General features: G+C 67.1%; 68 protein-coding genes. 37 read left to right on the top strand and 31 right to left on the bottom strand.

From position 1 onward, the window contains the following. Nucleotides 1-155, top strand: a 155-nt coding sequence (locus tag H0X91_RS22485) for an aldehyde dehydrogenase family protein (RefSeq protein ID WP_134319733.1), incomplete at its 5' end; no start/stop codon positions are given. A 45-nt stretch (nucleotides 156-200) separates the two neighbouring features. On the opposite strand, the gene H0X91_RS22480 is transcribed toward H0X91_RS22485, so the two are convergent. Continuing rightward, entirely contained in the window at nucleotides 201-2,420 is a 2,220-nt protein-coding gene (locus H0X91_RS22480) for a TonB-dependent receptor (protein ID WP_062910523.1), read from the bottom strand. A 325-nt stretch (nucleotides 2,421-2,745) separates the two neighbouring features. Here H0X91_RS22480 and H0X91_RS22475 point away from each other — a divergent pair, with 325 nt between their 5' ends. After that, nucleotides 2,746-3,807, top strand: a complete 1,062-nt coding sequence (locus H0X91_RS22475; protein ID WP_006495109.1) for an asparaginase — start codon at nucleotides 2,746-2,748, stop codon at nucleotides 3,805-3,807. Between the two features lie 57 nt (nucleotides 3,808-3,864). Here the strand turns inward: H0X91_RS22475 and H0X91_RS22470 are convergent, their stop codons facing one another. Beyond that, on the bottom strand, nucleotides 3,865-4,839 hold the full coding sequence (locus H0X91_RS22470; protein ID WP_034202506.1) for a LysR family transcriptional regulator: 975 nt from the start codon (nucleotides 4,837-4,839) through the stop codon (nucleotides 3,865-3,867). A 141-nt stretch (nucleotides 4,840-4,980) separates the two neighbouring features. On the opposite strand from H0X91_RS22470, the gene aspA reads away from it, so the two are divergent. Further along, nucleotides 4,981-6,387 (top strand): aspartate ammonia-lyase, encoded by a 1,407-nt coding sequence (gene aspA, locus H0X91_RS22465; protein ID WP_006491136.1) that lies wholly within the window; start codon nucleotides 4,981-4,983, stop codon nucleotides 6,385-6,387. A 78-nt stretch (nucleotides 6,388-6,465) separates the two neighbouring features. Further along, nucleotides 6,466-7,971, top strand: coding sequence for an amino acid permease (locus H0X91_RS22460; RefSeq protein ID WP_006491141.1), 1,506 nt, complete (start codon nucleotides 6,466-6,468; stop codon nucleotides 7,969-7,971). A gap of 71 nt (nucleotides 7,972-8,042) precedes the next feature. Here H0X91_RS22460 and H0X91_RS22455 read toward each other — a convergent pair whose 3' ends face one another. Next, nucleotides 8,043-8,726 (bottom strand): alpha/beta hydrolase, encoded by a 684-nt coding sequence (locus H0X91_RS22455; RefSeq protein ID WP_196433355.1) that lies wholly within the window; start codon nucleotides 8,724-8,726, stop codon nucleotides 8,043-8,045. A gap of 258 nt (nucleotides 8,727-8,984) precedes the next feature. On the opposite strand from H0X91_RS22455, the gene H0X91_RS22450 reads away from it, so the two are divergent. Beyond that, a complete protein-coding gene (locus tag H0X91_RS22450) occupies nucleotides 8,985-9,227 on the top strand; it encodes an antitoxin (protein WP_006491146.1) in 243 nt (80 codons plus the stop codon). After that, a complete protein-coding gene (locus tag H0X91_RS22445; RefSeq protein WP_058902965.1) occupies nucleotides 9,224-9,631 on the top strand; it encodes a type II toxin-antitoxin system VapC family toxin in 408 nt (135 codons plus the stop codon). The genes H0X91_RS22450 and H0X91_RS22445 overlap by 4 nt, the downstream gene beginning before the upstream one ends. Nucleotides 9,632-9,746: 115 nt before the next feature. Here the strand turns inward: H0X91_RS22445 and H0X91_RS22440 are convergent, their stop codons facing one another. Continuing rightward, nucleotides 9,747-9,974 carry a hypothetical protein gene (locus H0X91_RS22440; protein ID WP_077021721.1) on the bottom strand — a complete coding sequence of 76 codons (228 nt, stop codon included), beginning with the start codon at nucleotides 9,972-9,974 and terminating at the stop codon, nucleotides 9,747-9,749. Between the two features lie 57 nt (nucleotides 9,975-10,031). Here H0X91_RS22440 and H0X91_RS22435 point away from each other — a divergent pair, with 57 nt between their 5' ends. The 6 genes from H0X91_RS22435 (at nucleotide 10,032) to H0X91_RS22410 (ending at nucleotide 15,717) form a co-directional block, all read left to right on the top strand. Beyond that, on the top strand, nucleotides 10,032-12,407 hold the full coding sequence (locus H0X91_RS22435; protein WP_062910522.1) for an MCP four helix bundle domain-containing protein: 2,376 nt from the start codon (nucleotides 10,032-10,034) through the stop codon (nucleotides 12,405-12,407). A gap of 22 nt (nucleotides 12,408-12,429) precedes the next feature. Next, nucleotides 12,430-13,158 (top strand): methyl-accepting chemotaxis protein, encoded by a 729-nt coding sequence (locus tag H0X91_RS35260; protein WP_058903588.1) that lies wholly within the window; start codon nucleotides 12,430-12,432, stop codon nucleotides 13,156-13,158. Continuing rightward, a complete protein-coding gene (locus tag H0X91_RS22425; RefSeq protein ID WP_058902967.1) occupies nucleotides 13,155-13,736 on the top strand; it encodes a hypothetical protein in 582 nt (193 codons plus the stop codon). The genes H0X91_RS35260 and H0X91_RS22425 overlap by 4 nt, the downstream gene beginning before the upstream one ends. Nucleotides 13,737-13,758: 22 nt before the next feature. Beyond that, nucleotides 13,759-14,718: a chemotaxis protein CheX gene (locus H0X91_RS22420; protein ID WP_048989105.1), complete on the top strand. Its 960-nt coding sequence runs from the start codon at nucleotides 13,759-13,761 to the stop codon at nucleotides 14,716-14,718. 29 nt (nucleotides 14,719-14,747) lie between these two features. After that, on the top strand, nucleotides 14,748-15,113 hold the full coding sequence (locus H0X91_RS22415; protein WP_006486240.1) for a response regulator: 366 nt from the start codon (nucleotides 14,748-14,750) through the stop codon (nucleotides 15,111-15,113). Nucleotides 15,114-15,258: 145 nt separating this feature from the next. Beyond that, nucleotides 15,259-15,717, top strand: a complete 459-nt coding sequence (locus tag H0X91_RS22410) for a DUF3592 domain-containing protein (protein ID WP_034202500.1) — start codon at nucleotides 15,259-15,261, stop codon at nucleotides 15,715-15,717. Nucleotides 15,718-15,747: 30 nt separating this feature from the next. Here the strand turns inward: H0X91_RS22410 and H0X91_RS22405 are convergent, their stop codons facing one another. Continuing rightward, a complete protein-coding gene (locus H0X91_RS22405) occupies nucleotides 15,748-16,638 on the bottom strand; it encodes a LysR family transcriptional regulator (protein ID WP_006491368.1) in 891 nt (296 codons plus the stop codon). Between the two features lie 137 nt (nucleotides 16,639-16,775). On the opposite strand from H0X91_RS22405, the gene H0X91_RS22400 reads away from it, so the two are divergent. Together H0X91_RS22400 and H0X91_RS22395 are read left to right on the top strand one after the other, a co-directional pair. Beyond that, nucleotides 16,776-18,209, top strand: a complete 1,434-nt coding sequence (locus H0X91_RS22400) for an MFS transporter (protein WP_196433354.1) — start codon at nucleotides 16,776-16,778, stop codon at nucleotides 18,207-18,209. Between the two features lie 184 nt (nucleotides 18,210-18,393). After that, on the top strand, nucleotides 18,394-19,188 hold the full coding sequence (locus H0X91_RS22395; protein ID WP_006495098.1) for an enoyl-CoA hydratase: 795 nt from the start codon (nucleotides 18,394-18,396) through the stop codon (nucleotides 19,186-19,188). A 260-nt stretch (nucleotides 19,189-19,448) separates the two neighbouring features. Here the strand turns inward: H0X91_RS22395 and alr are convergent, their stop codons facing one another. Further along, nucleotides 19,449-20,570 (bottom strand): alanine racemase, encoded by a 1,122-nt coding sequence (gene alr / locus H0X91_RS22390; RefSeq protein WP_058902969.1) that lies wholly within the window; start codon nucleotides 20,568-20,570, stop codon nucleotides 19,449-19,451. 301 nt (nucleotides 20,571-20,871) lie between these two features. On the opposite strand from alr, the gene H0X91_RS22385 reads away from it, so the two are divergent. After that, complete coding sequence (locus H0X91_RS22385; RefSeq protein WP_006495095.1) at nucleotides 20,872-21,243, top strand: MAPEG family protein; 372 nt, start codon at nucleotides 20,872-20,874, stop codon at nucleotides 21,241-21,243. 42 nt (nucleotides 21,244-21,285) lie between these two features. On the opposite strand, the gene H0X91_RS22380 is transcribed toward H0X91_RS22385, so the two are convergent. Beyond that, nucleotides 21,286-22,233 carry a LysR family transcriptional regulator gene (locus tag H0X91_RS22380; RefSeq protein WP_006486231.1) on the bottom strand — a complete coding sequence of 316 codons (948 nt, stop codon included), beginning with the start codon at nucleotides 22,231-22,233 and terminating at the stop codon, nucleotides 21,286-21,288. Nucleotides 22,234-22,352: 119 nt separating this feature from the next. Between H0X91_RS22380 and H0X91_RS22375 the strand changes: the two genes are divergently transcribed. The 9 genes from H0X91_RS22375 to H0X91_RS22335 all read left to right on the top strand — a co-directional run bounded on the left by H0X91_RS22375 (nucleotide 22,353) and on the right by H0X91_RS22335 (nucleotide 33,563). After that, nucleotides 22,353-25,892 (top strand): ABC transporter ATP-binding protein, encoded by a 3,540-nt coding sequence (locus tag H0X91_RS22375; protein WP_058902970.1) that lies wholly within the window; start codon nucleotides 22,353-22,355, stop codon nucleotides 25,890-25,892. 397 nt (nucleotides 25,893-26,289) lie between these two features. Then, nucleotides 26,290-27,042 (top strand): glutamine ABC transporter substrate-binding protein GlnH, encoded by a 753-nt coding sequence (glnH, locus tag H0X91_RS22370; RefSeq protein WP_058902971.1) that lies wholly within the window; start codon nucleotides 26,290-26,292, stop codon nucleotides 27,040-27,042. A 15-nt stretch (nucleotides 27,043-27,057) separates the two neighbouring features. Further along, entirely contained in the window at nucleotides 27,058-27,765 is a 708-nt protein-coding gene (gene glnP / locus H0X91_RS22365) for a glutamine ABC transporter permease GlnP (protein WP_020979474.1), read from the top strand. Further along, on the top strand, nucleotides 27,762-28,490 hold the full coding sequence (gene glnQ / locus H0X91_RS22360; RefSeq protein ID WP_006486238.1) for a glutamine ABC transporter ATP-binding protein GlnQ: 729 nt from the start codon (nucleotides 27,762-27,764) through the stop codon (nucleotides 28,488-28,490). Before glnP ends, glnQ begins: the two co-directional genes overlap by 4 nt. A gap of 20 nt (nucleotides 28,491-28,510) precedes the next feature. Then, a complete protein-coding gene (locus H0X91_RS22355; RefSeq protein WP_048989110.1) occupies nucleotides 28,511-29,560 on the top strand; it encodes a C45 family autoproteolytic acyltransferase/hydolase in 1,050 nt (349 codons plus the stop codon). Nucleotides 29,561-29,575: 15 nt separating this feature from the next. Further along, nucleotides 29,576-30,910, top strand: a complete 1,335-nt coding sequence (locus H0X91_RS22350; RefSeq protein WP_058902972.1) for an aspartate aminotransferase family protein — start codon at nucleotides 29,576-29,578, stop codon at nucleotides 30,908-30,910. 25 nt (nucleotides 30,911-30,935) lie between these two features. Next, nucleotides 30,936-31,490 (top strand): carboxymuconolactone decarboxylase family protein, encoded by a 555-nt coding sequence (locus tag H0X91_RS22345; protein ID WP_058902973.1) that lies wholly within the window; start codon nucleotides 30,936-30,938, stop codon nucleotides 31,488-31,490. A gap of 207 nt (nucleotides 31,491-31,697) precedes the next feature. Next, the gene (gene lpxO / locus H0X91_RS22340; RefSeq protein WP_006486222.1) at nucleotides 31,698-32,597 is read left to right on the top strand and encodes a lipid A hydroxylase LpxO; all 900 of its coding nucleotides are present in this window, start codon (nucleotides 31,698-31,700) and stop codon (nucleotides 32,595-32,597) included. A 168-nt stretch (nucleotides 32,598-32,765) separates the two neighbouring features. Next, complete coding sequence (locus H0X91_RS22335) at nucleotides 32,766-33,563, top strand: extensin (protein ID WP_077021722.1); 798 nt, start codon at nucleotides 32,766-32,768, stop codon at nucleotides 33,561-33,563. Nucleotides 33,564-33,657: 94 nt separating this feature from the next. Here H0X91_RS22335 and ahpF read toward each other — a convergent pair whose 3' ends face one another. The 4 genes from ahpF to H0X91_RS22315 all read right to left on the bottom strand — a co-directional run bounded on the left by ahpF (nucleotide 33,658) and on the right by H0X91_RS22315 (nucleotide 37,337). Next, on the bottom strand, nucleotides 33,658-35,259 hold the full coding sequence (gene ahpF / locus H0X91_RS22330) for an alkyl hydroperoxide reductase subunit F (RefSeq protein ID WP_058902975.1): 1,602 nt from the start codon (nucleotides 35,257-35,259) through the stop codon (nucleotides 33,658-33,660). 118 nt (nucleotides 35,260-35,377) lie between these two features. Next, nucleotides 35,378-35,941 carry an alkyl hydroperoxide reductase subunit C gene (gene ahpC, locus H0X91_RS22325; RefSeq protein WP_006488685.1) on the bottom strand — a complete coding sequence of 188 codons (564 nt, stop codon included), beginning with the start codon at nucleotides 35,939-35,941 and terminating at the stop codon, nucleotides 35,378-35,380. 177 nt (nucleotides 35,942-36,118) lie between these two features. Beyond that, nucleotides 36,119-36,325 carry a hypothetical protein gene (locus H0X91_RS22320; RefSeq protein WP_058902976.1) on the bottom strand — a complete coding sequence of 69 codons (207 nt, stop codon included), beginning with the start codon at nucleotides 36,323-36,325 and terminating at the stop codon, nucleotides 36,119-36,121. Between the two features lie 115 nt (nucleotides 36,326-36,440). After that, nucleotides 36,441-37,337 carry a LysR substrate-binding domain-containing protein gene (locus H0X91_RS22315; RefSeq protein ID WP_006488686.1) on the bottom strand — a complete coding sequence of 299 codons (897 nt, stop codon included), beginning with the start codon at nucleotides 37,335-37,337 and terminating at the stop codon, nucleotides 36,441-36,443. Nucleotides 37,338-37,515: 178 nt separating this feature from the next. Here H0X91_RS22315 and H0X91_RS22310 point away from each other — a divergent pair, with 178 nt between their 5' ends. From H0X91_RS22310 to H0X91_RS22300, 3 genes are read left to right on the top strand one after another with little or no spacing between them, the layout of a single operon-like run. Further along, nucleotides 37,516-38,682, top strand: a complete 1,167-nt coding sequence (locus H0X91_RS22310) for a branched-chain amino acid ABC transporter substrate-binding protein (RefSeq protein WP_058902977.1) — start codon at nucleotides 37,516-37,518, stop codon at nucleotides 38,680-38,682. Nucleotides 38,683-38,707: 25 nt separating this feature from the next. Beyond that, the gene (locus H0X91_RS22305) at nucleotides 38,708-39,232 is read left to right on the top strand and encodes an L-2-amino-thiazoline-4-carboxylic acid hydrolase (protein ID WP_006488690.1); all 525 of its coding nucleotides are present in this window, start codon (nucleotides 38,708-38,710) and stop codon (nucleotides 39,230-39,232) included. Further along, a complete protein-coding gene (locus tag H0X91_RS22300) occupies nucleotides 39,225-40,475 on the top strand; it encodes a Zn-dependent hydrolase (RefSeq protein WP_006493440.1) in 1,251 nt (416 codons plus the stop codon). The genes H0X91_RS22305 and H0X91_RS22300 overlap by 8 nt, the downstream gene beginning before the upstream one ends. Before the next feature lie 30 nt (nucleotides 40,476-40,505). On the opposite strand, the gene H0X91_RS22295 is transcribed toward H0X91_RS22300, so the two are convergent. The 10 genes from H0X91_RS22295 to H0X91_RS22250 all read right to left on the bottom strand — a co-directional run bounded on the left by H0X91_RS22295 (nucleotide 40,506) and on the right by H0X91_RS22250 (nucleotide 54,287). Next, nucleotides 40,506-41,342, bottom strand: coding sequence for a c-type cytochrome (locus H0X91_RS22295; protein WP_006488689.1), 837 nt, complete (start codon nucleotides 41,340-41,342; stop codon nucleotides 40,506-40,508). A gap of 279 nt (nucleotides 41,343-41,621) precedes the next feature. Then, on the bottom strand, nucleotides 41,622-42,878 hold the full coding sequence (locus H0X91_RS22290; protein ID WP_080465563.1) for a hypothetical protein: 1,257 nt from the start codon (nucleotides 42,876-42,878) through the stop codon (nucleotides 41,622-41,624). A gap of 8 nt (nucleotides 42,879-42,886) precedes the next feature. Then, entirely contained in the window at nucleotides 42,887-44,710 is a 1,824-nt protein-coding gene (gene glmS / locus H0X91_RS22285; RefSeq protein ID WP_196433353.1) for a glutamine--fructose-6-phosphate transaminase (isomerizing), read from the bottom strand. Between the two features lie 118 nt (nucleotides 44,711-44,828). Then, on the bottom strand, nucleotides 44,829-45,317 hold the full coding sequence (locus tag H0X91_RS22280) for a hypothetical protein (protein ID WP_006488692.1): 489 nt from the start codon (nucleotides 45,315-45,317) through the stop codon (nucleotides 44,829-44,831). Next, a complete protein-coding gene (gene pgaC, locus H0X91_RS22275) occupies nucleotides 45,295-46,566 on the bottom strand; it encodes a poly-beta-1,6-N-acetyl-D-glucosamine synthase (protein WP_006488682.1) in 1,272 nt (423 codons plus the stop codon). The genes H0X91_RS22280 and pgaC overlap by 23 nt, the downstream gene beginning before the upstream one ends. Further along, nucleotides 46,563-48,656: a poly-beta-1,6-N-acetyl-D-glucosamine N-deacetylase PgaB gene (pgaB, locus tag H0X91_RS22270; protein WP_196433357.1), complete on the bottom strand. Its 2,094-nt coding sequence runs from the start codon at nucleotides 48,654-48,656 to the stop codon at nucleotides 46,563-46,565. The genes pgaC and pgaB overlap by 4 nt, the downstream gene beginning before the upstream one ends. Before the next feature lie 17 nt (nucleotides 48,657-48,673). After that, nucleotides 48,674-51,307, bottom strand: coding sequence for a poly-beta-1,6 N-acetyl-D-glucosamine export porin PgaA (gene pgaA / locus H0X91_RS22265; protein WP_196433352.1), 2,634 nt, complete (start codon nucleotides 51,305-51,307; stop codon nucleotides 48,674-48,676). 104 nt (nucleotides 51,308-51,411) lie between these two features. After that, nucleotides 51,412-52,170: a hypothetical protein gene (locus tag H0X91_RS22260; RefSeq protein ID WP_062885472.1), complete on the bottom strand. Its 759-nt coding sequence runs from the start codon at nucleotides 52,168-52,170 to the stop codon at nucleotides 51,412-51,414. A gap of 62 nt (nucleotides 52,171-52,232) precedes the next feature. Beyond that, on the bottom strand, nucleotides 52,233-52,658 hold the full coding sequence (locus H0X91_RS22255; RefSeq protein WP_196433351.1) for a hypothetical protein: 426 nt from the start codon (nucleotides 52,656-52,658) through the stop codon (nucleotides 52,233-52,235). Nucleotides 52,659-53,291: 633 nt separating this feature from the next. Next, nucleotides 53,292-54,287, bottom strand: coding sequence for a LysR substrate-binding domain-containing protein (locus H0X91_RS22250; RefSeq protein WP_112750653.1), 996 nt, complete (start codon nucleotides 54,285-54,287; stop codon nucleotides 53,292-53,294). Between the two features lie 588 nt (nucleotides 54,288-54,875). Here H0X91_RS22250 and H0X91_RS22245 point away from each other — a divergent pair. The 7 genes from H0X91_RS22245 (at nucleotide 54,876) to H0X91_RS22215 (ending at nucleotide 66,103) form a co-directional block, all read left to right on the top strand. Then, the gene (locus H0X91_RS22245) at nucleotides 54,876-56,291 is read left to right on the top strand and encodes a circularly permuted type 2 ATP-grasp protein (RefSeq protein WP_006481635.1); all 1,416 of its coding nucleotides are present in this window, start codon (nucleotides 54,876-54,878) and stop codon (nucleotides 56,289-56,291) included. 64 nt (nucleotides 56,292-56,355) lie between these two features. Further along, on the top strand, nucleotides 56,356-57,297 hold the full coding sequence (locus H0X91_RS22240) for an alpha-E domain-containing protein (RefSeq protein ID WP_006481638.1): 942 nt from the start codon (nucleotides 56,356-56,358) through the stop codon (nucleotides 57,295-57,297). Between the two features lie 8 nt (nucleotides 57,298-57,305). After that, nucleotides 57,306-58,289, top strand: a complete 984-nt coding sequence (locus H0X91_RS22235) for a transglutaminase family protein (protein ID WP_069353535.1) — start codon at nucleotides 57,306-57,308, stop codon at nucleotides 58,287-58,289. A gap of 93 nt (nucleotides 58,290-58,382) precedes the next feature. Continuing rightward, on the top strand, nucleotides 58,383-61,796 hold the full coding sequence (locus H0X91_RS22230) for a transglutaminase family protein (RefSeq protein WP_196433350.1): 3,414 nt from the start codon (nucleotides 58,383-58,385) through the stop codon (nucleotides 61,794-61,796). Nucleotides 61,797-61,998: 202 nt separating this feature from the next. Beyond that, entirely contained in the window at nucleotides 61,999-64,605 is a 2,607-nt protein-coding gene (locus H0X91_RS22225) for a circularly permuted type 2 ATP-grasp protein (RefSeq protein WP_041494541.1), read from the top strand. Further along, a complete protein-coding gene (locus H0X91_RS22220) occupies nucleotides 64,599-65,654 on the top strand; it encodes a transglutaminase family protein (protein ID WP_196433349.1) in 1,056 nt (351 codons plus the stop codon). Before H0X91_RS22225 ends, H0X91_RS22220 begins: the two co-directional genes overlap by 7 nt. 176 nt (nucleotides 65,655-65,830) lie before the next feature. Then, on the top strand, nucleotides 65,831-66,103 hold the full coding sequence (locus tag H0X91_RS22215; RefSeq protein ID WP_027807048.1) for a hypothetical protein: 273 nt from the start codon (nucleotides 65,831-65,833) through the stop codon (nucleotides 66,101-66,103). A 68-nt stretch (nucleotides 66,104-66,171) separates the two neighbouring features. Here the strand turns inward: H0X91_RS22215 and pip are convergent, their stop codons facing one another. Further along, nucleotides 66,172-67,104: a prolyl aminopeptidase gene (gene pip / locus H0X91_RS22210; protein ID WP_196433348.1), complete on the bottom strand. Its 933-nt coding sequence runs from the start codon at nucleotides 67,102-67,104 to the stop codon at nucleotides 66,172-66,174. 325 nt (nucleotides 67,105-67,429) lie between these two features. On the opposite strand from pip, the gene H0X91_RS22205 reads away from it, so the two are divergent. Further along, on the top strand, nucleotides 67,430-68,581 hold the full coding sequence (locus H0X91_RS22205) for an acyltransferase family protein (RefSeq protein WP_196433347.1): 1,152 nt from the start codon (nucleotides 67,430-67,432) through the stop codon (nucleotides 68,579-68,581). Between the two features lie 27 nt (nucleotides 68,582-68,608). Here H0X91_RS22205 and H0X91_RS22200 read toward each other — a convergent pair whose 3' ends face one another. Further along, nucleotides 68,609-69,427, bottom strand: coding sequence for a multidrug ABC transporter ATPase (locus H0X91_RS22200; protein ID WP_196433346.1), 819 nt, complete (start codon nucleotides 69,425-69,427; stop codon nucleotides 68,609-68,611). A 979-nt stretch (nucleotides 69,428-70,406) separates the two neighbouring features. On the opposite strand from H0X91_RS22200, the gene H0X91_RS22195 reads away from it, so the two are divergent. Next, the gene (locus H0X91_RS22195; protein WP_179146786.1) at nucleotides 70,407-71,966 is read left to right on the top strand and encodes a TIGR04141 family sporadically distributed protein; all 1,560 of its coding nucleotides are present in this window, start codon (nucleotides 70,407-70,409) and stop codon (nucleotides 71,964-71,966) included. Between the two features lie 402 nt (nucleotides 71,967-72,368). Here the strand turns inward: H0X91_RS22195 and H0X91_RS22190 are convergent, their stop codons facing one another. Genes H0X91_RS22190 through H0X91_RS22160 form a run of 7 tightly spaced genes read right to left on the bottom strand, consistent with a single transcriptional unit; the run spans nucleotide 72,369 to nucleotide 79,586 of the window. Continuing rightward, a complete protein-coding gene (locus tag H0X91_RS22190) occupies nucleotides 72,369-73,433 on the bottom strand; it encodes a 2-aminoethylphosphonate aminotransferase (protein WP_048985784.1) in 1,065 nt (354 codons plus the stop codon). After that, on the bottom strand, nucleotides 73,433-74,614 hold the full coding sequence (gene aepY, locus H0X91_RS22185; RefSeq protein WP_062885475.1) for a phosphonopyruvate decarboxylase: 1,182 nt from the start codon (nucleotides 74,612-74,614) through the stop codon (nucleotides 73,433-73,435). The genes H0X91_RS22190 and aepY overlap by 1 nt, the downstream gene beginning before the upstream one ends. Continuing rightward, nucleotides 74,611-76,299 carry a phosphoenolpyruvate mutase gene (gene aepX, locus H0X91_RS22180; protein ID WP_006484687.1) on the bottom strand — a complete coding sequence of 563 codons (1,689 nt, stop codon included), beginning with the start codon at nucleotides 76,297-76,299 and terminating at the stop codon, nucleotides 74,611-74,613. The genes aepY and aepX overlap by 4 nt, the downstream gene beginning before the upstream one ends. Beyond that, nucleotides 76,296-77,063: a phosphocholine cytidylyltransferase family protein gene (locus tag H0X91_RS22175; RefSeq protein ID WP_006492690.1), complete on the bottom strand. Its 768-nt coding sequence runs from the start codon at nucleotides 77,061-77,063 to the stop codon at nucleotides 76,296-76,298. Before H0X91_RS22175 ends, aepX begins: the two co-directional genes overlap by 4 nt. Nucleotides 77,064-77,098: 35 nt before the next feature. After that, nucleotides 77,099-78,100, bottom strand: a complete 1,002-nt coding sequence (locus H0X91_RS22170; RefSeq protein WP_006484682.1) for an HpnL family protein — start codon at nucleotides 78,098-78,100, stop codon at nucleotides 77,099-77,101. Continuing rightward, nucleotides 78,097-78,906 carry a HalD/BesD family halogenase gene (locus tag H0X91_RS22165; protein WP_034202480.1) on the bottom strand — a complete coding sequence of 270 codons (810 nt, stop codon included), beginning with the start codon at nucleotides 78,904-78,906 and terminating at the stop codon, nucleotides 78,097-78,099. Before H0X91_RS22165 ends, H0X91_RS22170 begins: the two co-directional genes overlap by 4 nt. Beyond that, nucleotides 78,903-79,586, bottom strand: coding sequence for a CDP-alcohol phosphatidyltransferase family protein (locus tag H0X91_RS22160; RefSeq protein WP_006484692.1), 684 nt, complete (start codon nucleotides 79,584-79,586; stop codon nucleotides 78,903-78,905). The genes H0X91_RS22165 and H0X91_RS22160 overlap by 4 nt, the downstream gene beginning before the upstream one ends. A 650-nt stretch (nucleotides 79,587-80,236) precedes the next feature. On the opposite strand from H0X91_RS22160, the gene H0X91_RS22155 reads away from it, so the two are divergent. Further along, the gene (locus H0X91_RS22155; protein WP_006495070.1) at nucleotides 80,237-81,751 is read left to right on the top strand and encodes an acetyl-CoA hydrolase/transferase family protein; all 1,515 of its coding nucleotides are present in this window, start codon (nucleotides 80,237-80,239) and stop codon (nucleotides 81,749-81,751) included. Between the two features lie 30 nt (nucleotides 81,752-81,781). Here H0X91_RS22155 and H0X91_RS22150 read toward each other — a convergent pair whose 3' ends face one another. After that, nucleotides 81,782-83,242 carry a DHA2 family efflux MFS transporter permease subunit gene (locus H0X91_RS22150; protein WP_196433356.1) on the bottom strand — a complete coding sequence of 487 codons (1,461 nt, stop codon included), beginning with the start codon at nucleotides 83,240-83,242 and terminating at the stop codon, nucleotides 81,782-81,784. Nucleotides 83,243-83,268 lie beyond the last annotated feature (26 nt).

The raw sequence follows: 83,268 nt of genomic DNA, 5'->3' as shown, positions 1-83,268 counted from the left end.
AAGTCGGCAGCGTGAACGTGCGCGAAGTGCCCGGCTATCGGCTCGAACTGACGCCGTTCGGCGGCGTGAAGGATTCGGGGCTCGGCTACAAGGAGGGCGTGCAGGAAGCGATGAAGAGCTTCACGAACGTGAAGACGTATTCGCTGCCGTGGTGAACGCGGCGGGGAAGGGCGCGGCGCGCCCTCCCGTCGCCGGCGGCGTTACTGATAGAAGTTGAGCGTGACCATCGCCGAACGGCCCGGCGCCCACGTCGCGTAGATCGGATACGCGCTCGCGTAATACTTCTTGTCGAACAGGTTCTGCACGTTCAGTTGAACGTCCATCGTCTTGTTCACGCGCCACGTCGCGGCCGCGTCGAAGCGTGCATAGCCGGGCGTCCACTTCTTCACGGTCGGCGATACCGATGCATAGGTCTTGCTCATCACCGTCGCACCCGCGCCGAGCGTGAGCTTCGGCATCACGTCGTAGCTGGTCCACAGCGTGAAGTTGTGCTTTGGCACCATCACCATCGGCAGGCCCGATGCGCCCGGGCTGCCGGGGCCCGCGTCGGTCGTGATCGCGTTCAGGTACGAATAGCCGCCGAACACGTGCCACTTCTGCGTCAGGTTGCCCGCGAAGCCGAATTCGAAACCGCGCACGCGCTGCTTGCCCGCGTTGACCGTGTGACCGAGGCCGTCGCTGACGCGCGCGTTGGTCTTTTCGGTCTGGAACAGCGCGGACGTCAGCGACAGCTGATCCTGCAGCACGTCCCACTTCGCACCGATCTCGATGTTGCGCGCGCGTTCGGGCGCGAGATCCTGGTTGGTCGCGGTGATCTGGTCGGTGCCGCCGCCGAGGCCGCCGTTCGAGCCCGGCGGGTTCGACGACGTGCCGTACGACGCGTACAGGCTCACGTTGGTCATCGGCTTGAACACGAGGCCGAACTGGTAGCTGAACAGGTTCGACGTGTTCGACAGGTCGGCGACGCCGGCCTGCTTGCCGGTCGTGTCGTAGCGGTCGAAGCGCAGCCCCGTGTTGAACTGCCAGCGCTCGGACAGCTTCACCGTGTCGAAGATGTACGCGGAGACCGTATCGGTGCGCGTGTTCGTCGTCGCGCCGGGGAAGCCCTTGTCGCCGTTCAGTACGATGCTGCCGGTCCACGGCATGTTCGGGTTCCAGCCGCCGGCGAGCGGCGTGCAGTTGCCGACCACCGCGCACGGGCTGTTCGAGCGGATGTTGTTGCCGGCCGAATCCGACACGAGATAGCCCTCGTAACGTGCCTGCTCGTGGCTGAACTCGACGCCGGCCGTCATCGTATGCTTCATCCCGAACAGGCTCGCGCTGCCCGTCACTTCGGTCTGGTTCGAGAAACCGTTCAGCGCGTACTTGCCGCTCTTCGCCTGCAGCCCGAGCATGTTCGGGTTCGACGCGAGGATCTGCGGATTCGTCGCCACGTAATCGAGCGTCGAGCGGCCGAACATCGTCGTGTTCTTCAGCTTCCACGTGTCATTGAGCTTGTGCTCGACGCGAATTTCGCCGGTATCGGTCTGCCCGTAACGGTAGTCGCGCGTGTTGAGCCCGAAGAACTGCCCGCGATCGGTCGGCACCGGCGTGCCGCCCGATGCGCGGAACGGCACGCTGAAGTCCGGCATGTCGTAGGAGTTCATGTGGTAGTAGCTGACCGTGACCGTGGTCGGCGTGTTCAGCCCGAACACGATCGACGGCGCGACGCCCCAGCGCTTGTTGTACACGTCGTTGCGGCCGGCCTGGTTCGCGTCGTGGCCCATCACGTTCAGGCGCACGGCCGTCGTGTCGTTGATCTTGCGGTTCGCGTCGACCGTCGCGCGCTTGTAGCCGTCGGTGCCGAAGCCGATGCTGCTGTTGATGAAGTTGTCGTTCTGCGGCGTCTTCGTGACGATGTCGATGCTGCCGCCCACCGAGCCGCGGCCCGCGTAGACCGAATCGGGGCCCTTGATCACGCTGATCTGCTCGACCGCGAACGTCTCGCGGTTCTGCAGGCCGGAGTCGCGCATGCCGTCGACGAAGATCGAGTTGCGCGATTCGAAGCCGCGGATCACCGGACGGTCGGCCGACGGGTTCGCCGCCGCATCGCCGCCGAGGAACGTGATGCCCGGCACCGAGCGCAGCGCGTCCGCGAAGGACGTGACGTTCTTCTCCTTGATCAACTGCTCGGGGATCACCGTGACCGAGCGCGGCGTATCGAGCAGCGGCGCGGTGAACTTGTACGACGGCGAGCGTTTCACCTGCATGTCCGACAGCGCGGACGACTGCACGGCAATCGTCGGCAGCGTCGCCGGGACGTCGGCGGCAGGAGCGGAAGCGGGAGCGGTTTCGGCGGAGGCGAGCAGCGGCGTCAGGAACACGGAGCAGGTCAGTGCCGATACGAGGGTGCGAGGCCTCGTCTTGAACTGGGCGGGCATATCGGGAAGCAGCGGAAGGTTCGGTGATCGGACGCGTTTTTCTCGATGCCAGCGGGGCGTGCCCGAAACATCGGAAAACGTCAATGTAAATGCGTATGATTCGCGTTTTCGGTCGCAATTCTACGGATTAGTGTCAAATCTGTAAACGATTGAATGGTTTTTGTACTCATTCAGTCGGGCGTTCGTGGGGGCGCGATCGCCTTTGCGTCGCGTGCAACACCGCTTTCCATGACAGGGCCGCCGCGCGGCGGCGGCGACTCGCTACACTGCCGTACCGGTTGAGGGGCCCCGGCAGTCAGGCCCCCAGGCAAGGAGACAGGACACGATGGACACCCCACGCGCAGCAGTCGTCACATACCGCGGCAATGCGATCGAGAACACGTACGTCGCCCATGTGGCGGTCGTCGATGCACGCGGCAGGCTGCTGTCCCGGTTCGGCGATCCGTTCCGGATCACGCTCGCGCGGTCGGCGGCCAAGCCGGCCCAGGCGCTGTCGGTGATCGAGACGGGCGCGCCGGAACGCTTCGGCTTCGACGACGCGGACATCGCGCTCATGTGCGCGTCGCACAGCAGCGAGGACCGTCACATCGCGCGCACGCGCGCGATGCTCGAGAAGGTCGCCGCGCACGAAGCGGATTTGCGCTGCGGCGGCCATCCGCCGCTGTCCGACGCGGTGTACCGGTCGTGGATCAAGCGCGACTACACGCCGACCGGCGTGTGCAGCAACTGTTCCGGCAAGCATGTCGGGATGCTGGCCGGCGCGCAGGCGATCGGCGCGGCGATCGCCGATTACCATCTGCCCGACCATCCGATGCAGGTGCGCGTGAAGCACGTGGTGGCCGATGCGTGCGGCTTGCGCGACGACGAGGTCGACTGGGCGATCGATGGCTGCAACCTGCCGACGCCGGCGTTCTCGCTGGATCGCCTCGCGCGCCTTTATGCGTCGCTGGCCGACGGTGCGGACGCGGTGGAAGCCGGCGGCGCGGTTACCGATCGCGTTCGCGCGCTGGCGCGCATTCATCGTTCGATGACCGCGTATCCGGAACTGGTGGCGGGCGAAGGGCGCTATTGCACGGTGCTGATGAACGCATTCGGCGGGCAGGTGGTCGGCAAGCTCGGCGCGGATGCATGCTACGGGATCGGCGTGCGTGCGTCGGAACGCACGCGGGAACTCGGTGCGGACGGCGCGCTCGGCATTTCGGTGAAGATCGAGGACGGCAATCTCGACGTGCTGTATATGGTCGTCAGCGAAATCCTCGAGCGGCTGCGGATCGGCACCGCCGAGCAGCGCGCGCAACTGGCCGGCTTCCACCGGCCGCGGATGCTCAACACGCAGGGCGTCGAGTTCGGGCACGCGACGTTCCCGTTCGAATTGCAGGCGGCCTGAACGCCGTTACCGAGCCGATGCCGCCGGCCTGTGATCCGGGCCGCGCGTCGGCGCGCACTATGCGCGTAGGTCGCGAATCTTCGCCAGCTCCCGCTCCGACAGCTCGCCGATCTGCGCGAGATGTTCCGCGAGAAAATCCTTCAGCACGCGCAGCTTCGCCGAGCTGCGCCGGTTCGCCAGATACGCGATGTAGATGAATTCGCCGGTCAGCCTGTTCTGCAGCCGGTAGCGCGGCAGCACGGCTTCGAGCTGGCCGCTCGCGAGCAGGTCGCGCACCAGCCAGATCTCGAATTCCGCGATGCCGAGCCCCGCGCAGGTCGCATCCAGCAGCAATTCCGAATGGTCGGTGACGAGATTGCCGGCCGGCAGCACGCTGTGGTGCGCGTCGCCGCTCACGAGATCCCAGCGCGGATCGCCTTCCGGGTGCACGTAGCGCAGGCAGTTGTGATGCTTGAGGTCGTCCGGCGTCGCCGGCCGCCCGCAGCGGTCGAGGTAGCCGGGCGTCGCGCACAGGATGCTGTCGTTGCGCGACAACCGGTGGACGACGAGGTTATCCAGGTAGTTCTCGCCTTCGTGGATGTCGAGGTCGAAGCCGCCGGCCACGAGGTCGTTGTGGTTGTCGGTGAGCCGCACGTCGAGCTGGATGGTCGGATAGCGCGCCAGGAACGGCGCGATCAGCGGCGCCAGATGACGCCGCCCGAACGCGACCGGCGCGGTGAGCTTCAGCGGGCCGCTCGGCCGCGCATTCAGCTCGGCGACGACGCGCAGCGTGTCGTCGAGATCGGCGATCAGCGTGACCGCGCGCTCCAGGTAGATGTGGCCGGCCTCGGTGAGCGTCACGCTGTGCGTCGAGCGGTGCAGCAGCGCGACGCCGAGCGCTTCCTCGATCGCCGTCACCTTGCGCGCGACGGTCGACGTCGACACGTGCATCTCCTTCGCGACCGCCGAAAAACTCCCCGTTTCGACCACGCGCACGAACGCGCGCATCGCGCCCAGGTGATCGATGCCGGTTTCCCTCGCGCCTGTTTTCATTCGATTCTCGCTGTTGCGTCCCACGCAAAACCGCTTTCGATAATACAGAAGCGAGGTTGTTTTTGCAAAGGCATAGAATGCGAACCCGTCGCGTCGGGAAGCGGCGCACGACGAGCGGCACGAGACATTCAGGAGGGCACGATGGCAGAAAACGGCTTCCGCGTCGAAGCGGATCTTTTAGGGAAACGAAGTATTCCGGATGCCGCCTACTACGGCGTCCACACGCTGCGCGCGAAAGAGAATTTCGACATTTCGGGCCGCACCATTGCGTCGCTGCCGTACCTCGTGATGGCGCTCGCGGCCGTGAAGGAAGCGGCGGCCGATGCCAACTGCGAACTCGGGCTGCTGCCGCGGCCGTACCGCGATGCGATCGCCGCCGCGTGCGTCGAGATCCGCGAAGGGCGGCTGCACGACCAGTTCGTCGTCGACGTGATCCAGGGCGGCGCCGGCACGTCGACCAACATGAACGCGAACGAGGTGATCTGCAACCGCGCGCTCGAAATCATGGGGCACGCGCGCGGGCAGTACGAATACCTGCATCCGAACGAACACGTCAATCTCGCGCAGAGCACCAACGACGTCTATCCGACCGCGATCCGGATCGCGACGTGCTTCGCGGTCGAGCATCTGCTCGAAGCGATGGCGCGGCTGCGCGATGCGTTCGCGGAGCGCGCCGACGCGTTCGCCGGCTTGCTGAAGCTCGGCCGCACGCAGTTGCAGGACGCGGTGCCGATGACGCTCGGCCAGGAGTTCTCGACCTACGCGGTGATGCTGACGGAGGACATCGCGCGGCTGCAGGAGGCCGGCTGGCTGATTCGCGAGATCAACCTCGGCGCGACCGCGATCGGCACGGGCATCACCGCGCATCCGGAGTACGCGGAGAAGGCGCTGGCCGCGCTGCGGCGCATCACCGGGCTCGACCTGAGCACCGCGCCGAACCTGATCGAGGCGACGCAGGATTGCGGCGCGTTCGTCCAGGTGTCGGGCGTGCTCAAGCGGATCGCCGTCAAGCTGTCGAAGATCTGCAACGACCTGCGGCTGCTGTCGAGCGGCCCGCGCGCGGGCTTCGGCGAGATCAACCTGCCGCCGGTGCAGGCCGGTTCGTCGATCATGCCCGGCAAGGTGAATCCGGTGATCCCGGAAGTCGTCAACCAGGTCGCGTTCGAGGTGTTCGGCAACGACCTGACCATCACCTTCGCGGCCGAGGCCGGCCAGCTTCAGCTCAACGCGTTCGAACCGGTGATCGCGAGCGCGCTGTTCCGCAGCTTCAGCCACCTGACGGCCGCCTGCACGACGCTCGCGCAGCGCTGCGTGAGCGGCATCACCGCGAACCCCGAGCGGCTGCGCGAAACGATGGAGCGCTCGGTCGCGCTCGCGACCGCGCTGAATCCGTACATCGGCTACAAGCGCGCGACCGCCGTGGCCGCCGAAGCGCATGCGACCGGCAAATCGATCCGCGAGGTCGTGCTGGCCCGCGAGCTGATGACCGCTGCGCAACTCGACGAAGCGCTGCAACCGGAAGCGCTGATCCGGCCGCGGGCGCGCTGACGCCGGCCGGTTCGCGACCGTACCGAAAGCGCCCCCCGAAGCGGGGCGCGACACATCAACAAACGACGGAGACTCACGATGAAACACACCAGCGAACGCCCGGCCGGCCCGGCCGGCGGCGCGGATGCCGCTCATGCCGATCCCGATGCGATGTTCGCGTCGCACGAAGCCGGCTATGCGAAGCAGTTGAAGCCGCGGCACGTGCAGATGATCGCGATGGGCGGTGCGATCGGCACCGGCCTCTTTCTCGGCGCGGGCGGGCGCCTGCAAAGCGCGGGGCCCGCGCTCGCGCTCGTCTATCTCGTGTGCGGCGTGTTCGCGTTCCTGATCATGCGTGCGCTCGGCGAGCTGGTGATGCACCGGCCGACCAGCGGCAGCTTCGTGTCGTACGCACGGGAGTTCATGGGCGAGCGGGCGTCGTTCGTCGCGGGCTGGATGTACTACCTGAACTGGGCGACGACCGGCATCGTCGACATCACCGCGGTCGCGATCTACATGAAGTACTGGGCCGTCTTCACCGACGTGCCGCAATGGGTGTTCGCGCTCGGCGCGCTCGGCATCGTGTCGGTGATGAACATGATCGGCGTGAAGGTGTTCGGCGAGATGGAGTTCTGGTTCTCGCTCGTCAAGGTCGGCACGCTCGCGGTGTTTCTCGCGGTCGGCGCGGTGTTTCTCGCGAGCGGCCATCCGGTGGCGGGGCAGATGCCGGGGCTGCATGTCATCGCGGATCACGGCGGGATCTTCCCGCACGGGATCCTGCCGGCCGTGCTGATCGTGCAGGGTGTCGTGTTCGCATACGCGAGCATCGAGCTCGTCGGCGTCGCCGCGGGCGAGACGGCCGATGCGCGCAAGGTGCTGCCGAAGGCGATCAACAGCGTGATGTGGCGCATCGCGCTGTTCTATGTCGGCTCGGTCGTGCTGCTGACGATGCTGCTGCCGTGGACCGCGTACAGCGCGCACGAAAGCCCGTTCGTCACGTTCTTCAGCAAGCTCGGCGTGCCGTACGTCGGCACGGTGATGAACGTCGTGGTGCTGACGGCCGCGCTGTCGAGCCTGAATTCCGGCCTCTATTCGACGGGCCGCGTGCTGCGCTCGCTCGCGATGGGCGGCTCGGCGCCGCGTTTCGTGTCGCGGATGAACGCGCGCGGCGTGCCGTACGGCGGGATCCTGATCACGGTGGCGATCAACGCGATCGGCGTGCCGCTGAACTACATCGTGCCGGCCCAGGCGTTCGAGATCGTGCTGAACATGGCGTCGCTCGGGATCATCACGACGTGGGGCTTCATCGTGATGTGCCAGATCCTGTTCCGCCGCGCGGTCGATCGCGGCGAGATGAAGGCCGTGTCGTTCCGGATGCCGGGCGCGCCGTTCACGTCGTGGCTCACGCTCGCTTTCCTCGTCGGCGTGCTGGTGCTGATGGCGTTCGACTATCCGGGCGGCACGTGGACCATCGCGACGATTCCCGTCGTCGTGCTCGCGCTGGTGATCGGCTGGAAGCTGGCGAAACGTGGCGCCGAGCGCGAGCGGGCGGCGGCGATGCCGGCATCCGTGCGTGCCGTTGCGGATCCTGCGCGGAACGCGTGACGCGCGCGTGACGTCATGCACCGGGGCGCCGGTCCGTTCGCGGGCGGGCGCCCCGGTGCGTCGGGTTCGAGTCAGTTCAACCCGGTGCGCGCGCCGACCCATCGGCCGAAATCGCCGGCCATCTCCGCGGTCAGCTCGTGCCCGGCCGCATACAGCCCCGTGTCGTGCGCGACGCCGAGCGCCGCGAGTGTCGCGTCGGCCTTGTCCGCCCACGAGACGGGCAGCTTGTCGTCGAAGCGGCCATGCATGATCAGCGCGTGAAGCGGGCGCAGCGCGTCGCGCGGCCCGATCAGCGGATCGATTTCCGGCAGGATGCGCCCGCACAGCACGGCGAACGCACTCACATCGCCCGGCGACGTGAGGCCGACGCTCGCGCTCATGATGCCGCCCTGGCTGAAGCCGGCGATCACGGTCGGCAAAGCCGGTGCCGCGCCATCCTGCTTGCGCAATGCATGCAGCAGCGTGATCAGTTGCACGCGGCTCTCGTCCGCGCGCGCCGCATCGATTTCAGGGCCGTTCGGGCCGAAACGCACCGGAAACCACGCATGCTGACTGGGCCCGAACGTGAGCGGGCCGCGCAGGAACGCGATTTCGATGCGCGGATCGATCACGTCGGCCACGTTCAGCAGGTTGGTTTCGTTGCCGCCGACGCCGTGCAGCAGCAACAGGCGCGCGGCGGGGCGGCCAGCGGCCGGGCGCAGCCGGTACTGCAGGCCGGAATCGGGATCGGCGGTCAGCGGCAGGGCGTCGGTCATCGCGTGGGTCCGGAAAGAGGTCGATGCGACAGTCTAGAGCGGGCGGATCGGCAGGGGAATCGCCGGGGCGGGATTGATTGTTTCCTGAGCGGAATGAATCGGGGCACCGTTCGTTGCGGGAACGGATCGCGATGTCACGCGGCCAGGCATGGCCGGACGGCCCGGATATACGCCGACGACAGGCCAAGTGGACGACTCGTCATTCTCACGTACAGTTGATAAAATAGATACATTCTGTAGATACGTGAGGATGGAGCGATGGATACTGCAAAGCTCTTCAAGCATGGCGGCTCGCAGGCTGTCCGGCTACCGAAGGATTTCCGCTTCGATACGGCCGAGGTTCGCATCCGCCGCCACGGGGCGGCCGTCATTCTCGAGCCGATGCCGCAAGACTGGGCTTGGCTGGCACCGCTGATCGGTCCGGTGGACGCCGATTTCGAGGCTGCAGCGACCACACAGCCGTCCGCTCAGGAGCGCTCGGGCCTGGACGTGTTCGAATGAAATTCCTGCTGGATACCAACGCGGTGATCGCCATTCTCAAAGGCGAGCCGGCGATACTGGCCCGTTTGCATGCCTGGCACCCGGCCGATTTCGGGATTCCCGCGATCGTCGCGCACGAGCTTTACTACGGCGCGTACAAGAGCCAGCGAGCGGCTGCGAACGTCGCGCGTGTCGACGCGTTGCAGTTCGAGGTCGTATCGTTCGACACCGAGGATGCACAGCATGCGGGTGAAATTCGCGCGCACCTGATCGCGGCCGGCACGCCGATTGGTCCATACGACGCGTTGATCGCAGGGCAGGCGCGCGCACGACAACTGGTGCTGGTCACGCACAACGTCCGCGAATTCGAGCGCGTTCCGCGGCTGCAATTCGAAGACTGGCTCGCCGAACCGAACGCAGACTGAACGGCAGGTCATGCAAGATCGACATTAACGAACCTGCCCGACAAACCCCGCGTCGAGCATAAAAAGATGCCAGGAAAAACGATTCGCCGATAATACGCAAACGTTTTGCCGGCATTCAATAGAACGGATTTTGCGGAGCATGAATAAAACAATGAATATCCGCTATTCGTGCGATTCGTCGAACGCCGCATCCATACGGGGCATGGCGGCGGAAAGTTAACGGCAAGCCGACCAAAAACTTTAGGCTTTTCACCGCGCAATTATTCATTTCATTTTTCTCAATGACCGATTGATTTTCGGTCATCGGACAGTCATACACCATCCCCGATAATTCGGCGCTCATATTCTTTCAATAGACCAGAGGGCGATCGAACCCGGATCGCTGCGGGGAGCTGTACTCATGACCATCCGTCATCGCATTACGCTGCTAGTCGTCCTGACGTTCTTCGCGCTGTCCGCGATCGGCGCTTATGCCGTGTACCAGACGCGCAAGAGCGCATCCGAGGTGCGTCAGGTCACCCAGGGAATCGTGCCGAGCGCGCTCGCGTCGGCGGATCTCGTCGCCGATGTGAAGAACATCCAGATCGCGACGATGACGCTCGTCTACGCGCCCGACGCGAACACCGCCGCCCAGGCGCGCGACGAGCTGAAGGCGAAGCAGGCCGCGCTGCGCGCCGCACTCGACGCGCAGGCGAAATCGGCGGTCGGGCAGGCGCAGCAAGGCCTCGTCACGCAGGCGAAGGACAGCGCGGTGAACTACTTCGCGGCGATCGACGACACCGTGAAGATGAAGACGGACGGCAAGGCCGAGATGGCGCAGGCCTACCTGTTCGCGAACGTCGCGCAGTATCGCGATGAGCTCGAAAGCATCGTCGACACGCTGCGCGTCGAGAAGAACCGCCAGAAGGACGACGCGATCGGCGCGCTGAACGGGATGCTCGCGACCACGGCGACCGCGATCGCGGGCGTCGCCGGCACGGTGATCGTGCTGCTGACCGCGCTCGGCTTCGTGCTGTATCGCCAGATCACGCGCCCGTTGATCGGGATGCAGACGGCGATGAGCGAGATCGCGACGAGCCAGGATTTCACGCGCCGCGTGCCGGTGGGCCGGATGGACGAAATCGGCCACTCGATCGTCGCGTTCAACGGGATGATCGAGAAGATCCAGGAGAACGCCGCGCAACTGAAGCAGAAGACGGCCGACATCCAGGCGATGCTGCAGAACATGCAGCAGGGCATCCTGACCGTCGTCGAAGGCGGCGTCGTGCATGCGGAGTATTCGGCGTACCTCGAAACCATCTTCGAGACGAACGACATCGCCGGCCGCGACCTGATGGCGCTCGTGTTCGACGATTCGGCGATCGGCGCCGACGCGCGCTCGCAGGTCGACGCGGCCGTGCACGCATGCCTTGGCGAAGACAGCATGAACTTCGCGTTCAACGAGCACCTGCTCGTCAACGAGGTCGCGAAGCGGATGCCGGACGGCCGCGAGAAGTGGCTCGACCTGAGCTGGTCGGCGATCACCGACGAGACCGACACGGTCGTGCGCCTGATGCTGTGCGTGCGCGACGTGACCGAGATCCGCGAGCTGACCGCGCAGGCCGGCGAGCAGCAGCGCCGCCTGGAGATGATCGGCGAGATCCTGTCGATCAGCCAGGACAAGTTCCACGACTTCGTGCACAGCGCGAAGGGCTTCCTCAGCGAGAACGAGCGGATGATCCGCCAGCACGAGCGCGCCGATCACTCGATCGTCGCCGCGCTGTTCCGCAACATGCACACGATCAAGGGCAATGCGCGCACGTACAGCCTGCAGCATCTGACGAACATCGTCCACGAAGCGGAGCAGGCGTACGAATCGCTGCGCCGCGCGGACAGCGGCCCCGAGTGGAACCGCGACGCGCTGATGGAGGATCTGGCGCGCGTACGTGAAGCCGTCGACCACTACGCGACGATCAACGCGGTCACGCTCGGCCGCAGCGGCGAGCCGGCGCAGCATGGCGCGGACTACCTGATGGTCGAGCGCGCGCACATCAGCGAGAGCCTGCGCGTGCTCGACGGCGCCGATCCGGCGAACGCGTCCGACTGGCACGCGGCGCGCGATGCGGTGCGGCGCATGCTGAGCCAGCTCGGCACGCAAGGGATCGGCGACGCGCTCGGCGGCGTGATCGAGTCGCTGCCGTCGCTTGCGGCCGAGCTCGGCAAGCCGGCGCCCGTCGTACATATCGACAGTCACGGCCAGCGCGTGCGCAGCGAGATCGTCGCGACGCTGAAGAACGTGTTCATGCACCTGCTGCGCAATGCGATCGACCACGGGATCGAATCGTCCGACGAGCGGCGCGCGGCCGGCAAGGCGGCGTCCGGCACGATCGACATCGCGGTCGGCGTGGGCGGCGGCGAGCTGTGGTTCGTGCTCGGCGACGACGGCCGCGGCCTCGCGCTCGACCGGATTCGCGGCATCGCGCGCGAGCGCGGCTGGATCGATGCCGACAGCGAAGTGGCGCTGTCCGACGAGGAGGTCGCCGAGCTGATCTTCCGGCCGGGCTTCTCGACCGCGCAGACGGTGACCGAAGTATCGGGGCGCGGCGTCGGCATGGACGCGGTGCGCAATTTCCTGAAGCGCGACGGCGGCGATATCGCGCTGCGCTTCACCGACGATCGCGTCGGCGCGCCGTATCGCGCGTTCGAGACGATCGTGTCGCTGCCGGCGCGCTTCGCGGCGGACGGTGCCGCGCACGCGCAGCGGGCGCGCATCGCGGATATCGGCGCAGCGGAGTGACGGCGTGATCGAGCAGGCGTGGATGATTCAGGTGGCCGCCGCGCTGGCGGGCGGCGTGGTCGTCGCGGTGGCGGCGGCGGTCGTGTTGCGCGTGACGCGCAGGCGGCTCGTCGCGGCGCTCACGCGCGAGGCCGATGCGTTGCGCGACGCGCTCGATGCAGCCGGCGCACGCGCCGATGAAGCGGCGTCGGCGCATGCGGACGCCGCCGACGCATGGGCGCAACGCGAGGCGCAACTGGCGGAGGCGCTGATGCGCGAGACCGCCGCGAACGGCGCGCAGCGCGACGCGTTGCAGGCGCTGTCGGCCGACCGCGCGGCGCTCGCGCAGCACGCGCTGAAGATCGCCGACGAAGCCGCGCGCCTGCGCGGGCTCGCCGGCACGTTCGAGCGCTGGCACGAGCAGATGATCTCGCTGACCACGCAGAACCAGGACATGCGCACGAAGAACCAGGAACTGTCCGCGATCGTCGCGCACGTATCGATCGTGTCGCTGAACGCGTCGATCGAGGCCGCGCGCGCGGGCACGGCCGGGCGCGGCTTCTCGATCGTCGCGAGCGAGGTGCGCGGGCTGGCCGCGCGCTCGCAGCAACTGTCGAACAGCTATCGCGACAGCCTGAACCGCAACGATCTCGTGACGGCCGCGACGTTCCAGGACATCCAGGCCGGCGGCAAGATGATCACGGCCGCGCTCGCGACCGTCGAGACGCTGGCCGGGCAACTGCACGCGCGAATCGAAGGGGAAGCCGCGTGATCAGTGCGCAGGCGAGGGCCGGTTTCGAACGGATCTTTTTCGATGCCGCGCGCACGCGGCTCGCGGCCGGCGGCGCGTGCGAGATCCGGCCGGCCGCCGGTCACGACCCCGACGCGCCCGATCGCGTGCTCGCGAAATCGCGATCGAAGCCGAAGGTGCCCGAACACGTGGCCGTGCTGACGATCTCGGCGCTGCATTTCCGCCTGCTGCTCGCGCTGCGCTTCAGCGACGACGACGCGACGCGCCGCCATTTCGCCGGCACGGCTGCGGGCACGAGCAGCCAGCGGCCGTTGACCGAAGCGTTCATGGAGGTCGCGAACCTGTGTTGCGGCGCGATCAACCAGGCGCTGACCGCGCCGTTTCCCGATCTCGGGATGTCGACGCCTTACCTGCTGAGCGGCGCGAGCATCGACTACATGCGTGCGCTCGCGCCCGATTACGTGGCTGCGTACGACCTGACGCTCGACGGCGACGTGCGGGTCGGCGCGACGCTGTGCGTGTGCGCGAACGCGCCGGTCGATTTCCATGTGCCGGAAACGGCCACGGTGGAAACCGGCGGCGAGCTCGAACTGTTCTGACCGACCATCAGGAACCCGTGAGATGACCGAAGACCAACCCGTCAGCAAGGTGCTCGTGCTCGACGACAGCCGCGTGCACGCCGACGCGATCAAGCGTTTCTGCGACGAGCACAACCTGGTCGGCCTGACCGTGCGGCGCAGCCGGCTGCTGAAGGTGCTGCGCTCGAACATCGATCTCGGCGCGATCCTGCTGGCCGAGGATTACGGCGGCTCGCCTGCCGAGAGCGCGATCATCGCGACGCAGATCGACGCGCTGCGGCCCGAGCTGCCGATCATCCTGCGCCGCGAATCGCTCGCGTCGCGCGACGGGCTGCCGGACGCGCTGGCGCGCGTCGCATGCGCGGCCTACGTCGCCGACGACATGACGCCGCTCGAGCGCGCGATCGACGAATACCTGTTCGGCCGCGACTACCCGAACGCGCTGGTGCGCGGCATCTCGGAGATCACCGAGGCGCGCCTCGACAGCCTGTTCCCGGGCATGACGATCGAGCACGACACGCCGTGCATCGTGCGCGACCAGATCATCTTCGGCGAGGTGTTCAGCCTGATCGCGCTCGAAAGCGCGTGGTGCCGCGGCTACATGCTGCTGCAGACGAGCGAGCAGCCGCTGCTCGACATGCTCGGCGGCACGCGCGACGGCGGCCGCGCGCCGGATTTCCGCGACGTGAACAGCGTGCTCGGCGAGCTGACCAACCTCGTGTGGGGCGCGTTCAAGAACCGCTATCTCGGCGACGCCGAGGCGCTGGCGCGCCATCCGGTGCAGGTGCCGCTCGTCGTCAATCACAAGCAGAAGTTCATCTCGTTCGGCGGCGACTGCCCGCAGCTCTGTTTCAAGTACCGGATGACCGATCCGGCATCGGGGCGTTCGGTCCGTCTCGACCAGCGTTTCGTGTTCAGCCTCAGCTGGTCGCCGGAAGATTTCCGCGAATCGGTGCAGGACGTCGGGCCGATGGTCGAATCGGGCGAACTCGAACTGTTTTGAAGTCAGCAACAACGAAAGGGGAATACGACATGGCAAAGATTCTGGTGGTCGACGATTCGGGCACGGTGCGCGACGAAGTGGCCGGCTTCCTGCGCAATCACGGGCTCGACGTCGCGACGGCCGTCGACGGCAAGGACGGGCTCGCGAAGCTCAAGGCGACGCCCGGCGTGCGCCTCGTGATCAGCGACGTGAACATGCCGAACATGGACGGCCTGACGATGGTCGAGAAGATTCGCGGCGAACTGGCGAACACGGCGGTCAACGTCGTGATGCTGACGACCGAAAGCAGCCCGGCGATGAAGGAGCGCGGCAAGGCCGCCGGCGTGAAGGGCTGGATCGTGAAGCCGTTCAAGGGCGATGCGGTGCTCGACGCGCTGAAGAAGCTCGCGGGCTGACGCGCGAGCGGCCCGGCGCGGGCTTGCGTACGCAATTTACAGCGTGCCGGGATGTCCGTATCCTGCCGGATGCCGAGGGCGGCGTGGCGGCGCATCATGCGCCGCATGCCCGGCATTGACGAACATCAGGAGCGGAACGAAGCAGATGGCAACTGAAATCGGGCGACCCGCTGCGCAGCACATCGAGTGGCGGATCGCGAAGGGCATCGTTTTTACCATCGTGGGCACGTGCATGCTGATCGGCACTGCGTTGTACGCGCAGTCGACACGCGAATTCCTGCGAACGTCGGTCGTCGTGCCAGGGCGCGTGGTCAAGCTGAACGCAGGTCCGCATCATCCGGAGATCACGTTCACGACGCTCGCGGGTGAGCAGGTCGACTATGCGCAAGGCGGCGAAGTCAGCGTCGAGGACGGCGCGACGGTCGAAGTGCGCTATGCGCCGGACGCGCCGAGGACGACCGCGCGGATGAACACGTTCGGCGCGATCTGGGGCACCGTGCTGACCATCGGCGCGATGGGTATGGTTTTTTTCGCCGTCGGCGTCGGTCAGGTGTGGTCGGGCGTGCGTGCCTCGCGTAGCCGGAGACACCCCCCGGTGCGCTGACGCGAAAGCCTGAAAAGCCTGAAACCCGCGTTATCGGGCAGCGGTCGTCGCGCTCGCCGCCGTCGCGAATTCGTCGACGACCGCTTCGATCACCGCCTGCACGCGCGCGGTCTTGTAGAGATCGGTGTGGGCGACGAGCCACACGTCGAAATGATTGCATCGCTGCGGCATGAGGCGCACCAGTTCCGGCTCGGTGTCGGCGCGGAAGCACGGCAGCTCCGCGATGCCGAGCCCCGCGAGCGTGGCCTCCACCAGCATCATCGTCGACGACGTCTGGAACATCACGCGGCCGCGCGAAGTCGGTTCGCCGCACAGCGCGTCCCACATCGTCGGCACCACCGGTTGCTGGTACATCACCAGATCATGCCCGTCGAACGCGCTGCCGGCGACCGGCTCGCCGCGTTCGGCCAGGTAGCGGCGCGATGCGTAGATGCCCGTTTCGAGATGACCGAGCCGCCTGACGATCAGGTCCGGCGATTCCGGCCGCAACGTGCGAATCGCGAGATCCGCCTCGCGGCGCGTGAGGTTGGTGATTTGCGCCGACGTCACGCATACCACGTCGATGCCGGCATGCTTGCGCCGCACGCGGGCGATCGCCGGAACGACGAAGCGCTTGCCGAGCGTGTCGGTCGTGGCGATGCGCACCGACCCGGCCAGTTGCTCGTCGAGCCCCATTACCCGGCGCTCGATCGTCAGCGATGCGCGTTCCATCGTTTCGGCCGGTTCGAGCAGCGCTTCGCCCGCGGTCGTCAGCACATAGAGGGTCGGTGTGCGGAGAAACAGCCGGGCCGACAGTTCGTCCTCGAGCGCGGCGATCCGGCGCCCGACCGTCGCCTGGTCGACGTTCAGCTGTGCCGCGGCGCCGCGCAGCGTGCCGGTGCGCGCCAGCGCGAGGAAGAAGCGGGCGTTGTCCCAGTTCATGCGGATCGATTGTGTCATCGGGCTGGTGGCGACGGGCGGGAATCGGTGATGCAGATCTGCATCAGGCAAATGCGAAATTATCACTTTTCCGCATCGCGCGGCCGGTCCTAGACTCCCGGCATCTGCCTGGAGGTGTCATGTCCGACTGCCATTCCGTTTCCGTCCCCGCACTCGTCTCGGTGGCGACACCGAACCACCCGACGGCGCGCGAGCAGCGCCTGACGCTGGCGCTCGTCGCGGTCGGCATGTTCATGGCGGTGCTCGATTCGACGATCGTCAACGTGGCGCTGCCGGCGATGCGCACGAGCCTCGGCGCGACGGTCGCGGAACTCGCGTGGATCGTCGACGCGTACACGCTCAGCTTCGCCGCGCTGATCCTCGCGGGCGGCGCGCTGTCCGACCGGTTCGGCGCGAAGCACGTGTATCTGGCCGGGCTGGCGCTGTTCGTCGCCGCGTCGGCGGCGTGCGGGGGCGCGTCGTCGGTGGCGATCCTCGTGGTCGCCCGTTTCGGGCAGGGCATGGGCGCCGCGCTCTTCCTGCCCGCGTCGCTCGCGATCGTGCGCAGCACCTTCGACGTGCCGGCCGAGCGCGCGCGGGCGATCGCGGTGTGGGCCGGCATCGCGTCGGTCGCGGTCGCCGTGGGGCCGGTACTCGGCGGAATCCTGGTCGACGATTTCGGTTGGCGCAGCGCGTTCCTGATCAACGTGCCCACCGGCGCGGTCGCCTTTGCCGGCGCGGCGGCGCTCGTTCGGGCGTCGGCCGCGCGGGACGTGCGCCCGTTCGACTGGGCGGGCCAGTGCGTCGGCGCGACGGCGCTCGGTGCGCTGTGTTTCGCGGTGATCGAACTGCCGACGCGCGGCGTCGGCGCCACGGAGGTCCGGTGCGCGCTGCTGGTCGCCGCGCTCGCCGCCGCGGTGCTGGTCGTCATCGAGCGGCGTACCCGCCATCCGATGGTGCCGCTCGCGTGGTTTCGCAATCGCGTCTTCGTCGCGATGAACCTGATGGGCAGCCTCGTCTATGTCGGCTACTTCGGGCTGCTGTTCGTGCTGAGCCTGTACCTGCACGGGCGCTTCGGCATGAGTGCGCGGCAGACGGGGCTGACGCTGTTGCCGTTCGCGCTGAGCCTGTCGCTCGGCAATCTGCTGTCGGGAAAACTGCACGGCCGGGTGCGTCCGGTCAGGCTGATGGCAAACGGCCTCGCGATGGCGGCGCTGGCCGTTCCGGCGATCGCGCTTGCGCTCGCGCTGCGTGCGCCGTGGCCGGTGGTCTGGACGGCCATGGTCGCATTCGGCACCGGAACCGCGCTGTCGGTGGCGCCGATGATCGCGACGGTGCTCGAACAGGTGCCTGCCGACGCGGCGGGCGTGGCATCCGGGTTCCTCAACGCGGCGCGGCAGGCCGGCAGCCTGCTCGGCGTGGCCGTCGCAGGCGCCGCGACGATCCTGTTGCCGGATCCGGCCGATGCGCTGTGGGCGGTCGCGGCGCTCGGATGCGTCGCCTATGCGATGGCCGCGCTGGCGGCGAGGACGGCAGGCCGCGTGGAAGCCGCGCAGCCGCAGCCGCGCCGTTGACGCACGAGCGGCAAAGGTGTGGCGTAGTGGCCGGCAGGCCGCCGCGCACGCGCATGCGGCGACGCGGCTGGACGCGGTGCGCAATGTGGAGGACCATTTCCGGGATATGCCGCGAGCGAGCGGGCGCGATGACCACTCGCCCGCCTCGCCGCGCAACCTGTCGACCCCCGTCCAGCGGAGCCCCATGGAACCCGATCAACAGACCGCCGAGCCGATCCTGCTGCGCGACGCGCACGACGGCGTCGTCACGCTGCGGCTGAATCGCCCGCAGCAGTTCAACGCGTTGTCCGAAGCGATGCTGTCGGCCCTGCACGATGCGTTCGATACGCTGGCGGCCGATCCGCACGTGCGCTGCGTCGTGCTGGCCGCCGAAGGCAAGGCGTTCTGCGCCGGCCACGACTTGCGGCAGATGCGCGGCAAGCCCGAACTCGACTACTACCGCACGCTGTTCGCGCAGTGCAGCCGCGTGATGCTCGCGATGCGCGCGTTGCCGGTGCCGGTGATCGCACGCGTGCACGGCATCGCGACGGCGGCCGGCTGCCAGCTCGTCGCCGCGTGCGACCTCGCGATCGCGGCCGATACCGCGCGCTTCGCGGTGTCGGGCATCAACGTCGGGCTGTTCTGCTCGACGCCGGCCGTCGCGCTGAGCCGCAACGTCACGGCCAAGCGCGCGTTCGACATGCTGATGACCGGGCGCTTCGTCGATGCGGCGACGGCCGCCGCGTGGGGGCTCGTCAACGAAGCCGTGCCCGAGGATGCCCTCGATGCAGCCGTCGCGCGCAAGGTCGCGGAGATCGTCGCGAAGAGCCCGGCCGCGGTGCGTTATGGCAAGCAAATGTTCTATCGTCAGCGCGAGTTGCCGCTCGACGAAGCGTATGCGTATGCGGGCGACGTGATGGCGCGCAACATGATGGAAGAGGATGCGGGCGAGGGGATCGACGCGTTCCTCGAGAAGCGGAAGCCGACGTGGCGTTCGTGATGCGTTGACGGAGGCGAATAAGAGAACGCGTCGGCGTCCGTCGTTGTGCAACGCGCAACGGCGGACCGTGTCGTCGTCGGTCTGCGTAAGCGGTTCGCCGCAGAGCTGACGGCCTGCCCGAGGCGGCCCGCCAGCAAGAAGCACGGCATGCGCGGCGACGTGGTCACGTACCGCAGCACCGCAGCACCGCAGCACCGCAGCACCGCAGCACCGCAGCACCGCAGCACCGCAGCACCGCAGCACTGTAGTACCGGCGCCGGTCAGCGTCCGTAACTCCCCGTCCGCAGCGGCGCTTGCACGGTCGATGCGCCGGGCGGCACGATCACGACCGGCACGCGGCGCGCGAGCGCGCACATCAGCTCGTAGCCGATCGTGCCGCTGGCTTCCGCGACGTCGTCCACCTTCACCTGGTCGCCCCACAGCTCGACGCTCGAGCCGATGCCCGCGTTCGGGCAAGGCGTCAGGTCGACGGTCAGCATGTCCATCGACACGCGGCCGACGACGCGCGTCATCACGCCGTCCACCGCGATCGGCGTGCCGGTCGGCGCGTGGCGCGGATAGCCGTCCGCGTAGCCGCACGCGACGACGCCGATCCGCATCGGCCGGTCGGCCGTGAAGCGGCGGCCGTAGCCGACGGTCTCTTCCGGCGCGAGCGTCTGCACGCCGATGATCTTGCTGGTCAGCGTCATCGCGGCCACCAGCGGCGTGTCGGCGATATGCCGCGCAGCACCCGTCGGCGACGCGCCGTACAGGATCGTGCCGGGCCGCACCCAGTCGCGATGCGCGCGCGGATGCCACAGCACGGCCGCCGAATTCGACACCGAGCGCTCGCCCGGAATCCCGGCCGTGGTCGCGTCGAACTGCTCCAACTGCCAGTCGACTTCGCCTTCGTCGGCGTTCGCGAAATGCATCATCAACGTGATCTTGCCGATCGACGGCGCACTCGCCGCGCGTTCCCACGCGGCGCGGAACGCGGCCGGCCGATAGCCGAGCCGGTTCATGCCGGAATTCATCTTGAGCTGGATGTCGATCGGCTGCTTCGGCTTCGCGGCGATCAGCAGGTCGAGCTGCTCGTCGCAGTGCACGGCGACCGTCAGCCGGTAGCGATCGGCGAGTTCGACGTCGGCCGGTTCGAAGACGCCTTCGAGCAGCAGCACGAGCTTGTCCCAGCCGAGCTCGCGTACGCGCACGGCTTCGTCGAGATCGAGCAGCGCGATGCCGTCGGCGGCCGCGAGGCCCGGATAGATCCGTTCGATGCCGTGGCCGTACGCATTGGCCTTGATCACGGCCCACACGCGCGATGGCGCGACGGTGCGGCGGATGAAGTCGAGGTTGTGGCGGACGGCGCCGGGGCGGATATGGGCGACGATGGGACGGGGCATGGCAAGGGCTCGGGTCGGATGTCGTTCGGTGCGCGGTTGGCGCGGCGTGAAACGGTGGGCTGGCGCGATCGCGCCAAGCCAGTGTTGAACGCTATCTTATTGGTGTTCGACCAGTTTTAATTAACGTATTTGTCGACGATTTGGTGGAAATTTTGGCGCCGCAGCGGGCCGCACGCCGTCTCCCGCGGCTTGCCCGGCCGAGTCTCCCGTCTAGAAAACCGGTGCGCGAACGGCATGCCGCAATGCTAAGCTCTCGGCGATCTTGTCATTGATCAATGTAATCATAACGGAGGAGACTTTGATGACGACGTCCCAGCTGTGCCTGTTCATCGTGGCGCTGTTGCCGTTCCCGATGACGTTTCTCGCCAAGGCCCGCAAGGGTTACGACAACCGCGCGCCGCGCGAGTACCTGGCGAAGCTCGAAGGCTGGCGTGCCCGCGCCCAGGCCACGCATCAGAATTCGTGGGAAGCGCTCGCGCTGTTCACGGCCGCGCTGGTGGTGGCGTGGCACAACGGCGCGAACGTGCATCGCGTCGACCAGCTCGCGATGGCGTTCGTCGCGATCCGCGTCGTCTATGCGCTGATGTACCTGCTGAACTGGGCGTCGCTGCGCTCGCTCGTGTGGTTCGGCGGGATGGCGTGCGTCGTCGCGCTGTTCTTCGCGACGCCGTAAGCGGTTCGCCGGCAACGCGGGCCGGCTTCGCGAGCCGGCGCGTCAGGCGCCGCCCGCGCCCCGTGCGTGACTGTCGTTGGATGCGGGGGCAACCTTCTTCGAGACGAACGGCGGCGCGTCCGCTTCGTTGCGCAGGAACGCGATCAACGGATCGAGCAGCCGGTGTCGCGTCGACGGATGGCGGCGCAGCACGAAGCGCCACGACGCATCGCGCGAGAGGCCCGGCACCAGCGGCACCAGGCGCCCGCTGCGCAGTTCGGGCTCGATCAGCGGTACGCGCCCGAGCGCGATGCCCGCGCCGCCCACGGCCGCGCCGATCACCTGGCTGAAACTGCTGTAACGGACGATCTTCGTCTCGAAGTCGTCTGGCAAGCCGAAGTGCACCGCCCAGTTGCGCCAGTCGATTTCGGGGCTGTCCTCGTGCATTTCCTGCAGCAGCCGCGAGCGGCACACGTACCCCGAGGCGTACGGAAACAGTTCGGGACTGCAGACCGGAAACACGGTTTCCCGCATCAGCACGTCGTCGTCGGCCCGCAGCCGGTGCGCCGGTACGTGCACGATCGCCAGGTCGACGCCGCTGCGCGCGAAATCCGGCTCGTCGTCGAGCACGACCGCATGCAGCGGGGTGTCGGGATGAAGCGACGAGAATTCCGCGAGACGGCGCGCGAGCCACATCGACGAAAACGGCGCGTTGGCGGACACGGTGAGCCGTTGCGCGGTGCCGCGAATCTCGGCGCATGCGTCGGTCAGACGCGACAGCGCATCGCTGACGGCCGGCAGCAGGCGCGTGCCGGCCGGCGTGAGGCTGATGCCGCCGAGCCCCGTGCTGCGTTCGAGCAGCCTGGCGCCCAGCGATTCCTCGAGCGAACGGATCTGGTGGCTGACCGCGCTGGTCGACACGTTCAGCTCGGCCGCCGCGCGCGCGAACCCGCCGAGGCGGACGGCCGCCTCGAAAGCACGCAGTGCGCTGAGGGGAGGAAGGTGCGACATGCGGGGTATTGTAGTTGACTCAACACCCGTTGAAAAATCATCTTTTGCCGCGCGCGGGCCGCGCGGGTAGCCTCGATCCGGTCCAGAAAAACGCAACGAAACACCGACCGGAGGGCTGCATGTATTTCGACCGACGACTATGGGCAATGATGACGGGACTGCGCTGGCGGGTGGCGGCGGCCGTCGCGCTCGGGCTGCTCGCGATGGGTGTCGGCATCCTCCGCTTCGTGTTTCTCGGCCGCGTGCTGGCGCTGGTTTTCTCCGGCGCGCCGGCGCGCGGCATCGGCGAAGCCGTCGTGGCAACGGCGGCCTGCGTGCTGCTGCGTGCATGGCTCGATCATCGCCGCACGGTGCTTGCGCAGCACACGGCCGGCCGGGTGCAGGCCACGCTGCGCGCGCGGCTGTTCGACCGGATCGCCGCGCTCGGCCCCGCATGGTTCAGCGGCGAACGCACGGGCGGCGTGATGCTGGCCGTCGTCGACGGCGTCGAGCAGCTGCAGACCTTCTTCGGCGTCTACCTGCCGCAGCTCGTGATCGCCGCATGCGCGCCGATCATGATCTTCGCGATGCTCGCGTGGTGGGACGTGCCGACGGCCGCGATCCTGCTGGTCGCGGCGCTCGTCACGCTCGCGCTGCCGCAGCTCGTGCATCGCGCGGACCAGCGCGCGGCGCTCGCCCGTTCGGCCGCGTTCAAGGCGTTCGGCGAGGAGTTTCTCGACGCGGTGCAGGGCCTGCCGACGCTGAAGGCGTTCGGGCAGAGCAGCGCGTTCGGCGCGAAGCTGGCCGCGAAGGCGCGCGCGCTGTCGGACAGCACGTTCTGGGTGCTCGCGCTCGGCTTGCTGACGCGGTTCTTCACGGATCTCGGCACCGGCCTCGGCGCGGCCGCGGCGATCGCGGTGGGGGCGTGGCGCGTGCGGCACGGCGACATGAGCCTCGAGGCGCTGCTGATCGTGCTGATGGCCGGCAGCGAGATCTTCCGGCCGCTGCGCGACCTGCGCGCGGTGCTGCATCAGGGGATGATCGGCCAGTCGGCGGCGCATGCGATCCATGCGCTGCTCGACGCGGGCAGTCAGGCGCCGGCCGCCGACGCACCGCGCGTGGCGGGCCTGCGGCCGGAGATCGCGTTCGACGACGTGCGCTTCGCGTATCCGGGGCGCCGCGCGGATGCCCATGCGGCGCTGAGTTTCTCGGTACGCGAAGGCGAGACGGTCGCGATCGTCGGGCCGAGCGGGGCCGGCAAGTCGACCATCGTGCGCCTGCTGCTGCGCCAGCACGACGCGCAGGGCGGCGCGGTCCGGATCGGCGGCCACGACGTGCGGACCCTCGCTGCCGACCAGGTGCGCGACATGATCGCGGTCGTCGCGCAGGATGCGACGCTGTTCGACGGCAGCGTTGGCGACAACCTGCGGCTCGGCCGCCCGGATGCGAGCGATGCCGACATGATCGCGGCCGCGCGCGCGGCCAACGCGCACGATTTCATCTCGGCGCTGCCCGACGGCTACGCGACGCGCATCGGCGAACGCGGGCTCGTGCTGTCGGGTGGCCAGCGCCAGCGCATCGCGATCGCCCGCGCGCTGCTGCGCGATGCGCCGATCCTGCTGCTCGACGAGGCGCTGTCGTCGGTCGATGCGGAAAACGAAGCGCTGATCCAGCAGGCGCTCGACCGGCTCACGCGCGGACGGACGACGCTCGTGCTCGCGCACCGGCTGTCCAGCGTGATCGGCGCCGATCGCATCCTGGTGCTCGACCAGGGGCAGGTCGTCGACGAAGGAACGCATGCGGCGCTGATCGCACGCGACGGCCCGTATCGCCGGCTGATGGGGCCGCAACTGGAAGCGGTCGCCGAATCCGTCGGCACGACGGCGGCGGCCGGCGCGACCGCGCGTGCGTCGTCGGGCCCGCAGGTGCGGCCGCTGAACGACGACGCGGCGACGATCGGCTGGCCGGAAACGGTGCGGACGCTGCTGCGCTTCGTGCGTCCATGGAAAGGCAAGGTGGTGCTGACCGTGCTGTTCGGGATCGGCCGCGTGCTCGCGTTCATCGGCGTCGGCGTGCTCGGCGCGCGGGTGGTCGGCGCGGTGCCGACCGGCCAGGTCGGCACGGGGCTGGTGGCCGCGCTGCTCGTGATCGCGCCGGTCGCGGCCGTGCTGCACTGGCTCGAATCGTGGCTCGCGCACGACATGGCGTACCGGCTGCTCGCGGAAATGCGCATCGCGCTGTTCGCGACGCTCGAACGGCTCGCGCCGGCCGGGCTGCTGCGCCGCCGTTCCGGCGATCTCGTGTCGCTCGCGACGCAGGACGTCGAGACCGTCGAATACTTTTACGCACACACGCTGGCGCCGGCATTCGTCGCGGTGCTCGTGCCGGCCGGCGTGCTGGTGTTGCTCGCGTCGGTCGCGTGGCCGCTCGCGCTCGTGCTGCTGCCGTTCCTGCTGTGGGCCGGGCTCGCGCCCGTGCTGGCCCGGCGCGACGTCGACCGGCTCGGCACCGGCGCGCGCGAAGCGCTCGGCCAGCTTGGCGCGCACCTGACCGAAACGATCCAGGGGCTCGCGGAACTGACCGCGTTCCAGGCGATCGGGCGCCGGCGCGCGGCGTTCGTGGCCGAGGTCGATGCGTACCGCCGGCAGCGCGCGAAGCTGCTCGACGATCTGTCGACGCAAAGCGCCGCGCTGGAAGTCGCGAGCGGGCTCGGCGGGCTGGCGGTCGCGGCGCTCGGCGCATGGTTGTGCGCCCGCGGCGGGTTCCCGCGCGAGTCGTTGCCGCTGCTGGTGCTGGTCGCGGTGGCCGCGTTCATGCCGGTCGCCGAAATCGGCCAGGTCGCGCGCCAGCTGGCCGACACGATCGCGTCGACGCGCCGCTTGCGCGCGCTGGAGAAGGAGCCCGTGACGGTGACCGACGGCGCGCACGCGATGCCAGGCGATCCGGCGGTGCGGTTCGAGGCCGTGTCGTTCACGTATCCGGGGCGCGGCGTGCCCGCGATCGACCGCGTGAGCTTCGAGGTGCCGCCCGGCAGCACGGTCGCGCTGGTCGGCGCGTCGGGCGCCGGCAAGTCGACGGTCGCGAGCCTGCTGCTGCGTTTCTGGGACCCGCAGCAGGGCCGCGTGACGCTCGGCGGCGTCGACTTGCGCGACCTGCGGCTCGACGACCTGCGGCAGCACATCGCGCTCGTCGCGCAGGATACCTATCTGTTCAACGACACGCTCGAAGCGAACATCCGGCTCGCCGCGAACGATGCGTCCGACGCGGACGTGCGGCGCGCGATCGATCACGCGGCGCTCGGCGACTTCGTCGCGCGGTTGCCGGACGGGCTCGCGACGCGCGTCGGCGAGCGCGGCGTGCAGTTGTCGGGCGGCCAGCGCCAGCGTGTGGCGATCGCGCGCGCGTTCCTGAAGGATGCGCCGGTGCTGATCCTCGACGAGGCGACGTCGCACCTGGACACGATCAGCGAGCAGCAGATCCGTGCGGCGCTGGAGGACCTGATGACGCAGCGCACGTCGATCATCATCGCGCACCGCCTGTCGACCGTGCGCAATGCCGACCTGATCCTCGTGATGGAGCAGGGCGCCGTGATCGAGGCCGGGCGCCACGCGGAACTGATCGCGCGGCAGGGCGCGTATGCGCGGCTCGTGTCGCATCAGGCGAGCGGGGTCGCGGCGTGAGCGGCGCGGCATCGGCGCGTTGCCCGTTGGCCATTGCCCGGGCGTTTCGCCACCCGCATTGAGCCGAGCCGGCGGTTGCCGGCTCGGCGCGCACGGCCATCGCGGCACGGCGCACCCATCTTCTCTCCCCGTGCCGCCGCCCCTCGGCGCGGCGCGATCCGGCGGGGCGTTCTGCACCGCCGTCCTCCCGTTTTCCTCCGATCTATCCGCGCCGCGCGGCCCGGGTTTGTCTCGATGCATTTACCTGTTGCGGACTTTTTTGTTGTCGTAGTATCGCCATTGACAACACTTGTTGCACTAAGGTCTAATTCGACATCGCATGTTGCGGTGCGGCTTGATGTCGTCGTTCCGCCGGCCTGTTGGCCGGCTACATCGCTCAATCATGCGGAGAGAAACCATGAGTCGCCGTTCCTTCCTGAAAGCCGTCGCGGTCGTCGCCGCGCTCGGCGCCAGCCTCGCGCACGCGGATACCAAGACGCTCGTCGTCGGGACCGATACGTCGTTCATGCCGTTCGAGTTCAAGCAGGGCGACAAGTACGTCGGCTTCGATCTCGACCTGTGGGCGGAGATCGCGAAGGACCAGGGCTGGAAATACACGATCCAGCCTATGGATTTCGCGGGTCTGATTCCGGCGCTGCAGACGCAGAACATCGACGTCGCGCTGTCCGGGATGACCATCAAGGAAGAGCGCAAGAAGGTGATCGACTTTTCGGCGCCGTATTACGACAGCGGGCTCGCCGCGATGGTGCAGGCCGGCAATACGTCGATCAAGTCGATCGACGACCTGAACGGCAAGGTGATCGCCGCGAAGACGGGCACCGCGACGATCGACTGGATCAAGGCGCACCTGAAGCCGAAGGAGGTCCGCCAGTTCCCGAACATCGACCAGGCCTATCTCGCGCTGGAAGCCGGCCGCGTCGACGCGGCGATGCACGATACGCCGAACGTGCTGTTCTTCGTGAACAACGAAGGCAAGGGCAAGGTGCAGGTCGCCGGCCAGCCGGTCAGCGGCGACAAGTACGGGATCGGCTTCCCGAAGGGCAGCCCGCTCGTGCCGAAGGTCAATGCGTCGCTCGTGAAGATCAAGGCCGACGGCCGCTACGCGCAGATCTACAAGAAGTGGTTCGGCGCCGAGCCGCCGAAGATGTGAGCGTGACCACGCAGCATGGCGCGGCCGAACGGCCGCGCCGGTCTTGAATCGAACGGGGAGCGACAAGTGAATTTCGATTGGTCGGCGATCTGGGCGGCGCTGCCGGACCTGATGGACGGGGTCCGGTTGACGGTGTTCATCGCATTTTTCGGGCTGGTGGGCGGCTTCGTCGTCGGAATGATCGCGGGGATGTTCCGCGCATACGGACCGAAGGCGATGAACGTGCTCGCACAGGTCTATATTGAATTGATCCGCGGCACGCCGATCGTCGTGCAGGTGATGTTCCTGTACTTCGCGTTGCCGTTGCTCGCGCATATCCGCATCGACGGCCTGACGGCCGCGATCATCGCGATCACGGTGAATTCCGGCGCGTATCTCGCGGAAGTGGTGCGCGGCGCGCTGCTGTCGATCCCGAAGGGGCTGACGGAAGCAGGGCTCGCGATGGGCCTGTCGATGCCGCGCGTGCTGCTCAAGGTGGTCGGGCCGCTCGCGTTCCGGCGGCTGATTCCGCCGCTCGGCAACCAGTGCATCGTGAGCCTGAAGGACACGTCGCTGTTCATCGTGATCGGCGTCGGCGAACTGACGCGCAAGGGGCAGGAAATCATCGCGGGCAATTTCCAGGCGGTCGAGATCTGGACGGCGGTGGCCGTCATCTATCTGCTGCTGACCGGCGCGATGACGCTGACGCTGCGGCTCGTCGAAAAGCGGATGAAAATCTTATGAGCATGATCGAATTCCAGAACGTGTCGAAGAGCTTCGGCCACGTGCCGGTGCTGAAGAACATCGACCTGAAGATCGACGCGGGCGAGGTGGTCGTCGTGGTCGGTCCGTCGGGCTCGGGCAAATCGACGATGTTGCGCTGTATCAACGCGCTGGAGAAAATCACCGGCGGCGAGCTGCTGGTCGACGGCCAGAGCGTGCGCGGCAACGCGACGACGATCCGCAACATCCGGCTCGAAGCGGGCATGGTGTTCCAGCAGTTCAACCTGTTCCCGCAAATGACCGCGCTCGAGAACGTGATGTTCGGGCCGATCCAGGTGCGCGGCGCGTCGCGCGCCGACGCGCGCGACCAGGCGATGGCGCTGCTCGACAAGGTCGGCCTCGAATCGCGCGCGAATCATTACCCGTCGGAGCTGTCGGGCGGCCAGCAGCAGCGAGTCGCGATCGCGCGGGCGCTCGCGATCCGGCCGCGGTTGATGCTGTTCGACGAGCCGACCTCGGCGCTCGATCCGGAGCTGCGCCACGAAGTGCTGAAAGTGATGCAGGATCTCGCGACCGAAGGGATGACGATGATCGTCGTCACGCACGAGATCGGCTTCGCGAAGCGGGTCGGCACGCGGCTGCTGTTCATGGATCAGGGCGGCATCGCCGAGGACGGCCATCCGGTCGACCTGATCGACCGGCCGCCGACGCCGCGCCTGAAGGAATTCCTGAAACACGTGTCCTGAACGAAACCGAAACTTCCGACATGCCGCTTTCCCTTTCTCCCGTCCTCGCCGGCACGCCGTTCGACATCGGCGTGCGCCTGGGCGAGCTTGCCCGCCCGGTATTCGACGCGTACATGCAGCAGAGCAGCGCATGGCAGGCCGTGCGCCGCTGGCGCGGCCATCCGTTCGTCGACGCGTTGCGGCGGGCCGCGCTCGCCGCGTACCCCGACCTCGTCGCGGAGCTGGACGGGATCGCGGCAGGCATCGGCTGGCCGGCCGAGGACATCTTCCTGTGGAACTGCCGCGGCGAACTGATCCACAACGCGCCGGACGGCTGCACGACGCTTGCCGCGCGCGATGCGGACGGCACGCGCTGGATCGCGCACAACGAGGACGGCGATCCGTACCTGCGCGAACGGTGCCTGCTCGTCGACGTGCAGCCGGCCGGCAAGCCGGGCTTCGTCAGTTTCTACTACCCCGGCTCGCTGCCGGGCCATACGTTCGCCGCGAACCGCGCGGGCATCGCGCAGGCGATCAACAACCTGCGGATCCGCACGCCGGCGCCGGGCGTACCGCGCATGATCCTCGCGCGTGCGGTGCTCGACGCGACGTCGCTCGATGCGGCCGTCGACGTGCTGCGCCGGCACGCGCGCGCGAGCGGCTTTCATCACACGCTCGGGGCGACCGGCGATGCGCGATTGCTGAGCATCGAGGCGAGCGTCGCGCGCTGTTCGGTCATCGAGGTCGCGCGGCTCGCCGGCCATGCGAACCATCTCGTGCATCCCGGCTGCGACGCGCAAGCGCAGATCGTCACGCAGTCGTCGGCGGACCGCCAGCGTCGCGTCGACGCGTTGACGCCCGGCATCGACACGATCGACGAAGCCGCGCTGCTGCGCGTGCTCGGCGATCGCGCGCCTGAAGGATTGCCGATCTACCGCGACGATCCGGCCGATCCGGACGACGAGAACACGCTGGCGACGGCCGTGTTCGCGATCGGCGCGGCATCGATCGATTTCACCGTTCACCAACACGGCACGCAGCGCTTCGCGACGCGCATCGTGCCGTCCGGACGCGCTCACCGCGCATCCTGATCCATGAGGCCACGCATGACGACCGTTTTCCATCGCGCCCCGCGCGCCACCTTGCCCGTTGCCGTCGCAGGCGACGGCATCGAGATCATCGATTCGACCGGCAAACGCTATATCGACGCGTGCGGCGGCGCGGCCGTATCGTGTCTCGGCCACAGCAACCAGCGCGTGATCGACGCGATCAAGCGGCAGGCGCAGCAATTGCCGTACGCGCACACGTCGTTCTTCACGACCGACGTGGCCGAGGAACTGGCCGACCGGCTCGTCGACGGCGCGCCGGCCGGGCTCGATCACGTGTATTTCGTGTCGGGCGGCTCCGAGGCGATCGAAGCCGCGCTGAAGCTCGCGCGCCAGTATTTCGTCGAGAAGGGCGAGCCGCAGCGCCGTCATTTCATCGCCCGGCGCCAGAGCTATCACGGCAACACGCTCGGCGCGCTCGCGATCGGCGGCAACGCATGGCGACGCGAGCCGTTCCTGCCGCTGCTGATCGAGGCGCACCACGTGAGCCCGTGCTATGCGTACCGCGACCAGCAGGCCGGTGAAACCGACGAAGCGTATGCGCAGCGCCTCGCGGACGAGCTCGAACGGAAGATCGTCGAACTCGGCGCGGAAAACGTCGCGGCGTTCGTCGCGGAAACGGTGGTGGGCGCGACGGCCGGCGCCGTGCCGCCGGTGCGCACGTACCTGCAGAAGATTCGCGCGGTGTGCGACAAGTACGGCGTGCTGCTGATCCTCGACGAGATCATGTCGGGGATGGGGCGCACGGGTTACCGGTATGCCTGCGACGAAGACGGCGTCGCGCCCGATCTGCTGACGATCGCGAAAGGGCTCGGCGCGGGCTATCAGCCGATCGGGGCGACGCTGGTGAGCGACCGGATCTATCGCACGATCGTCGACGGCTCGGGCTTCTTCCAGCATGGTCACACGTACCTCGGCCATGCGACCGCCTGCGCGGCCGCGCTCGAAGTGCAGCGCGTGATCGCCGAGGACAAGCTGCTCGACAACGTGAAGGCGCGCGGCGAGCAGTTGCGTGCGTCGTTGCGCGAGCATTACGGCGCGCATCCGCACGTCGGCGACGTGCGTGGCCGCGGGCTGTTCGTCGGCGTCGAGCTCGTGCGCGATCGCGACACCAAGGCGACGTTCGACCCCGCGCTGAAGCTGCACGCAGCGGTCAAGCGCGAGGCGATGCAGCGCGGGTTGATGGTGTATCCGATGGGTGGCACGATCGACGGCGTGCACGGTGATCACATCCTGATCGCGCCGCCGTTCGTGTGTACCGCGCAGCAGATCGATACGATCGTCGAGCGGCTGTCCGGTGCGATCAGCGCGGCGCTCGCGTCGGCCGGTGCATGAACCCCGATCTCATCGAATCCTCACCATGACAGACAGACTGCCTCCTTTCGACCCCGCGTCGGCCACCGACGAACAGAAGGCCGTGCTCGCCGACATTCTCAGCGGCCCGCGCGGCAACCTGAGCGGGCCGTTTCTCGGCTGGATCGCGAGCCCGGAGCTGGCCCAGCACGCGCAGAAGCTCGGCGCGTTCTGCCGCTATCGCACCGGGCTGCCGCTGCGCCTGTCGGAGCTCGCGATTCTCGTGACGGCCGCGCGCTGGCGCTCGCAGGCGGAGTGGCACATCCATCATCCGATCGCGCTCGAGGCCGGCGTGCCGGCCGCGACGGCCGAGGCGATCCGGCTCGGCGTCGCGCCCGCCTTCGAATCGGACGACGACGCGTTGATCCATGCGTTCGCCACCGAGCTGTACGACACGCGCCGCGTGAGCGACGCGACGTTCGCGCGCGCGCAGGCGCGTTTCGGCCACGAGACCGTGGTGAATCTCGTCGCGCTGCTCGGCTACTACGCGCTCGTTGCGATGACGCTCAACACGTTCGGTATGCGCGCAGACGGACAAACTGATTTGCCGTTTCCGGAATAATCGCCGCCGGCGCGTGCGTCGGCGGCATGCCGCGCACGCGCCGGATGGCCCGAAAAGCGCGTATACGCGGGCTTTTCGGCGTTTCGGCGCGGATCGTTCCGGCATCTCGCCGCATCGTGACGACGCCCGCCGCGCGGCCTGCGCGTCAGTGCAAGAAATTTTTCCCGTACCTAGAATTCTGGCAAACAGCTTACGGGGGAAATATCGATGCGCTGGGTCCTGCTGATCGTGTTCATTGCGTGTGTCGTGTACACGCATCGGCGCGGCAAGGTTCGGCACGGGTTGTTCCGGCAACTCTCCGACCACTCGACCTTTACCGCGCCGCTGAACTGCTTTTCATACGCGTTCTCGTCGGTGCCGACCACGCCGTTTCTCGACACGGATCACTTTCCGGAGCTCGCGGTGCTGCAGCGCGAATGGCGCACGTTCCGCAGCGAAGCGCTCGCGTTGCGCGACGCGAGCCGGATCAAGGCATCGGGCGAGTACAACGACATCGGCTTCAATTCGTTCTTTCGCAACGGCTGGAAGCGTTTCTACCTGAAGTGGTACGACGCGCCGCATCCGTCCGCGCAGGCATTGTGTCCGCGCTCGGTCGAGATCCTGTCGCGGATTCCGTCGATCAAGGCCGCGATGTTCGCGCAGTTGCCGCCGGGCGGCAAGCTCGGGCTGCATCGCGATCCGTATGCGGGCTCGCTGCGCTACCACCTCGGGCTCGACACGCCGAACGACGACGCGTGCCGGATCGTCGTCGACGGCGAATCGTATGCATGGCGTGACGGCGAGGCCGTGATGTTCGACGAGACGTACCTGCACTGGGCCGAAAACCGCACCGCGAACGATCGCGTGATCCTGTTCTGCGACATCGAGCGCCCGATGAAATATCGCTGGGCGCAGCGCATCAACGACGCGTTCGGGCAACTGCTGATGCGCGCGGCCGCATCGCCGAACGAAACGGGCGATCGCACGGGCGGGCTCAATCGCGCGTTCCGGTACCTGTATGCGATTCGCCGCGCCGGCAAGCGATTGAAGGCGTGGAATCGCACCGTGTACTACATCGTCAAGTGGCTGCTGTTCGGCGGGATCGCGGTCGCGATCTTCTGTATCTGACGGGCGAGGGCGGGCAATTTTTTCCCGTCTGACGATAGTGCGGCGCGGCATCGGACGGCCCCCGCCGGCCTGCGCCGACATCAATGCAACCAAATGTATTCATGCGGGATCAACGGACGTTGGCCGCGTATGATGGCTTGTTCACGTCGATATGATCGGTGAGCAAGCATGACGAGTACCCGTAAAACCATGATGATCGCCGGCGGGCTCCTGGTCGCCGCAGCCGGCACCGCGTACGTGATGCTCCTGCGCGCGGACCACCGTGCGATCGAGGACGCCGGCATCGGCGATTCGGCCGCGCCTGTTGCCGCGGCGCCCGCGGGCAACGACCACGCGGTGCAGGGCGCGATCGCGCCGCCGGCACCGGCTGTCGCGACGGCGCCGAAGCAGGCGGCTGCCGCACCGCCTCCCACCGCATCCACGCCCGCGCCGGCCGCCACTGCCCGCGTCGTCGCCCCGCCTGCAGCGGTTGCCGCGGTTCCGGTGGTCAGCGACAAGCCGCAACCGGTGACGAAGCCGGCTGCCCCGCCGCCGAAAGTCAACGTCGTGACGGTCGACGCTCAGGATTCGACCCCAGCGACGCCGCCGCCCACGCCGGCCGCCAAGCCCGCTCGGTCGGCTCAGTCCGCCGCACCCGCACAGGTCACGCAACGCGCGCCGCGCAAGCGCGACGGCCTCGAACGCCACGCCGCCGCCGCGCCGCCGGCCGCGACGAAATCCGAAACGCCGGAGACGGCGGCGCTCGTCAGGGAATCGGCGAAGCTCGACCCGTCGTTGCCGCCGCCGCCGATGTCGTCGATGCAGTCGATGCCGTCGGCGAGCACCGGTTCGTATCGGCAGGGTGGTTCGTCGTCCGGCGCGAATCCGGTAGCCGCCGCGATGACCGAGCAGCTCGTCAGGGAGTCGAGTCATTTCAAGACCACGACGCCCGTGCCCGCGAACGGCGGCCCGACCGCGACCAAGTAGCCGCGGGCGTCCTCGGCATAAAAAGGGCCCCGCACGCCGACCAAAGCATGCGGGGCCAAGAGAGACAAACTGTTTGCCGTCGGGCTGACGTCCGTCAGGCGGCGACCGCTTCTTCGACTCGCGGCTGCGCGGTGGCGGCCGGCGCCGCCACGTCCTGCCGGATCAGGTGGTCGAACGCGCCGAGCGACGCCTTCGCCCCTTCGCCGACCGCGATCACGATCTGCTTGAACGGCACCGTCGTCACGTCGCCGGCCGCGAACACGCCCGGCACCGATGTCGCGCCACGTGCATCGACGACGATCTCGCCGTGCTTCGACAGTTCGACCGTGCCTTTCAGCCATTCGGTGTTCGGCACGAGGCCGATCTGCACGAACACGCCCTCGAGTTCGATGCGTTGCGTGTCACCCGAGCGCAGATCCTTGTAGACGAGCCCGTTCAGCTTGCTGCCGTCGCCGGTCAGTTCGGTCGTCTGCGCTTGCGTGACGATCGTCACGTTCGGCAGGCTGCGCAGCTTGCGTTGCAGCACTTCGTCCGCGCGCAGCTGCGCGCCGTATTCGATCAGCGTGACTTCCTTCACGATGCCGGCGAGGTCGATCGCGGCCTCGACGCCCGAGTTGCCGCCGCCGACCACCGCGACCCGCTTGCCCTTGAACAGCGGGCCGTCGCAGTGCGGGCAGTACGCGACCCCGCGGTTGCGGTATTCGCGCTCGCCCGGCACGTTGATTTCGCGCCAGCGTGCGCCGGTCGCGAGGACGATCGTCTTCGCTTTCAGCACCGCGCCGTTCGCGAGACGGATCTGGTGCACGTCGCCCGGGATCAGCGCGTCGGCGCGTTGCACATCCATGATGTCGACGTCGTACTGCTTGACGTGCTGCTCGAGTGCGGTCGCGAACTTCGGCCCTTCGGTTTCCTGCACCGACACGAAGTTCTCGATCGCCATCGTGTCCAGCACCTGGCCGCCGAAACGCTCGGCGACGACACCCGTCGCGATGCCCTTGCGTGCGGAGTAGATCGCAGCAGCCGCGCCCGCCGGGCCGCCGCCGACGATCAGCGTGTCGAACACCGGCTTGTTTTCGAGCGACTTCGCCGCGCGTTCTCCGGCGCCCGTATCGAGCTTCGCGAGGATTTCCTTCACGCTGCTGCGGCCCTGGCCGAACGACGCGCCGTTCAGGAACATCGTCGGCACCGCCATGATCTGGCGCGACTCGACTTCATCCTGGAACAGTGCGCCGTCGATCGCGACGTGGCGGATGCGCGGGTTGATCAGCGACATCACGTTCAGCGCCTGCACGACTTCCGGGCAGTTCTGGCACGACAGCGAGAAAAACGTTTCGAATGCGTAGTCGCCGTCGAGCGCGCGAATCTGTTCGATCACGTCGTCGTCGAGCTTGATCGGATGGCCGCCCGTCTGCAGCAGCGCGAGCACGAGCGACGTGAATTCATGGCCCATCGGGATGCCGGCGAAACGGATGCCGGCCGGCTTGCCGGGCTCGCCGATCGAGAACGACGGCTTGCGCTCGGCGTCGTCGCGGCGTTCGGTCACGGTCACGCGATCCGTCAGCGACGCAATCTCGTTCAGCAGCGCCAGCAGTTCCTGCGATTTCGCGCTGTCGTCGAGCGAGGCGACGAGTTCGATCGGGCGCGTGATTTTTTCGAGGTACGCTTTGAGTTGGTTCTTGAGATTGGCGTCGAGCATGGCGTTTCGGATTCCGTATTGATTATGCTGGTCGGGCAGGTCGTGCCGGAGGAGGGGGCGGGGCGCGCAGTGCGTGGCCCGCCGTCGCGCGCCTCGTGCGAGGCGCGCGGAGCGATCGTCAGATCTTGCCGATCAGGTCGAGCGACGGGGTCAGCGTTTCCGCACCCGGCGTCCACTTGGCCGGGCACACTTCACCCGGGTGCGCCGCGATGTACTGCGCCGCCTGGACCTTGCGCAGCAGTTCGCCTGCGTCGCGGCCGATGCCGTTGTCGTGGATTTCGCACAGCTTGATCTCGCCTTCCGGGTTGATCACGAACGTGCCGCGCAGCGCCATCCCTTCTTCCTCGATCAGCACGTCGAAGTTGCGCGACAGCGTGAGCGTCGGGTCGCCGATCATCGGGTACTTGATCTTGCCGATCGTGTCCGACGTGTCGTGCCAGGCCTTGTGCGTGAAGTGCGTGTCGGTCGACACACCGTAGATTTCGACACCCAGCTTCTGGAATTCCGCGTAACGGTCGGCGAGGTCGCCGAGTTCGGTCGGGCACACGAACGTGAAGTCGGCCGGGTAGAACACGACGACGGACCACTTGCCCTTGAAGTTCTCTTCCGAGACGGGCACGAAATCGCCGTTGTGGTAAGCGGTTGCCTTGAACGGCTTGATTTGGGTGTTGATGATCGGCATCTGGACAATTCCTTTTCTTCAGTGGTGAGTGGAGTGTTGCCAGTATCCGGGTTCACCCTGAGCTTGTGAAATTGCTTGTTTCAATCCGCGGCATCGGGATTTTCTATCTGCTTCCGGCCCTTGATTGGCGGGGGGGCGAAGGCAATTCGGGCGGGGCCGAGGTTGTACATGCCTTCATCATTCCGAACGCAGGTCCTCCTGGCTGGCAATCTCGTGCCCCTTCCATAGACCGAACACATTGTTGACAAGTGTGGGTCCGTGTCGCGCGATACAGGCATCGATTGCGTCGCCGATGATTTCGGCGCGGGGGCGGCCCCTGGCCCCTGCGATGATGCTCAACGCGGCATGCTGGTCATCCGACAGGTCGATCGGGATGGTGGGCATTGCAACCTCCCTGACTTGACGCAGCCATCATCGACATGCGGCCGCGTAAATGCAGGATCGCCGCCTGTCCGAAGCGAATGCCGATTCGCGGTTCGGTGGCGGGACGCGCCTCCGCTCAAATCCCCGCCATCTCCCGCAACCATGCCGCCAGCCGCCGCGCCCCGTCCGGCATGTCCGCGTCCTCGCGCGTGCACAGGTAGTAGTCGCGTCCGTCGTCGAGCGCGTGATCGAACAGTTGCACGAGCTCGCCGTTCGCCAGTTCGCGCTGGACCAGCGGCGCGCGCAGCAGCGCGGCGCCGAGATCCGCGCGGGCGGCGCTCAGCGTGAGCTGGCCATCCTCGAACATCGGCCCCACCGCGTGCGACACGTGCCGCACGCCGGCGCCCTGCAGCCAGTTGACCCACGTGCTGCGATCCTCGTCATGCACGAGCGGCGCGCGGGCGAGATCGGCCGGCGTGCGGAACGGCCCGTGACGCTTCAGGAACGACGGGCTGCACATCGGCACCATCGCGCCCGGCAGCAGCCGCTCGCAGCGATAGCCGGGCCAGTCGCCGGTGCCGAAGCGGATCGACAGATCCGACGCATCGCTTCGGTAGTTGCGGTGATGCGCGTACAGCACCGTGACGTCGACGTCGGTGTTGTCGGCCAGGAACGCATGCAGCCGGGGAATGAACCAGCCGATGCCGAGCAGCGGAATCAGGCTGACGGTGATCTGGCGCAGCGACGAACGGTCGCGCACGAAGCGCGTCGCGCTGCGCAGCACCGAGAATGCCGCGCTGATCGACCGGTAGTAGTCGCGCCCTTCGTCGGTGAGCGCAAGCAGCCGGCCTTCGCGTACCGTCAGCGGCGTCTGGATGAACGCTTCGAGCAGTTGCAGTTGATGGCTGACCGCCGACGGCGTGATGTCGAGTTCGCCGGCCGCCGCGGTGACCGAACCGAGACGCGCGAATGCTTCGAACGCACGCACCGCGCGCAGCGGTGGATCGTGCGGCAATTGTTCGATATTTTTCATGTATCGAATTTTATCGAAAAGTCAGGGTAAGCGACAACACAAAAATATCCAGTATTTACAAAGATATACGCTAATGTGTGGAGAACGGCATAAGCATCCAACAATTGGATATTTGGGGTTTGAATGTCGAATATTTAATATTTTTCATGTTTTTGATCCGATTGACCGGCCCCCGCACATGAAAATCGCTTTCCTCCCCGCCAGCCTCGCCTTCTCGGCGGCCGCCCTGGTCGCCTCCGTTCCCGCGTTGGCGCAGTCCGCTCCGCAGACGGTCCTGATCGGTCTCGCCGCGCCGCTCACCGGCCCGTCCGCGCGGATCGGCAAGGACTTGCAGAACGGCGCGCAACTCGCGATCGACGACGCGAACGCGAAGCATCCGACCATCGGCGGCAAGCCGGTCGTCTACAAGCTCGTCGCGGCCGACGACCAGTCCGACCCGCGCACGGCCGTCGCGGTCGCGCAGCAACTCGTCGACCAGCACGTGATCGGCGTCGTCGGTCACTGGAACACGGGCTGCAGCGTGCCGGCGTCGCGCGTGTACCGCGATGCGGGCATTCCGCAGATCGCGCCGGCGTCCACCGGCCATCAATACACGCAGCAGGGCTACGCGACGGCGTTCCGCATCATGGGTCACGACGATGCGGGCGGCCATTTCACCGGTGCGTACGCGGTGAAGACGCTGAAGGCGAAGCGCATCGCGGTGATCGACGATCGCACGTCGTTCGGCGCGGGGCTGGCCGAGCAGTTCATCAAGGGCGTGCAGGCGAACGGCGGGACCATCGTCGATCGTCAGTACGTGAACGACAAGACGACCGATTTCAGCGGCGTGCTGACCGCGATCAAGGGCAAGCGCGCGGATCTCGTGTTCTTCGGCGGCCTCGACGCGCAAGCCGCGCCGATCGCGCGCCGGATGCGCCAGCTCGGCGTGAACGCGCCGCTGCTCGGCGCGGGCGGCTTCGTGAGCCAGACCTTCCTGTCGCTCGCCGGCAAGGACGGCGACGGCGTGACGGCGCTCGAACCGGGCCTGTCGCTCGACCGGATGCCGGGCGGCAAGGCGTTCGACACGCAATACCAGGCCCGTTTTCACGCGCCGATCGAGCTGCATGCGCCGTTCGCGTACGACGCGGCCGCCACGCTGATCGCGGCCGCGCAGAAGGCTGGCACGACGCAGCCGGCGAAGCTGGTCGCGGCCGTTCGCGCGATCGACCGGCCCGGCGTGACGGGGCGCATCGCGTTCGACGCCGAAGGCAACCTGAAGGGTCCGGCCTTCACGATCTACCAGGTGCGCGGCGGCAAGTGGGCCGTCGTCGACGTGCTCGGCGGCTCGCGCACCGCAGCCAAGTAACGACAAAACGACCAACACGATCCCCATGACCGAAGCGAACCAGACATCCGCCGCCGCCCCCGAGGACTCGCGCCTCGGGATCCTCGCGCGGCGCCGCATCGAAGCGGAAATCATCAAGCCGATCTACGAGATCATGAAGCGCGAGTTCGGCGCCGAGCGCGCGCAGGCCGTGATCGCGGAAGCCGTGCGCGGCGCGGCCGTCGACGCGGGCCGGACGTTCGCCGCGCAGGAGCCGGACGGCACGAGCGTGAAATCGTTCATCGCGCTGCAGGTGCTGTGGGAGAAGGACGATGCGCTCGACGTCGAGGTGCGGCGCGCGGACGACGCGCACTACGACTACGACGTGCATCGCTGCAGTTACGCGGAGATGTATCACGCGATGGGGCTCGGCGAGATCGGGCACCTGCTGAGTTGCGCGCGCGACAGCTATTTCATCCAGGGCTATGCGCCGGACATCGCGCTCACGCGCACGAGCACGATCATGCAGGGCGGCAAGCGCTGTGATTTCCGCTATGCGCTGCAACCCGCGCCGGAGAACGGCGATGCGTGACGCTCCCGCAAGCATGCCGCGCGTCGACGGCGACCGCCTGTGGGCGTCGCTCGAACGGATGGCGCAGATCGGCGCGACGCCGAAGGGCGGCGTGTGCCGTCTCGCGCTGACCGACCTCGACCGCGAGTCGCGCGACCTGTTCGTGCAGTGGGCGCGTGAAGCCGGCTGCACGGTGCGCGTCGATCGGATGGGCAACGTGTTCGCGCGCCGCGCCGGTCGCCGTCCCGACGCCGCACCGGTGATGACGGGCTCGCATGCCGATTCCCAGCCGACCGGCGGGCGTTACGACGGCATCTACGGCGTGCTCGGCGGGCTCGAAGTGGTGCGCGCGCTGAACGACGCGGCCATCGAGACCGAGCGTCCGGTCGACGTCGTGATCTGGACCAACGAGGAAGGCTCGCGCTTCGCGCCGGCGATGGTGTCGGCCGGCGTGTTCTCGGGCGTCTATACGCTCGAATATGGGCTGTCGCGCACCGACGGCGCGGGCCGGACGATCGGCGAGGAGCTCGAACGGATCGGCTACGCGGGCGCGGAGCCGGTCGGCGGCTATCCGGTGCACGCGGCATATGAGCTGCACATCGAGCAGGGCGCGATTCTCGAACGGGCCGGCAAGACGATCGGCGTCGTGACGGCCGGGCAGGGGCAGCGCTGGTACGAGGTGACGCTCACCGGTGTCGACGCGCACGCGGGCACGACGCCGATGGCGTTCCGCCGCGACGCGCTGGTCGGCGCGGCGCGGATGATCTCGTTCGTCGAAGTGCTCGGCCGCCGCTACGCACCGGATGCGCGCGCAACGGTCGGCATGATCGAGGCGCGGCCGAATTCGCGCAACACGGTGCCGGGCGGCTGCTTTTTCACGGTGGAATTCCGGCATCCCGACGATGCGGTGCTCGACGAACTGGACGCGGCGTTGCGCGCGGAGCTCGCGCGCGTGGCCGACGAAACCGGCCTCGGCGCGCAGATCGAGCAGATCTTCACGTATGCACCGGTGCCGTTCGCGCCACGCTGCATCGACACGGTGCGCGACGCGGCGCGCTCGCTCGGGCTGTCGCACATGGACATCGTGTCCGGCGCGGGCCACGACGCATGCTATGTCGCGCGTGTCGCGCCGACCGGCATGATCTTCGTGCCGTGCGTCGACGGGCTGAGCCACAACGAGGCCGAAGCGATTACGCCCGAATGGGCGACGGCCGGCGCCGACGTGCTGTTGCGCGCGGTGCTGCAGAGCGCGCAGGAAGCGTAAGCGCGACGGGTGCGGCCGGGGTGGCCCGCGTTACTTCCCCGCGTTGCGCCGCGCCATGTACGCGAGATACGCGACGATCTGGTCGAGTTCGCGGTCGCTCAGCTGATCGGGCGGAAACGCCGGCATGCTGCGGCCCGGCCAGTCGCGCACCGACGCCGGGTTGCGGATGTAGCGACGCAGCGCGGCCGGCTGGAAGTAGTCGACCGGGTTCATCGGCGTGTTCAGGTCGGGGCCGGCGTGGCTGCTGCCCGCGCCGTCGATGCGGTGGCACGCGAGACATTGCGTGACGAACAGGTGCTGGCCCGCGCGGGCCGGATCGTTCGCGGGCAACGCGGCGTCGACGGCGAGCGACGGCCAGCGCGCGAGCGGCGACGATTCGATCGTGATGCGCACGATCTGGTACGGCCACTGCTCGCCGCGCACCGACGACGCGTCCGGCCCGAGCCATACGAGATAGAACGGCCCCGCGCTGACCTGCTTGCCGGGCAGTTTCGGCCACGGATGGGCCGGATCCTCGATCGCGAGCCACGGGATCGCGCCGGCCGGCGCGCGGCGGCGCACGAGATCGAGCGGCAGTTGCGCGGCGAAACCGTCGGCCGCGCGCGTTTCGAGCACCCCGTCGGCCGGCAGCGGCGTGTCGCCGAGCAGCGCGGCGAACGGCACGGCGCGGAACGTCATCGGCCGGCCGTACGCGATGTCGCGCGGCACGTGGATGTCGGTCGCGTCCGTACGGGCGAGCAGCGTCTGGCGGGTGACGGCGCGGGCCGTGCCGTCGGTGTCGAGTTCGAGCGTGGACTGGGCCGACGCGCGTTGCCCGAGCAGGCAAACCGTCAGCAGCACAAGCGAAAACCACTGGCGCTTCAGCATTCGTTCTCCGGGAAAGGGCGTTCCGGCGGCGGCAGGAGGCGGGACGCCGCGGCCGATGGAAGGAATCGGGCGACAGTCTATCCGGTACGGGCGGCGCTGGCGAATTCGGCGCGGGAAACGCGCGGCGGCGATGATTGGACCAGCACGCGCCGGCGCCCGACTACCGGGCGCGTGACGGGGCGAGCGCGCGTCGTCGCGCGATCCGGACGGGGAAAACGACAGGCACGGTGGCGGCACGCGATCTGCCCGCGCCCGCGACATGGCGTGACCGGCCCGCCTTCAATGACTCGAACACGACACTTCGTTCTTCGGCATCGGCGTGTCGCGCGCCGGTTCGAAATCGGCTTCGCGCATCCCCGATGGCGTCAGCGACACGAAATGCATCGCCGTGCCGCGCGCCGGGAAGCCGGCGACGCCGGTCGAGCCCCACGGAACGGGTGAGCGCTGCACGCCGCTCACCGCCATGTTCGCCGGCGCCAGCGCGAGCGTCAGCAGCCGCCCGTCGCGGGTCGGCACGTACGCATGTGTGCCGGCGACGCCGATGCCCGATTCGCGCACCGACGCGGGCAGGCAATCGAGCGTCGCCGTGCGGCGGCCGTCCGGCGCGATCAGCATCGCGACGCCGCGATCGTCCGCGGTCGTCGTGACGACGATGAAACGGTCGATCTCCGGCACATAGGCGGCCGAATACACGTAATACTGGATCGCGTCGTTCAGCGAGCCGAGTTTTTCCAGCTTCGCGGTGACCGGATCGAACATCGCGTATTCGAGTGTCGCGTCCGTGCTGCCGTCGATGAACTTCTGCCACACGAGCAGCGCGTTGCGCGGCGAGCCCGCGATCACGGGCCACCACTCGCGGCGATGCGGCGCGACCGCGACGTGGTTCAGCACGCGCCCGGCCGCGTCGTAGGTTTTCAGGTATACGCCGTTGCCGCTGCCGAGGTTGTCGACACCGCCGCCGTTGACCCAGCCGGTCGAATAGAACACGACGAAGCGGTCGGCGACCGTCGCGACGTGCCCCGAATGACCGCCCGATTCGACGTCGTTCGGGTAGGGCTTGACCGGCTTCAGGTCGCGGCGGTAGATGCCGTAGCGCTGGCTGACTTCCTGCGACGTGTTCCAGCCGTCCTCGAACGTGACGAAGATGTCGCCGTGTGCATTCTGCGCGATCGACACGGGTTCCTGCGCCTCCGGGCGGCTGATGAACGTACGGACGTGCAGCACGCGCGGCTTGTCCGGCTGCCATTCGCCGACGTACACGTCATGCGGCCAGCTGCCGCTGCGCAGCGCACCGCGCGGCACGATGCCCGAGCTGCTGAAGAACACCCAGCGTTTGCCGTCGCCGGCGTCGGCCACGCCGATCCCGTGCATGAAGCGCCGCGGGTCGCCGGTGTCCTGCGGCGACGGGGCGCTCGGCACGGTGACCGTATGCACGGCCGGCGCGCCGGCAAAGGCAAACGGCGACACCGCGCCGACGCCGCATGCGCCGCCGAGCACGGCCGCGGCCAGCCGCATGACCGTCTGCGCCGGACGCATTCGCCGCTTCATTCGACGGTCACCGATTTCGCGAGGTTGCGCGGCTTGTCGACATCGGCGCCGCGCGTACAGCCGACGTGATAGGCGAGCAATTGCAGCGGGATCACGTTGACGATCGGCGACAGCAGGTCGCCCGATTCGCGTACGCGGATCAGGTGCGTGTCGCGGTCGGCGTCGATTTCGAGCTGATTGCCGGCCAGTACGTAGAGCCGCCCGCCGCGCGCGCGCACCTCGGCCATGTTGGATTTCAGCTTCTGGAACAGACGGTCGTCCGGCGCGATCGTGACGACCGGCATCGCGCTCGTGACGAGCGCGAGCGGCCCGTGCTTCAGTTCGCCGGCCGCATAGCCTTCCGCATGGATGTACGACACCTCCTTGAGCTTCAGCGCGCCTTCCATCGCGATCGGGAAATGGATGCCGCGGCCGAGGAACAGCGCGTTCTCGGTGCGGGCGAACTTCGCGGCCCAGCCCATGATCTGCGTTTCCAGCGCGAGCGCGTGGCCGATGCGGTCCGGCAGCGCGCGCAACTGCTTCAGGTGCGTCGCGACCTGCGCGGCATCGAGCCGGCCGCGCAGCTGCGCGAGCGTCAGCGTCAGCACGAACAGCGCGACGAGCTGCGTGGTGAACGCCTTGGTCGATGCGACGCCGAGCTCGATGCCGGCCCGCGTCAGGAACCGCAGCGGCGCATTGCGCGCGATCGTGCTGGTCGCGACGTTGCAGATCGCCATCGACAGTTCCTGGCCCATCGCGCGCGCCTGCTCGATCGCGCCGATGGTGTCGGCCGTTTCGCCCGACTGCGAGATGCCGACGACGAGCGTGCGCGGATCGGCCACCGTGTCGCGGTAGCGGAATTCGCTGGCGATCTCGACCTGAGCGGGCACGCCGGCAATGCTTTCGAGCCAGTACTTCGCGGTCAGGCCCGCGTAGTAGCTGGTGCCGCAGCCGAGCAGCAGCACGCTTCTGACCCGCGACAGCAGCCCGCGCGTGGCTTCCGTCGCGTCGAACAGCGCCGGCGAGATCGTGTCGATGCCGTCGAGCGTGCTGTCGATCGCCTTCGGCTGCTCGAAGATCTCCTTCTGCATGAAGTGCTGATACGGCCCGAGCGCGGCGTCGTCCGCGCGCGCCTTCACTTCGCACAACGGGCGCCGCGCTTCCTGTCCGCCCGCATCGACCACGGCGATGCGCTCCGGCGTGATCAGCGCGACGTCGCCGTCCTCCAGGTACACGAAGCGGTCGGTCAGGTCGCCGAGCGCCGCGCAGTCGGACGCGAGGTAGTTCTGCTCGGCGCCGATGCCGATCACGAGCGGCGAGCCGGCGCGCGCGGCGACGAGGCGCTGCGGCTCGCGCGCGCCGAGCACCGCGATCGCGTACGCACCGTGCAGCCGTTTGACGGCGCGCACGATCGCGTCGAACAGGTCGTCGCGATAGAGGCTGTGGATCAGGTGCGCGATGACTTCGGTGTCGGTCTGCCCGCGAAACGTGTAGCCGCGCTCACGCAGCTCGGCGCGCAGCGTGTCGTGGTTCTCGATGATCCCGTTGTGCACGACCGCGATCGTGTCGCCCGACATGATCGGGTGCGCGTTCATTTCCGACGGCGCGCCGTGCGTCGCCCAGCGCGTATGCGCGATGCAGGTCTGCGCTTCGAGACCGAGCGTCAGCACGCGATCCTGCAGGTCCGTCACGCGTCGCAGCGTGCGTTCGCTGCGCAGGCGCCCGTCACGCTGCACGGCGATGCCGCACGAATCGTAGCCGCGATATTCGAGCCGGCTCAGCGCATTGACCAGTTGCGGCACCTGATTGTTCAGGCCGCTTGCTCCGACGATTCCGCACATGATTCACCTCGTCTCCAGGAAGTTGCCGGCTGGCGCGCGACGCGCGGCAGCACGATGCCGGAAGCGGTGCCACGTCGCGCGGCAGGCGTCGCGCGCGGCGCGGCACGTCTCCGGCGATTTATTCGCGGGGCTGCGGGCCGGCATGCGCGACCCATTCGATGCCCGAAATCGACCCGTTCGCGTCGTGCGACGCGACCAGAATGCGCGTGGTGCGCCGCGTGCCGCGCCGGCGCTCGCTTGCCAACGCGGTCGGCGGCACCGAGCGCACCTTCACGCTGGCCGAGCGCCGCAGCATCTTCGACACGCGCAACCGGTAGGCGAACGGATGCACGACGCGCCCCGCGATCAGCCACATGACGATCGTGCCGGCGATCAGCGCGATGCTGGTCACGTAGAACACGATCTGCTCGATCGGCATCTCGGCCTCGTTGAACGGCAACAGGTAACGGTACGTATAGATGCAGATCGATGCCCAGACGCCCCCGACCAGCGCGGGCCGCACGAGGCGGAACCATGCGACGAGCACGGGCCCGACGATGTTGCCGCGTTCGGCGATCATGTCGCGCGGGGCGCGCAGGGAAAGGTCAATAATCGGCGCGTTCTTCATGTTGAATGCCTCGGTCGGGACTGACCCATACGGCGCGCTTGCCACGGCCCCGCAGCACGACGGCGGGCAGGGCGATGACGGTGGTGATCATGCTGATCAGCCAGAACGCGACGGGGTACCAGATGGTGTCAAGGAAGTACATCAGGAGTTTTTCGTCGTAACGACGATCGATCATGCTGCCGATGATCAGCTGCAGGATGCAGGTCGCGACCAGCAGCATCCCGTGCCAGTGCGGCACCACGGACACATGCCAGTTCGGCGGAAGCGGGTAGACGACGTCGATCAGCGCGAGCAGCAGGATGAACGACATCGAGTACGCCCACGCGATGCCGATCAGGTATTCGGCGAATAGCGGCCACATCATCATCTGGGTCGGCCGCATCAGCGTGCCCGCGTACTTGAGCAGCACCTGGATGCCGCCCTTCGACCAGCGCAGCCGCTGCCGGTAGAGCCCCTTGATCGTCTCCGGCATCAGGATCCAGCTGAGCGCGTGCGGCTCGTACACGACGCGCCAGTCGCGGCACTGCAGCTTCCAGCTGATGTCGATGTCCTCGGTGAGCATGTCCGAGCTCCAGTAGCCGACATCGGCGAGCGCGGTCTTGCGGAACATCGTGATCACGCCCGACACCGTGAAGATGCGGCCGTACACCTGCTGCGTGCGCTTGATCAGCCCGACGATCGACGAGAATTCACCGACCTGCATGCGGCCGAGCAGCGACGTGCGCGTGCGGATGCGCGGGTTGCCGGTCACCGCGCCCACGCCCGGATCGGTCAGGAAATGCTCGAGCATCCAGCCGATCGCATCGTGCGCGAGCAGCGCGTCGCCGTCGATGCACAGCAGGTATTCCGCGTTCGACACGGCCGCCGCGGTCGTGAGCCCGACCGCCTTGCCTTCGTTGCGCGCGTGATGGATCACGAGCAGCCGCGGAATCTCGACGGCCAGCTCGTTGAGGATCTCGCCGGTGCGGTCCTTGCTGCCGTCGTTGACCGCGATGATGTCGTAGTTCGGATACTGCATTCCGTTCAGGTGGCCGATCACGCTGCGCGCGTTCGCGGCTTCGTTGAAGCAGGGCACGACGATCGAGACTTTCGGGATGCCGCTCGACGCGATCGTGCGCGTCGACAGCTCGCGGCCTTCCTCGAGCAGGAAGTAGTGCACGACGCCGCCGATCATCCACAGATACGACATGAAGAACGGATAGTAGAAGACGAAATCCTGCAGGCGCTGGATCAGGCTGTGGGTGGTCATGGCGTCTTGGTTCCGTGCGACTGCTGCATCTGCATCAGCGCGTTGATCGAGGTGGGGTCGAGGCGCGACTTCAGCGACATCACGTCGCGCATCGCGTCGAGTTCAGGCTGGCCGTTCAGGAAGTTGTCGGGGTAGTAGCCGAAATTCACGGCGCCTTCGCTGCGCAGCCGCCGCATCTGCGCGAGCAGCGTGCCGGCCGGCACCGCCTTCTGCCCGTGCCAGTCGTACGCCTGCAGTTCGAACACGGTGCGCTGCAGCCCGCGCTGCTTCGTGCGTACCGCCTTCACGAGCTGGTCGAGCCAGCCGTCGGGGTCCTTCGCCTGTTCCATGTACGGCATCGCCATCAGCGCGACGTAGTCGTAGGCGGCGAGGAAATCGTCGTAGTTCTGCGCGAACCACGCTTCCGATTCGGGCTTGAGCACCGGCATCGCGAAGATGTTGCGCGCGGTCAGCACGTCGCCGACGTTCTGGTGGGCCAGCACGATCTGCTCGAGCTGCCGGGTCATGTCGATCAGGTAGCGCGTCTTCTGGTGCGTCCAGCGCTTCATCAGGTCGGGGTTCTCGCGGATCTTGCCGATGTCGGCCGGCAGCGCCCATTGCGAATAGGTGCGCAGCGCATGCCGGCCCCCATCCTCGTAGTCGTCGAGCACCGCGTCGTCGCTGAACAGGATGCCGCTGAACGACGCGTGCTTGCTGAGATCCTCGTAGATCTGCTGGATCATCAGGCGCGCATCGGGATCGAACGGGCTCAGCCGGAACACGCGCGTGCCGTTCTCGCGGGCCGGCGCGCCGCCGAATGCGCTGACGGCTTCGAGCGAGCGGAGCTTGTCGGCCGGCGGCCGGAACGCGAGCACCGGCATCCACGCGTACACCTGCACGTTGGCGCGCGTGTTGAGCTGCCACGCGGCACGCGAGAACAGGTCGGAACGCATCGGCAGGTGCCGGTTCGGGAAATACACCGCTTCGGCCACGCCCGTGCCCTTCGGGTCCGCATACGCCTGCAGGTACACCGATTTCGGCTGCATCCGGTAGATGCGCTCGATCAGCTTGCCGAGATTCGCTTCCTGTCGCGCGGGATCGGGGTCGTAGACCTGGTCGAGATCGACCTGCACGGTGCGCTCGGGCACGTCGACGTCGCCGCGGTTGGACGCCGGCTCGCGCATCGAGCGCTCGAACCCGCCGATATCGACGTCGTACATCATCAGGATCCGTCTCAGCCGGTCCAGCGGCACGTCCGGCGTATTCGGGCCGGCGTCGAGGCTGAACTGGATGTCCATGCCGAGCGACGTCGAGATCTGGCGCACCGGCTGGTTTTCCGCGCCGTACGGCCACACCATCGAGCGTGCGACGAGGCCGGTGCGTTCGCGGATCTGCCGCACGCACGTCTGCAGGTCGTCGTGCACGCGGGCGTGGAATTCGGCGTCGGTTTCATAGCGTTTCTGGTCTTGCAGGTAGAGATGCGACGTGGTCGCCGGCAACTCGTTGCCTTGCGGATTCGCGATCGCACCGTGGTGGAGATTGTGGGTGTGGCAGCCGAGCTCGACGAATTCCGACTGCCCGAGCTTCTTCACCTCGTCCCACGACAGGAAGTAGTCGCGCGGTACCTGCACCTTGTCGCTGATGCGGATCGGCGTATCCGCCGGTGTATCGATCCACGCGGTGACGAGGCCCATCACGGCCGGATACTTGAAGCGCTCGAGCAGCGGCAGCACCTTCGTGTAGTGGCTGCGAAAGCCGTCGTCGAACGTGAGCAGCACCGAGCGCGGCGGCAGCGGCTTGCCGCCGTGCCGCGATTCCTCGATCTGCTTGACCGTGATGGTGTGGTAGTTGTTGGTCTGCAGCCACGAGAAGATCGCGGTGAGCGTGCCGGTATCGACCGCGAACGGATCGATGATCGCCGTCGGCGACGAAAACGACGCCATCAGGTTGTCGCGCACGTCGTGCATGCAGATCACGCGGAACGTCTTGCCGTCGGCCGGATCGGACGGCGGCAGCAGGTCGATCATCTTGGCGTTGGTCACGCCCGGGAACAGCGAACAGGCGGCAAACGTGCCGAGGCATCCGCACATGAAGGTCCGTCTGGATTGCAGCATTGCCGATCTCCTTGCTAAAACGGCAGGTTGAGCGACAGGAAGCCGGTTTCGGAGCGCTCGCGCTGGCCGTCGTATGCGTGGCTGCTGACCTCGACGCCGTAGCTCAGCGTGATGTCGTGCTTGAACGTCCACGCGTGCTCGAGACGCGCGCTCCACAGCGGGCTGGTGCCGAAGCCGCGCTCGTTGTACACGCCGCCCGACACCGACACGCGCTGCTGCAGCCCCGTGTCGCCTTTCTTCCACAGCGTCAGCTGATGCATGACGGTCGCCGCGGCCGCGTAGTCGCGACCGGGGCTGAAGTAGGGCGCGTCATGGCGCGTGTTGCTGTCGGTGCCGAGATTCAGCGAGACGTTGACGAGCTGGTTCGCGGACGTGTACACGCGCTGCGTGGCGGTCGCCGCGATTTCCTGGTGCAGGTTCGAATCGCTGTAGCGGCTCACGCCGTAGCTCAGCTTGACTTCGCGCCGGTCGTTCTGGCGATACACGACCTCGACGTTCGCGGAGCGGCCCCAGATGTGCGCGGCATACGCTTTCCACGGCAGCGAGTTGTCGTTGGTGTCGAGCCCCGCGCTGACCGTCCAGTAGTCGTTCAGTGCGTACGCGATCGTGCCGCGGCCGCCGGTTCGGCCGTCTCCGCCGAGCGAGCGCGTGACCTCGCCCAGCACGGTGAGCGGCCCGTGCCGGTAGTCGCCGCCGATGCCCGTGCGTGTGCGGCTGACGCTGCCGCCGTCGGTTTGCGCATGGCCGTAGAACGTATGCGCGAAGACCCGCCAGTTGTCGCCGAACGGTTGCGAGTAGATGTAGCTGTCCGACGTGAAGCTGTTGTCGGCCAGCGCGCTGTTGCCGTGCTCGAAGCTCAGGTCGGTCGTGAACACGGGGCTGCGGTAGGCCTTGTAGTCGCGCTTGAAGCCGCGCACGGCGCCGCTGTCCGGGAACGTGTTGCCCAGCGTCTGGTCGACGGTCTTCGCGGTCGCGTAGTCATCCGCCGTGAGCGATGCGCGGCCGAGGCCCGCGAGCATCTCGACGCTGTCCGGGTGATCGGTCAGCGACGCGCGATACATCGAGATCGCCTGGCGTGGATGCGACTGGCCCGACACCGCATCGGCGTGCGCGGCGCGGATCTCCGCGTTGAACGGCACCTCTTTCTCGAGCTGTTCGAGGGCGGCGATCCCCTGGTCGGCGTGACCCGTGAAGATCAGGTATTGCGCGCGCAACCGGTAGTAACGCAGATAGTCGCTTTCTCCGGGGCCGACGTTGGTCACCTGCTTGGCGGGCGGCAGCGACTTCTCCATGTCGTCGAGCACCTGCTTCGCTTCCGGCGCGCGTGCCTGGTCGACGTACGACCAGAACAGCCCTTCGCGCAGCTCGATCGGCTGCGTGCGGGCGCCATACTGGAAGCCGCGCGTCGCGCGATCGGTCGGCGATGCGGTGGCCTGCTTCAGCGCACGCGCGTACACGGCGTTTGCCTTGGCCGGCTCGCCCAGGTACAGGTACGCGTCGCCGACGGCCGCCAGTGCGTCGATCGAGATTTCCGCGTTGGACGGAATCGTCTCGAACGTCGCGACGGCCGTCTTCATGTCGCCGCGTGCCGCAAGGGCGACGACCCGGTCGCCCGCGAGCGCGGTGCGGACCGGCGTGTACTCGGGCGTGGGCGGTATCCGCTTGTCGAGGTCGTCCGCCGCACGCAGGGCGCTGTCGATTCCGTCGAAGCGGTCCGAACTCGTCATCGAGCGCGACTTGTCGCGGCCGCCGCGCACTTGCTGGCGAATCGACAGCTCTTCCAGTTGCGCGATGTCGACGGCGGAGAACGCATCGGGCCGGGCCTTTGCTTCGTCGAGCGCCTTGACCGCGCCGCCGCTTGCCGCGAGACCGAACACGTCGTTGCGCACCGTCGCGACATCGGCCGTGCGGAGGTTCGGCGCCTGCGCATTCGGTGCCTGGACGTCGGGGCCTTGCGACCGCTGGATCGGCTCGCCGGGGAGCTGCGCGCCGGGCGACTGCGAATTCGGTTGCCGGGACGACGGCGGTTCGGCGCCGGACGGCTGGGTCGTGGGCGCGGGCGAATTCGGCATCGGCGTGCCGGATGCCTGCGCGGTGAGCGTCGGCGTAGCGGCTGTGGTCGGTGTAGCCGGCGGTGCGGTAGTCGTGGCCTGGGCGCGCTGCCGCGGTGCCTCGGACGTTTGCGTGCGTGGCCGCGGCGTATCCGGCGGCGTGTCGAATGCCTGCGCCAGCACCATCGGCGCATTCGACACTTGCGCCGCTGGCGCGGGTGCATTCGTCGATGGCGCGGCCGGCTGCGGCGCATCCGGGTCCACCACGACCGTGGTCGGCATCGCCGGGTTCGGCGCCTGCGCGATCTGCATCGATGCGTCCGACGCTTGCGCGATCGGCGTTGGTGCAAGCGGCGGCTGCGTGCCCGAACCCGGCGCGGCCTGCGTCGACGCGCCCGGGGGCTGCAGGTCGGGCGGCAACGCATCAGGTGCGCCGCGGGACCCGGCGATTTCGCTCGCGCTGCCCGGTTCCGCGTCGCCTTCGGCGGCAAGACACGGGCCGGACGCGACGAGCAGGCACAGCAACGGCGCATGCAGGAGGATCCGCCGGTTCGGCGGAGCGACGGTGGTGCATTGTTGTTGACGATTGTTGGCCACGGTGTGTCCTCACTTTGAAACGATCACATCGGTTGCACGCCCGACGGCGCTCGTCGCCGGCCGTCGCCCCGTCGGGCGGCGAGGCCCGGCGGGATCCGGCCAGGTCACAGGCGGTTGCGGATCGCTTGTCCAAGCAGCGCGCGCGATTCGCTGTTCTTCGGGTCGATGGCGAGTGCACGGCTCGCGTTTTGCTCCACACAGCTCCATTCGTCGATCCGTGCGCACCAGCGCGCCTTGGCCAGAGCGCGGGCGCCTTCCAGCTCATCGTGCGTGACGCTGGTGGCCTCCATGTGCGACGTGCCCGCGACATACGACTGCGGTTGCGGTTTCGGCACGGGGTCGGGGTGTTTTCTCGTGCGCGCCAGCGTCTGCGAACGTGACGTCCGGTGCGTGTCGCCCGGGCGCGTCGTGCGACTGCCGGTCGACGCGGCGTGCGGATTGGCCGCCAGCCTCGTCGGCGGCACGTGCGCGGGGCGCGTACGTGTCGTGTCGGAGCGGGCCGCCGTTTGCGGCGGCACGGCCGGTTCGGCCACGGCCGACACGGCGGGGGGAGCGGAGGCGAACGGCGGAACCGGTCCGGCCTGCGCGAGCGTGGAGGTCGAGCCGGCTGGCGCGGCGGTGCCGGACACGCGGCCGGTTGCCGCCACGATGAGCTCGCGGGACTTTCCGACGGCGTTTCCGATCACGCGGGCGATATCGTGCGTCACGCTCGCATGGCCGACCCTCGTGTCCCGCTCGACGTACGCGAAGGCACCGAAGATCGCGGCAAATGCGGCGACGCTGAGCGCCGCGTTCTTTCCCGGACCCCACGAGGGTTTCGGCTGACGGGCGGGCGAGCCGTCCGGTCGTTCTGCACGAGGCATGCAAGACTCCTTGATTCGATGCGGTCCACGATTGGCGCGATCGGAGAGGGGCGGCGCGACGTTCACCAGCGCAACTGCGTCGTGAGCGTGCCCGTCTCGACGATCGCGAACTGGGTTGCTCCCTGATAGGTCCCTTCGACCCGGTAGCTCGCATCGGGCACGCTGAACAGGCAGCGCGATCCCGATGCGGCGAATTCGACCAGCACGCGCCCATGTCGGCGCAGGCGCACCTGCACGTTGGAGAGCGGCTGCCCGGTATGTCCCGAGACGAACGACACGCCCAGGTTGTAGGGACGCCCGTCGGGGGGAAGCGGTGCGGTGCCGTCGATCCGCGCATCGCCGCAGATATACGAAATCACGTACCGGTTCGCCCCCGGCCCGGACGCCGGTGAGGAGGCCGCCGGTGTCTGGGCCATGGCGTTCATGCACAGCGTGGAGACGAAGACGCTCAGGAAAGCGCGAGCATGCTGTCGAAGCGAGGGTGACATTGCAATCTCCCGTCCGGAATCGATGACGTGCATCGACTCCGAGTCGAATTTGCCAACGTTCTTTTTGCGACACGCTATTGATACACGATGGTTTTTGAACCAACAACCGCGTGTGGTCGGAATGGGACGGGGGTGAAAGATCCTATTTAAATAGGATAAGGATGGATTGCTGAGGATCGCTTAATGCTGAATAAAGTTGATATTGCCGAACATGAAAATTGCTCTTCGGTAGCGATGATCGAGCACGCTTTGAATCACGTCGGAGGTATCGACGTTCGTGCCGAAAAATAACGACTAATAAAAGAAACTCTTGCGCCTGTATTCGAGGCGAATCGATGAAGGTCCGGATACAGGTCGCACATCGTGAAATGAGGGTGCGACGTTTTTGATGATTCCGGCAGTTACAGGTAAATCGAAACTTGTGTAACAAGGTATTTCTGTCTGGAAAGGCGGGCCGATTATTCTTACTTAATACGGAAAACAGTAAAAAATACGACATGGATCGCAAACGTTTGCGTGTTCTGGAGATCGATTAAGAGCCGTTGAGGGATTTTACGGAGTCCGACGGGATTATCGATTGCTATCGGGAGAACGCGTATTCGCGCCGCGGATATCCACGGCGCGAATATGCCATCAGCGGCTGCCGCCCGCGCTTCGCCGCGCGCTGCGCATCGCCGGGGCGGCCGCTTCTTCAGTGCCTGTCGCACCGTCGATCGCCGCGTGCGGCCGGTTCATGATGTAGGTCCACAGCTGCTCCGCCGCGAGCCCGCGTTTGCGCGCCGACCGATACAGGCGGATTTCGAGTTCGGTGATCCAGTCGCCGGTGCCCGCGCACACGAGCGTGCCGTCTGCGAGCTCCTTCGCGACGCAGCTTTCCGGCAGCCAGCCGATGCCGTGCCCGGCCACGACCATGCCTTTCAGCGCCTCGGACATGTGCGTTTCGAAACACCGGTGCAGCACGTACGGCTCGGTCGCATTCAGCAACAGCATCTCGACGATGTTGCCGAGAAAGGCGCCCGACGAATACGCGAGCAGCGGCAGCGGGGCATCGGGCGTGCCGGGCAGCTGGAACACCGGCTTGCCGCGTGCATCGGGTGTCGACACGGGCAGGATGCGTTCGACGCCGAGACTGACGAACGGGAAGTGATTCGGGTCGAGCACGATCGGCAACTGCGGATGGTGATAGCCGAGCAGCAAATCGCATTCGCCTTCGACCAGTTGCTGGACGCCTTCCGGCACGTTCACCGCATTGACGCGGGCAGTGACGTGGCCGACCTCGCCGTTGAGCTGCTTGAGCCATTCGGGAAACAGCGTGAACACGAGCGTATGCGCGACGGCGAAACGCACGACCTGGTCGCTCGCCGCGAACTGGTCGTAGCCGTTCACGAGGTTGCGCGCCGCATACATGCTGCGCAGGATGTCCGCGGCCAGCCCGCGGAACATCTGGCCGGCGGGCGTCAGCGTGATCGGGTTGATGCTGCGGTCGACCAGCTTCGCGTCCATCCAGGTTTCGAGCGCGGCGATTCGTCTGCTGAATGCCGACTGCGTCAGGTGCCGGTGACGCGCGGCCCGGGAAAAGCTCTTGGTATCCGCAAGGCTCAGGAAATCTTCCAGCCACTTTGCTTCCATTTCGATCTTCGCTTTTTATAGTCGGGCGCCTGAAAGGCGGCGCCGTCTGCCGCACCAACGTTCTAGCGTACCGCGCCTCGCGCCGGTCGAGCCGATGTTTTTTTTCGATCGGTGTCAGTCGAAATATGCATGGGCGTTGTCGCCGGGATTACGGCTGCATAGCGTTGAGGTGCCGGACCCGGCTTAACCGGACAGTTCACCGCGTCGGACTGTCCGCGCCGCCGCGGACGGTACTTCCCCCCAGGGCCGGCTGCGCCGTGCGCGTGCCGGCCCGCCCGCCCGCGATCGTTCCGGGGCGCGGGCCCGCCACTTTTGGTGCAGTGCAGATTGCACATTCGTGACACGCGGGAGAACTATGTTCGTCGAACGCGGCGCAGCATCGGCCGTGCGCGTTCACGGCGCACCGCAAGCGCCCGTCGCGTCGGGGGTTGCACCGTTGTGGTGCGCAATGCCGCACCGGCGTGCCTGGCGCGGCGCAAAAACAGGGGGATATCGACGGAGTCGAGCAAGGCACGTTCCTTGCAAAGCATTCAGTACGCCGGTCCGGCATGCGCAATGCCGGGGAAACGATCGATGGAGAAAAGATCGATGAAGCCATTCGATGAAATGCTGCAATCCGGCGACATGGTAAGGGCGCCTTACGCGCGCCTGAAGCAATGGCTCGACACGCAGAATCCCGCGAGCCTCGCCCAGAAGGCCCACGACGCGGAAGGCGTGTTCCGCAAGACGGGCATCACGTTCGCCGTGTACGGCGACGCGGAGGCCGCCGAGCGGCTGATTCCGTTCGACATCGTCCCGCGCATCATCTCCGGGGCGGAATGGAGCCGGCTGTCGCTCGGCATCGAGCAGCGCGTGATGGCGCTGAACGCATTCCTCGACGACATCTATCACCGCCAGGAAATCGTGCGCGCGGGCATCGTGCCGAAGCACCTGATCGCGCACAACGAAGCGTTCATCCCGGAGATGATCGATTTCCGGCCGCCGGGAAACGTTTACACGCACATCATCGGCGTCGACATCGTGCGCACCGGCGAGAACGCGTTCTACGTGCTGGAGGACAACGCGCGCACGCCATCCGGCGTGTCCTACATGCTGGAAAACCGCGAAACGATGATGCAGCTCTTTCCCGAGCTGTTCCAGCAGGTGAAGGTGCGCCCGGTCGAAACCTACCCGCAGATGCTGCGCCAGTCGCTCGCGGCCGTATGCCCGCCGGGCGGCAACGCGGACAACCCGACCATCGCCGTGCTCACGCCCGGCATCCACAATTCCGCGTACTACGAACATTCGTTCCTCGCCGACCAGATGGGTGTGCACCTCGTCGAGGGCAGCGACCTGCAGGTGATCGACGGCCGCGTCGCGATGCGCACGACCGAAGGCTTCCAGCCGATCGACGTGCTGTACCGCCGCGTCGACGACGCGTTCCTCGACCCGCTCACGTTCCGCCCCGATTCGGTGCTCGGCGTGGCAGGCATCATGGACGTGTACCGCGCGGGCAACATCACGATCGCGAATGCGCCCGGCACCGGCATCGCCGACGACAAGGCGATCTACTCGTACATGCCGGAGATCGTCGAGTTCTACACGGGCCGCAAGGCGCTGCTGGAGAACGTGCCGACCTGGCGCTGCGGTGAGGCCGACAGCCTGAAGTACGTGCTCGAGCATCTCGACGAACTGGTCGTGAAGGAGGTGCACGGCTCGGGCGGCTACGGGATGCTGGTCGGGCCGTGCGCGTCGAAGGCCGAGCTCGAGGCGTTTTCCGCGAAGCTGCGCGCGCGCCCCGCGAACTACATCGCGCAACCGACGCTTGCGTTGTCCACGACGCCGATCCTGACCGACGCCGGCCTCGCGCCGCGCCACGTCGACCTGCGGCCGTTCGTGCTGGTGTCGGACCGGATCCGCATCACGCCGGGCGGGCTCACGCGCGTCGCGCTGAAGGAAGGATCGCTCGTCGTCAACTCGAGCCAGGGCGGCGGCACCAAGGACACCTGGGTGCTGGCCGACTGAGCCGGACGCGACCGCGCGCGCCGGAGCCGGCGCGCGAACCGAACGAAGACGGAGTGGACACGAGATGCTTCTGGGACGAACTGCGAGCGGGCTCTACTGGATGTACCGCTATATCGAGCGCGCGGAGAACATCGCGCGCATCGTCGATGCCGGGCTGCGGATGGCGCTCACGCGCACGTCCGACGCGCCGGCCGAATGGTCGTCGGTGCTGGTCAGCTCGGGCGCGGACGACGGCTACCGGCAGAAATACGACGCGTATGCGGCCGATACCGTGACCGACTACCTGCTGCGCGACCGCGACAACCCGTCGAGCGTGCTGTCGTGCATCGAGGCCGCGCGCTCGAATGCGCGGATGGTGCGCACGGCGCTGACGCGCGAGGCGTGGGAGAGCGTGAACGGCGCGTGGCTCGCGCTGCGCCGCGCGTTCGCGCAGCCGGTGCCGGAAAGCGAGCTGCCGGCCGTGCTCGACCAGGTGAAGCGCGAAACCGCGCTGATCCTCGGCAGCTTCTACAGCACGATGCTGCGCAACGAGATCTTCGATTTCGCGCAGATCGGCGCCTTCATCGAACGCGCGGACAACACCGCGCGGATCATCGACGTGAAGTACCACCTGCTGCTGCCGTCGGTGTCGCACGTCGGCACGATCCTCGACAACTACCAATGGGAGACGATCCTGCGCTGCGTGGCCGCGCATCGTTCGTACCGCTGGGTGTACGACGTGCAGTACAAGCCGCTGAACATCGCCGACTACCTGATCCTGAACGGCCGCATGCCGCGTTCGCTGCGCTATTGCTACGGGCGCGTCGTGTCGAGCCTGAACCTGCTCGCGAAGGATTACGGCGTGACACACCCGTGTCACGACACGGCCACGAAGATCCTGCAAATGCTGTCCGATACCTCGGTCGAGCGGATCTTCAAGAGCGGCCTGCACGAGTTCCTGACCGACTTCATCGGCCGCAACAACAGCCTCGGGCTCGAAGTCGCCCAGGCTTACAACTTCGACTGAGACTTGCCATGCGACTCGCCATCCGACACATTTCGCGTTATCAGTTCGACGAACAAGCTTCCCACGCACTGCAACGGTTGCGGCTGCGCCCGCAGTCGGGCCCCGGGCAGACGGTGCGCGCGTGGCAGGTCACGATCGACGGCGTCGAGCCGACGCTGTCGTACGCCGACGGGCTCGGCAACCGGATCGACCTCGTGCGCCACGATCGCGGCGCGAAAGACGAGATCGTCGTCGTCGCGGCCGGCGTCGTCGAGACGCAGGACCGCGCGGGCATTCTCGGGAATCCCGAGGGCTATGCGCCGCCGTGGATCTTCGAGCGCGAGACCGCGCTCACGAAAGCGGGCGACACCGTGCATGCGCTGACGCAGGCGCTGCCGATCGAGCCGCACGGCCTCGACGCATTGCACTGGCTGATGACGGAGGTGCACGGCCGCATCGCGTACGCGCCGAACCTGGCCGCCGATGCGCCCGTCGATGCGGAAACCGCGCTGCAAAGCGGCGAGGGCACGAGCCGCGACCATGCGCACGCGTTCATCGCGGCCGCCCGCGCGCTGAAGATCCCCGCGCGCTACATCTCGGGCTACGTGCTGGCCGACAGCGCGATGCAGCGCATCGCCGATGCGAAGCAGCAGGCGGGCGACGTCGAGGAAGAGGAAGCACTCGCGCTGCAGAGCGGCGACGGGATGCACCAGATGCTCGGCGCGTCGCATGCGGTGCAGTCGCAATCGCAGGGGCAGCCGCAACCGGCGCTCGGCGCGCAGCCGCAAGCCGCCGCGCTGATGCAGCAGCCGGCCGGCCATGCATGGGCCGAAGCCTATGTCGAAGGGCTCGGCTGGGTCGGCTTCGACCCGTTCATGAACCGTTGCCCGGACGAACGCTACGTGCGCATCGCGGTCGGCCTCGACCATCGCGACGCGCAGCCGGTGACGGGGCTCGGCGCGACGGCCGTCGGCGTCGAGATCAGCGTCGTGCAGACGCCGGAACTCGTCTGACCCGCCGCGCGCTTTCGCCGAATCCGCCATGCCGGGCCGCCGCGTCGACAGCGACGCGGCGCGCGCGGCCGGCCCAACCCGATCCGAGCTCCCATGTCCATCCACGTCGCGCTGCATCACACCACCCGCTATCGCTACGACCGGCTCGTCAACCTCGGCCCGCAGGTCGTGCGGCTGCGGCCCGCGCCGCATTGCCGGACGCCGATCCTCGCGTATTCGATGACGGTCGAGCCCGCGCAGCACTTCATCAACTGGCAGCAGGACCCGTTCTCGAACTATCTCGCGCGGCTCGTGTTTCCGGAGCCAACCGAGCACTTCGAGATCACGATCGATCTCGTCGCCGAGATGTCGGTGTACAACCCGTTCGATTTCTTCCTCGAAGCGAGCGCGGAACAATACCCGTTCAGCTATGACGACGCGCTGAAGACCGAGCTCGCGCCGTATCTCGCGTGCGACCCGCAGACGAGCGCCGCGCCGCTGTTCCGCACGTATCTCGACGCCGTCGACCGCACGCCGGCCGGCACCGTGAACTTCCTCGTCGCGCTGAACCAGCAGCTTCAGCGCGACATCGGCTATCTCGTGCGGATGGAGCCGGGCGTGCAGACGCCCGCGCAAACGCTCGAACTCGCATCCGGCTCGTGCCGCGACAGCGCGTGGCTGCTCGTGCAGCTGTGTCGCCATCTGGGCATCGCCGCGCGCTTCGTGTCGGGCTACCTGATCCAGCTCACCCCCGACGTCAAATCGCTCGACGGCCCCAGCGGCACGTCGGTCGATTTCACCGACCTGCACGCATGGTGCGAGGTCTACTTGCCGGGCGCCGGCTGGATCGGCTTCGATCCGACGTCGGGCCTGCTCGCCGGGGAAGGGCATATTCCGCTCGCCTGCACGCCGCAGCCGACGAGCGCCGCGCCGGTCGAAGGGCTGATCGACGAGTGCGAGGTGTCGTTCGAGCACGAGATGAGCGTGACGCGCGTGTACGAATCGCCGCGCGTGACGAAACCGTATACGGAAGCGCAGTGGGACGCCGTGCTCGCGCTCGGCACGCAGGTCGACGGTGCGCTGGCGGCCGGCGACGTGCGGCTCACGCAGGGCGGCGAGCCGACCTTCGTGTCGATCGACGATCGCGACGGCGCCGAGTGGAACACCGATGCGCTCGGCCCGACCAAGCGCGGTTACGCGACCGAACTCGTGCAGCGGCTGCGCGCCGAATACGGCGACGGCGGCTTCCTGCATTTCGGGCAGGGCAAGTGGTACCCGGGCGAGCAATTGCCGCGCTGGGCGTTGTCGATCTTCTGGCGCGCGGACGGCCAGCCCGTGTGGCACGATCCGTCGCTGTTCGCCGACGAGCGCGAACCGTCCGCGTACACGACCGACGACGCGAAGCGTTTCATCGATGCGCTCGCCGCGCGGCTGAACCTGACCGGCGAATTCATCCGGCCCGGCTACGAGGACGTGTGGTACTACCTGTGGCGCGAGCGCCGGCTGCCCGTCAACGTCGATCCGTTCGACGCGCGCCTCGACGACGAGCTCGAACGCGCGCGGCTGCGCAAGGTGTTCGAGCAGCAGCTCGACAGCGTAGTCGGCTACGTGCTGCCGGTGAAGCGTGTGGACGACATGCCGGGCCTCGACGGGCCGCGCTGGCAGACGGGCCCGTGGTTCTTCCGCGACGAGCGGATGTACCTCGTGCCGGGCGATTCGCCGATGGGCTACCGGCTGCCGCTCGATTCGCTGCCGTGGACCGCCAGCGCCGATTATCCGTACCTGGTCGAGCGCGATCCGTTCGCGCCGCGCGACGCATTGCCGGATGCCGCTGCCATACGCGCCCGCTACGCCGGCCCGGCCGACGCGCCGCGCTACCTGGCCGGCATGCATCGCGAAGCGTCCGCGCAGACCGTGATGCAGTGGCGCGACGACGGCGCGGCCGCGAGCGGCCGACCGGGCGCCGTGGATCCGCATCGCCGCCCCGAGCGCTTCGAATCGGCCGCGTGGATCACGCGCACCGCGCTGTGCGTCGAAGTGCGCAACGGCATCCTGTACCTGTTCATGCCGCCGCTCGCCGCGCTCGAGGATTATCTCGACCTGCTCGGCGCGATCGAGCTGACCGCGCACACGCTCGGCGTGAAGCTCGTGCTCGAAGGCTATCCGCCGCCGCGCGACGCACGGCTGAAACTGCTGCAGGTGACGCCCGATCCCGGCGTGATCGAGGTGAACATCCATCCGGCCGCGAGCTTCGACGAACTCGTCGACCACACCGAATTCCTGTACGACGCCGCGTGGCAATCGCGGCTGTGCAGCGAGAAGTTCATGGTCGACGGGCGGCACGTCGGCACGGGCGGCGGCAACCACTTCGTGCTCGGCGGCGCGACGCCGGCCGACAGCCCGTTCCTGCGCCGCCCCGATCTGCTCGCGAGCCTGATCGCCTACTGGCACAACCATCCGTCGCTGTCGTATTTGTTCTCGGGGCTGTTCATCGGGCCGACGAGCCAGGCGCCGCGGGTCGACGAGGCACGCAACGACCAGCTTTACGAGCTCGACATCGCATTCGCGGAGATCCAGCGCAACAAGCTGCTGTTCGGGCAGGACATGCCGCCGTGGCTCGTCGACCGCGTGCTGCGCAACCTGCTGATCGACGTGACGGGCAACACGCACCGCAGCGAGTTCTGCATCGACAAGCTGTATTCGCCCGACTCGTCCACCGGCCGGCTCGGCCTGCTCGAACTGCGTGCTTTCGAGATGCCGCCGCATGCGCGGATGAGCATCGTGCAGCAACTGCTGCTGCGTGCGCTGGTCGCGCGTTTCTGGGCCACGCCGTACACGACGCCGCTCACGCGCTGGGGCACCGCGCTGCACGACCGCTTCATGCTGCCGGAATTTCTCCAGATGGATTTCGACGACGTGCTGGCCGAGTTGCGCGACGCCGGTTTCGCGTTCGATCCGGCGTGGTTCGCGCCGCACTTCGAATTCCGTTTTCCGCTGTTCGGGCAGATCGCGGTGAACGGCATGCAACTGTCGCTGCGCGGCGCGCTGGAACCGTGGCACGTGATGGGCGAGGAGGGGGCGATCGGCGGCACGGTGCGCTACGTCGATTCGTCGGTCGAACGGCTCGAAGTGCGCGTGACGGGGCTGAACGACAACCGGCACGTCGTGACCGTCAACGGCCGCGCGCTGCCGCTGCAGCCGACCGGCACCGTCGGCGAGTACGTCGCGGGCGTGCGCTACAAGGCGTGGGCGCCGCCGTCGGCGCTGCATCCGACCATCGGCGTGCACGCGCCGCTCACGTTCGACATCGTCGATACGTGGTTGCAGCGCTCGCTCGGCGGCTGCCGGTATCACGTCGCGCATCCGGGCGGGCGCAATTACGCGACGTTCCCGGTCAACGCGTACGAAGCCGAGAGCCGCCGGCTCGCGCGCTTCGTCGAGATGGGGCACACGCCGGGCCGGATGGAGGTCGCGGCCGCCGCGCCGAGCCGCGAATTTCCTTTTACGCTGGACTTGCGGCGGCCTTGATCGATCGATGACGGGGCGGACGACGATGCGCGGCGCGCAACCTCCCGGCGGCCTCGCCGGAGTGCTAGGATGCGGGCAGACTGCGGCCGCGCGCCGCGGCAGCTTGCCGCCGGTGCGGCGGCGCGCGTGCGCGGCCGCATCCTGACGACGGAACGACATCGTGCCGCCCATTGACCTCGATCATCTCGCCGCCCTCGACGCGATGCCCACGCTTTTCGATACCGGCGCGCAGCCGGACGCCGCCGAACTGGCCGCCGCGCTCGCGGCGCCGGCCGCCGCCGGCCGCTACGACGAACTGCGCGGCAGCGCGGCCGGCCTGAACGCGCCCGCGCTGGCGCCCGCGTGGCGCAGCTTCTTCACGTCGATCGGCAGCGACGGCGTGGCCGACCTCGACCGCCGCGCCGACGCGCTGCACCGGCGCATGCGCGAGAACGGCCTGTTCTACCAGTTGCACGAGCAACGCGCCGGCGACGGCGCGGCCGGGCCGTGGTCGCTCGACCTGCTACCGCTGATCGTCACGCCCGAAGACTGGGTCGTGATCGAGCGCGGCGTGCTGCAGCGCGTGCGGCTGCTCAACGCGACGCTGGCCGATTTGTACGGGCCGCAGACGATCCTGCAGCGCGGGCTGCTGCCGCCCGCGCTCGTCACCGGTCATCCCGGCTACCTGCGCGCGATGCGCGGCGCACGCGTGCCGGGCGATACGTGGCTGCACGTCGTCGCGTTCGATCTCGCGCGCGGCCCGGACGGGCAGTGGCGGATCGTTGCGCAGCACACGCAGGGCGCGGCCGGGCTCGGATACCTGCTCGAAAACCGGCTGATCGTGTCGCGGCTCTTTCCGCGCGGGTTTCGCGGGCTGCGCGTGCAGCGGCTGGCGTCCGCCTACCGTGCGCTGTTGCAGAGCATGCAGTCGCTCAGCCCCGCCGCGAAGAACTCGCGGATCGTGCTGCTGACCCCGGGACCGCACAGCGCGACCTATTTCGAGCATGCCTATCTCGCGCGCTATCTCGGCCTCACGCTCGTCGAAGGCGGCGACCTGACCGCGCGCGACAATCACGTCTTCCTGAAGACGCTGAGCGGGCTCGAACCGGTGCACGGCATCCTGCGGCGCGTCGACGACGCGTGGCTCGATCCGCTCGAACTGCGGCCCGATTCGATGCTCGGCGTGCCGGGGCTGCTGCAGGCCGTGCGCGCGGGCAACGTGCTGCTCGCGAACGCGCCGGGCTCGGGCTTCCTCGAATCGCCGGCGATGCTCGGCTTCATGCCGCGTCTCGCGGAAGGCCTGCTCGGCGAAACGCTGACGCTGCCGGCCGTGCATTCGTGGTGGTGCGGCGAGGCGGCCGCGTGCGACGACGCGCTGCCGCAACTCGCGCGTGGCATCGTCAAGGCATCCTATCCACCCGACGTGCAGGCAGGCGGTGCATTCGAGCCGGTGATCGGCGCGCGGCTCACGCCGGCGCAACTGGCGGAATGGCGCGCACGGATTCTCGCGCGGCCCGAACACTACACGGTGCAGGCCGATCTGCCGCTGTCGCAGGCGCCGACCTGGCCGCGGCCCGACGCACCCGACGGCAACGGCAGCGCGCGGATCGTGCCGAAACCGCTCTTGCTGCGCGTGTTCGCGCTCGCCGACGGCGCGCAGCGCTGGCGGCTCCTGCCGGGCGGACTGTCACGGGTCGGCACGCGCGACACGCTGTTCAACGCGCCGATGCCGCGTGGCGGCAGCACCGTCGATACGTGGGTGATGACCGAGGGCATCGTCGATTCGACGACGCTGTTGCAGACGCACCTCGGCCCCGACGATCTCGTCGAGCGGCCGCGTGCGATCGCGAGTCGCGCGGCGGAAAACCTGTTCTGGCTCGGCCGTTATACCGAGCGCGCGACCAACCTGATGCGCCTCGCGCGTGCCGCGCTCGAACGGCTGCGCGGCGAAGACGACGTCGACAGCCCCGCGCACCTCGAACTGATCGACACGCTGTGCCGCGACACCGGGCTGATCGCGGCCGACGCGCCGCACGCCGTCGATGCGCCGCGCGCGTTCCAGCACGCGCTGGCGACATCGCTGACGCGCGGCGCCGATCGCACGTCGGGGATCGCGTCGTGCCTGTTCGGCATGCGCGGCGCGGCTGCCGCGATCCGCGAACGGCTGTCGAGCGATCAATGGCGGTTGATCGACGACGCGACGCAACTGTTCGCGGATAGCGCAGGACAACCGGAAGCGGAGGAGCAGATCGGCAACGACGCGCTGCAGCTGCTGGAACGCCTCGGCCTGCTGCTCGGCGCGATCACCGGTGCGCAGACCGACAACATGACGCGCGACGACGGCTGGCGCTTGCTGTCGATCGGCCGGCAGATCGACCGGCTCGATTTCCTGTGCAGCGTGCTGAAGTTCGCGTTCGACGAAGGGGCCGTGCACCGGCAGGACGGTTTCGAACTCGTGCTGGAACTGTTCGACAGCACGATCACGTTTCGTTCGCGGTTCCAGCGCGGCTTCGACGTCGCGCCGCTGTTGTCGCTCGTCGTGCTCGATACCGACAACCCGCGCTCGCTCGGCTGGGTCGTGCAGGCGCTGCGTGGCCGGCTGACGAAGGTTGAGCGCAGCGAAGGCTATGCGCTGTCGGAGCTGGCCGAGACGATTCCGGATGTGCCTGCATGGTCGCTGCACGAGCTGTGCGAGACCACCGAAGGCGGCCGGCACGACAAACTGCTCGCGGCGCTCGACACGACGGCGAAGGCGGTGTGGGAACTGTCGAACCGGATTGGCGAGCGCTATTTCAGCCACGTGCGCGAAGCGGGCAGGACGCTATGGTGACGACGAAAGGCGCGCCGAAAACGCCGTCCGGTTCCGGCTCCGGTAACGCGCGGCAGGCAGCCGCATCGACGGCGGCCGCAAGCGACGCACGGGCCGCCGTCGCGCCGGGCCGGTTGCTGCGCGTCACGCACGACACCGAATACCGTTACGCGGCACGCGTCGAATCGGCGCAGCACCAGGCACGCCTGCAACCGCTCGCGACACCGCGCCAGCAGGTGCTGTCGTTCTCGCTCGACATCGAGCCCGCACCGGAATCGGTCTGCACCGAACTCGACGCGTTCGGCAATGCACGCGCCTCGTTCGCGCTGAACCTGCCGCACGACACGCTGCTGGTGCGCAGCCGCAGTACCGTACGCGTGACGCCGCCCGTGTGGTCGCTCGGCGCGCGCGGCGAGCCGCCGCCTGCGATCGCGAACCCGGACGCCGCGCATGCCACTGCATGGGAGGCCGTGCGCGAGCGCTTGCGGTTCCGCGCGGGGCAGCCTTACGACCCGGCGAGCGAGTTCGTGTTCGCGTCGCCGCACGTCGCGTGCGACGCCGAGCTTGCCGCGTACGCGGCCGCGAGCTTCACGCCGCAACGGCCGCTCGTGCAGGCGGCATGGGACCTGATGCGGCGCGTGCATGCCGATTTCGCGTACACGCCGAACAGCACCGACATCACGACGTCGGCGCTCGACGCGCTGCGGTTGCGCAAGGGCGTGTGCCAGGATTTCGCGCACGTGATGATCGGCGCGCTGCGTTCGCTCGGGCTGGCCGCGCGCTACGTCAGCGGCTACCTGCTCACGCAGCCGCCGCCGGGCCAGCCGCGGCTGATCGGTGCGGACGCGTCGCATGCGTGGGTCGACGTGTACGACCCGGCGTGGCCCGAGGATGGCGGCTGGCTACAGCTCGATCCGACCAACGATCGGGCGCCGGGCGACGACTACGTGATGCTGTCGATCGGGCGCGACTACGCGGACGTGACGCCGCTGCGCGGTGTGATCCGCGGCGGCGGGGCGGATCAGGAGCTGAAGGTCGGGGTGACGGTTGAGCCGCTCGATGCGGCTTGAGGGTGCCGCCAGGCGGGCTCAGCCGCTTTAAGTCTTCGTTAATTCTGCACGCCTAGCATGGTGATGCCGGCAGCGATTCGGACTCCGGTCCGACGCGCCGGCGGCACGCGCGGGTGCGTCGACGTCACGGCGCCGCGCCGTCGCGCGTCGCCATTTCCATGCAACGGCGGCAGACCATGATCAAGCACTTCGACTACACGCTCGGCAACGAGACGATCGCGCTTTGCGCGAGCTTCGGCGCGGGCCCGGCGTTCCGCCGCGTGCTCGTGAGTCGCGCGGATTCGATGGAGACGCTGGTGGTGCTCGACGCACGCGGGCTGTCGGGCCTGCTGAAGGTGGCGACCGAGGAGCCGGAAGGGCTGCTCGACGACGCGATCCGCAAGGTCGGCGACGAACAGCTCGTCGAGCAGGCGATCAGCGGCCGGACGATCGTCGAAGCGGCGCTGTGATCGGCGGCGCGTGGGCATGCCGGTAGGCATGGCAGCACGCGCCGCGTCGTGTCGCGTTGTTATGATGCTCAGGCGGCGAACCGGTCCGTCGCCGCGACCAGCGCCTCCAGAATCCCCGGCTCGTTGTACGCATGCCCGGCGCCCGGCACGATCTCGAACGTCGCGTCCGGCCACGCTTTCGACAACTCCCACGCCGTGCGTGCGGGTGTCGCGATGTCGTAGCGGCCCTGCACGATCACGCCCGGAATGCCGGCGAGCCGATGCGCGTCGCGCAGCAGCTGGCCTTCCTCGACGAAGCCCTTGTTCACGAAGTAGTGATTTTCGATCCGCGCGAACGCGAGTGCGTAGTGGCCGTCCGCGAAGTGCGCGGCGAGCGCGGGATCGGGCAGCAGCGTGATCGTGCGGCCCTCCCAGATGCTCCACGCGCGCGCGGCTTCAAGCTTCGCGGCTTCGTCGTCGCCAGTCAGCCGGCGATGGTAGGCGGCCATCAGGTCGCCGCGCTCGGCTTCCGGAATCGGTGCGAGGAAGTCTTCCCAGTGATCGGGGAACAGCCACGACGCGCCTTCCTGGTAGTACCACAGCAGTTCCGCGCGACGCATCGTGAAGATGCCGCGCACGATCAGCGCGCTCACGCGTTCCGGGTGGGTTTCCGCGTACGCGATCGCCAGCGCGCTGCCCCACGAGCCACCGAACACCAGCCATTGCTCGGCGCCGACCATCTCGCGCAGGCGTTCGATATCGGCGACCAGGCCCCACGTCGTGTTGTTCTCGAGGCTCGCATGCGGCGTCGAGCGCCCGCAGCCGCGCTGGTCGAACAGCAGGATGTCGTAGCGCTCGGGATCGAACAGGCGGCGATGGTCGGGTCCGCAGCCGGCGCCGGGGCCGCCGTGCAGGAACACGGCGGGCTTGCCGGCCGGGTTGCCGCAGCGCTCCCAGTAGATGCGGTGGCCGTCGCCGGTGTCGAGGTGGCCGTGGGCGTAGGGTTCGATCGGTGGGTACACAGGCAGGCTCCGGGTGAGGGTGGACACGAGGCGGACGAGGCGCGGGCCCGCGTGCGGACGGTACGGTACGGCCTGGATTGCTGCGCCGCAAAATTCGTTGCGTGGGCATCGGACCGGCCGCCGCCGGACAAGGCTTGTCATTATGCCCATTCGCCGCGCCGGACGTTGGCCCGCTGTGGCGCGTGTCGCCGGCGATGTTTGCCGCGCGGATTTTTGAAGCAATTTCATTCCGATATTTTTCATACAAAATCCCGGCGGCAGGTCGGCGTGCCAAGCGGGCGCCGGCCCATTCCCGCTCTTCCACCGTGCCAACGGAAACCAGCCGATGAACCATCGCGTCACGCAGTTGACCGGGTTGCGCGCCGTCGCGGTCGCGATGGTCGTCGTCGGTCATGCCGAGCATGTGCTGCCCGGCGGCTATACGGGCTGGTATGCGCCGTTGAGGCTGATCGCCGACGGCCGGCTCGGTGTGCTGATCTTCTTCGTGCTGAGCGGCTTCCTGATCACCAACGTGCTGCGCGCCGAATTCGCGCGTACGGGTGGCATCGCACTGACGTCGTTCTACGTGCGCCGTGCGTTGCGCATCTGGCCGGCCTGCTACGTGTATCTCGCGGCCGTCGCGATCGTGGCGTTCGTCGGCGGGTTCGACGTCGATCGCCGGCAGTGGCTCTATGCGGCGCTGCACCTGTGGAATTACTCGGCGTGGTTCGGGCTGACCGGCGACAACGCGCTGCATCCGGACGGCGCGTGGTACCTCGGCCATTTCTGGTCGCTCGCGCTCGAGGAGCAGTTCTACTGGTTCTGGCCGCTGCTGTTCGCGTTCGGCATGCGCCGCACCGGCACGCGCTGGCTGGCCACGTTGATCCTCATCGTGCCGCTCGTGCGTGCCATTACGTATTTCGTCGCGCCCGCGCTGCGCGGGCAACTCGGGATGATGCTGCACACGGGTGTCGACCCGATCCTGATCGGCTGCTATGCGTCGCTCAACCGCGAACGGCTCGAAGCGTGGATCGGTTCGTGGCGCGGCGAGGCGCGCATCGTGACGGCGCTCGTGTTCGTCGTGCTGCTCGGCATGCCGCTCGCCGAACACCGGCTCGGCGGCTTCTGGAATGCGACGTACGGCGTGACGCTCGAAGCCGCGCTGATCGCGATCGTGATCGTCGTGCTGAATTTCCGCGGCGAGTTCTGGTGCGCGCGCTGGTTGCGCGCCGGGCCGGTGGTGTTCGTCGGCACGATCTCGTTCAGTCTTTATCTGTGGCAGCAGCCTTTTGCGAATCCGCGCGTGCCTGTGCCGCACGCGTTTCCGCTCGGTATCGTATGGGCACTGATTGCCGCGACCGCCAGCTATTTCCTCGTCGAAAAACCGTTCCTGAGGCTGAAGGATCGCTATACGGCGCGCGAGGGGCGACGCGTGCGGGACGACGCGTTGCGGATGCCTACGCCGACCGAGGCGATCGGGGCGAAGGCGGTGGAGTAGGCGGGCGGGGCGGCGATTTCCCCGGCCTTAATTGAAGCGCTTCATCGCGGCGGGTGAGTACCAGAAGTTACGGAACATATCGATGCCGTACGACTTGCCGTCGTAGCGGACGATCGTGCGTGCCGTGCGCTTGCCCGTATCCGAGTAATCGCCGTTCTTGCGCTGCGTCTTCGTGATGTGCGCCGTGATCGACAGGTCGGCGAAGCCGTGGCTCGACGTTTTCTCGACGGCGATCGTCATGCGGGCCGCTTCGCTGCGCGCATCGCCCGCACCCGGCCCGCAGGCGTCGCCTTCGACGCTGACCCAGCCGTACAGATTCGTGCCGAACACGGGGCGGATATGGCCGCCTTCACGCACCCACAGCGTCAACTCTTCACCGGTGTTCGCATCCGGGCAACTCGGCCCACGCGCGCTGCTGGTAAACACGACGCCGAACGCACGCACGTCGGGCGACAGCCGATAGGGCGCCGTATCGATGCGGTAGCTGTTCTCGTCGATCTCCGTCGCCGCATCCTCTTCGACCACCGATCGATCGGCCGCCACGACCTTGCCACCTTCGACGAGCGCGACGACCTGCAGCTTTTTGCTTTCGTCCGGGTTCTTGCTCTTCGGCAGCGAATCGAACGCGACGGCCGCGATCGTCGTTTCCGGCGCGTTCGGCATGGTCTTGCACGACGACGCGACGACGAGCCGGTCCGCGTCGCGCGTGGCGATGCGTGCGTTCGCAATGCCGGCCCAGCGGGCGATGGCTGTCACGGTTTCGTCGCTGCAAGGCTGGCTGTCGGCGGCGTGAACGATGGGGGCGGCGGCGAGTGCCAGCAGCGGGGCGAAGCGCAGGATCTTCATGGTAACGATTGGAAAGTTTTTATACTCGCTCTTCGTAGAGGTTGCTTCTCGTTCCCGCGCTGCCCTTGACGCATCTCGTTTACTAACGTTCAGCATGAGCGTTTAGGCAACGATGTGTTTCTGCATGAACACACTCAGCGGGTCGGTCGAGTAAGTGCCAAACGGTCCGCGACGTTCATAACCCATTGATACAGATAAGGCCCGTGCGTCATGTTGGTATGGCTCAGTTTCAAGGTTGAGCAACTTACAGCCACGGTTCATGGTCCGTGACTCTAACAGAGCGAGTCGCTTTCTGGGTGACGTCTTGTCCACGACTTCGAGGGCTTACGTACATCCGCGTGAGTTCACCAAATTCCGGGCCGCGTACGATTGCCCCACATCCGATTGCCTGACCCGCAAGCCCCAATCTGACGAAGGCGACCTATTGCTGCAGTTCGATTTTAAGTGGATATTGTCTCTGTTGAAGAGAAAGTGTTATTAAAAAACGAATCTGCAAGTGATTGCAGGTACTATAAGCGATATATGAAGATATTTCATGCTACGATCTTACAGGTGGGGGCTGCTTGGTCGTGGGCGAGCGGCATCATAGGGTTGATCGCGCTCGAACAGTTCTGTATCTTGAACAAGTCCTCAAATGGTCTCAGGTCGCACCGGCTATCGCAAGCGATCGTGCTGCCTTCAATCTCGACTGCAGTACCGCAGTTGGCAGATTGGCGCATGTGGAGAGCTTCGCTGATAGTCGGCGCTATCCGCTTCGATATATAGTTCATGGATTGATCAAATGTTATTATAAAAATTAAATTGCCAATCGAAGATTTTATTTTGTATGTATTTTCGTATTTTTTATAAAAATTATTGAGATAAAGGTGGCGCTCCATTTCGTGCGGCAAGCGTCAGCCTAAAAAATCGGGGAAATCGGATGGCTAAAAGTTATCGTCGCCTGAACCTTTTTATGGCAAAGCCCGTAGGAAATGGCCACATGTTTGCGGATCTGCTCGCTGATGGCGCACGAGTGGACACCTATCCAGTGGCAAAAAACTTTGGTGTCGAGGGAAGCCTTTATGTGAAGCGGAGCACGGAAAAGAGACCGAGCTGGGGTTCTGTGCTCGACGAGGCTGCGGGCCTCGCCATCCCAGGTCTCGCAAACCGGTCAAGTTCGGCAGTGCTGCTGCTTCGTGTGGACGGCGATATCTTTGCTTTTACCTTTGGCTACGGTCGCTATCTGATTGAGCAGTCGCTGTTCGTTCAGGACTTTGGCCTTCGCACAGCGCTCAACACACTCGATGAGAAGTCCTTGCGCAGCGTCGACTTGCATACGCTCGAAGATCAGCCTGTTCAGAAGAAATCTCAGGCGGCTCGCGACTCGGAGATGAGCGTCTTTGGGATCGACATCCTACGGGATGTTCTCCGCGCTGTAACTGGCGACCCTAAGCGCGGAGTTAACTTTAGGCAGATTGCCGGCGGAGACGCTATGTTCTCCTTCGGTGTTGAAATGGAAGCCGCAGATTTTCCTGCGTTGGCCCGTCGTATCAAAGGATATTACGTTAACGATGACTACAAGTCGTCCTTTTCATGGGTGGATAACGTTCGCAAGGTCAAGGACGACATCACGATAGATGCGCTGAATGCACAATTGGTTCAAGCTGTGTCCAAGCGTAATCCTAGGGTCATGGTCACTCTGCCGGAGATAGGCGCATGGGACACGATATTAGGCTTCAGCTTCACGCGGAATAAGGACAACATACGACCCGTTATCGAAGCAGCCGACTACATCAACACCGTTCCTGATTTGGAAAATATAAATATCGAAGGCTTGAAGCGCGACCGGCTTTTTGTCCACGATGTCGACGGGGAAATTACCGATCATTCTGTGTTTCGCTGTATCTACTTCGAGATCGTCGACGGCGATAAAACGAAAATTATTTTCGATGGAAAGTGGTACGAGGTCGATTCAACGTTTATTGATCGTATTGCTGGGACATTGAACTCAGTGCAGATATCTACCCTTGCATTCCCGGCAGTTGAGGTGTGGGACGAAGGGGGTAAATCGAAGATTGAGTCCGAGGGGGATTACAACACTCGAGCAGCTGCGGCACATGGATACTTCCTGTTGGACAAGATGCTCGTCAAAACCGATCGGACCACATCGCCCATAGAACTCTGCGACCTCCTGACTCCTGCCAAGCAGTTGGTACACGTGAAGCACCGGAAGGGAGGATCTGCTGGATTGAGCCATCTGTTTGCTCAGGGCGGAGTATCCGCTGAAATCATGCTCGGAGACAAAGCGTTCCGCAAAAAAGCGCGGACGGTGCTGCGCAATGTAAATCCGGCTGCACGTGATCTCGTACCCTTGGACAACCTCAGAAGCGCTGACTATGAGATTGTTTTTCTGATCTTGGGGGAGGACAGTGCGACGCTAAAGCAGAACCTACCATTTTTTAGCAAGGTCAACCTGTCGAAGGCATTCGAAAACCTCACTCAACGTGGATTCCGAGTTTCGGTCGCTGGTGTTCCTATTACGCAGCGCTTGGTCCCATGAGCAGGGAAATCCGCGCACGCGGTAAGCAGAATTTGAAAAAGGCCCCCGCGTTTTGAACTGCACCCCAAAGGTTGGACATCGGTCCAACCTTTGGGGGTTTTTATTTGAACCGCTCGGGCACCTAGTCTTCAACCGTCCAACTTTGCGGTCGGTTCATTTCTGGTGGCTCACGTTACTGATCTATCGGGCGACAAGTGGGCACGTGATGACGGTATGCCTGGCCCGTTGTCTACGACCGACTAGCTACCTAGGGAATAGCCGTCTGACCCACCGTACTACTGCAAAGGTTCGGATACAGCAACGGAGTATGTCGACAACACGTCCCGTGTCTCCCAAAAATTTGCAAATAACAATAAAAAAGGCCCTTGCGGGCCTTTTCATAGACGAAGGTGCGGACAACGCTCACCGCGTCAGCGCCGTAAACCCTTCCAGCAACCGCTCGACATCGGCCGCCTGAATCGCGCCCATCGTCGAGATCCGGAACAGCTCCTTCGAGAGCCCGCCTTGCCCGGCATAAATCACGAAGCCACGCGCCTTCAACCCGTCGTGCAGCGTTTCGTACGTGACACCCTGCGGCAACCGATACGCACGCAGCACGACCGACGACGCACCTTCCGGCAGCACCAGCGGCATCCCGCGCGCAGCAAGCCCTGCCTGCGCCTGATCGGCAAGCGCCTTGTAATGCGCATGCCGGGCACGCCAGCCGCCAGCCTCGTCAAACTCGCGCAACGCCTCGACGAGCGCGTAATACGCATGCACGGAAGGCGTAAACGGCGTATTGCGCTGATCCTGCAGCTTCGCGAGCCGACCGAGATCGAGGTAGTAAGTCCGGCTTGCGGCCTTCGTGAGCGCACTGCGGCGCACGATCACGAACGCCGCACCCGGCACGCCGTGCAGGCATTTGTTCGCGGTCGCGGCAACCGCATCGATGACGCCGCCGGCGAAGTCGATCGCTTCCGCGCCGAAGCTGCTGACGCCGTCCACGAGCATCTTCACGCCGCGCGCACGGCACACTTCTGCAATCGCGCCGAGATCGTTCAGCCGGCCCGTCGTCGTTTCATGATGGATCACCGCGACGTGCGAATACCCGCCCGCATCGAGCTTCGCCCCGATCTGCGCGAGATCGGGCGCCTGCATCCATTCATGCTTCAACACGTCATGCGCGATGCCGTACTGCGTCGCGATCTGCGTGATCCGCTCGCCGTACACGCCGTTCTCGATCACGAGCAGCTTGCCGTCCTGCGGCACGAGCGCCGCGATCATGCTCTCGACGGCGGCCGTGCCCGAGCCCGTCATCAGTACGGCCGCCCATTCGGCCGGATCGAGTTCGTACGCGGCGACGAGGCGCGTGCGCGCTTCATCCTGCAGGTCGAAGAATTCGCTTTCGCGATGGCACAGATCGGGTTGCAGCAGGCTGCGGCGCACGCGTTCGGTGAGCGTGACCGGGCCGGGGTTCAGCAGCAGCATCAATGGGCTCCTTCAACGTGGGCTTCGGTCTGCGCGGCGCCGATGTGCCGCATCAGACGGGTCTTGACCTCGACCGGCGTGACGGTCGGGCGGGGCAGGCCGTCGGGCACGCCCGTGCGGATCGCCACGCGGACGAATTGCGCACCGTCACTCGTTGCGGCGAGCGTCGCATCGAGCACGTCGAGCGTATCGCCTTCGACCGCCGACGCGTAGCCGCAGGCGGCCGCGACGCCGGCGAACGACACATGTTGCGACACCGTCGCCTGGCCGCCCGTCGATTCGTGCGCGCCGTTGTCGAGCAGCACGTGCGTGAGGTTGGCCGGGCCGTAGGTGCCGAGCGTCGCGAACACGCCCATCCGCATCAGCGCGGCGCCGTCGCCGTCGACGGCCACCACGCGCAGGTCGGGGCGCGCGAGCGCGAGGCCGAGCGCGAGCGGCGTCACGCAGCCCATCGAGCCGACCATGTACAGCTGGTTCGGGCGATCGTCGAGCGCATAGAGCTCTCGACCGCAGAAACCGGTCGACGCGAGCACGACGGTCGAATCGACCGGCGTATGCGCGATCACGCGCTGCAGCGCGTCGTGACGGGTCGGCCACGCGTCGGTCGATGCGGCGCGCGACGCCGATTGCGCGGCGACGTGCGCATGCGGCTTCGCGGCCGGGTTCGCCTTCAGTTCATACGGCGCGACGCTGCCTTTCTGCATCACGAGCGCGTACGGGCGGCCCGTCGCGTCCATGTGCGCGATCGCGCGGTCGAGTGCCGGGCCGACCTGTTCGGGGTCGGTCGGGAACGTCTCCCACGGGATCTCCATCGTGTCGAGCATCGCGGGCGTGATCGGGCCCATCAGTGCGTGCTGCGGCTCGTCGGCCACGCCCGGCTGGCCGCGCCACGTGACGATCAGCAGTTGCGGCAGGCGGAACGTCCAGGTCAGCGACGTGAGCGGGCTTACCGCGTTGCCGAGCCCCGAGTTCTGCATCATCGCGATTCCGCGCTTGCCGCCGAGCGTTGCACCCGCGATCAGCGCGACCGCGTCGCCTTCGTTGGCGGCCGATACGTAGTGCAGCGTCGGGTCCTGCAACACGTAATTGATGAACGGCGTCAGGTACGAGCAGGGTACGCCCGCGTACCAGTCGAAGCCGCGTTCGCGCGCGGCCTCGACGAACTGGGCCGCTTCGATCATTGCGCGCCCCCGTTGCCGGCGCCCGGCTCGGACAGCGGCGTCTGGCCGTGTGCGAAGTCGCCCGCGCGGCGGAAGTCTTCCAGATCGTTGACGCCGCGCCAGTGGCCGTGCACGTACTGCACCTCGATCTTCTCGCCCGCGGCGACCAGCTCGTTGAGCAGCGACGGGATGTCGAGCGTGTCGAAATCAGGGCGCGCCTGCAGCGTCGCGAGCATCGCCTTCAGCCGGTCGACGCCGGCGCCGCGCACGTTCAGCAGGCCGATCCAGCGGCCGTGCGGGGTGCCCGCGGCGACGTCGCTCGATACGCGTTGCAGGTAGGTCTTCTGGCCGAACAGGCCGCGATCGTCGGCCGCCGAGCAGAGGGCGAAGTCGCGCACGCTCTGGTTCGTCGACTCCGTGAGCGACGAATCGACCACGACGCTGAATTCGGCTTCGCTTTCCGCGAGGTCGCGCACGATGTAGCTGCGGAACAGCAGGTCGCCGTACGAGATCACGGTGTCGCCGGTCAGGCGTTCGGCCGCGCACGCGAGCGACGCGAGCTCGCCCGTCTGCGCATGGCGCTCGTTGACGACGAGCTTGATGCCCGACGTGTCGATCGCGTCGGCGCGATAGCCGCCGACCACGGTGATGTCGTTCACGCCATGCGTCTTGAAGCCGTCGACGAGCCAGCGCAAGAGCGGCTTGCCGGCGACCGGCAGCATGACCTTCGGCTTGTCTTCGGTCACGGCTTCCAGGCCCTTGCCGCGGCTCGCGGCGAGCACGATCGCCGCGTTCGACGCACGCGACGACGACGACAGGTAGATGCGCTCGGCCGCCGAGTATTCGTCGGCGTCCTGCAGGCGGAAGATCTCGTTGACCGATGCGACGCGGTCTTCGACGTTGATCAGCGTTTCGCTCTCGTGGATCTCGCGCGCGGTCGCCTGCATTGCGGAGGCCGACGCGCGGATCAGGTGGTTCGCCCAGATCACGGTGCTGATGCCGGCCTGGCGGAACACGTCGGTCGGCGTGCTGTAGTACTTGGTCGGCACGATCACGAGCGGCGCCTTGCCGCTCCATTCGCGCGCGAACTGCAGGATCTCGTCGGGGCGCGACAGCTTGCTGTGGATCAGGATCGCATCGGCGCCGGCTTCCGCGTACGCGTTCGCGCGGCGCAGCGCCTCGTCCATCCCCCAGCCGGCGATCAGCGCTTCGACACGCGCGACGATCGAGAAGTCGGGATCGGTCTGCGAATCCTTGCCGGCCTTGATCTTGCCGCAGAATTCGTCGATTTCCGCGAGCGGCTGGCGCTCGCCGCCGATGAAGCTGTTCGTCTTCGGGAACTGCTTGTCCTCGATGCAGACGCCGGCGATGCCACGCTGTTCGAGCTTCTTCACGAGGCGGCGCACGTTGTTGAAGTTGCCGTAGCCGGTGTCGCCGTCGAGCAGGATCGGCAGGTCGCTCGCGTCGGCCATGAACTCGAGCACGTCGACGACCTGGGTCCAGCTCGCTTCGTTGTTATCGCGTACGCCGAATTGCGCGGAGATCGCGAGGCCCGACGCCCAGATCCCCTTGAAGCCGGCCTCGCGGACGATCCGCGCGGACAGGCCGTTGTGCGCTTCCATCAGGAATTCGAGGTCGCTGCTGACGAGCATGCGGCGCAGGCGCGCGCTGCGCGATTCGGTGAAGTTGGGTTCGCGTGCGTTCATCGTGCGGCTCCTGCGGTGGTGCGTTGAATCAGGGGAAGGATGTCTTGCGTCGCGCGGGCGACGTCGTTCGGGAAGTCGATCTCGATCCACGGCGAACCGGTGACGTCGGCGACGTCGAACGAATGGCCGCCTTCGAGCAGCAGGTCGCGTACGGCTTCCTCGTGCGGCATGTTCGCGCGGCCGCTGTCGACGTAGCCCGCGACGATCGTCGCGAGGCGGCGCGCGGTGCCTTCGGTGAAGCGGAAGAAGCCGACCGATTCGCCGATCGTGTCGTAGTCGAGATCGACCGCGAGCTGCTTGCGCAGCTCGACCGGCACGCCGTTCTTCAGGCACAGCTTGACGGGCTCGTCGCCGGCCTCGAAGTCGCGGTCGATCAGCAGGCGGTCGACCGCCTGGTCGGCATCGGCCACCAGCGCGTGCAGGATGTTCTCGTCGTACAGCACGTCCGCGTCCATCAGCAGCACGTCGCCGCCGCGCGTCATCGCATCGGCGACGGTATGCACGGTCAGCACGCTGCCGAGGTCGTAGCGTTCGTTGATCACGATTTCGGCCTGGCGGCCGAGACGCTTCAGTTCCTGCTCGACCTTCTCGTGCTGAAAGCCGAGCCCGAGCACGATCTCGTCGACGCCCGCGGCGTCGAGCACGCGCAGATGGCGCTCGAGCAGCGACACGTCGTCGAAGCGCAGCAGGCACTTCGGGAACTGCGCTTCGGGCGGTTGTTGCAGGCGCAAGCCGAGGCCTGCCGCAAGAATGATGGCTCGCATGGGTTCTCCAACCAAAAAGCCGGCGATCTGAACGATCAGTCGGCGAGCGGCTGCGGCGCACGGCGCCGCTGCCAGTTTCTTTCACTGAAATGCAGATAGAGCAGGCCGGGCAGGCCGAGCGCGAGTTCGCGCGCGCGCTTCGCGAGCGACAGCGCAAGCGCCGCGTCGGGCGGCAAGCCGACCAGCGGCGCGAGCAGCAGGTAGCCGCCTTCCTGCGCACCGAGCGAGCCCGGGATCGCGAAGGCCGCGCCGCGGATCGCCTGGCCGACGCTTTCCAGCAGCAGCGCGTCGAGCCAGCTCACCGGATGCCCGAGGAAGTGCAGCGCGAGCCACACTTCCGCGGTGCCGACGATCCAGCCGACGAGACTCAATGCGAAGGTCTTCGCGACTTTTGCGCGATCGCGGTACAGCGCACCGACCGCGTCGTCGATCGCGTCGGCCCGCGTGGCGAGCGACGACCAGTCGCGCGGGCCGAGCAGTTTCGACGCGAGGCGCAGGCCGCGGCCGAACAGCCCGCGCCGCTGCGCCAGATAGAACATCACCGCGAGCGCGCCGAGCACGCCGGTGGCGATCAGCGCGGGCGTACGCAGGTGCGCGACCGATTCGTGCGTCGCATACAGGCTGAACGCGGCGATCCCGATCAGCGCGAACGCCATCTGCGCGAGCGCCTGCATCGTCGTGCCGACGGTCACGGCGGCGGCCGCGTCGGCCATCCGCGTGCCGCGCTGCGCGAGGTGGCGCACCATCAGCACGGGGCCGCCGATCTGCCCGGCGGGCAGCAGGCTGTTCACCGATTCGCCGACCCAGCGCGCGCGCAGCGCGTTGCCGAGTTCGGCGCCCGGCTGCCCGCGGCGGAACATCACGGAGATCGCGAACGCATCGATCACGAGCGGTACGACGTGGAACGCCGCGACGAGCGCGAGGCCCCAGCCGGCCGCGAGGAACGTGGACGCGACCGCGCCGACGCCCTGCCAGGCCAGGAGTGCGATGAAGAGTGCGGTCCCGAGGGACAGCAGGATGAGGCCGGCGCGTGTCATGACCCGGTCGTGCGTCGCGTCGCCAGTTGCTTGAACACCTGGCGGAAACCGAAATACGCGATCGCATCCTTCATGTTCGAGATGAAGCGCTTCCACGGCCGCATGCCCGGGTTCGTCACGTATTCGAACGTGAGCGACACGCGCATTTCGTTCTGGCCGAGCGGCGTGATGCGGTGGCGCAGCTTGTCGCCGTCGAACAGCACGATGCCGCCGTCGGCGATCTGCACGGAGCCCGGTTCGTCGGCGACGTCCGGGTTGCGCGTATGCAGCTCGTAGTCGAGCCGGCACGACGATTCGTCGATCACGCCGATCAGCAGCGTGTAGCGCCGGCCGTCGTAGTACGACGTGTCGTAGTGCCAGCCGATGTGGTCGCCGGGCTTCGTGTAGTAATACAGCGCGTACGCGTGCGGATCGTCGTCCGGCGACAGCATCAGCTTGTCGCCCGTGATTTTCTCGAGGAAGCCGATCAGCGCCTTCGAGCGATACAGCTCCGCGATGTACGGCGCCTGCTCGTCGATCGTATGGCGGCTCACGCTGCCGCCCTGCTTGTGGCCGGGCAGGTAATTGCGGTTCAGGCCGGCCTGCATCGCGCGGGCGGCGTCCGCCAGCTTCGCGTGCGCGTCGGGCGGCAGGAAGGCGTCGAGGTAGAGGAACGAGCCCTGGCGCGTGTAGTCGCCGCGCAGGCGGTCGAGGTCGAGCTGGCCGACGCAGTCGGCCACGGTGCGATCGGGATCGGCCGCGGCCGCGCGCACGGGCGCGGGGCGTGCCGGGCTCAGCACGGTATCGTCGCGCGTGCTAGAAGTCATTTGGAAGCCTGGATTTCAGAGGGGTTCTGCGGAACAGTGCTGCCGCGGCGCACGATGCGCCACCAGTCGATCACGACCCATGCGGCGAACAGCGGGGCGCCGATCGATGCGGCGAGCAGGAACGGCTCGACGCCGTCGACGAGCGTCACGATCGGCAGCAGGTACAGCACGTCTTCGGTCTCGAAGCCGCCGGCGAACGCCTGCTTGGTACCGGCCTTGCCGGCGATCGATTCGATCCGCATGCGCAGGAAGAAAATCAGCGCGACGGCCGCGCCGGCCACCGCGCCGAGCAGCACCGGCGACGCGGCCATCTGGCCGCCCTGGGCGACGATGCCGACCCCCATGCTGACGAACAGCGCGACCGTGACGAGTGCATCGGCCGCCAGGTCGTAAAAATGACCGATCTTGCTGGATTTGCCGCTGATGCGCGCGAGCTCGCCATCGGTGTGGTCGACGAAGTTCGACAACACGATCAGGAATGCGCCTGCATTGCTCCAGCCGAAGCCGCCTTGCGCGAGGCACCAGGCGCCGGCGAGGCCGATCAGCAGACGAAGGGTGGTGAGGTGATTCGGGGTGACCGGCGTATCGACGAGCGGTCGGACGAGCGAGCGCGCGAGCCGCGCATCCCAGGTGCGTGGCAGCGGTGGCTCGGGGCGTGTGGCGGTTTTTCTTTGGTCCATCGGCGAAATATATACGGAATTGTAATTTGTTGCTTTTTATTCGATCAATGTCCTGACATGCGGGAGTGTTACGGCGTCTTGCGCGCATCGGCCGGTTCAAAAACGCACGTGCGAACGGGGCGGCCGACGGGGTGGCCGGACTCGTCTTCCAGTGTGGTCCGCATCGCGCGACTGTCAAGGCCGGACGGGCCTCGCAGGGCGGCGAGGCGGTGTTTTTCGCGTCGGTCGGCGGGCGGCGCGCAACGCATGCGACCTTGATCTCGGTCAGGCCCGGAAAAGCCGCATCGGGCGACAATCGGCCGCGCCGGGCAGGTATCGGCCATTACAGAGCCACAGGTCGTCAATGTCGACGGAAATCCGTCGATTGAAGCGCGCGGCGCGGTGATCGGGAGCCCGCGATTCGCGTCGATGCTTTCGCGCACCTTTCGCGTGCATGCGGCGCGGGCGAATCGCCTGTCACAGAACGGTCGTTCGATACCCGGCAAATCCGGCAAGGATCTTTTGCATCCAGCGGACATTTCGCGGCGATGGCCTCTGCGATACTCCGACCGTGCCTGTGGTGCCGGCCGCCCCTGGCGGCCCCAAGGGCTTCATGTCGCTCAGGAGACACCCCCCGCGACGTCAACAGATCAAAGCGTCAGAAACCAGCCATGTCTTCATCACGCATCCTCGCTCCCGCCCTGCGTTCGCTCGTCCGCACCGCCGACGAAGCCGCCGCGCTGATCCGTCCCGGCATGACCGTCGCCATGAGCGGCTTCACCGGGTCGGGCTATCCGAAGGCCGTGCCGGCCGCGCTCGCCGCCCACATCGATGCGGCGCACGCGCGCGGCGAGGACTTCCGGATCAACGTGCTGACGGGCGCGTCGACCGCACCGGAACTCGACGGCGCGCTCGCCCGCACCGACGGCATCTCGATGCGGCTGCCGTACCAGTCCGACCCGACGTTGCGCGACAAGATCAACGGCGGCGAAGTCGATTACCAGGACGTCCACCTGAGCCACGTCGCGCAATATGCATGGTTCGGGCTGTACGGCGATCTCGACGTCGCGATCGTCGAAGTCGCGGGCATCCGCGAGGACGGCCTGCTGATCCCGTCCGCGTCGATCGGCAACAACAAGACCTGGCTCGAGCGCGCGAAGCACGTGATCCTCGAAGTGAACGCGCGCCAGCCGCTCGGCCTCGACGGGATGCACGACATTTATTACGGCACCGCGCTGCCGCCGCATCGCAAGCCGATTCCGCTGACGAAGAGCGACGACCGGATCGGCGAGCCGTACCTGCGCTGCCCGGCCGACAAGATCGTCGCGATCGTCGAGACCGACGCGCCCGATCGCAGCAATGCATTCACCGCGCCGGATGCGACGTCCAAGCAGATCGCGCTGCAACTGATCGACTTCCTGCGTCACGAAGTGAAGCGCGGCCGCCTGCCGGAAAACCTGCTGCCGCTGCAGTCGGGCGTCGGCAACATCACGAACGCGGTGCTCGCGGAACTCAGCTCGGCCGGTTTCTCGAACCTGACGGCCTACACCGAGGTGATCCAGGACGGCATGCTCGACCTGCTCGACGACGGCACGCTGAGCTTCGCGTCGGCCACCGCGCTGTCGCTGAGCCCGGCCGCCGTGCAGCGTTTCGCCGACGAGATCGCGACGTTCCGCGAGAAGATCGTGCTGCGTCCGCAGGAGATCAGCAACCATCCGGAACTCGTGCGCCGCCTCGGCTGCATCGCGATGAACGGGATGATCGAGGCCGACATCTACGGCAACGTGAACTCGACGCACGTGATGGGCACGAAGATCCAGAACGGCATCGGCGGCTCGGGCGACTTCGCGCGCAACGGCTACCTGTCGTGCTTCATGTCGGCGAGTACCGCGAAGGGCGGGGCGATCTCGCGGATCGTGCCGATGGCGAGCCACGTCGACCATACCGAGCACGACGTCGCGGTCGTCGTCACCGAGCAGGGGCTGGCCGACCTGCGCGGCCTGTCGCCGAAGCAGCGCGCGCGCAAGATCATCGCGACCTGCGCGCACCCCGACTACCGTCCGATGCTCGAGGACTACTTCGAGCGCGCGTCGCGCGACAGCTTCGGCAAGCACACGCCGCATCTGCTCGCCGAGGCGCTGTCGTGGCACGAGCGCTACGTGCGCACCGGGACGATGAAGGCCTGACGCGGCTGCGGACGGGCGCATGCGCGCCCGTCAGTCCATCGCCGCGTGCGCGACGTCGACGCTCGCCGTTTTCTGCGGCGGGCGGATCAGCAGCAACAGCGGAATCATCAGCAGCGTCGCGACGAACATCAGCTTGAAGTCGTTCAGGTACGCGATCATCGTCGCCTGCTGGTTGATCGTGCGGTCGAGCAGCGCGAGATCGACGCGGCTGCCGGCGATCGCCTGCACGGTCGGGTTGAACGGCGTGACGTGCGTCGCGAGGTCGGCATGCGCGACCTGCGTGTTGCGCGTCATCAGCGTCTGCACGATCGAGATGCCGATACTGCTGCCGATGTTGCGCATCAGGCTGTAGGTGGCCGTGCCGTCCGCGCGCAGTTCGGGCGGCAGCGTCGAGAACGACAGCGCGCTCAGCGGCACGAACACGAGCCCGAGGCCGAAGCCCTGGATCACGCCGGGCCACACGATGTCCGCTTCGGACAGCACGACCGTGTACTGCATCATCTGCCACAGCGCGAGCGCGGAAATCGACAGCCCCGCGAGCAGCAGCATCCGCGCATCCACGTATTTCAGCAGCCTGCCGACGAACAGCATCGCGATCATCGTGCCGGCGCCGCTCGGCGCGGTGACGAGGCCCGTCGTCGCGACCGGGTAGCCCATCAGGTTCTGCAGCATCGGCGGCAGCAGCGCGCGGGTGGCATACAGCACCGCGCCGACCACGAAGATGAACAGCGTGCCCGTCGCGAAATTCGGATCGCGCAGCAGTTCGGACTTGAAGAACGACGCCTTGCCGACGGTCGCCGTATGCGCGAGGAAGAACGCGAAGCCGAGCGCCGCGACGAGCGCCTCGATGCGGATCTCGTACGAACCGAACCAGTCGAGCTGTTCGCCGCGGTCGAGCATCGCCTGGAACGCACCGATCGCGAGGGCGAGCGTCGCGAAGCCGAATGCGTCGAATTTCACGTGCGGACGCGGCGCGCGCGCCGGCAGGAAGGTCATCACGCCGGCGAGCGCGAACGCGCCGATCGGCACGTTGATGAAGAACACCCAGCGCCAGTTGTAGCTGTCGGTGAGCCAGCCGCCGAGCGTCGGGCCGAGGATCGGGCCGACCATCACGCCCATTCCCCAGATCGCCATCGCCTGGCCCTGTTTCTCGCGCGGGTTGATGTCGAGCAGGATCGATTGCGACAGCGGCACCAGCGCCGCGCCGAACACGCCCTGCAGCAGCCGCGCGCCGACGATCTGCACGAGCGTCTCCGACAGCCCGCACAGCGCCGACGCTACCGTGAAGCCCGCGATCGACACGATCAGCAGCCGCTTCACGCTCAGCCGGTCGGACAGCCAGCCGGTGAGCGGCGTCGCGATCGCCGCGGCGACGATGTAGGAGGTCAGCACCCACGTGATTTCGTCCTGCGACGCGGACAGCGTGCCCTGCATGTGCGGCAGCGCGACGTTCGCGATCGTGCTGTCGAGGGTCTGGATCCTGTCTCTTATACAATCTGACGCTGCCGACGATAAGG

Origin of the sequence: Burkholderia sp. 9777_1386 (assembly GCF_015712265.1) — a bacterium.
GTDB lineage: Bacteria > Pseudomonadota > Gammaproteobacteria > Burkholderiales > Burkholderiaceae > Burkholderia > Burkholderia cenocepacia.
Note: the sequence above shows the minus strand (reverse complement) of the source record. Positions and strands in the feature narration are given on the sequence as shown.

Coding starts and splice junctions, on each gene's coding strand:
- lpxO (WP_006486222.1), top strand. CDS start 31,698: ATGCGCTGGGTCCTGCTGATCGTGTTCATTGCGTGTGTCGTGTACACG.
- H0X91_RS22310 (WP_058902977.1), top strand. CDS start 37,516: ATGAAAATCGCTTTCCTCCCCGCCAGCCTCGCCTTCTCGGCGGCCGCC.
- H0X91_RS22335 (WP_077021722.1), top strand. CDS start 32,766: ATGACGAGTACCCGTAAAACCATGATGATCGCCGGCGGGCTCCTGGTC.
- H0X91_RS22220 (WP_196433349.1), top strand. CDS start 64,599: ATGGTGACGACGAAAGGCGCGCCGAAAACGCCGTCCGGTTCCGGCTCC.
- H0X91_RS22195 (WP_179146786.1), top strand. CDS start 70,407: ATGTTTGCGGATCTGCTCGCTGATGGCGCACGAGTGGACACCTATCCA.
- H0X91_RS22315 (WP_006488686.1), bottom strand. CDS start 37,337: ATGAAAAATATCGAACAATTGCCGCACGATCCACCGCTGCGCGCGGTG.
- ahpC (WP_006488685.1), bottom strand. CDS start 35,941: ATGCCGATCATCAACACCCAAATCAAGCCGTTCAAGGCAACCGCTTAC.
- H0X91_RS22165 (WP_034202480.1), bottom strand. CDS start 78,906: ATGACTTCTAGCACGCGCGACGATACCGTGCTGAGCCCGGCACGCCCC.
- H0X91_RS22230 (WP_196433350.1), top strand. CDS start 58,383: ATGTCCATCCACGTCGCGCTGCATCACACCACCCGCTATCGCTACGAC.
- glmS (WP_196433353.1), bottom strand. CDS start 44,710: ATGTGCGGAATCGTCGGAGCAAGCGGCCTGAACAATCAGGTGCCGCAA.
- H0X91_RS22190 (WP_048985784.1), bottom strand. CDS start 73,433: ATGCTGCTGCTGAACCCCGGCCCGGTCACGCTCACCGAACGCGTGCGC.
- H0X91_RS22470 (WP_034202506.1), bottom strand. CDS start 4,839: ATGAAAACAGGCGCGAGGGAAACCGGCATCGATCACCTGGGCGCGATG.
- ahpF (WP_058902975.1), bottom strand. CDS start 35,259: ATGCTCGACGCCAATCTCAAGAACCAACTCAAAGCGTACCTCGAAAAA.
- H0X91_RS22455 (WP_196433355.1), bottom strand. CDS start 8,726: ATGACCGACGCCCTGCCGCTGACCGCCGATCCCGATTCCGGCCTGCAG.
- H0X91_RS22170 (WP_006484682.1), bottom strand. CDS start 78,100: ATGACACGCGCCGGCCTCATCCTGCTGTCCCTCGGGACCGCACTCTTC.
- H0X91_RS22345 (WP_058902973.1), top strand. CDS start 30,936: ATGACAGACAGACTGCCTCCTTTCGACCCCGCGTCGGCCACCGACGAA.
- H0X91_RS22160 (WP_006484692.1), bottom strand. CDS start 79,586: ATGGACCAAAGAAAAACCGCCACACGCCCCGAGCCACCGCTGCCACGC.
- H0X91_RS22240 (WP_006481638.1), top strand. CDS start 56,356: ATGCTTCTGGGACGAACTGCGAGCGGGCTCTACTGGATGTACCGCTAT.
- glnH (WP_058902971.1), top strand. CDS start 26,290: ATGAGTCGCCGTTCCTTCCTGAAAGCCGTCGCGGTCGTCGCCGCGCTC.
- H0X91_RS22460 (WP_006491141.1), top strand. CDS start 6,466: ATGAAACACACCAGCGAACGCCCGGCCGGCCCGGCCGGCGGCGCGGAT.
- aepY (WP_062885475.1), bottom strand. CDS start 74,614: ATGATCGAAGCGGCCCAGTTCGTCGAGGCCGCGCGCGAACGCGGCTTC.
- H0X91_RS22355 (WP_048989110.1), top strand. CDS start 28,511: ATGCCGCTTTCCCTTTCTCCCGTCCTCGCCGGCACGCCGTTCGACATC.
- H0X91_RS22260 (WP_062885472.1), bottom strand. CDS start 52,170: ATGCCTCGTGCAGAACGACCGGACGGCTCGCCCGCCCGTCAGCCGAAA.
- H0X91_RS22385 (WP_006495095.1), top strand. CDS start 20,872: ATGACGACGTCCCAGCTGTGCCTGTTCATCGTGGCGCTGTTGCCGTTC.
- H0X91_RS22215 (WP_027807048.1), top strand. CDS start 65,831: ATGATCAAGCACTTCGACTACACGCTCGGCAACGAGACGATCGCGCTT.
- H0X91_RS22415 (WP_006486240.1), top strand. CDS start 14,748: ATGGCAAAGATTCTGGTGGTCGACGATTCGGGCACGGTGCGCGACGAA.
- aspA (WP_006491136.1), top strand. CDS start 4,981: ATGGCAGAAAACGGCTTCCGCGTCGAAGCGGATCTTTTAGGGAAACGA.
- H0X91_RS22200 (WP_196433346.1), bottom strand. CDS start 69,427: ATGAAGATCCTGCGCTTCGCCCCGCTGCTGGCACTCGCCGCCGCCCCC.
- H0X91_RS22380 (WP_006486231.1), bottom strand. CDS start 22,233: ATGTCGCACCTTCCTCCCCTCAGCGCACTGCGTGCTTTCGAGGCGGCC.
- H0X91_RS22405 (WP_006491368.1), bottom strand. CDS start 16,638: ATGAACTGGGACAACGCCCGCTTCTTCCTCGCGCTGGCGCGCACCGGC.
- H0X91_RS22400 (WP_196433354.1), top strand. CDS start 16,776: ATGTCCGACTGCCATTCCGTTTCCGTCCCCGCACTCGTCTCGGTGGCG.
- H0X91_RS22420 (WP_048989105.1), top strand. CDS start 13,759: ATGACCGAAGACCAACCCGTCAGCAAGGTGCTCGTGCTCGACGACAGC.
- H0X91_RS22475 (WP_006495109.1), top strand. CDS start 2,746: ATGGACACCCCACGCGCAGCAGTCGTCACATACCGCGGCAATGCGATC.
- H0X91_RS22440 (WP_077021721.1), bottom strand. CDS start 9,974: ATGAGCGCCGAATTATCGGGGATGGTGTATGACTGTCCGATGACCGAA.
- H0X91_RS22410 (WP_034202500.1), top strand. CDS start 15,259: ATGGCAACTGAAATCGGGCGACCCGCTGCGCAGCACATCGAGTGGCGG.
- H0X91_RS22480 (WP_062910523.1), bottom strand. CDS start 2,420: ATGCCCGCCCAGTTCAAGACGAGGCCTCGCACCCTCGTATCGGCACTG.
- H0X91_RS22305 (WP_006488690.1), top strand. CDS start 38,708: ATGACCGAAGCGAACCAGACATCCGCCGCCGCCCCCGAGGACTCGCGC.
- H0X91_RS22290 (WP_080465563.1), bottom strand. CDS start 42,878: ATGCGTCCGGCGCAGACGGTCATGCGGCTGGCCGCGGCCGTGCTCGGC.
- H0X91_RS22350 (WP_058902972.1), top strand. CDS start 29,576: ATGACGACCGTTTTCCATCGCGCCCCGCGCGCCACCTTGCCCGTTGCC.
- H0X91_RS35260 (WP_058903588.1), top strand. CDS start 12,430: ATGATTCAGGTGGCCGCCGCGCTGGCGGGCGGCGTGGTCGTCGCGGTG.
- H0X91_RS22205 (WP_196433347.1), top strand. CDS start 67,430: ATGAACCATCGCGTCACGCAGTTGACCGGGTTGCGCGCCGTCGCGGTC.
- alr (WP_058902969.1), bottom strand. CDS start 20,570: ATGCCCCGTCCCATCGTCGCCCATATCCGCCCCGGCGCCGTCCGCCAC.
- H0X91_RS22450 (WP_006491146.1), top strand. CDS start 8,985: ATGGATACTGCAAAGCTCTTCAAGCATGGCGGCTCGCAGGCTGTCCGG.
- glnQ (WP_006486238.1), top strand. CDS start 27,762: ATGAGCATGATCGAATTCCAGAACGTGTCGAAGAGCTTCGGCCACGTG.
- H0X91_RS22280 (WP_006488692.1), bottom strand. CDS start 45,317: ATGAAGAACGCGCCGATTATTGACCTTTCCCTGCGCGCCCCGCGCGAC.
- H0X91_RS22375 (WP_058902970.1), top strand. CDS start 22,353: ATGTATTTCGACCGACGACTATGGGCAATGATGACGGGACTGCGCTGG.
- H0X91_RS22445 (WP_058902965.1), top strand. CDS start 9,224: ATGAAATTCCTGCTGGATACCAACGCGGTGATCGCCATTCTCAAAGGC.
- H0X91_RS22395 (WP_006495098.1), top strand. CDS start 18,394: ATGGAACCCGATCAACAGACCGCCGAGCCGATCCTGCTGCGCGACGCG.
- glnP (WP_020979474.1), top strand. CDS start 27,058: ATGGCGCGGCCGAACGGCCGCGCCGGTCTTGAATCGAACGGGGAGCGA.
- H0X91_RS22250 (WP_112750653.1), bottom strand. CDS start 54,287: ATGGAAGCAAAGTGGCTGGAAGATTTCCTGAGCCTTGCGGATACCAAG.
- H0X91_RS22300 (WP_006493440.1), top strand. CDS start 39,225: ATGCGTGACGCTCCCGCAAGCATGCCGCGCGTCGACGGCGACCGCCTG.
- H0X91_RS22235 (WP_069353535.1), top strand. CDS start 57,306: ATGCGACTCGCCATCCGACACATTTCGCGTTATCAGTTCGACGAACAA.
- H0X91_RS22255 (WP_196433351.1), bottom strand. CDS start 52,658: ATGTCACCCTCGCTTCGACAGCATGCTCGCGCTTTCCTGAGCGTCTTC.
- H0X91_RS22435 (WP_062910522.1), top strand. CDS start 10,032: ATGACCATCCGTCATCGCATTACGCTGCTAGTCGTCCTGACGTTCTTC.
- pgaC (WP_006488682.1), bottom strand. CDS start 46,566: ATGACCACCCACAGCCTGATCCAGCGCCTGCAGGATTTCGTCTTCTAC.
- H0X91_RS22175 (WP_006492690.1), bottom strand. CDS start 77,063: ATGCGAGCCATCATTCTTGCGGCAGGCCTCGGCTTGCGCCTGCAACAA.
- H0X91_RS22320 (WP_058902976.1), bottom strand. CDS start 36,325: ATGCCCACCATCCCGATCGACCTGTCGGATGACCAGCATGCCGCGTTG.
- H0X91_RS22155 (WP_006495070.1), top strand. CDS start 80,237: ATGTCTTCATCACGCATCCTCGCTCCCGCCCTGCGTTCGCTCGTCCGC.
- H0X91_RS22225 (WP_041494541.1), top strand. CDS start 61,999: ATGCCCACGCTTTTCGATACCGGCGCGCAGCCGGACGCCGCCGAACTG.
- H0X91_RS22245 (WP_006481635.1), top strand. CDS start 54,876: ATGAAGCCATTCGATGAAATGCTGCAATCCGGCGACATGGTAAGGGCG.
- aepX (WP_006484687.1), bottom strand. CDS start 76,299: ATGAACGCACGCGAACCCAACTTCACCGAATCGCGCAGCGCGCGCCTG.
- H0X91_RS22295 (WP_006488689.1), bottom strand. CDS start 41,342: ATGCTGAAGCGCCAGTGGTTTTCGCTTGTGCTGCTGACGGTTTGCCTG.